118 protein-coding genes and 1 pseudogene (2 of these 119 running past the window's edge) are annotated in these 115,343 nt (G+C 40.6%); 70 read left to right on the top strand and 49 right to left on the bottom strand.

Annotated features, from left to right (window positions below):
• The 7 genes in view from NSQ64_RS10545 to NSQ64_RS10515 are tightly spaced (at most 18 nt apart) and all read left to right on the top strand, a layout consistent with a single transcriptional unit that may run on beyond the window.
• On the top strand, positions 1–22 hold the end of the coding sequence (locus tag NSQ64_RS10545) for an AMP-binding protein (RefSeq protein ID WP_341016389.1). The gene continues 1,616 nt to the left of window position 1, outside the view; 22 of the gene's 1,638 nt are visible here — the last part of the coding sequence; its start codon lies beyond the left edge, outside the window; it ends in the stop codon at positions 20–22.
• A gap of 8 nt (positions 23–30) precedes the next feature.
• A complete protein-coding gene (locus NSQ64_RS10540) occupies positions 31–1,380 on the top strand; it encodes an acetyl-CoA carboxylase biotin carboxylase subunit (RefSeq protein WP_341016388.1) in 1,350 nt (449 codons plus the stop codon).
• Positions 1,377–1,592 carry an acetyl-CoA carboxylase biotin carboxyl carrier protein subunit gene (locus tag NSQ64_RS10535; RefSeq protein ID WP_017367387.1) on the top strand — a complete coding sequence of 72 codons (216 nt, stop codon included), beginning with the start codon at positions 1,377–1,379 and terminating at the stop codon, positions 1,590–1,592. Before NSQ64_RS10540 ends, NSQ64_RS10535 begins: the two co-directional genes overlap by 4 nt.
• Before the next feature lie 12 nt (positions 1,593–1,604).
• Complete coding sequence (locus tag NSQ64_RS10530) at positions 1,605–2,510, top strand: hydroxymethylglutaryl-CoA lyase (protein WP_341016386.1); 906 nt, start codon at positions 1,605–1,607, stop codon at positions 2,508–2,510.
• A gap of 15 nt (positions 2,511–2,525) precedes the next feature.
• Positions 2,526–3,305 (top strand): enoyl-CoA hydratase-related protein, encoded by a 780-nt coding sequence (locus NSQ64_RS10525; RefSeq protein WP_341016384.1) that lies wholly within the window; start codon positions 2,526–2,528, stop codon positions 3,303–3,305.
• Between the two features lie 18 nt (positions 3,306–3,323).
• A complete protein-coding gene (locus tag NSQ64_RS10520) occupies positions 3,324–4,847 on the top strand; it encodes an acyl-CoA carboxylase subunit beta (protein WP_268383489.1) in 1,524 nt (507 codons plus the stop codon).
• A 14-nt stretch (positions 4,848–4,861) separates the two neighbouring features.
• A complete protein-coding gene (locus NSQ64_RS10515) occupies positions 4,862–6,796 on the top strand; it encodes an AMP-binding protein (protein WP_268383487.1) in 1,935 nt (644 codons plus the stop codon).
• A 27-nt stretch (positions 6,797–6,823) separates the two neighbouring features.
• Here the strand turns inward: NSQ64_RS10515 and cysI are convergent, their stop codons facing one another.
• The 3 genes from cysI to NSQ64_RS10500 all read right to left on the bottom strand — a co-directional run bounded on the left by cysI (position 6,824) and on the right by NSQ64_RS10500 (position 12,028).
• Entirely contained in the window at positions 6,824–8,542 is a 1,719-nt protein-coding gene (gene cysI / locus NSQ64_RS10510; RefSeq protein ID WP_096881494.1) for an assimilatory sulfite reductase (NADPH) hemoprotein subunit, read from the bottom strand.
• Positions 8,543–8,575: 33 nt separating this feature from the next.
• The gene (locus NSQ64_RS10505) at positions 8,576–10,387 is read right to left on the bottom strand and encodes an assimilatory sulfite reductase (NADPH) flavoprotein subunit (RefSeq protein WP_268383484.1); all 1,812 of its coding nucleotides are present in this window, start codon (positions 10,385–10,387) and stop codon (positions 8,576–8,578) included.
• Between the two features lie 213 nt (positions 10,388–10,600).
• Complete coding sequence (locus tag NSQ64_RS10500) at positions 10,601–12,028, bottom strand: aldehyde dehydrogenase family protein (protein ID WP_135008810.1); 1,428 nt, start codon at positions 12,026–12,028, stop codon at positions 10,601–10,603.
• 212 nt (positions 12,029–12,240) lie between these two features.
• On the opposite strand from NSQ64_RS10500, the gene NSQ64_RS10495 reads away from it, so the two are divergent.
• Genes NSQ64_RS10495 through NSQ64_RS10485 form a run of 3 tightly spaced genes read left to right on the top strand, consistent with a single transcriptional unit; the run spans position 12,241 to position 13,873 of the window.
• Positions 12,241–12,666, top strand: a complete 426-nt coding sequence (locus tag NSQ64_RS10495; RefSeq protein WP_168948762.1) for a DMT family transporter — start codon at positions 12,241–12,243, stop codon at positions 12,664–12,666.
• Positions 12,667–12,679: 13 nt separating this feature from the next.
• Positions 12,680–13,366: a Crp/Fnr family transcriptional regulator gene (locus tag NSQ64_RS10490; RefSeq protein ID WP_041092782.1), complete on the top strand. Its 687-nt coding sequence runs from the start codon at positions 12,680–12,682 to the stop codon at positions 13,364–13,366.
• A 21-nt stretch (positions 13,367–13,387) separates the two neighbouring features.
• Positions 13,388–13,873, top strand: a complete 486-nt coding sequence (locus NSQ64_RS10485) for a DMT family transporter (RefSeq protein ID WP_024718278.1) — start codon at positions 13,388–13,390, stop codon at positions 13,871–13,873.
• Positions 13,874–13,885: 12 nt separating this feature from the next.
• Here NSQ64_RS10485 and NSQ64_RS10480 read toward each other — a convergent pair whose 3' ends face one another.
• Positions 13,886–15,292, bottom strand: a complete 1,407-nt coding sequence (locus NSQ64_RS10480) for a phospholipase D-like domain-containing protein (protein WP_144680445.1) — start codon at positions 15,290–15,292, stop codon at positions 13,886–13,888.
• 161 nt (positions 15,293–15,453) lie between these two features.
• On the opposite strand from NSQ64_RS10480, the gene NSQ64_RS10475 reads away from it, so the two are divergent.
• From NSQ64_RS10475 to NSQ64_RS10455, 5 genes are all read left to right on the top strand, one after another.
• Positions 15,454–16,230, top strand: a complete 777-nt coding sequence (locus tag NSQ64_RS10475) for a MurR/RpiR family transcriptional regulator (protein ID WP_007499235.1) — start codon at positions 15,454–15,456, stop codon at positions 16,228–16,230.
• 130 nt (positions 16,231–16,360) lie between these two features.
• Positions 16,361–17,275, top strand: coding sequence for a 1-phosphofructokinase (gene pfkB / locus NSQ64_RS10470; RefSeq protein ID WP_025207450.1), 915 nt, complete (start codon positions 16,361–16,363; stop codon positions 17,273–17,275).
• 12 nt (positions 17,276–17,287) lie between these two features.
• Positions 17,288–18,703, top strand: coding sequence for a PTS fructose transporter subunit IIC (locus NSQ64_RS10465; protein ID WP_341016371.1), 1,416 nt, complete (start codon positions 17,288–17,290; stop codon positions 18,701–18,703).
• Positions 18,704–18,718: 15 nt separating this feature from the next.
• Positions 18,719–19,177 (top strand): PTS sugar transporter subunit IIA, encoded by a 459-nt coding sequence (locus NSQ64_RS10460; protein ID WP_024718282.1) that lies wholly within the window; start codon positions 18,719–18,721, stop codon positions 19,175–19,177.
• 2 nt (positions 19,178–19,179) lie between these two features.
• Positions 19,180–20,049 carry a class II fructose-bisphosphate aldolase gene (locus tag NSQ64_RS10455; RefSeq protein WP_025207447.1) on the top strand — a complete coding sequence of 290 codons (870 nt, stop codon included), beginning with the start codon at positions 19,180–19,182 and terminating at the stop codon, positions 20,047–20,049.
• A 43-nt stretch (positions 20,050–20,092) separates the two neighbouring features.
• Here NSQ64_RS10455 and NSQ64_RS10450 read toward each other — a convergent pair.
• Positions 20,093–21,614, bottom strand: a pseudogene (locus NSQ64_RS10450) (MDR family MFS transporter); the annotation flags it as partial.
• A gap of 119 nt (positions 21,615–21,733) precedes the next feature.
• Between NSQ64_RS10450 and NSQ64_RS10445 the strand changes: the two are divergent.
• From NSQ64_RS10445 to NSQ64_RS10320, 26 genes are all read left to right on the top strand, one after another.
• Positions 21,734–22,204, top strand: coding sequence for a MarR family winged helix-turn-helix transcriptional regulator (locus NSQ64_RS10445; protein WP_079919853.1), 471 nt, complete (start codon positions 21,734–21,736; stop codon positions 22,202–22,204).
• Positions 22,205–22,372: 168 nt separating this feature from the next.
• Positions 22,373–23,968 (top strand): T7SS effector LXG polymorphic toxin, encoded by a 1,596-nt coding sequence (locus NSQ64_RS10440; protein ID WP_341018294.1) that lies wholly within the window; start codon positions 22,373–22,375, stop codon positions 23,966–23,968.
• A 14-nt stretch (positions 23,969–23,982) separates the two neighbouring features.
• Positions 23,983–24,438 carry a hypothetical protein gene (locus NSQ64_RS10435; RefSeq protein WP_341016368.1) on the top strand — a complete coding sequence of 152 codons (456 nt, stop codon included), beginning with the start codon at positions 23,983–23,985 and terminating at the stop codon, positions 24,436–24,438.
• A gap of 160 nt (positions 24,439–24,598) precedes the next feature.
• Positions 24,599–24,898 carry a contact-dependent growth inhibition system immunity protein gene (locus tag NSQ64_RS10430; protein ID WP_268382091.1) on the top strand — a complete coding sequence of 100 codons (300 nt, stop codon included), beginning with the start codon at positions 24,599–24,601 and terminating at the stop codon, positions 24,896–24,898.
• Positions 24,899–25,296: 398 nt separating this feature from the next.
• The gene (locus NSQ64_RS10425) at positions 25,297–27,369 is read left to right on the top strand and encodes a BglG family transcription antiterminator (protein ID WP_268382098.1); all 2,073 of its coding nucleotides are present in this window, start codon (positions 25,297–25,299) and stop codon (positions 27,367–27,369) included.
• 15 nt (positions 27,370–27,384) lie between these two features.
• Positions 27,385–27,651, top strand: a complete 267-nt coding sequence (locus NSQ64_RS10420; protein WP_017359544.1) for a PTS sugar transporter subunit IIB — start codon at positions 27,385–27,387, stop codon at positions 27,649–27,651.
• Between the two features lie 25 nt (positions 27,652–27,676).
• Complete coding sequence (locus NSQ64_RS10415; RefSeq protein WP_268382090.1) at positions 27,677–28,939, top strand: PTS ascorbate transporter subunit IIC; 1,263 nt, start codon at positions 27,677–27,679, stop codon at positions 28,937–28,939.
• Between the two features lie 17 nt (positions 28,940–28,956).
• On the top strand, positions 28,957–29,649 hold the full coding sequence (gene alsE, locus NSQ64_RS10410; RefSeq protein WP_341016364.1) for a D-allulose 6-phosphate 3-epimerase: 693 nt from the start codon (positions 28,957–28,959) through the stop codon (positions 29,647–29,649).
• 183 nt (positions 29,650–29,832) lie between these two features.
• Positions 29,833–30,873: a LacI family DNA-binding transcriptional regulator gene (locus NSQ64_RS10405; RefSeq protein ID WP_024719056.1), complete on the top strand. Its 1,041-nt coding sequence runs from the start codon at positions 29,833–29,835 to the stop codon at positions 30,871–30,873.
• A gap of 217 nt (positions 30,874–31,090) precedes the next feature.
• Entirely contained in the window at positions 31,091–32,347 is a 1,257-nt protein-coding gene (locus NSQ64_RS10400) for an ABC transporter substrate-binding protein (protein ID WP_268382088.1), read from the top strand.
• A 30-nt stretch (positions 32,348–32,377) separates the two neighbouring features.
• Complete coding sequence (locus NSQ64_RS10395) at positions 32,378–33,310, top strand: carbohydrate ABC transporter permease (protein ID WP_041507194.1); 933 nt, start codon at positions 32,378–32,380, stop codon at positions 33,308–33,310.
• Complete coding sequence (locus NSQ64_RS10390) at positions 33,310–34,140, top strand: carbohydrate ABC transporter permease (protein ID WP_039167804.1); 831 nt, start codon at positions 33,310–33,312, stop codon at positions 34,138–34,140. The genes NSQ64_RS10395 and NSQ64_RS10390 overlap by 1 nt, the downstream gene beginning before the upstream one ends.
• Before the next feature lie 31 nt (positions 34,141–34,171).
• A complete protein-coding gene (locus tag NSQ64_RS10385) occupies positions 34,172–35,512 on the top strand; it encodes an alpha-glucosidase/alpha-galactosidase (RefSeq protein ID WP_268382087.1) in 1,341 nt (446 codons plus the stop codon).
• 480 nt (positions 35,513–35,992) lie between these two features.
• Positions 35,993–36,883, top strand: coding sequence for a myo-inosose-2 dehydratase (gene iolE / locus NSQ64_RS10380; RefSeq protein WP_268382085.1), 891 nt, complete (start codon positions 35,993–35,995; stop codon positions 36,881–36,883).
• Between the two features lie 20 nt (positions 36,884–36,903).
• Positions 36,904–38,319: a sugar porter family MFS transporter gene (locus tag NSQ64_RS10375; RefSeq protein WP_268382083.1), complete on the top strand. Its 1,416-nt coding sequence runs from the start codon at positions 36,904–36,906 to the stop codon at positions 38,317–38,319.
• A gap of 75 nt (positions 38,320–38,394) precedes the next feature.
• A complete protein-coding gene (gene fba, locus NSQ64_RS10370) occupies positions 38,395–39,264 on the top strand; it encodes a class II fructose-1,6-bisphosphate aldolase (RefSeq protein WP_268382082.1) in 870 nt (289 codons plus the stop codon).
• Positions 39,265–39,312: 48 nt separating this feature from the next.
• Positions 39,313–40,098: a DeoR/GlpR family DNA-binding transcription regulator gene (locus NSQ64_RS10365; RefSeq protein WP_268382081.1), complete on the top strand. Its 786-nt coding sequence runs from the start codon at positions 39,313–39,315 to the stop codon at positions 40,096–40,098.
• Positions 40,099–40,140: 42 nt separating this feature from the next.
• Entirely contained in the window at positions 40,141–42,066 is a 1,926-nt protein-coding gene (gene iolD / locus NSQ64_RS10360) for a 3D-(3,5/4)-trihydroxycyclohexane-1,2-dione acylhydrolase (decyclizing) (RefSeq protein ID WP_341016359.1), read from the top strand.
• A 28-nt stretch (positions 42,067–42,094) separates the two neighbouring features.
• The gene (gene iolB, locus NSQ64_RS10355; RefSeq protein WP_268382078.1) at positions 42,095–42,925 is read left to right on the top strand and encodes a 5-deoxy-glucuronate isomerase; all 831 of its coding nucleotides are present in this window, start codon (positions 42,095–42,097) and stop codon (positions 42,923–42,925) included.
• Entirely contained in the window at positions 42,925–43,938 is a 1,014-nt protein-coding gene (gene iolC / locus NSQ64_RS10350; protein ID WP_268382077.1) for a 5-dehydro-2-deoxygluconokinase, read from the top strand. The genes iolB and iolC overlap by 1 nt, the downstream gene beginning before the upstream one ends.
• A 19-nt stretch (positions 43,939–43,957) precedes the next feature.
• On the top strand, positions 43,958–45,418 hold the full coding sequence (locus NSQ64_RS10345) for a CoA-acylating methylmalonate-semialdehyde dehydrogenase (protein ID WP_268382076.1): 1,461 nt from the start codon (positions 43,958–43,960) through the stop codon (positions 45,416–45,418).
• A 66-nt stretch (positions 45,419–45,484) separates the two neighbouring features.
• Positions 45,485–46,519: a Gfo/Idh/MocA family oxidoreductase gene (locus tag NSQ64_RS10340; protein WP_268382075.1), complete on the top strand. Its 1,035-nt coding sequence runs from the start codon at positions 45,485–45,487 to the stop codon at positions 46,517–46,519.
• 291 nt (positions 46,520–46,810) lie between these two features.
• The gene (locus NSQ64_RS10335; RefSeq protein WP_341016353.1) at positions 46,811–48,355 is read left to right on the top strand and encodes a glycoside hydrolase family 43 protein; all 1,545 of its coding nucleotides are present in this window, start codon (positions 46,811–46,813) and stop codon (positions 48,353–48,355) included.
• A 41-nt stretch (positions 48,356–48,396) separates the two neighbouring features.
• Positions 48,397–49,662 carry a glucuronoxylanase gene (locus NSQ64_RS10330; RefSeq protein ID WP_341016351.1) on the top strand — a complete coding sequence of 422 codons (1,266 nt, stop codon included), beginning with the start codon at positions 48,397–48,399 and terminating at the stop codon, positions 49,660–49,662.
• A gap of 131 nt (positions 49,663–49,793) precedes the next feature.
• Positions 49,794–50,501 carry a response regulator transcription factor gene (locus tag NSQ64_RS10325; protein WP_024719062.1) on the top strand — a complete coding sequence of 236 codons (708 nt, stop codon included), beginning with the start codon at positions 49,794–49,796 and terminating at the stop codon, positions 50,499–50,501.
• A gap of 2 nt (positions 50,502–50,503) precedes the next feature.
• The gene (locus NSQ64_RS10320) at positions 50,504–51,907 is read left to right on the top strand and encodes a sensor histidine kinase (protein ID WP_341016348.1); all 1,404 of its coding nucleotides are present in this window, start codon (positions 50,504–50,506) and stop codon (positions 51,905–51,907) included.
• A gap of 53 nt (positions 51,908–51,960) precedes the next feature.
• Here NSQ64_RS10320 and NSQ64_RS10315 read toward each other — a convergent pair whose 3' ends face one another.
• Positions 51,961–52,269 (bottom strand): DUF4870 domain-containing protein, encoded by a 309-nt coding sequence (locus NSQ64_RS10315; RefSeq protein ID WP_007499277.1) that lies wholly within the window; start codon positions 52,267–52,269, stop codon positions 51,961–51,963.
• A gap of 384 nt (positions 52,270–52,653) precedes the next feature.
• Here NSQ64_RS10315 and NSQ64_RS10310 point away from each other — a divergent pair, with 384 nt between their 5' ends.
• The 3 genes from NSQ64_RS10310 to NSQ64_RS10300 all read left to right on the top strand — a co-directional run bounded on the left by NSQ64_RS10310 (position 52,654) and on the right by NSQ64_RS10300 (position 54,655).
• Complete coding sequence (locus tag NSQ64_RS10310) at positions 52,654–53,055, top strand: MerR family transcriptional regulator (protein ID WP_017367349.1); 402 nt, start codon at positions 52,654–52,656, stop codon at positions 53,053–53,055.
• Between the two features lie 26 nt (positions 53,056–53,081).
• Positions 53,082–54,008 (top strand): alpha/beta hydrolase fold domain-containing protein, encoded by a 927-nt coding sequence (locus NSQ64_RS10305; RefSeq protein ID WP_047946208.1) that lies wholly within the window; start codon positions 53,082–53,084, stop codon positions 54,006–54,008.
• Positions 54,009–54,232: 224 nt separating this feature from the next.
• Positions 54,233–54,655, top strand: a complete 423-nt coding sequence (locus NSQ64_RS10300) for a cytidine deaminase (RefSeq protein WP_268382069.1) — start codon at positions 54,233–54,235, stop codon at positions 54,653–54,655.
• A gap of 42 nt (positions 54,656–54,697) precedes the next feature.
• Here NSQ64_RS10300 and NSQ64_RS10295 read toward each other — a convergent pair whose 3' ends face one another.
• The 3 genes from NSQ64_RS10295 to NSQ64_RS10285 all read right to left on the bottom strand — a co-directional run bounded on the left by NSQ64_RS10295 (position 54,698) and on the right by NSQ64_RS10285 (position 56,023).
• A complete protein-coding gene (locus tag NSQ64_RS10295; RefSeq protein ID WP_268382068.1) occupies positions 54,698–55,465 on the bottom strand; it encodes a pentapeptide repeat-containing protein in 768 nt (255 codons plus the stop codon).
• Positions 55,466–55,558: 93 nt separating this feature from the next.
• On the bottom strand, positions 55,559–55,726 hold the full coding sequence (locus NSQ64_RS10290; protein ID WP_139241398.1) for a YdhR family protein: 168 nt from the start codon (positions 55,724–55,726) through the stop codon (positions 55,559–55,561).
• Between the two features lie 108 nt (positions 55,727–55,834).
• Entirely contained in the window at positions 55,835–56,023 is a 189-nt protein-coding gene (locus NSQ64_RS10285) for a hypothetical protein (protein ID WP_041507201.1), read from the bottom strand.
• Positions 56,024–56,278: 255 nt separating this feature from the next.
• Between NSQ64_RS10285 and NSQ64_RS10280 the strand changes: the two genes are divergently transcribed.
• The 5 genes from NSQ64_RS10280 (at position 56,279) to NSQ64_RS10260 (ending at position 60,544) form a co-directional block, all read left to right on the top strand.
• Positions 56,279–57,448 (top strand): FAD-dependent oxidoreductase, encoded by a 1,170-nt coding sequence (locus tag NSQ64_RS10280; protein ID WP_341016341.1) that lies wholly within the window; start codon positions 56,279–56,281, stop codon positions 57,446–57,448.
• Between the two features lie 63 nt (positions 57,449–57,511).
• Positions 57,512–58,171 (top strand): TetR/AcrR family transcriptional regulator, encoded by a 660-nt coding sequence (locus NSQ64_RS10275; protein ID WP_268382097.1) that lies wholly within the window; start codon positions 57,512–57,514, stop codon positions 58,169–58,171.
• 161 nt (positions 58,172–58,332) lie between these two features.
• Complete coding sequence (locus tag NSQ64_RS10270) at positions 58,333–58,983, top strand: helix-turn-helix transcriptional regulator (protein WP_268382066.1); 651 nt, start codon at positions 58,333–58,335, stop codon at positions 58,981–58,983.
• Positions 58,984–58,994: 11 nt separating this feature from the next.
• A complete protein-coding gene (locus tag NSQ64_RS10265) occupies positions 58,995–59,369 on the top strand; it encodes a RidA family protein (RefSeq protein WP_025207414.1) in 375 nt (124 codons plus the stop codon).
• A gap of 71 nt (positions 59,370–59,440) precedes the next feature.
• Positions 59,441–60,544 carry a threonine synthase gene (locus NSQ64_RS10260; protein WP_341016338.1) on the top strand — a complete coding sequence of 368 codons (1,104 nt, stop codon included), beginning with the start codon at positions 59,441–59,443 and terminating at the stop codon, positions 60,542–60,544.
• 344 nt (positions 60,545–60,888) lie between these two features.
• Here NSQ64_RS10260 and NSQ64_RS10255 read toward each other — a convergent pair whose 3' ends face one another.
• A complete protein-coding gene (locus tag NSQ64_RS10255; protein ID WP_017359567.1) occupies positions 60,889–61,233 on the bottom strand; it encodes a winged helix-turn-helix transcriptional regulator in 345 nt (114 codons plus the stop codon).
• A 123-nt stretch (positions 61,234–61,356) separates the two neighbouring features.
• On the opposite strand from NSQ64_RS10255, the gene NSQ64_RS10250 reads away from it, so the two are divergent.
• Entirely contained in the window at positions 61,357–61,938 is a 582-nt protein-coding gene (locus NSQ64_RS10250; protein ID WP_341016335.1) for an NAD(P)H-dependent oxidoreductase, read from the top strand.
• A 406-nt stretch (positions 61,939–62,344) separates the two neighbouring features.
• Here the strand turns inward: NSQ64_RS10250 and NSQ64_RS10245 are convergent, their stop codons facing one another.
• A complete protein-coding gene (locus NSQ64_RS10245; RefSeq protein ID WP_268382062.1) occupies positions 62,345–62,932 on the bottom strand; it encodes a TetR/AcrR family transcriptional regulator in 588 nt (195 codons plus the stop codon).
• A gap of 225 nt (positions 62,933–63,157) precedes the next feature.
• On the opposite strand from NSQ64_RS10245, the gene NSQ64_RS10240 reads away from it, so the two are divergent.
• The 5 genes from NSQ64_RS10240 to arsC all read left to right on the top strand — a co-directional run bounded on the left by NSQ64_RS10240 (position 63,158) and on the right by arsC (position 67,069).
• Complete coding sequence (locus NSQ64_RS10240; RefSeq protein WP_341016332.1) at positions 63,158–63,802, top strand: NAD(P)-dependent oxidoreductase; 645 nt, start codon at positions 63,158–63,160, stop codon at positions 63,800–63,802.
• Between the two features lie 127 nt (positions 63,803–63,929).
• Positions 63,930–64,550: an FMN-dependent NADH-azoreductase gene (locus NSQ64_RS10235; RefSeq protein WP_041507208.1), complete on the top strand. Its 621-nt coding sequence runs from the start codon at positions 63,930–63,932 to the stop codon at positions 64,548–64,550.
• Between the two features lie 125 nt (positions 64,551–64,675).
• Positions 64,676–65,389: a DsbA family oxidoreductase gene (locus NSQ64_RS10230; protein WP_041507209.1), complete on the top strand. Its 714-nt coding sequence runs from the start codon at positions 64,676–64,678 to the stop codon at positions 65,387–65,389.
• Positions 65,390–65,590: 201 nt separating this feature from the next.
• Entirely contained in the window at positions 65,591–66,043 is a 453-nt protein-coding gene (locus NSQ64_RS10225) for a VOC family protein (protein ID WP_341016328.1), read from the top strand.
• 633 nt (positions 66,044–66,676) lie between these two features.
• Positions 66,677–67,069: an arsenate reductase (thioredoxin) gene (arsC, locus tag NSQ64_RS10220; protein ID WP_144678728.1), complete on the top strand. Its 393-nt coding sequence runs from the start codon at positions 66,677–66,679 to the stop codon at positions 67,067–67,069.
• A gap of 213 nt (positions 67,070–67,282) precedes the next feature.
• On the opposite strand, the gene NSQ64_RS10215 is transcribed toward arsC, so the two are convergent.
• Positions 67,283–67,837, bottom strand: coding sequence for a sugar O-acetyltransferase (locus NSQ64_RS10215; RefSeq protein WP_251185589.1), 555 nt, complete (start codon positions 67,835–67,837; stop codon positions 67,283–67,285).
• Positions 67,838–67,839: 2 nt separating this feature from the next.
• Positions 67,840–69,003, bottom strand: coding sequence for an isocitrate/isopropylmalate dehydrogenase family protein (locus NSQ64_RS10210; protein WP_268382060.1), 1,164 nt, complete (start codon positions 69,001–69,003; stop codon positions 67,840–67,842).
• A gap of 77 nt (positions 69,004–69,080) precedes the next feature.
• Here NSQ64_RS10210 and NSQ64_RS10205 point away from each other — a divergent pair, with 77 nt between their 5' ends.
• The 3 genes from NSQ64_RS10205 to NSQ64_RS10195 all read left to right on the top strand — a co-directional run bounded on the left by NSQ64_RS10205 (position 69,081) and on the right by NSQ64_RS10195 (position 70,951).
• Positions 69,081–70,253, top strand: a complete 1,173-nt coding sequence (locus NSQ64_RS10205) for an MFS transporter (protein WP_025207405.1) — start codon at positions 69,081–69,083, stop codon at positions 70,251–70,253.
• A 195-nt stretch (positions 70,254–70,448) separates the two neighbouring features.
• Positions 70,449–70,796 (top strand): hypothetical protein, encoded by a 348-nt coding sequence (locus NSQ64_RS10200; protein WP_008343786.1) that lies wholly within the window; start codon positions 70,449–70,451, stop codon positions 70,794–70,796.
• A 29-nt stretch (positions 70,797–70,825) separates the two neighbouring features.
• The gene (locus NSQ64_RS10195) at positions 70,826–70,951 is read left to right on the top strand and encodes a hypothetical protein (RefSeq protein WP_008343787.1); all 126 of its coding nucleotides are present in this window, start codon (positions 70,826–70,828) and stop codon (positions 70,949–70,951) included.
• Between the two features lie 53 nt (positions 70,952–71,004).
• Here the strand turns inward: NSQ64_RS10195 and parC are convergent, their stop codons facing one another.
• The 3 genes from parC to NSQ64_RS10180 all read right to left on the bottom strand — a co-directional run bounded on the left by parC (position 71,005) and on the right by NSQ64_RS10180 (position 76,245).
• Positions 71,005–73,446, bottom strand: coding sequence for a DNA topoisomerase IV subunit A (parC, locus tag NSQ64_RS10190; protein ID WP_024719079.1), 2,442 nt, complete (start codon positions 73,444–73,446; stop codon positions 71,005–71,007).
• A 2-nt stretch (positions 73,447–73,448) separates the two neighbouring features.
• Complete coding sequence (gene parE, locus NSQ64_RS10185; RefSeq protein WP_007499323.1) at positions 73,449–75,416, bottom strand: DNA topoisomerase IV subunit B; 1,968 nt, start codon at positions 75,414–75,416, stop codon at positions 73,449–73,451.
• 415 nt (positions 75,417–75,831) lie between these two features.
• Positions 75,832–76,245, bottom strand: coding sequence for a CoA-binding protein (locus NSQ64_RS10180; protein ID WP_341016322.1), 414 nt, complete (start codon positions 76,243–76,245; stop codon positions 75,832–75,834).
• 154 nt (positions 76,246–76,399) lie between these two features.
• On the opposite strand from NSQ64_RS10180, the gene plsY reads away from it, so the two are divergent.
• Together plsY and NSQ64_RS10170 are read left to right on the top strand one after the other, a co-directional pair.
• Entirely contained in the window at positions 76,400–76,981 is a 582-nt protein-coding gene (plsY, locus tag NSQ64_RS10175; protein WP_008343794.1) for a glycerol-3-phosphate 1-O-acyltransferase PlsY, read from the top strand.
• 96 nt (positions 76,982–77,077) lie between these two features.
• Positions 77,078–77,365, top strand: a complete 288-nt coding sequence (locus tag NSQ64_RS10170) for a HesB/YadR/YfhF family protein (RefSeq protein ID WP_008343795.1) — start codon at positions 77,078–77,080, stop codon at positions 77,363–77,365.
• Positions 77,366–77,406: 41 nt separating this feature from the next.
• Here the strand turns inward: NSQ64_RS10170 and NSQ64_RS10165 are convergent, their stop codons facing one another.
• The 7 genes from NSQ64_RS10165 to acnA form a co-directional block, all read right to left on the bottom strand.
• Positions 77,407–77,715 (bottom strand): hypothetical protein, encoded by a 309-nt coding sequence (locus tag NSQ64_RS10165; RefSeq protein ID WP_024719080.1) that lies wholly within the window; start codon positions 77,713–77,715, stop codon positions 77,407–77,409.
• A gap of 3 nt (positions 77,716–77,718) precedes the next feature.
• Positions 77,719–78,141 (bottom strand): acyl-CoA thioesterase, encoded by a 423-nt coding sequence (locus tag NSQ64_RS10160; RefSeq protein WP_008343800.1) that lies wholly within the window; start codon positions 78,139–78,141, stop codon positions 77,719–77,721.
• A gap of 103 nt (positions 78,142–78,244) precedes the next feature.
• Positions 78,245–78,487 carry a small acid-soluble spore protein Tlp gene (tlp, locus tag NSQ64_RS10155; RefSeq protein WP_017359579.1) on the bottom strand — a complete coding sequence of 81 codons (243 nt, stop codon included), beginning with the start codon at positions 78,485–78,487 and terminating at the stop codon, positions 78,245–78,247.
• 15 nt (positions 78,488–78,502) lie between these two features.
• Entirely contained in the window at positions 78,503–78,646 is a 144-nt protein-coding gene (locus tag NSQ64_RS10150; RefSeq protein ID WP_008357830.1) for an acid-soluble spore protein N, read from the bottom strand.
• Between the two features lie 51 nt (positions 78,647–78,697).
• Complete coding sequence (locus tag NSQ64_RS10145) at positions 78,698–78,823, bottom strand: FbpB family small basic protein (RefSeq protein ID WP_003211002.1); 126 nt, start codon at positions 78,821–78,823, stop codon at positions 78,698–78,700.
• Positions 78,824–78,899: 76 nt separating this feature from the next.
• Complete coding sequence (locus tag NSQ64_RS10140; RefSeq protein WP_008343807.1) at positions 78,900–79,403, bottom strand: TlpA family protein disulfide reductase; 504 nt, start codon at positions 79,401–79,403, stop codon at positions 78,900–78,902.
• A gap of 66 nt (positions 79,404–79,469) precedes the next feature.
• Positions 79,470–82,199, bottom strand: coding sequence for an aconitate hydratase AcnA (gene acnA, locus NSQ64_RS10135; RefSeq protein WP_024719082.1), 2,730 nt, complete (start codon positions 82,197–82,199; stop codon positions 79,470–79,472).
• 220 nt (positions 82,200–82,419) lie between these two features.
• On the opposite strand from acnA, the gene sspO reads away from it, so the two are divergent.
• From sspO to NSQ64_RS10115, 4 genes are all read left to right on the top strand, one after another.
• Positions 82,420–82,566 (top strand): small acid-soluble spore protein O, encoded by a 147-nt coding sequence (gene sspO, locus NSQ64_RS10130; RefSeq protein ID WP_017359581.1) that lies wholly within the window; start codon positions 82,420–82,422, stop codon positions 82,564–82,566.
• Positions 82,567–82,583: 17 nt separating this feature from the next.
• Positions 82,584–82,730 carry a small acid-soluble spore protein P gene (locus tag NSQ64_RS10125; RefSeq protein WP_003211331.1) on the top strand — a complete coding sequence of 49 codons (147 nt, stop codon included), beginning with the start codon at positions 82,584–82,586 and terminating at the stop codon, positions 82,728–82,730.
• Positions 82,731–82,832: 102 nt separating this feature from the next.
• Positions 82,833–83,222, top strand: coding sequence for an Hsp20/alpha crystallin family protein (locus tag NSQ64_RS10120; protein ID WP_341016312.1), 390 nt, complete (start codon positions 82,833–82,835; stop codon positions 83,220–83,222).
• A 259-nt stretch (positions 83,223–83,481) separates the two neighbouring features.
• On the top strand, positions 83,482–83,910 hold the full coding sequence (locus NSQ64_RS10115; protein WP_007499335.1) for a DUF2621 domain-containing protein: 429 nt from the start codon (positions 83,482–83,484) through the stop codon (positions 83,908–83,910).
• A 21-nt stretch (positions 83,911–83,931) separates the two neighbouring features.
• Here NSQ64_RS10115 and NSQ64_RS10110 read toward each other — a convergent pair whose 3' ends face one another.
• Together NSQ64_RS10110 and NSQ64_RS10105 are read right to left on the bottom strand one after the other, a co-directional pair.
• Positions 83,932–84,414, bottom strand: a complete 483-nt coding sequence (locus tag NSQ64_RS10110; protein WP_039167726.1) for a CcdC family protein — start codon at positions 84,412–84,414, stop codon at positions 83,932–83,934.
• Between the two features lie 94 nt (positions 84,415–84,508).
• The gene (locus tag NSQ64_RS10105) at positions 84,509–85,216 is read right to left on the bottom strand and encodes a cytochrome c biogenesis protein CcdA (RefSeq protein WP_024719085.1); all 708 of its coding nucleotides are present in this window, start codon (positions 85,214–85,216) and stop codon (positions 84,509–84,511) included.
• Between the two features lie 208 nt (positions 85,217–85,424).
• On the opposite strand from NSQ64_RS10105, the gene NSQ64_RS10100 reads away from it, so the two are divergent.
• Complete coding sequence (locus NSQ64_RS10100; protein WP_369810454.1) at positions 85,425–85,598, top strand: aspartyl-phosphate phosphatase Spo0E family protein; 174 nt, start codon at positions 85,425–85,427, stop codon at positions 85,596–85,598.
• Positions 85,599–85,867: 269 nt separating this feature from the next.
• Here the strand turns inward: NSQ64_RS10100 and NSQ64_RS10095 are convergent, their stop codons facing one another.
• The 6 genes from NSQ64_RS10095 to yneA form a co-directional block, all read right to left on the bottom strand.
• Complete coding sequence (locus tag NSQ64_RS10095; RefSeq protein ID WP_003212379.1) at positions 85,868–86,086, bottom strand: YneF family protein; 219 nt, start codon at positions 86,084–86,086, stop codon at positions 85,868–85,870.
• Positions 86,087–86,170: 84 nt separating this feature from the next.
• Entirely contained in the window at positions 86,171–86,617 is a 447-nt protein-coding gene (sirA, locus tag NSQ64_RS10090) for a sporulation inhibitor of replication protein SirA (protein ID WP_024719086.1), read from the bottom strand.
• A gap of 198 nt (positions 86,618–86,815) precedes the next feature.
• Entirely contained in the window at positions 86,816–88,819 is a 2,004-nt protein-coding gene (tkt, locus tag NSQ64_RS10085) for a transketolase (protein ID WP_341016306.1), read from the bottom strand.
• A 188-nt stretch (positions 88,820–89,007) separates the two neighbouring features.
• The gene (locus tag NSQ64_RS10080; protein ID WP_008343816.1) at positions 89,008–89,238 is read right to left on the bottom strand and encodes a DUF896 domain-containing protein; all 231 of its coding nucleotides are present in this window, start codon (positions 89,236–89,238) and stop codon (positions 89,008–89,010) included.
• A 69-nt stretch (positions 89,239–89,307) separates the two neighbouring features.
• The gene (locus NSQ64_RS10075) at positions 89,308–89,955 is read right to left on the bottom strand and encodes a YneB family resolvase-like protein (RefSeq protein WP_017359583.1); all 648 of its coding nucleotides are present in this window, start codon (positions 89,953–89,955) and stop codon (positions 89,308–89,310) included.
• A gap of 17 nt (positions 89,956–89,972) precedes the next feature.
• A complete protein-coding gene (yneA, locus tag NSQ64_RS10070; protein ID WP_007499348.1) occupies positions 89,973–90,284 on the bottom strand; it encodes a cell division suppressor protein YneA in 312 nt (103 codons plus the stop codon).
• Positions 90,285–90,443: 159 nt separating this feature from the next.
• Between yneA and lexA the strand changes: the two genes are divergently transcribed.
• Positions 90,444–91,064 (top strand): transcriptional repressor LexA, encoded by a 621-nt coding sequence (gene lexA / locus NSQ64_RS10065; protein ID WP_007499350.1) that lies wholly within the window; start codon positions 90,444–90,446, stop codon positions 91,062–91,064.
• Between the two features lie 47 nt (positions 91,065–91,111).
• Here the strand turns inward: lexA and NSQ64_RS10060 are convergent, their stop codons facing one another.
• Positions 91,112–91,555, bottom strand: a complete 444-nt coding sequence (locus tag NSQ64_RS10060; RefSeq protein WP_008343821.1) for a hypothetical protein — start codon at positions 91,553–91,555, stop codon at positions 91,112–91,114.
• 296 nt (positions 91,556–91,851) lie between these two features.
• On the opposite strand from NSQ64_RS10060, the gene NSQ64_RS10055 reads away from it, so the two are divergent.
• The gene (locus NSQ64_RS10055) at positions 91,852–92,394 is read left to right on the top strand and encodes an IseA DL-endopeptidase inhibitor family protein (protein ID WP_007499353.1); all 543 of its coding nucleotides are present in this window, start codon (positions 91,852–91,854) and stop codon (positions 92,392–92,394) included.
• Between the two features lie 32 nt (positions 92,395–92,426).
• Here NSQ64_RS10055 and NSQ64_RS10050 read toward each other — a convergent pair whose 3' ends face one another.
• From NSQ64_RS10050 to NSQ64_RS10015, 8 genes are all read right to left on the bottom strand, one after another.
• Positions 92,427–93,275: an STAS domain-containing protein gene (locus NSQ64_RS10050; RefSeq protein WP_017359585.1), complete on the bottom strand. Its 849-nt coding sequence runs from the start codon at positions 93,273–93,275 to the stop codon at positions 92,427–92,429.
• A 143-nt stretch (positions 93,276–93,418) separates the two neighbouring features.
• Entirely contained in the window at positions 93,419–93,799 is a 381-nt protein-coding gene (locus NSQ64_RS10045) for a NucA/NucB deoxyribonuclease domain-containing protein (protein ID WP_224559893.1), read from the bottom strand.
• A gap of 227 nt (positions 93,800–94,026) precedes the next feature.
• A complete protein-coding gene (locus tag NSQ64_RS10040) occupies positions 94,027–96,021 on the bottom strand; it encodes a glycosyltransferase family 39 protein (RefSeq protein WP_341016303.1) in 1,995 nt (664 codons plus the stop codon).
• A gap of 146 nt (positions 96,022–96,167) precedes the next feature.
• The gene (locus NSQ64_RS10035) at positions 96,168–97,076 is read right to left on the bottom strand and encodes a trypsin-like serine peptidase (protein WP_160757649.1); all 909 of its coding nucleotides are present in this window, start codon (positions 97,074–97,076) and stop codon (positions 96,168–96,170) included.
• A 245-nt stretch (positions 97,077–97,321) separates the two neighbouring features.
• Positions 97,322–100,465, bottom strand: a complete 3,144-nt coding sequence (locus NSQ64_RS10030) for a bifunctional cytochrome P450/NADPH--P450 reductase (RefSeq protein ID WP_268382055.1) — start codon at positions 100,463–100,465, stop codon at positions 97,322–97,324.
• A gap of 21 nt (positions 100,466–100,486) precedes the next feature.
• The gene (locus NSQ64_RS10025) at positions 100,487–101,068 is read right to left on the bottom strand and encodes a TetR/AcrR family transcriptional regulator (RefSeq protein ID WP_058213736.1); all 582 of its coding nucleotides are present in this window, start codon (positions 101,066–101,068) and stop codon (positions 100,487–100,489) included.
• Between the two features lie 228 nt (positions 101,069–101,296).
• Positions 101,297–102,007 (bottom strand): DUF421 domain-containing protein, encoded by a 711-nt coding sequence (locus tag NSQ64_RS10020; RefSeq protein WP_047946233.1) that lies wholly within the window; start codon positions 102,005–102,007, stop codon positions 101,297–101,299.
• Between the two features lie 64 nt (positions 102,008–102,071).
• Entirely contained in the window at positions 102,072–104,288 is a 2,217-nt protein-coding gene (locus NSQ64_RS10015; RefSeq protein ID WP_341016295.1) for an RNA ligase, read from the bottom strand.
• A 107-nt stretch (positions 104,289–104,395) separates the two neighbouring features.
• Between NSQ64_RS10015 and NSQ64_RS10010 the strand changes: the two genes are divergently transcribed.
• A complete protein-coding gene (locus tag NSQ64_RS10010) occupies positions 104,396–104,587 on the top strand; it encodes a hypothetical protein (RefSeq protein WP_341016292.1) in 192 nt (63 codons plus the stop codon).
• 11 nt (positions 104,588–104,598) lie between these two features.
• On the opposite strand, the gene NSQ64_RS10005 is transcribed toward NSQ64_RS10010, so the two are convergent.
• The 8 genes from NSQ64_RS10005 to NSQ64_RS09970 form a co-directional block, all read right to left on the bottom strand.
• Positions 104,599–105,507, bottom strand: a complete 909-nt coding sequence (locus NSQ64_RS10005; protein WP_144665482.1) for a DMT family transporter — start codon at positions 105,505–105,507, stop codon at positions 104,599–104,601.
• A gap of 132 nt (positions 105,508–105,639) precedes the next feature.
• Positions 105,640–106,362 (bottom strand): LutC/YkgG family protein, encoded by a 723-nt coding sequence (locus tag NSQ64_RS10000; protein ID WP_341016287.1) that lies wholly within the window; start codon positions 106,360–106,362, stop codon positions 105,640–105,642.
• Positions 106,359–107,783, bottom strand: coding sequence for a LutB/LldF family L-lactate oxidation iron-sulfur protein (locus tag NSQ64_RS09995; protein WP_007499376.1), 1,425 nt, complete (start codon positions 107,781–107,783; stop codon positions 106,359–106,361). The genes NSQ64_RS10000 and NSQ64_RS09995 overlap by 4 nt, the downstream gene beginning before the upstream one ends.
• A 21-nt stretch (positions 107,784–107,804) precedes the next feature.
• The gene (locus NSQ64_RS09990) at positions 107,805–108,521 is read right to left on the bottom strand and encodes a (Fe-S)-binding protein (protein WP_007499377.1); all 717 of its coding nucleotides are present in this window, start codon (positions 108,519–108,521) and stop codon (positions 107,805–107,807) included.
• A gap of 247 nt (positions 108,522–108,768) precedes the next feature.
• Entirely contained in the window at positions 108,769–110,085 is a 1,317-nt protein-coding gene (locus NSQ64_RS09985) for a M48 family metallopeptidase (RefSeq protein ID WP_236551973.1), read from the bottom strand.
• A gap of 505 nt (positions 110,086–110,590) precedes the next feature.
• Complete coding sequence (locus tag NSQ64_RS09980) at positions 110,591–111,442, bottom strand: SDR family oxidoreductase (RefSeq protein ID WP_341016281.1); 852 nt, start codon at positions 111,440–111,442, stop codon at positions 110,591–110,593.
• Between the two features lie 135 nt (positions 111,443–111,577).
• Positions 111,578–111,994 (bottom strand): Rrf2 family transcriptional regulator, encoded by a 417-nt coding sequence (locus NSQ64_RS09975; RefSeq protein WP_268363547.1) that lies wholly within the window; start codon positions 111,992–111,994, stop codon positions 111,578–111,580.
• 48 nt (positions 111,995–112,042) lie between these two features.
• Positions 112,043–112,516 (bottom strand): VOC family protein, encoded by a 474-nt coding sequence (locus NSQ64_RS09970; RefSeq protein ID WP_160757657.1) that lies wholly within the window; start codon positions 112,514–112,516, stop codon positions 112,043–112,045.
• A 159-nt stretch (positions 112,517–112,675) separates the two neighbouring features.
• Between NSQ64_RS09970 and NSQ64_RS09965 the strand changes: the two genes are divergently transcribed.
• Complete coding sequence (locus tag NSQ64_RS09965; protein ID WP_160757658.1) at positions 112,676–113,119, top strand: DUF2188 domain-containing protein; 444 nt, start codon at positions 112,676–112,678, stop codon at positions 113,117–113,119.
• Positions 113,120–113,147: 28 nt separating this feature from the next.
• Here the strand turns inward: NSQ64_RS09965 and ku are convergent, their stop codons facing one another.
• A complete protein-coding gene (gene ku / locus NSQ64_RS09960) occupies positions 113,148–113,996 on the bottom strand; it encodes a non-homologous end joining protein Ku (RefSeq protein ID WP_160757659.1) in 849 nt (282 codons plus the stop codon).
• 115 nt (positions 113,997–114,111) lie between these two features.
• On the opposite strand from ku, the gene NSQ64_RS09955 reads away from it, so the two are divergent.
• Positions 114,112–115,343, top strand: the 5' portion of a protein-coding gene (locus NSQ64_RS09955) for a DNA ligase D (RefSeq protein WP_341016271.1). It continues 634 nt past the right edge of the window; the window shows 1,232 of its 1,866 coding nt (coding positions 1–1,232); its start codon is at positions 114,112–114,114; its stop codon lies off the right edge, out of view.

Here is a 115,343-nt window from a genome sequence, read left to right as displayed (position 1 = left end):
GCTTGATCTAATAAAGGAGTGAAAGCAGCGATGTTTGAACAAGTATTGATCGCCAATCGAGGCGAAATTGCCCGTAGAGTGATTCGGACATGTAAACGGCTCGGAATCAAAACCGTTGCCGTTTATTCAGAGGCTGATCAGCATGCACTTCATGTGCAAGAAGCAGACAGCGCCTATTATATCGGCGGCGCTAAAGTTTCTGAAAGCTATTTAAACATGGAAGCGATCATTAAGGTTGCCAAACAAACAAATGCTGATGCTATCCACCCAGGGTATGGTCTTTTATCAGAAAATGCGGCATTTGCTGAGCGCTGCCGGAGCGAAGGCATTGCCTTTATTGGACCATCTGCACAAGTCATTCAGCAGATGGGAAATAAAATTGAAGCGAGAAAAACGATGGAACAAGCGGGCATCCCAATCGTTCCTGGTGTTTCAGCCCCACTCCATGATGCACACGAAGGTGTTCATAAAGCACAGACACTCGGCTATCCCATTATGCTAAAAGCATCGAGTGGTGGCGGCGGGATTGGTATGCAGCTCGTCCGCAACGACGAAGAACTGCATCGAGCGTTTGAAGGAAATCAAAAAAGAGCACAAAGTTTCTTTCAAGACGGTACTTTATACATGGAAAAGGTGATTGAACACGCACGGCACATCGAAATTCAAGTTCTTTTTGATTCGTTCGGTCACGGCGTTCACTTATTTGAAAGAGATTGTTCACTCCAAAGAAGACATCAGAAAATTGTTGAAGAGGCACCAGCCGTCTGTCTTGAAGAAACGGTGAGACAGCAAATGGGACAGATGGCCGTCAAAGCTGCCAAAGCAATTGGGTATGAAAATGCGGGCACGATTGAATGTTTAGTCGATCAAAACAAGCAATTTTATTTCTTAGAAATGAATACGAGATTGCAAGTAGAACACCCTGTCACAGAAGAAATTACCGGGATTGACCTTGTCGAGGAGCAGCTGAAAGTTGCAGCATTAGAGCCCCTGTCCTTCAGCCAGGAGGACATTCATCAAATCGGGCATGCCATTGAAGTTAGAATATACGCTGAAGACCCTGTGACATTTTACCCTTCGCCAGGCACGATCACTCGGCTTTCTACACCTGATGCCCCATATATCCGTCATGAGTCAAGCGTCACGAGCGGAAGTGTCATTACCCCATTTTACGATCCAATGATTGCGAAAATGATTGTGTACGGTGATACTCGAAAACTCGCCATAGAACGATTAAAAGCAGCATTACAAGCATATGAAATAGAAGGGATCAAAACCAATGTACCGCTTTTAAAGGAAATGGCCGAATCAACCGCCTTTTTACATGGCCGCATCACAACCGATTATCTGATGAAAAAAAGGGAGGAAAACCGTTCATGAAAACTGTCACGATACAAATGGCCGGAAACTTATGGAAGCTTCTTGTGAAACAGGGTGATGATGTGCAAAAAGGACAGGAAGTCGCCATCTTAGAATCGATGAAAATGGAGATTCCCATTGTTGCAGAAGAAGCAGGTGTGATCAGTAAAGTGTATAAGGCGGAGGGGGAATTTGTTGACGAGGGAGAGGTACTTTTAGAGCTGACAGAATAGGGGGAAAGCCGCATGGCATTACCAAAAAACGTGCTCATTAGAGAGGTCGGCCCGCGCGATGGGCTACAAAATGAATCCGTTTGGCTGGACACAATGGAGAAGCGAACATGGATCCATTTACTCGAAGAAGCCCATCTTCCTTATATTGAAGTCACCTCATTTGTTCATCCGAAATGGGTTCCAGCCTTAAAAGACGCCAAAGAATTAGCCCAATCATTAAACAAAAAAGAGGATATCACCTATGCCGCACTCATCCCAAATGAAAAAGGATTAGCTCATTTTTTTGAAGCAAACCTTGAGGTAGGGGCTATGTTTATCTCATCGAGTGAGACACATAACAAAAAGAATATGAATCGATCTATACAGGAAACACTGCCTGTGATCAAACAAATGACAGCCGATTTAAAAGCAGAAGGACGGCAAACGCGGGCCTATATTTCTACTGTGTTTGGATGTCCTTATGAAAAACAAGTGCCGATGGACCAAGTGCTGCGATTAACGGAACAGTTGCTGTCCTTCGGGATTGATGAAATATCACTTGGGGATACCATTGGGGAAGCCCATCCGCTGCAAGTAGAAAGACGGTTAGACCTTTTACTTGAACGCTTTCCTGCTGATAAAATCGCACTTCATTTTCATGATACGAAAGGAATGGGGCTTGCCAATATTTATACAGCATTAAAAGCCGGCATCACCATATTTGATGCCTCTAGCGGGGGGCTTGGCGGATGTCCTTATGCACCTGGCTCCAGCGGAAACGTGGCGACAGAAGACGTGGTGCACATGCTTCACAAACTCGGGATCGAAACAAATGTCGACCTCCCTTGCTTGATTAAAGCGGCTGAATGGATTGAAGCAAAAGTGGATCGAACCCTGCCAAGTCACTGTTTACGCGCTTTTCAGTCTCACACTACTTGATAAAGGGTGAATCACATGACTTCATTGATCAATTTTTCAATACAAGATCACATTGGCACCATGACATTAAATAGACCAGCACAAGCCAATGCTCTCTCCGCTGCTATGCTAGAGGAAATCAACCAAACGATTCAAGAAATCAAACATGATGCAAACATCCGCTGTTTGCTCATGACAGGAGCTGGCGCTAAAGTTTTTTGCGCAGGAGCAGACTTAAAAGAACGGCGATTGATGACAGAACAAGAAGCCAAAGAAGCCGTTCTGACCATTCAGCAAACCTTTACAGACATTGAATCTTTGCCTGTTCCTGTCATTGCCGTGATAAACGGACACGCACTTGGCGGAGGTCTTGAGCTCGCGCTCGCCTGTGATCTCCGCATCGCAAGAGCGGGTGCAGCGCTCGGCCTGCCGGAAACAGGACTAGCTATCCTGCCGGGAGCAGGGGGCACACAAAGACTTTCGCGCCTGATCGGACCCGGGAAAGCGAAAGAAATGATCTTCACAGGCACTTCTTTACGAGCAGAAGAAGCCGTTCAAATTGGGCTGATTGAACGTATCTCTACAGCCGATTCACTTATGAATGATGCCATCACACTCGCAAAACAAATCACCAAAAATGCACCGATCGCTTTAAAAGAAGCAAAACAAGCCATTCAATCCAGCCTTGATCACGATTTACAAACAGGTCTGACGAAAGAATACGAAGCTTATCTGCGGCTTATTCATACAGAAGATCGACTAGAAGGTCTCAAGGCTTTTCAAGAAAAACGAACGCCTTATTACAGAGGGAAATAGCAAGAAAGGGGAATGTTTATGATCGAAGAATATAAATTAATAAAACAACGAATTGAAAAGGGCGGGGCAGAACGCTACCATCAAAAAAACAAAGAAAAAGGAAAATTATTTGTCCGTAATCGCCTCCATTTGTTATTAGATGAGGATTCTTTCATTGAAGATGCCATGTTTGCAGAGTGCAAAGATGAACATTTACCAGCAGATGGTGTCGTCACCGGAACCGGGCGTATGAATGGGCAGACTGTTTGTGTCATGGCAAACGACTCTACGGTTAAAGCAGGATCGTGGGGTGTCAAAACAGTAGAAAAAATCATTCGAATTCAAGAAACGGCCGAGAAGCTCAATTGTCCGATGCTGTATTTAGTCGATTCTGCGGGTGCAAGAATCACTGATCAAATCGCAATGTTCCCAGGCAGAAGAGGAGCAGGGCGCATTTTTTATAACCAAGTCAAGCTGTCTGGGCGCATTCCTCAAATTTGTTTACTATTCGGTCCTTCTGCAGCCGGTGGTGCGTATATCCCTGCTTTTTGTGACATTGTCGTCATGGTCGAAGGAAATGCCTCTATGTATTTAGGCTCGCCGCGAATGGCTGAAATGGTGATCGGTGAAAAAGTATCACTTGAGGAAATGGGCGGTGCGAAAATGCATTGCAGCATTTCTGGATGCGGAGATATATTAGCCAAAACAGAGGAAGAGGCTATTCAAATTGCACGTGATTATTTAACCTATATGCCTGCCAACTATACAGAAAAACCAAAAACGACAGCAGCAAAAGCACCTAAACCATCTGAAACCACCATCCAAGACTTAATCCCTAAAGGCCAGAATACCCCATTTGATATGTATCAACTCATCGATTTACTGATTGATGAAGGGTCATTTTTTGAAATCAAAAAGCTGTTTGCCGCAGAGTTAATTACCGGCTTTGGCAGAATGAACGGTCAGCCTGTCGGTCTCATTGCCAATCAGCCAAGGGTCAAAGGCGGCGTATTATTCCACGACTCAGCTGATAAAGCCGCCAAGTTTATTCAGCTCTGTGATGCCTTTCATATCCCGCTGCTCTTTCTTGCGGACATACCAGGATTTATGATTGGAACAAAAGTGGAACAAGCCGGCATTATTCGTCATGGGGCAAAAATGATCTCCGCTATGTCAGAAGCGACCGTTCCGAAAATATCCGTCATCGTCCGTAAAGCATACGGAGCAGGACTATATGCAATGGCAGGCCCTGCTTTTGAGCCAGACTGCTGTCTCGCTCTTCCATCGGCGCAAATCGCTGTGATGGGTCCAGAAGCCGCTGTAAATGCCGTCTATGCAAATAAAATTGCAGAACTCCCGCCCGAAGAGAGGGCTTCATTTATACAAGAGAAACGGAAGGAATACCAGGAAGATATGAATATCTATGAGCTTGCCTCTGAAATGATTGTCGATGGCGTCATCCCATTTGACCGTCTCAGAACGGAACTTTGTCATAGATTAGTAGCCTATTCATCGAAAGACATGACATTTACGAAACGAAAACATCCGGTCTATCCGGTCTAAAGGGGGCAGACCTCATGATCAACCAGAAACCAGAATGGATACCGGAAGAAAAGCAGAGCCAAAAAACACGTTTGCATCAGTGGATGAAATCTCTTGGTTTTTCTACGTATGACTCATTCTATCAAGCCAGTATTGATCGCACAGACTGGTTTTGGAGAGAAGCGGAGAAGGCAGTCGGCATTCAGTGGAAAAAACCATATGAAGCGGCATTAGGTCACCACTCATTGATGTGGCCGAAATGGTATCAGGGCGGCACACTAAACATCACCGAAACGGCTGTGGACAAATGGGCTGAAAAAGAAGAGACGAGGCATCAGCCCGCCATCATTTGGAGCAATGAAGCCGGTGAAGAAAAGAAATGGTCATTTCTCGAACTTCAAGAGAAAGTGAGCCGTCTTGCAGCTGGCTTTTTGAAAGAAGGACTTCAAAAAGGGGATGTAGCCATCATCTATATGCCAATGCTTCCAGAAACGGTCGCCGTCATGCTTGCCTTTGCAAAGATTGGTGTTATTTTCAGCCCAGTCTTCTCAGGCTATGGAAGCGAGCCACTCGCTGTACGCATTCGTGCGTCAGGCGCATCCATTGTCGTCACAGCGAATGAAATGATGCGGCGAGGGAAAACGATCAACATGCGGGAATGTGTGGCGGATGCCATCAACAAAACCACAACTGTGCAAAAAGTGATTGTGCACACTTCCTCTCATACCGGATATCAGGACGATGTCCTGCTGAATGATTTGTTAAAAGAACAGCCGTTCACCGGCGCGACCTATGTCACAAGTGAAGACCCGCTGATGATCTTGTATACGTCAGGCACAACCGGCACACCAAAGGGAGCCGTTCATACACACGCAGGCTTTCCGATAAAGGCAGCTTTTGATGCCGGGCTATGTATGGACGTGGCAAAAGGAGACCGGCTGTTTTGGCTGACTGATATGGGCTGGATGATGGGGCCATTCCTCGTCTTTGGCGGCTTGATCAATGGAGCTACCATCGTTTTATATGACGGCGCTCCCGATTATCCAGATGAGCAGCAGCTCTGGTCATTCATCCACGAGAAGAAAGTCACTCATTTTGGGCTTTCCCCTACTTTTGTTCGTTCTGCGATGCAGCAAACGATTGATGGGGTCGAACTATCGCATGTCAAAGCCATTATTTCTACAGGGGAACCATGGAATGAAGCTCCGTGGCAATGGTTATTTCACACCATTGGTCAAAAGAACATTCCAATCTTAAATTATTCAGGAGGAACCGAGGTTTCTGGTGGCATTGTAGGCAGTACGTTGCTTCGTCCCATCAAACCGATTCTCTTTAATGCGGCGATCTTAGGAATGGCGGCAGATGTATACAATGAAGCTGGGCAAAGCGTGATGAATGAAGTAGGGGAGCTTGTGGTGAAAAAGCCATGGGTCGGCATGACATGTGGTTTTTGGAACGAACCGGAGCGTTATGAAGATACGTATTTCAAACGATTTGATGGTGTATGGACACACGGAGATTGGGTCATGCAAACAGAGGACGGAGAATTCCACATCACCGGCAGATCGGATGATGTCATTAAGACAGCAGGGAAACGCATCGGGCCAGCTGAAATTGAATCCATCCTTACCTGGCATCCTGCCGTGCACGAAGCCGCTGTGATTGGGGTAAAGGATGAGGTGAAAGGGGAGGCGCTCGTCTGTTTCATCGTGACCAGTCCGCATGCTTTTGAAGAAGCAGCCCTTATCCAAGAGCTTTCAGCCCATGTTGGTTCACATGCCGGAAAAGCGCTCACACCAAAAGAAGTTCATCTCATTTCAGCTTTGCCGAAAACAAGGAATGGAAAAATCGTACGACGTTTACTTAAAGGGGCGTATGAAGATCAGCCTTCACCCGATCTATCTTCATTAGACAATCCAGATGTATATAAGAGTCTGACCGAATACTTGAATAAGAAACAGAAAAAATAAAAAAGACAGGATGGTTCCTGTCTTTTTTTATTGCACATGAAAATTCGTTCCATCTGTTGTCTCTTTCACAATCCCTGCCCGAATGACAAAATCGCCGAAATGTTCATTTTCTTCTCGTTCTTTTGCGTAGCGGGGGAGAAGAGAGCCAAGTTCTTTTAGAATGTCTTCCTCACCCACATTTTCACGGTATAATTTACTTAATCTGCTGCCATCAAATGCGGCACCGAGATACATATTATACTTACCAGGTGATTTTCCGATAAATCCAATCTCTCCAAGCGCATGACGAGCACAACCATTTGGACAACCAGTCATTCGAATGGTGATTTCTTTATCACTTAATCCGTTTTCTTCAACGATGTCTTCGATTTTATCAATCAATCGTGGAAGGTAGCGCTCTGCTTCAGCCATCGCTAAACCGCATGTTGGCAAAGATACACAAGCCATTGAGCTGCGGCGCAGGGCAGAGTGCTGCTGGCCGTCTGATAAACCAAACTTCTGAATGAGCTGTTCGATTTGTTTCTTTTTATGAGTTGTCACATTCCCAATGATTAAATTCTGATTGGCGGTTAAACGGAAGTCACCTGTATGAACTTTGGCGATTTCGCGGATGCCTGTCATCAGCGGATAATCATCATAATCTGTGATGCGTCCGCCTTCTACAAACATCGTATAATGCCATCTGCCATTAATGCCTTTTACCCAGCCATAACGGTCACCGTTATGATCAAAGTGATAATCCTTTGCCTCTAAAAGAGTAAACCCAAGACGGCGCTCAAGCTCTTCTTTTACATTCTCAAGACCAAGGCGGTCCACCGTATATTTAAAGCGGGCATTTTTTCGCACAGAACGGTTTCCGTAGTCACGTTGAATGGTGATGACTTGTTTGGCAATTTCTACGACCTGTTCAGGTGTACAAAAGCCGATGACCTTTGCAAGCTGCGGATAAGTCGCTGTATCACCATGCGTCATACCCATTCCGCCGCCAATTGCGACATTAAAACCGACCAGTTGATCGTTTTCGATAATGGCAATAAAGCCTAAATCCTGCGAAAAGACATCAATATCGTTAGCAGGAGGGACCGCCACGCCAATCTTAAATTTTCTTGGTAAATAAAGCGGACCATACATCGGTTCAACTTCCGTATCTGGCGTTGCCGCAACCTTTTCCTCATCAAGCCAAATTTCGTGATAAGCTCTTGTTTGCGGGAGCAGGTCATCACTTAATTTTTTCGCCAGCTCGTATACATCATGGTGCACTTCAGATTGATAAGGATTTGATGTACACATGACATTCCGGTTCACGTCGCCGCAAGCAGCAATTGTATCAAGCATAGTAGAATGAATGTCTTGAATGGTTTTTTTCATATTCCATTTTAAAATACCGTGAAGCTGAAAGGTTTCACGAGTAGTCAGCTTTAACGTACCGTTTCCGTATTTGTGAGCAAGCTCATCCATCACAAGCCACTGCTTAGATGTGGCGATTCCGCCAGGCAGACGGACACGCAGCATAAATTGATAGGCAGGCTCAAGCTTTTGTTTTTGTCGTTCATTTCTCAGGTCACGATCATCTTGTAAGTAGCTGCCGTGATGCTTCATCAGACGGTTGTCATCATCCGGAATTCCCGCTGAAATCGGATCAAGCATCACTTCTTTTAACGTACCCCGTAAATAATCACTTTTTTCTTTGATTTCCTCTACGTCGCTCGGAGGTCCATCCGGCGCTGTTAATGCTGTCTTCACCATGTAAGTAAAAGCTCCTTTCTTTCAAGCATCAAATCAATAAACGTCACGCTGATAGCGTTTTTGCTGCTGTAAGTTGGCAAGATAGCTTTCTGCTTTTTCTTTGCTCATCGCACCTTCTTCTTGAATAATGGATAGAAGGGTATTGTGAACATCATGTGCCATATGCTTTTCATCTCCGCAAATATACACGTAAGCACCTTGCTCAAGCCATTCATATAATTCTTTGCTTTGTTTCTTCATTTGGTGCTGGACATACACTTTTTCCTCAGTATCTCTTGAAAAAGCCACGTCCATTTTCGTTAAGACGCCGTCCTTTAACCACTTTTGCCATTCCGTTTGGTATAAGAAATCCGTCACAAAATGCTGATCACCGAAGAATAACCATGACTTTCCGTTTGCACCCAGTTCCTCACGTTCCTGCATAAATGAACGGAAAGGGGCGATGCCTGTGCCTGGTCCTACCATAATGATCGGTGCATCTGGATCTTGAGGAAGCTTAAAGTTTTGGTTGTGCTGAATATAAACAGGTAACGTATCACCTGGCTGCAGGCGCTCTGCACATAGAATCGAACAGACACCTTGGCGTTCTCTGCCGTGCGCATCATATCTGACAGCCCCTATCGTCAAATGAACCTCTTCGTCATTTGCTTTGAGACTGCTTGCAATGGAATAAAGGCGTGCAGGGATTTTTCTTAAAATGGACGTGAAATCTGCGGCGGTTCCTTCAAAAGGACCGAAATCACGAGCCGCATCTACTAGGTCCCGACCTGCGATATATTCTTTCAGTTTTTCTTCGTTTCCTTCTTCTAAAAGGGTATGCAAGGATTCGCTTTTTGTCAGTTCAGCGATCTTTTGAAGAAGTGGTTTTGTTAAAACCGTGATCTCAAAATGCGAGGTGAGTGCTTCTTTTAAAGGAAGAGTGTCTCCATTTTTATGAACGGTGACGGATTCTTCTGCATTCCACCCGCATGTTTGAATCAGTTCGTCGACAAGCTCAGGATCATTTGTCGGATAAATGCCAAGGCTGTCACCTGGCTCATACACGAGACCTGAACCTTCAAGCGAAAGCTCTAAGTGACGTGTTTCTTTATTAGATCCACGCCCATTTAAGTTGATATTTTCAAGAACTTCAGCATAAAAAGGATTCGTTCTTGAATATTCAGAAACGGCTTGATTGTTGGCTCCCGCTGTTTCTTGCGGCAGTGATGCAGCTTCACCTTCACTCAAAGAAGAGGCAACACCTTGAAGCCATTCTGAAAACGGCTCATCATAATCAAGGTCACAATCCACTCGGTCAAACAGGCGAGTACCGCCAAGCTCTTCAAAGCGTTCGTCAAATTCTTTTCCTGTCTGACAGAAGAATTCGTATGAGCTGTCACCTAATGAAAGGACAGAAAAGCTTAAATGATCGAGCTTTGGCGCACGTCTGCCGTGAACATATTCATGGAACGAAAGGGCATTATCCGGCGGATCTCCTTCGCCATGTGTGCTGACAATGACCAGTAAATTGTTTATTTTTTTCAGATTATTCGGTTTAAAATCGGACATAGAAGAGAGCGTCACTTGAAAGCCTTTCTCTTCAAGATGCTGGGCTGTCTTTTTTGCTAACCCTTCGGAATTGCCTGTTTGCGACCCATAAAGCACGGTCACATCTTTGCTCACAGGCTGGGCAGATGCTGCGGCAGAAGGCGCCGGAGTGACAGCTTCTGAGCCGGCAAGCGCTGCCTGCGCTGATAAATAACCAGTAAGCCAAATTTTTTGCTGATCTGTTAAAGTCGGAAGCAGCTGATTGAGTAACTCTGCCTGCTCCTGGCTAAACGGACTGTTCAATACATGAAGTTGCAACAATATCCACCTCACAAGGAATATAAACATAGATTAATTCGATAGGAATTATATATATAGGTTCAATTTGAACTTTACCGAAAGTTTGCCATTAAGTAAAATATATAATATTGATTGTCATGATTAAGATTTCTAATGACAAAACACGGATGAATAGGGGAGAGGGCACAAAAAAAGGAAAACGGATCACCGTTTTCCTCTTTTTCGCCTGACTTACGCCGTTGGAAGTCCCATCACAGCTTTCACTTCTAAATATTCTTCGATACCGAAGTCTCCCCATTCTCTTCCGATACCTGATTGCTTAAAACCGCCAAATGGAGCAAAGTAATCTGTTTCAGCATTGTTAATGGTGATTTGGCCGGCACGAATATGTTCAGCGACATATTTTAATGTTTTTTCATCTTGACCAACAACATACCCGGCAAGACCATACACTGTATCGTTGGCGATCTCAAGGGCATGATCGAGGTCTTGATACGTGATCACACTCATGACTGGCCCAAAGATTTCTTCTTGCGCAATGGTCATATCATTTTTCACATTGGTGAAAATGGTATGCTTGGCGAAATATCCTTTATCGATTCCGTCTGGCTTTCCAGTTCCCCCAGCAAGAAGGGTAGCACCTTCTTCGATTCCTTTTTCAATATAAGATTGCACCGTATCCCACTGTTTTTTAGAAACAAGCGGGCCAGTAGCGTGATCTTCTCTCGGATCACCAACTGTAAACTTTGGCAGGGCGTTCAGCAGCGCTTTTTCAAACTTGTCTTTCATTGATTCTGGAATTAGCACACGTGTAGCTGCAGAACACACTTGACCTGTATTCATCGCAATATGATGAATGGCTGTTTCTGCTGCTTCGTCCACATCTGCATCGTCTAAGACGATAAGAGGGGATTTTCCGCCAAGCTCAAGTGCTACTTTCTTCACATTATCCGCTGCGTTTTCCATAATTTTAGAGCCGACGGCACCTGATCCTGTAAATGAAACGAAGTCAATATCAGGATGTGAGCTAATGCCGTCACCAATCACGTCACCCGTTCCGTTTACTAAGTTGAAGACTCCTTTCGGTACACCTGCTTCATCAATAATGTCTGCAAGAATCATCGCAGCAAAAGGGGTAATTTCCGCTGGTTTTAAGACAACTGTTGAGCCTGCCGCAATGGCACCCGCAATTTTAAGAGATGTCTGATTCGTCGGGAAGTTCCACGGTGTAATCAATCCACTGACACCAATCGCCTCTTTTATAATCGTATGTCCACCGCGGTCTTCGGTAAATGTATAAGATTTCAGTGCTTCCGCTGCTTTAGAAAAATGTTCATAACCCATTTTGTAATGAACTTCTTCGGACACTTTCAGCGGTGCACCAAGCTCTTTTGTCATCACTTCTACAAGTTCATCCTTGCGTTTTTCGTACCCGCGCACAATGTTTTCCAGCATTTCTACTCGTTCATTTCGAGATGTTTTTGAGAAAGAAGGGAAGGCGGCTCGAGCTGCTTTGACAGCTTGATCTAAATCTTCTTTCGTTCCTAAACTAATGGTGCCAATGACTTCCTCTGTCGCAGGGTTAATGACCTCCGTCGTTTCGTTTCCTGTTGATGCGACCCATTCTCCATTAATAAAGTGTTTCTCTTGATTTCTCATTCTGACATGTCTCCTTTTTATATGTGATTCAATCCAATATTCTGTTTTCAGCTCATATAAAACTGTACCCACTGTGAAAAATCTAAAACGGAGAAACTGCATGAGAAAAAGTTTCTGATATAATACGCAAAGTGGGACATATGTCCTTTTCAACATGAGGGCATCTATCATTTAATGAAACTAGACTGAAAAAAGAAGGAGCTTTTGAACGAATGAAAGGTGTTATTTTTGCATTATTAGGAGGCGCTTGTATTACACTGCAAGGCGTAGCCAACGCCAGAATTAGTCAAGATATCGGGACGTGGCAGGCGGCAACGATCACGCAGCTGACAGGGTTTATCATCTCTCTCGCCATTTTACTCATCGTACGGGATGGCCACTTTAAGGAATACAAAAAAGTGCAGCCGCTTTATTTAATTGGAGGTGCATTTGCAGCCATTATTATTTTTAATGAGGTCACTGCCATTCAAATCATTGGTGTAACACTCACCATCGCTGCTTTACTTATCGCACAGCTTGCGTTTACCTTTGCCATCGATGCAAAAGGATGGTTTGGTGTTCAGAAGAAAAAAATGAAATGGCCCCATTATGCAGGCATCTTTTTAATGATTGCAGGCGTCATCATCTTAAAACTATAAAGGAGGGCATCAGATGGAGGAGCTGCATGATGAATCTCTTTTTTCCTCTTATATGAAGACGCATCAGTTACAGAATGTCTTTCATCAAAAACTCATCTCACATGTGAGCTTGTGGCGCTATCAGCAAGGTGAGCTGATTTGTTCAAAAGGGGATAAAAGGGAGTATATGTACTTGCTGGTGAAAGGAAAATTAAAGATTTTCACCACCACAAAGGAAGGAAAAACATTTATTCTTTGCTTTAAAAACCCTCTTGAAGCGATTGGAGATATTGAATACGTTCAGCAGACAGATATGGTCAATACAGTTGAAGCCGTTACAGAAGTACATATGCTCAGGATTTCTCATCAAGCCCTTATGCGGCATGCAAAGGACGATCCTCGAGTTTTAACCTTTTTGCTCAAGGGCATCACAAACAAATTTTATACAAAATCAAATGATTTAAGCTTCCACCTTTTATACCCTGTAGAGGTCAGGCTTGCAAGCTATTTATTGTCTGTTTTAACAGGTGATGATGACGCGCACGCACGCACGCTTCGCCTCACGGATGCAGCGAGCTTAATTGGAACAAGCTACCGCCATATTAACCGGGTCATTCAGCAGTTCCAAGAAAAAGGGCTGATTGAAAGGCGAAGAGGAAAGATTACGATTTGTGATCAAAAAGGGCTTTTAGAAATAGCAGAACACAACATTTATGAATAGAAGAAACGAAGGGACTTTTATATGATCATAGGAATAATATTAGCTGTCACTGCTGGGGCACTTGTCAGCTTACAAACCATTTTTAATAGTAAAGTCAATGAGCATACAGGCTCTTGGTCAACAACGACGCTAGTTCTAGGAATGGGCTTTATCGCTTCACTTCTGATGGGTCTTTTGTTAGAAGGAACCGGCATGTTTCAATTAAGGCATATGGAAGCCTGGTACTGGATAAGTGGAGCCATCGGGGTAGGCGTTGTCATCTGTCTTGTTCAGAGCATCAAACGTCTCGGTCCCACTTATGGAATCTCGATTGTTCTCACCTCCCAGCTAGGTTGTGCGCTTCTATTTGATTCGCTTGGCTGGCTTGGGTTAGAAAAAGTAACATTTTCTTTTACAAAATTATTAGGTGTACTTGTCATTGTGGCAGGAATCCTCGTATTTAAGTTAACCAAGCTTGAACCAGTAGAAGAGGAGCAGTCAAGAGAAAAAGGGCTGCCACAAAAGTAGCTGCCCTTTTATTTAAATCAACCGCCGCCATAAAACCGTTATGGTAGATAAACCAGTTAAAAGGAGCCTTTTCATGAAAGGCTTTTTTTTCTGTCCATAGTCGCTTGCTTTATATTCTGTTCGATCTTTCGCTACGAGAACACTATAAGCGATTTTTCGTTCGATTGCTTCCGTAAGAGATAACGCAAATGGTGCACTATCAATCACCAAAATCGATTCAGTATTTAAAAAGCTGGATCTTGCATCTAGATTATATGTTCCAATAATACTTAAGTTATCATCAATGACCATTGATTTCGCGTGAATTGAATACGGACCTTGATACTCATACAAATGAACACCTGTTTTCATGAGTTCCTTTTTCGTGCTTAAATATCCTGCAAATGCTAAAGGGTTTGGTGTCGCTGTAAGAGAATTCGTCACGATCGTCGTTTGAATATCACTTGGTAATGGCGTGAGTCCGTCTTTCATTGGCCGTGTCGGTATGACATAAGGCGTCTGGATAAGAACCGAACGCTTTGACCGCTGTGCGAGATCGTTTAACTTTTTCAAGACGAGCGGACGTTTATTTAAGCGTTCCACTGGATTTGTGAAAAATGCAATCTGCTTTGCACGAATGGCGTCTTTTGCCCAATCATATGTGGACATGACAAAGGGTTCTTTTGTACGAATGGCTTCCTGATAAGATCGAAGCAGCTGTTTTCTTAGCTTTTTTCCTTTTTTCGCTTTTGCCTTGGAAAATACATCTTTCGTTCTTTTCGTAAAATCATGATTCCACAAATAAACGAAATACTGTTCCATTTCATCTAATACTTTTCCTTTTTTGGCGTTGTACAGCAGCACATCTCGGTCATACGCAAAGTCTTTCGGCGGCTGATCTGCAAAGTATTTATCACCAATATTTCTGCCGCCCATGACAGCGACCCTGCCATCTGCCAAAAGAAGCTTATCGTGAAGGCGGTTATGCCACGTCCATGGCTTGAACAAACGAAAAGGCTCATAAAAACGAATGGCCATATTCGGATGATTCGCCACAGCATAACGCAAATGCTTTAGCGGTCCACGCAGGCTATGGCAAATGCCATCTAACAACAGCTGAACTTTTACTCCTCGATCAGCCGCTTCAATTAAAGCACCAAGCACCCATTCGGCGGTTTTTCCTTTTTGAATGGAATAATAACTCAAACGAATGTTCTTTTCAGCCTCTCGAATCATTTGAACTCTCACTTGACCTGATTCAAATCCGTCATCAAGCAGCATGACTTGATTTATGCCTTGGTCGTCTCCTGAGATAGAAGAGGCTTTATAGATGCAATGTTCTTTACATGTTTTTTGAAACGGTAAATAAAACAAGACAAATGCGGTCAAAAATACATACACCACATATAAAAGGATCAGAAAAAACAAGAATTGAAGCACAGTGATCAACTCCTTTCACACAAACCGTTCTTTTTCTTAGTTTATGTTAAAAACAAAATTTCACTCATCCAGCTTTTCCAATGAAAAATACAGGATAAAAGAATCACCTTGTTTTCATAGGGCATTTAATTATAGTATGAAATGAGTAAGGGGGAATCGCATTGAATGAACCATTATTTAATATACCAAGTGATGTGTATCAAACGTTAAGTGAAACAGAACGTTATTTACTGCATTATATTCACCAGCATTTAGAGGATATCTCCACCTTATCCATCGTCACATTAAGTGAAAGAGCCAACGTGTCGACGGCGACCATTGTCAGACTGATGAAGAAAATCGGATACAACGGCTATACATCCTTTAAATATCGATTGAAACAAGAAAAGAAAATGACAGATGATAGTGATCAACTAAAAAATATTGACGAAGACATCAAACTAGCCATTCGAAAAAATGAAGAAGAGGTCTTAAAGACGATTCAACTGCAAAGTATTGGGCAAATTGAGGATGCGGTTCAAAAGATCCATGATGCGGACAAAATTTATATTTTTGGCAGAGGCTTTTCAGAGATGATCGCTAAAGAGATGACCATCAAATTGCAGCTCATCGGAAAAACATGCGAGGTACATGACGACCCGAATATCATTCGGCTCAAATCGCGTGACATTGATAAAAACGAACTTGCCATCTTTGTTTCATTAAATGGAGAAACGTCGGAACTAGTGGAAGCCTGCCAAAACCTCAGTATGAAGCAGGTCACGACCATTACGGTCACAACTAGAATTGATTCTACATTAAGTAAAATATCAGATATGACACTCGTCGGATATAAAGGGGAACAATCATTCTTCCCAGATTATGAAGTCAGGTCCCGCCTGTCGCTTCATGTCATTGCCCGCATTTTACTAGACGCCTATGTGATTCGGATGAAATAAACACTCAAAAAGCCTTCCACACTTTATGATGGGAGGCTTTTCACCGTGAAAACCTTTACACAATCTGAAAACATTTTCACTGAATCGTATGAGATACTTTCTTTAGAGAAAAGAAAGAAGGTGAAACCAATTGATTTATACCTGCACCTTAAATCCTGCTATTGACCTATATATTGCATTAAAAGAAATGCGGGCAGATACAGTCAACCGCACGGAAGATGAGGATTATCAGCCGAATGGAAAAGGTGTTAATGTGTCCATTATGCTAAAGAAATATGGCTTCACCAGCACTGCATTAGGATTTATTGCTGGGTTTTCAGGTTCATATATTGAACAATCGTTAAAAGATCTCTCCATTCAAACCGATTTTATCCCAGTGGATGGGATTACACGCATTAATGTATTTATTAACACAACGGAAGAATACAAGCTTGTGAATCAAGGACCTGCTATTGAGGCAAAAGCGCTTGATGCCTTTCGCGAAAAAATCTCGACCATTCCAAAAGGCAGCATCTTCATTATGTCAGGCAGTCTGCCTAAAGGCGTTCCTGCTAGCATTTTCTCAGAGATAGCCGCTATTTGTCATCAAAACAACGTGAAATTTATTTTAGACACAAGCTCTAAAGCGGTTTTAGAAACACTTCAATACAAACCATATTTACTAAAACCAAATGAAGAAGAGATTGCCGCATTTTTTGGGAAAACCCACCGTTTATCAGAAACAGAACTCGTTGAATCAGGACGAAAGCTGATCGAGATGGGTGCAGAGCAAGTACTCATTTCCCGAGGAGGAGAAGGTGCACTATTCCTTACAAACGAAGCCGTATTAAAAGGAAATGCACCAATAGGAACGGTCGTAAACACGGCTTGTTCTGGTGATGCCATGCTCGCTGCATTCCTAAGTAAACAGCTGGAAGGACAACCTCATGAAGAATGCTTACGATACGGCATTGCAACAGGGGCATCTACCGCCTTTTCAAAAGGGTTAAGTGATTTACATGACATTGATTCATTAATTGAGCAAATACACATTCAGAACATATAAGGGGGAGTTCACATGAGCCGCAAGAAAATTGTCGCTGCCACTGGCTGTCCAACAGGCATTGCGCACACATTTATGGCAGCTGAGGCATTAAAAATCGCAGCTGAGCAATTAGGGGTCGACATCAAAGTTGAAACGCATGGTCAAGTAGGAATTGAAAACGCTTTAACGGATCAAGACATTTTGGAGGCCGATGGGGTCATTGTCGCTGCTGACAAAGATGTGAATACAGATCGCTTTCACGGCAAACCACTCATTGAAGTGCCTGTAGCAAAGGGGATTCGCACACCAAATGAACTGATTCAGGGCATTATCAATGGAGAAGCCCCCGTTCATCAAGTGAAAGGAAGAGCTTCTGGAACAGAAAAACCATCTGCGCCTTCATCAGCTCAACAAAAGTCAGCGAATAAGTGGATACACACCATCTACAAACATTTAATGAACGGTGTATCACACATGCTTCCATTTGTTGTTGGGGGCGGTGTCTTAATTGCTTTATCTTTTCTATTCGGTATTTACTCTGCTGATCCTCAGCATGAAACGTATCATCCGTTCGCTGCCTACTTGAAAAGCATTGGCGGGCTCGGCTTTAGCTTAATGGTACCTATTTTAGCAGCATTTATCGCTGATTCAATCGCCAAACGACCAGGGATGGTTGTCGGATTTATCGGCGGCTTGCTTGCAAACGATGGAGGCGCTGGATTCTTAGGTGGTATTATCGCAGGTTTTGCAGCAGGGTATATCATCGTACTTCTTCAATTCCTGCTTCAAAAATTACCAGCATCACTTGACGGATTAAAATCAATTTTCATCTATCCTGTCATTGGTATTTTCTTAATTGGGGCTGTCATGACCCCGCTATTAGTTCCAATCACAGGGCTAAATAATTCATTAATGGATTTTCTCTCATCAGTTCAATCCACAAATCCATTGCTTTTAGGTTTAATTGTTGGAGCCATGTGTGGATTTGATATGGGAGGACCTTTTAACAAAGCAGCCTATGTCACAGGAACGGCTTTACTCGCAGAAGGTAACCTTTACTTCATGGCAGGGGTGTCAGCAGCATGTATCACACCGCCGCTTATCATTGCGATTGCCACAACGATTTTCCGAAAACATTTTACACCACAAGAACGAAATGCTGGGATGATCAACTATATTCTCGGAGCGACTCATATTACCGAAGGAGCCATTCCATTTGCAGCAAAAAACCCAGTCGTTGTCCTGCCAATTATCATGTTTGGTTCCGCCATCTCTGCTATATTGACTTATCTGTTTGGCGTACAGGTTCCAGCTCCGCATGGCGGATTCCTTGTCCTTCCAGTCGTCACAGGCGCATTCCAGTGGGTACTATCCATACTCATCGGATCACTTGTAGGTGCGATTCTATACGGACTTTACCGCAAGAAAATAGACAAACCCGCAGTTTAATAGGGAGGAAGAGAAATGATGGAACATATTTATATGAATCTACATGAAACAGCTTCTTCACAGGCTGGCGTTTTCGCAGCCATAGCTGACATTGCCTCTAAAGCAGGGATTTGTACATCTCCTGAGGCTGTCAAAAAAGGACTAGCTGAAAGAGAAGCTCTGAGTACAACCGGCTTTCAAGATGGATTTGCCATTCCGCATACACAGTCAGACGCCATTCAAGTACCGGCACTCGTCATCGTCCGTACAGAAACCGGAATCGAATGGGACGCTTTTGATGGAAAGCCTTGCTTTTTCTTCTTATCCTTACTCATTCCAAAAAGTGAAGCAGGAACCACTCACTTACAAGCACTTTCTGCTCTTTCACGCGGATTAATGGATGAAACGAAACGACAAAAACTGCTCGAAACAAGAACAAATGAAGAAATGCTCGCTGTATTAAAAACAGATATTTTGACGAGAGAGGATGTTTGACCATGCCTTTACTTTCCACAACACCTATGCTTGAAGCAGCAAAAAAAGAAAAATACGGAATTGTCGCATTCAATGTACATTCCTTTGATAGTATTTACTGGGTACTCGAAACGGCAGCTGAATTAAAATCACCTGTCATTTTGCAAACAACGGTTGGCACGGTCCAATCGCTTGGCGCAAAAGCCATTGCAGATACAGTAAAGGCGGCAGCTGATCAATACCAAATACCAATCGGCCTTCATCTCGATCATTGTACTGATTTTGATGTGATTCTTACTTGTATACGAGCGGGATATACATCCGTGATGATCGATGCTTCCATGCATTCATATGAAGAAAATGTACGCCGCACAAAAGAAGTGGTGGACCTTGCCTTAAAAGTAGGTGTGAATGTAGAAGCCGAGTTAGGCAAGGTAGGCGGGGTAGAAGATGATATTGTCGTGGATGAAAAGGATGCTCAAAAAGCCATTCCATCAGAATGCCGTCAATTTGTAGAAGAAACTAGTGTACCTACTTTAGCACCTGCGATCGGCACGGCACACGGCATTTATAAAGGGGTGCCGGATATCGACTTTGACCGCATTGAACAAATTGCAGCGCTTGTCGATGTTCCGCTTGTCCTTCATGGTGGTTCAGCTGTACCAGATGAGGATGTCAAAAGATGTGTCGCACTCGGTATGGCAAAGGTCAATGTGTCCACTGAACTGAAAAATGCATACTCTGAAGCGATTCGTGATCATTTCTCAAACGAACCTGAAAGCTTAGATCCGCGTATGTATTTACAAAAAGCAAAACAAGCAGCCAAAGACATGGTCACATCTAAAATAAAGATCGTTGGCAGTGAAGGAAAAGCCCAACTTTTATATCAATAAGATGAAAAAAAGCAGAGCCGCATCGCTCTGCTTTTTTCACATTATTCGCTTTCTTTCATTTCATTTGATGTACGTACTCGTGCATTTCCCATAAATACGACCGTAATCGCCGCAAGTGCAATCGGGAATAAAGCAATCATAAATACATACGTAATACTTTGTGACATCGCATCAATCACTTTATTTAAAATATCAGGCGGAATTTGTGAGCGTGCCCCCTCTTGGAAAATGGCTTGTGGATCACCAACTTGAGAAGAAGCTCCTTTCATTCCGCTAAAAGCATCTGCTAAACGATTTGTCAGGACATTGGTTTGAATCGTTCCAAAAATCGTCACGCCTAAAGTCATCCCAAGTGATCTCATGAACGAATTGGTAGAATTAGCACTGCCGCGGTAGCGCGGAGAGAGATCATTCATTGAAGCAGATGGCAGAAGGGAGAAGCTAAATCCAACGCCAAAACCTGAAATCATCATAAAGAGCGTAAGCCACAATCTTGCTGTATCAGGCGACATATTGGCAAGCAGCAGCATCCCAACAAAAAATGAAATCACAGAGATGGTCATTAATCGTCTAAAAGGTACTTTCGTCTGCATCGTTCCGCCAATCATACTGCCAATCACGGACCCAATCATCATCGGTGTTAAAATGAACCCGGCACTTGTTGCAGATTCACCGTACACTGCCTGGACGAAGATAGGAATAAAGACAGCTAGAATAATAAACGTCCCGCCATATAAAAACGCCAAAATTTGAGATGTCGCAAACAGACGATTTTTAAACATCCAAAATGAAATAATCGGTTCTTCTGCCTTACGTTCAACAATGAAGAAGATGGTGCCAAAGACAACAAACACAGCAAATAGTGTCAAGATTTGAACAGAATCCCATGCATACGATTTGCCGCCAAGCTCAAGAGCGAACATTAAACTGACAACCGCAACGACAAGTGTAATGGCACCTGACCAGTCAATTTTCTGCTTACGATGCTCGAGCGATTCTTGATAAAATTTGGCGATCAAGAACACACTGACAATACCGATTGGTACGTTAATATAAAACACCCAATGCCAGCCGATCGAATCCGTAATAATTGCTCCTAACAGCGGTCCTAATACACTGGATAGACCAAAAACTGCACCAAACATACCGGACATTTTCCCGCGCTTTTCTGGCGGGAAGATATCAAAGATAATCGTGAAAGCGATCGGAAGAAGAGCACCGCCTCCAAGTCCTTGAATCGCACGGTAAATAATAAGCTGATCCATCGTTTGTGCGATGCCGCACAGCGCAGATCCAATTAAAAAGAAAATAAGTCCAAACAGAAAAAAACGCTTTCGACCATACATATCTGAAAGCTTTCCATAAATCGGCATACCGGCCATCACTGCCACCATATAAGAAGCAGTCACCCAAGCAAATTTATCAAAACTGCCCAAATCGGCGACGATGCTTCCCATTGCTGTTGCGACAATGGTGTTGTCCATCGCTGCCATAAAAATCCCTAACAGCAAACCGATGACAACAAAGCGAGTGGATGCCTTGCCTTTATGATCCACGTTATTCATTTCATTTACCTCCTGCTTACGTTCTCTTCACTTTTTTGCTATGATCAAGTTAATTATAAAGTAAGAGAACATTTATCTTGATGATCAAGATAAATTGATTTTAAAGGGAGGAGAACAAGTTGTCAACAAAGAACGAGGCAGAAGATCGAGCGGACCAGATCATTCATACGATGAGACGCCTTGCTACACGAACAGTCCTATTTCACCAAGCAGCCGCTCAATCGCTCGGCCTTTTCCCAACAGATCTCAAATCAGCAGATTTGTTAAACGAACTTGGACCACTCACAGCAGGTGAATTAAGTGAAAAAACCGGTCTTAGCTCAGGTGCGGTCACCGCTCTCATTGACCGGTTAGAAAAAGCAGGCTACGTCAAAAGGGAGAAGGACCCAAAAGACAAGCGAAGGGTCATCATTGTTCCACTAACAGCGGGGAAATCACAAGTGAAGGAACTCTTTCAATCTTTATCGGCATCAACTAAACAGCTCACAAACGAATACAAACGAGAAGATTTAGACTTGATCATTCAATTTATTAACGAAGCAGCAGATATTATGGACCAAGAGCTACAATTGCTTAAGTCTAAGTCTTAAGAGAGCACAATGTTAAGGGAGTGCTTTTCTTTGAAAAATAAAATAGTGAGGATATGCTTCTGATCATTTACATATTAAGTACTGTTTTTGTATCTATATTCCTATTTAATGACAAACTTCGTGTTGGTAAAATTGACCTCGTCAATGAATAGGAAGGAGTGAATTCTTCTGGGCAAGATACTTGATGCAAAAGCACTAACCAGTGCCATGGATACAAGGGCAAAACACTATCAGGATCTCCGCGAACAAATGATAGATTTAAAAAAGGCACTTCAAGGTGTTGCCAATCTCGGTGACGACTTCACTGGAAAAGGTGCCGATAATATTAAAAGCTTCTACAAAGAACTCGCCGGAAATGTGGACATGTTTATTAGCTTCATTGATAAACAAAAAGCCTTTCATGAAGGTGTTTCTGGGACACTTGATGATACAAATTTTGGCGGCGACACCTTTGTAGAAGAACACTTTTTAGACAACGCTGTACATATGGGAATCAAGAATGCCAAAAGCATCGTGAAGGATCAAAAAAAGGCACTCAAAACGATTTTTCAAGATATTGATGACCTCATTTCTCTGGAGGTATTTGATAGTAAAACTTTTGACGAAAAGATTGCAGATGCGGAAGATGAACGGAAGAAAACGGTTAAAGATTTAATAGAACTTGATCAAAATCTAAAAGATGAATATGCTTTGTCAGAGACTGAGGAGAAGGCTACAATGGCATTGTACGCAGAAATGATCAATGCCACAAATGACGGAAAATCCATTTCGCCTATGAATTTTGACAAGAAAGCGTATCAAAATAGCGAAATCTACAAGGCAAAAAGCGATATTGAGAAGCAAACTTCTGAATATCTAAAAATCAAAAAAGATCAAGAAGAAGCCCGCAAGATCGCAAAGGAACAAGAAGCGCTCGCCAACCGTCCGTGGTATGAAAAAGCTCTTGATTACGGAGGAAATATCGTCAATGAACTGACAGGCGTGAACGATGCAAAACGTGCCGCAACAGGCGTTGATCCCATCACAGGTGAAGAACTCACCGCAGGCCAGCGAGTCGCCGCAGGCGGCATGGCAGCAGCAGGCTACATCCCAATCGTCGGCTGGGCAGGCCGCATTTTCAAAGGCGGAAAAGCCGTCTATAAAACGACTCAAGCCACATCAGCCGCAGTTAGGGCAGTCGACATCTACAAGACGTCCCAAAAGTCCTTTGATGCCTTAAAAACATCACAAAAAGGCTTATACGGTCTTACTGCGACCAACGGCTTCAGTGAAGCGATTACGGGTCGAGATATGTTTGGAAATAAAGTCTCGAAAGAACAACAGGAAGCGAGTATGAATGCGGCTTTGGGGATGCTTTTGCCATTTGGGGCAAAAGGGTTTCGTGGGAAGATAGGGTTAAGTTCTCAAAGTCCAGAAGGATTTAATCGAAAAAGGGCTTTGCGACACGCTAAGGATTTAGGGGGGATACCTAGATCTCAACAACCTACTCGTCAATGGCAAGTAGGAGATAATGTTTTTAAGAAAGGGCAAGAACATCGTAATTATGAGTACAGTTCTAACCATACTCACCATGGTCGGTACTATGAATTTGATACCCCAAAAGGAAAAAGAGTTATAGTACAACATACTAATGATGGAAAATTACACACTCATGCAGGGAAACCAAAAGAGGGTGCCGATCCATTTAATTATGATTTTAAAAAAGAAAGATATTCAAATATATATGGACCAAATGGTGATCACCATATCTATTATAATGAATAACGAGGAATGAAAAAATGGTATATAAAAATGAAAAAATACAGAAAAAAATTGCTTTGATGAATGCTAAAAAGAAAATACAACAATTAGCATATATTGAGGTAATTGATTTTGAAGATGATGTTTCTCAATGGCTAAAATTATGTGAAACAGTATTAAAACAATTTCGTCAAATAGATTCAACACCTTCCAAAATATTAACAAATACAGACAAAGACTCGATTATGACTTGGTTAAAAAATTCATTAGATTTTCTCAAAGAGAAAAAAGAATGGTTTATTTTAATTGAAAATGACCCTTTTCCTGTTTGGGCAAATGTAAAAGCTTTAGATTTCGATAAGGCAATTGAAGAAATTTGGCTATTTTCAGAGAATCATAGCATCATTGTAGCAGATAAAATAACAGGTAAAATTGCTCAAATATTTTCAGAAGAAAAACACTTTGAACTTCATATTGGAAACTGCGCAATTTAATTGTAAGCAAGATTAATTGATCAAAGAGCAGAGCCACAACCTGAAAGCTCTCGTTTGACATTAATTAGGTTAGCAAACACCACTACATTGTTTTCTATGAGATGAAGGTTTTTAAACTCGACTATTTAAACTGATAATTTTAATTATGATAGGTGATTCAATGAATGAGAGCTCTAGTTATTTAAAAAAGTTAGAAGATTTTTTAGGTGGGACATTTCATCAGGATATTGATTCACCAGAGGAAGCGTTAGATGAGTTTATCCATGAAGCTAGCAAAGAATGTCTGCAGTCTACTATAAAGGATTGTCAGGGTTTTTCGAATAGTCCTTTAACAATACAGGAAAAAGAAAGCTTTATCGAAAATAATGCAGAAATCTACTTTCCGGCGATCTCATTAAATCCTCTACAGTGGTTTGATAAAGTAATAGAGGAAATGAAAGAAGCAGTGAAAATGAAGTAACAAAATGAATCTTGATTGTCTTTATGCCTTTTAAGGTTTTTGTGTTTGTTGCGCTTCAAACCGAATAAAACCGAAACAAAGGCTATTGGCCCTGTGATTAATGTCCGTTTTATGCAGTATATATGGGTGAATCAAGAACGCGAAAGGCATTGAGAAATATTAAAATATAGGCATTCAAAAAGATTTACCAGGACATTTATGACCTCATTCCTTTCATAATAAAAGAAGACAAAGAACTCTTTGGATATAAGTTTAAAAGCACACTCATACGGGTGTGCTTTTTTGACGAAAAAACAGCACCCAAAAGCTGCACAACATTTACTGAAAACATTTGGACTTCTTTGACGCATGCGAGTTGATTAGACTTATAACCAAAGGGAAGAAGGGAGGAATTCCAACTGCACTTAACCAAGAGGGGCACGACTTTATTATCGATGCTGCTTCACACGACCACTTATCTATCAATTGAAGATTTACAGAATCGACTGAATGTCTCTACTCGAACGGTCTACGCTGAAATTAAACGAATGAATAGTTGGCTGGAAACCCATCAGCTTAGTGGCGTCCAGCGAAAAGATCAACGAGGCTACTATTTAAATCCACACGAGAAAGAAGTCATTATCGAAAAAGCTGACACTGTTCTTGTCGGTCATGACTATGAACCATGTGTAAAAGAAAGACGTGCCATCTTGCTCCTTTCCATCGCATGCAGTGAGAAGCATCTAAAAATTGATGATTTTATGGAGATGACGAAGGTAAGCCGCAATACACTGCTTGAAGATATGAAACAACTAAAAGAAGCACTTTCAAAACAGCAGCTTACACTTCATTACCAGGCGGCCAGTGGCTATTTAATTTCAGGAGAAGAAAGAACAATTCGGTTGGCGCTGAAACCTTATATTCATTTCATTCGCAACATGATAAAAAATGAAAAAACATTTCCATCGGTTTGGTTAAAGGGTCCTATCTCATATAAGAGAATACATGCTCTCCTTCAACAGTCCGAACAAGATCTAAAGCTTGAGTTTGCAGATGACATGCTGGATCAGCTGTCTATAGATCTCTTTTTCTACTTTAAACGGATGAAGCTTGGACGTGCTGTACACATTTCAACAGAAGAAAAACGGACACTGCAGGAAACAGATGAATGCTTGGCTGCTATTCGTTTCATGGCGCAAATTCAAAAAGAAACCAGTCTTTTGGTTCATGATGATGAAATCTATTTTCTTAGTACGCTATGGCTCAGTGCCAAAAAACAAAAACTTCCAACAAGTCAAAAACCAGAAGAACATCTCATTCGAACCATTGCGAGACAAATGATCATTGACTTTCAGCGTTATGCGTGTATTTCCTTCCAGGAAGTAGAAGTCTTGGAACAAAACTTAACCATGCATTTAATTCCGGCCTATTATAGGCTCATCTATCACATTGATATCATCAATGAATTAACAGATTCCATGAAACATGCACAGCCAGAGGTGTTTGACATCACGCAAAAGGTTGCTTGTCATTTAGAGAAGGCGGCCTGTTCAAAGATGAGCGATCATGAAATTGCCTATGTGGCGATGCATTTTGGCGGCTGGATGAGAAGAGAAGGGATTTCGTCGATTGCGAAACGTTCTGTTTACATTGTCTGCGGAGAAGGAATTGGCACCAGTCACATGCTGAAAACGCAGCTTCTTGAATTAATCGGCTACATCGACATACGCGGACTGTTATCAAAACGTTCATATGAAGAATTAACATCCATTGATGCCGACTTTGTTGTGTCAACGACACCTATTTCGTTTAAAGGAAAACCTGTTCATCTCGTTCACCCTATTCTCACTGCTTATGAGAAAAAAGCATTGCTTCAATATGGAGAAGGCTCAGAACCTAAGCTTGATGAGAAACATGTGAATGCTTTATTCAACATCATTCAGCAGCATACCATCGTTCAAAATGAAAAAGCATTGCTTCATGACTTGAAGGAGCTGCTTCATCCCACATATGTATCACACCAGAAAGGGTGGAAACCAGTGTTAAACGATTTATTAACAGAAGAAACCATTCAGCTCCAGCAAACAGCAGACACATGGCAGGAGGCGATTACAAAAGCAGCGCAGCCTTTAATTGATCAACAAGCGATTCAGGAAAGTTATGTGAAAGCGATGATCCAGTCTGTTCATCAAAATGGCCCTTATATTGTGATTGCGCCACAAGTGGCGATTCCGCATGCAAGACCAGAGGATGGCGTGAACAAATTAAGCATGTCACTTATGTCATGTCAGCAGCCCGTTTCCTTTTCAAAGGATGGAAAAAAGCAAGTTCGGCTCATCATTGTATTAGCTGCCATTGACAGTATGACCCACCTGAAAGCACTAAAACAGCTGACGATGCTGTTAAGTGAAGAAAAACGGGTGAGACAATTGATTGAAGCAGAGGAATTAGCGGCCATTCAACAACTAATCAATCGATTTTCACAAGTATAAAGGAGGAAAAAGAGAATGAAAAAAATTCTTGTTGTATGCGGAAACGGTTTAGGAAGCAGCTTTATTGTTGAAATGAATGTCAAAAAGGCATTAGAAGAATTAGGACTTTTAGCGGAAGTGGATCACACCGATCTCAGTACAAGCAAAAATGAACAAGCAGACCTCTATATCGGCGCAACAGACATTATCGATCAGCTGGATGACGGCACAAGAAAGGTCGCTGGATTAAATAACTTGTTAGACCAGGAAGCCATTAAAGACGTCCTTCGCAAACACATATAAGCCACGAAAAAGGGGGATTCACATCATGATAGAACTGATCATGAACGATATATTGGGCACACCTGCAATTCTCATCGGTTTGTTTGCACTAGCTGGTTTACTTTTGCAGAAAAAGTCAGCTGCCGATACTGTATCAGGCACCTTAAAAACAACAATGGGTTTTTTAATATTAGGAGCGGGCGCCACAGTCGTATCTGATTCACTTGGGGTTTTCAGGAAGATGTTTGAAGCAGCGTTTCACATTCAAGGGGTTGTCCCAAATACAGATGCCATGGCGGCCATTGCCCAAAAGGAATTCGGTACACAGACAGCGCTCATTATGATTTTTGGTATGGTGGTCAATTTGCTTTTGGCAAAATTCACACCCTTTAAATACGTCTTTTTAACTGGGCATCATACGCTATATATGGCGGCTATGCTTGCAGTCGTTCTGTCAACAGCCGGCATGCAAGGAACGCTGCTGATCATCACTGGTTCAATCGTATTAGGTGCAGCGATGGTCATTGCTCCCGCAATCCTTCAGCCGTTTACAAGGAAAGTCACTGGAAGTGATGATCTGGCGCTCGGTCATTTCAGTACGTTCGGCTATTTTACAGCGGGAATGATCGGCAAATGGGTCGGGCGCCCAGAGAAATCAACGGAAACCATTCAAGTGCCTAAATCACTCGGTTTTCTAAGAGATACATCGGTGGCCATCTCCATTACGATGGCTTTGCTTTTCTTTGCGATTGCACCGTTTGCGGGAATTTCATATATAGAAAACATTAGTGGTGGTACGAACTTTGCTGTCTTCATTCTCATTCAGGCCATTACCTTTGCTGCTGGGGTGTACATTATTTTAGCAGGTGTACGGATGGCAATCGGGGAAATTGTGCCTGCTTTCAAAGGGATTGCCGATCGTTTCGTCAAAGGGGCAAAGCCGGCACTTGATGCGCCAACTGTTTTCCCATTTGCTCCAAATGCGGTGATCATCGGTTTTTTATGCAGTTTTGCAGGTGGCATCGTGTCTATTTTCCTTCTTCCTTTGTTTGGTTTAACTGTCATTGTTCCTGGACTTGTGCCACACTTTTTCTGCGGTGCGACAGCGGGCGTATATGGCAATGCAACAGGGGGAGTGAGAGGTGCAGTCGCCGGTTCCTTTGTAAATGGAATACTCCTTTCATTTTTACCAGCTTGTTTACTTCCTGTGTTAGGCACTCTTGGCTTTGAAGGGACAACATTTGGCGATACAGACTTCGGTATCATCGGAATCTTGATTGGATTGATCAAATTTATATTTCATCTTTAAAAAGGAGGCATTTCAGGATGACAGCTATTTTCTCACCTTCATTGATGTGCATGGATTTAACGCACTTCCGTGAACAAATTCAGCTTCTGAACACAAGGGCAGATCGTTACCATGTCGACGTCATGGATGGTCATTATGTAAAAAATATGACCTTATCACCCTTTTTCATTGAACAACTTCGGAAACTGACAGACGTTCCGATTGATGTTCATCTAATGGCCGAACAGCCTCAGGAATTTTTAATTGATGCATGTATTGATGCAGGCGCAACGATGATTTGTTTACATCCAGAAGTGGTGCAAAAAGACGTTTTTCGAATCATTCGGCATATCCACGAAAGAAAGTGTGAGGTCGGCTTTGTTCTCAATCCCGCCACACCAGTTGCAACATTAGATGCTTTTATTCATTTAATAGACCGGGTGACGATCATGACAATTGATCCAGGGTTTGCGGGTCAGCCTTTTATCAAAGAAATGCTTCCGAAAATGAAAGAGGTGAAAGAAATCAAAGAGAAGGGGGGATACTCATTTTCAATTGAGGTAGACGGCTCTTGCAATGAAAGCACGTTCAGGTTGCTTGCTGAGGCAGGAAATGAAATTTACATCATCGGTACCTCAGGTTTATTTGGACTTCACGAAGAATTAGATAAAGCATGGGAAATAATGAAGCAATTGTTCGCAAAAGAAACAGCCACAATGAAATCACCTTAGTAAAAAGGAGGATGAAGCCCATCCTCTTTTTTACGCAATTTTACTAAACAAACTATCTCCTTATCAAAACATACTCAAAAACTTCATAAAAGCACAAATTTATAATTGAAAGCGCTTTATTTATGTGTTATTCTTCAAATATCTTTAGTAAACATTTAGTCAAAAATGATGAGGAGTTTGCCTATGACTACACTCAAAGATATTGCTCATGATGCAAAAGTATCCGTCTCTACTGTATCCCGTGTGTTAAATGGCGATCAAACGCTTGCCGTTTCACACGCAACAAGACAAAACATCCTCGACATAGCCAAGAAATTAAACTATACCCCAGTCAGAGCAAGAAAAGCCGATCAAGCAGAAGTAAAAAGCCCACCCGCATCCCCAGTCATCGGTGTCGTTGTCGCCCAATCCATTGACGAAGAATTAAATGATCCTTTTTTTTCATCGATTCGAAAAGGAATTGAAAAAGAATATGCCAAACAAGGTCTGTCTACTCTCCATACCTTTCGCCTAAGAAACATGGACAAAGGGGCGATACTAAAGGATATTGACGGTTTGATCGTCATTGGACGAATCAGCCCTGATACGGTTGAAAAGATGACAAACCGAATGGAACATATCGTTTTTATCAATCATTATGCGGATGAAGATTTGTATGATTGTGTACATGTGGATTTTGTCAGGGCGGCAGATCGTGCCATTCGTCATCTGCAATCTCTCGGCTATACACATCTAGGCTATATTGGCGGGAAAGAGAGGGAGCATTATTTCGAAGGAAATGCTGTGATTGAGGACGAAAGACAAACAACTTTTATCAAAAGAATGCAAGAAGCGGGAACTCTTCATATGAATGACATCCACATAGGCGAATATTCGATGCAAGAAGGCTACTCGCTTATGCAAAAAGCCATTCAGAAAGGAAAGCTTCCAGAAGCCTTTTTTATCGGAAGTGACTCTATGGCAATAGGCGCTATGCGAGCGCTACATGAAGCCGGTCTTCGTGTACCTCAAGATGTCTCAATCGTGGGGTTTAATGATATCGAAGCCGCTTCCTTTTCAAGCCCGCCGCTCACAACGGTTAAAGTATATACAGAAGAAATGGGGGAAGTAGGTCTAAAGCTTTTGCTTGAGCGGATAGAAGGAAGAAAGCTGCCTCTAAAAGTCGTCGTGCCAACAAAACTCATGCAAAGAGGCAGCACATGCCCAATCCATGAAAGGGGGTGAATGAGCATTTCAGCAAACAAAAAAGAGACAAAAAAGCAGGAAGGGAGCTGCTGAGCATGATGGCCAGATCATGCTGAAAACAACGCAGTTTACCCAATTGCTCTCTTATCTCTTTGAAAAGAATAGAATTCCAGTATAATGGACTTCTTTTGTTTCCGCAACTGCATGAATTCTACCAATAATCGTCTGAATTTTCAGTGATCAAGAGGAGGAAACGATGAATAAAAAAATTTTGATGTTGTGTGCAGCTCTAGTTTTGTCGATGATCTTGTCTGCTTGTGGCAATAACGGTGCGTCTGAAGCAAACGGAAAAGTGACCTTGACTCTATTCTCTACAATGAGCAACAGCGGGGAGAGAAAGGCATTTGAAGAAGTGATCCGTGACTTTGAAAAAGAACATCAAAACATCCGAATTGATGCCAACTTCCCTGGCAACAGCTATGAAGATATGATACGCGTCAAAATGGGCGCAAACGACATGCCAGACCTATTTGATACACACGGCTGGGCCAAGCTGCGATATAGCGAATACGTGGCTGATCTAAAGGAGATGGACTGGGTAAAACAACTCGATCCTTCACTCGATCAAATTTTAAAAGACAAAGATGGCAAAGTCTATGCTTATCCGCTGAATCAAGCAAAAGACGGACTTAGTTTTAATGCCAATCTATTAAAAGAATATGGCATAAAAGTTCCTAAAACACTGGATGAACTGAGAACTGCTTTACAGACTGTCAAAGAAAAAAGTAAAGGAGACGTTGTGCCGCTTTGGATCCCAGGAGGCGATAATTCAAATATTGCCCAAGTCTTTGATGAGCTGGCAACGCCTTTACTCATTACCGATCAAAAACATCAATACGGAAAAGACCTTGAAAATGGATCATTTGATTGGTCTCAATATACACCGCTTGCACAGTTTATGAAGGAGCTGAAAGATCAAGACCTTTTAAACAAAGATGTACTCACTGCGAAACTATCCCAAGCACCTGAGCTAATGGCACAAAACAAAATTGCTTTCACCTTTGTGGGAGGATCTTTAGGACCTGAGGCGACTGAACTCAATCAATCGATCAAAGTAGGCACCATGCCCGTACCAGCTATTCATGAAGGAGATGAGCAAAGCTGGATTGGCGGGGAACGCTTTACTGTTGCGGCATGGAAAGACTCAAAGCATCTAAAAGAAGCAAAACAATTCATTGACTTTTTAGCAAAGCCTGAAAACGCAAAGAAAATCGCAGAGGGCACTTCCTCTGAAACGGCTTTAAAAGAAGTCAAAGCCAAAAACTATTACTCTACATTTTACGAGCAATATGAAGATATTAAGATTGAACCATATTTTGATCGGAAATACTTACCGAGCGGCATGTGGGCTGTCATGGCAACGACCGGTCAAGAATTATTAGCAGGCTCCATCACACCGGAACAACTATCGAAGAAAATGGAAGAGGAATATAAGCGTCTGAAAAAACAATAGCAGGCTCATGCTGAAACAGGAGTGAAGCCAATGAGTGACATCACAAAAGAAAAACAGGCGGCGACATTTACCTCTTTTCCAAAACAGAAGATGAAAAATAGCCAAAATTCTTCACTTTGGTGGATGTATCTGCCTGCTGTTCTCGTTGTCAGTACCTTTATCATTTATCCCTTTTTTAACGGGATTCAGCTCTCTTTTACAAATTGGAACGGTTTCTCACAACAGTATGAGTGGATCGGACTTGATCAATACAAACGGCTACTACAAGATCCAACTACATGGCTTGTTGTGAAAAATACCCTTCTTTACGGCATCGGGAGCACCATCTTACAAAATATGATTGGTCTTGGATATGCACTCTTATTAAATCAAAGTTTAAAAATGAGAGCCATCACAAGAACGGTGATCTATCTACCCGTCATGATCAGCCCGATTGCTATGGGCTATATTTGGTATTTTGTCTTTGCGTACCAAGGTGGTGCTTTAAACGACGTTGTTACCCTTTTTGGATTTGATCCAATGAACGCACTTGGTAATCCGCAGCTAAACACTTGGATCATCGTGTTTGTGAATACGTATCAATTCGTCGGGATTGCCATGATCATTTATTTAGCAGGACTCCAAAGCATTCCTAAAGATTATTATGAAGCAGCACAACTCGACGGAGCTTCAGGTCTTCAGCAATTTTGGCGCATCACATTACCGCTTTTAATGCCATCTATCACCATCAATGTTGTGCTCAATGTCATCGGTGGACTTAAATTATTTGATGTCATTGTCGCGCTCACTGGCGGAGGACCCGGAGATTCCTCGCAATCGATGTCGACCTTTATGTATGATCTTTATTTCAAACGGCAGGATGCAGGCTATGCAGCGACGCAAGGTGTCTTTATGGCTGTTATCATCCTTGTCGTTAGTGTCGCAGCGCTCATTTATTTCAAACGAAAGGAGACCGAGGTGTGATGGATAACGCCTATAAACGAAAGAAAAGATGGTACTCCTTACTCGCCCTTTTGATAACATTGCTGCACCTGATTCCATTTTATATTTTAGTCACGACCTCTCTAAAGGGGATAGGAGATTTTAGCTCAAAATGGTTGTTCCCATCAACGCTTCATTTTGAAAACTTTCGCATGGCATGGACAGATGCTCAGCTTGGCCAGTCCTTTTTGAATACAGTGATCATTACGTTCAGCTCGGCTGCCCTACTCATCATCTTTGGATCACTTGCCGCCTATCCACTCGCAAGAAGAGGAACAAAGCTGAATCAAGCGGTGTATCTCTTATTCATTGCCATTATGGTGATACCGCCGCTCACAGCCCTTGTCCCTTTATACAAAATGGTTGTACAAATTGGCATGATGAATACTTATCAAATCGCTATTTTAAACAATGTTGCTGCTTTTTTGCCACTGACGATTTTTCTATATGCCGGTTTTATCCGGTCGACGATTCCCAAGGAGCTTGAAGAAGCCGCTCGTATTGATGGCGCGGGAACACTTAGAGTCTTTTTCACCGTCGTTTTTCCGCTGCTGAAGCCGATTACCGCTTCTGTTTTAATCATTGCCTGTGTGTATATTTGGAACGACTATCAATTTGCCATCTTCTTCTTGCAAGATAAAGAGATGCATACACTGACAGTCGCCTTATCCAATTTCTTTGGTCAAAATCAACACCAGCTCCAGCTCGTTGGCGCCGCTGCTCTTATTGCGATGCTGCCAATGGTCACGATGTTTTTACTTTTGCAAAAATACTTTATCGCAGGGCTGTCTCAAGGCTCTGTTAAAGGGTAATCCAACCTTGATGTAAAAAGGAGTGTCGTTCATGTCTAAAATTACATTTATCGGTGCAGGAAGTACCGTGTTTGCTAAAAATATATTAGGAGATTGTCTGTTCGTTCCCGCACTTGCCGGCTTTGAATTTGCGTTATATGATATCGACCACAACCGGCTGAAAGAATCAGAAACGATGCTGCGTCACTTAAAAGAGAACTACGGTGCACATGTGACCATTCAGTCGTATCACAACCGGAAAGAAGCCTTAAAGAATGCGAAATATGTCATCAATGCCATCCAGGTGGGAGGCTATCAGCCAAGCACTGTCATTGATTTTGAGATTCCAAAAAAATATGGATTAAGACAAACGATTGCAGATACGGTTGGCATCGGCGGCATTTTCCGTTCACTTCGAACCATTCCCGTGATGCTGGACTTCGCAAAGGATATGGAAGAGGTGTGTCCACACGCCTTATTATTAAATTACACGAATCCAATGGCCACACTGACTGGCGCTATGCTGCGTTATACTCGGGTTCAAACGGTTGGTCTTTGCCATAGCGTACAGGTGTGTACGAAAGATTTATTTCAATCACTTGAAATGGACCATGAAGGCATTGAAGAAAAAATTGCTGGCATTAACCACATGGCATGGTTATTAGAAGTGAAACGGGACGGTCAAGACTTGTATCCAGAAATCAAAGCAAGAGCAAAAGAAAAACAAAAAACGCGGCATCCTGATATGGTTCGTTTTGAACTAATGGATAAATTCGGCTACTATGTCACCGAATCCTCAGAGCACAATGCAGAATATCATCCGTATTTTATCAAATCTCGTTATCCAGAACTGATTGGACAGTTTAACATTCCGCTCGATGAATATCCAAGACGCTGCGAGGAACAAATCAACAATTGGAATACGATGAAACATGACCTTGTGGGAAACACACAAATCACGCATACGCGCTCTAAAGAATATGGTTCACGTATCATTGAAGCGATTGAAACGAACGTTCCCTTTAAATTTGGTGGAAATGTACTGAACACAGGAGGACTCATTGACAACCTGCCTGAAAAAGCTTGTGTAGAAGTACCGTGTGTGGCAGATCGAAGCGGTATCATGCCCTGCTATGTCGGAGAGATCCCTGAACAATTGGCTGGACTCAATCGAACGAATATCAACTCACAGCTGATGACGATTGAAGCAGCAATCAGCCGTAAAAAAGAGCACATTTATCAAGCGGCTTTATTGGATCCGCATACAAGCGCTGAACTATCAATTGATGACATCGTGAATCTTTGCGACGACCTCATTGAAGCACATGGGGATATACTGCCAGCCTACAAAGGGACTACCCAGTATAGCGCTTCATCCTCGTCGTCACATTAATCATGCATATCACTCTTTTTTAAAAAATAGAAGTGGGTGAAAATCACAGGAAAAAGAGCCAAATGGATGAATTGAAAGTTTGTTGACGCTTTCATCAAGATTGTATGCGTCTTCATCCGTTTTGCAAAAAAAACACATTGTCTTCATAATGAAAGAATCCGAAAAACGAAGGAGTCATTCATTGTGAAAACGTATGCGAAAAAGTTTATTGAAGAACTAAAAGAATCCATGAAGCATTACGGTGAATCTATCATTAAAATTAAGTCAAATCTATAATAAATGAACAAGGAAAAAAGACCTGATGTGCAAATGCCGTCAGGTCTTTTTACACAAAAAATCAAAAATATAATTGACTGAAAGCGCTTTTAATATTATGATTACCTTAAACTTAACCATAAGTTACCCAATTAATAATCAAAGTATTGGTTAACTTATGGTTAATTTAGAAGGATAATAAACAAAAGGAGGTTGACAAACAACGTGTCTAAAGAAATTTTATGGGGCATTGCGCCTATTGGATGGAGGAACGATGACATTCCAGCACTTGGCGCCGAAAACACACTATCTCATTTATTAAGTGATATTTGTGTCGCTGGCTTTGAAGGAACTGAAGCAGGTGGTTTCTTTCCAGAACCAGCTGTCTTGAATAAAGAACTAAAACTTCGCAATTTAAAAATAGCTGGAAAATGGTTTAGCAGTTATATTATCCGAGATGGTTTAGCAGCTTCAATACAAGCATTCAAAAAGCATTGTCAGTACTTGCAAGACATTCATGCTAGTGTAGCTGTTGTCTCAGAGCAAACGTACTCCATTCAAAAAGAAAACATCAACATCTATCAACATCAGCCATCTTTCACAGATGAGGAATGGGCTCTGCTTTTAGAAGGGCTCAATGAATTAGGTCAAATAGCAAACAGTTATCATCTCAAACTAGTCTATCATCATCATCTTGGAACAGGGGTACAAACATTATCAGATGTCACACGTCTTTTAGCTGGAACAGACCCTCGGTATGTTCACCTTTTATATGATTCTGGACACATTTACGTATCAGATGGCGATTATTTAGCCTTGCTCAATCTGCATATCGACCGTATCAAGCACGTCCATTTTAAAGATGTGAGAAAAGAAGTGATGGAAGGCTGTCGTCAAGAAGAATTGTCTTTTTCTGAATCTTTCTTAAATGGACTGTTTACAGTACCTGGGGATGGCTGTATCGATTTTAATGAAGTATACCGTTTGTTAATCAATCATGGCTATAAAGGGTGGATCGTCATTGAAGCTGAACAGAATCCTGCGATTGCTCATCCTTTAGAATATGCATTAAAGGCTCGTCAGTATATTGATGAAAACTTGGCTATTCATTCTTAAAGAGAACAGGAGAAAAGACCATGAACAAAAGTCAACAAACCAATTTAAGATCTATTATCCTAATTTCAACCTTTGGAGGACTTCTTTTTGGTTATGACACTGGTGTATTAAATGGTGCATTACCTTACATGTCTTTACCGAATCAGTTAAACTTAACAGCACTGATGCAAGGAATTGTGACAAGTGCATTATTATTAGGTGCAGCGTTAGGTGCAGTCATATGCGGACGATTATCAGATAGGTTCGGGCGCCGTAAAACTATTTTTTACTTAGCCGCTCTATTCTTTTTTTCTACATTAGGATGTACTGTATCACCAAACGCTGAAGTAATGGTCTTATTCCGATTCTTATTAGGACTTGGAGTTGGAGGAGCTTCAGTCATAGTTCCAGCATTTTTAGCTGAAATCTCTCCAGCAGAAAATCGTGGAAGAATCGTAACACAAAATGAACTGATGATCGTATCCGGCCAATTACTTGCTTTTACCTGTAATGCATTGATTGGGAACTTATTTGGAGAGAACCCGTATGTATGGCGCATCATGCTTCCGATTGCGGCGATTCCAGCCATTATTTTATTCTTCGGTATGCTAAAAGTACCAGAGAGCCCGAGGTGGCTTGTAACAAAGGGGAAAAACAAAGAAGCACTTCAAGTACTTCACCGCATTCGCTCAAAAGGGGCGGCGAAAGCAGAGTTGCTCGAAATAGAGAACGCTTACAGGGAAGAAGTGAATTTAAATAAAGCTACTTTAAAAGATTTATCCACGCCGTGGATTAGGCGACTTGTGTTTATCGGCATAGGAATTGCAGTTGTACAGCAGTTCACAGGGGTAAATTCCATCATGTATTACGGAACAGAAATTTTAAAAGATGCAGGTTTTGAAACGAAGGCAGCTCTAATTGGGAATATCGGGAATGGCTTTATCTCTGTCCTTGCTACATTTGTTGGAATTTGGCTGCTTGGCAAAATAGGACGTCGCCCTATGTTAATTTCAGGCTTGATTGGAACAACCTTTACATTACTGTGTATCGGCATTTGCTCTAATCTTTTTGCAGGAACAGCCTTCCTTCCATATTTGATTTTATTTTTGACGATTACATTCCTTGCATTCCAGCAAGGCGCCATCTCTCCTGTCACTTGGCTCATGCTGTCAGAAATTTTTCCTCTTCGTCTGCGGGGGCTTGGTATGGGGGTTAGTGTATTTTGTCTATGGATGGTGAACTTTTTAATTGGGTTGACGTTCCCAATATTACTTGCTCAGATCGGCCTCTCGATGACTTTCTTCGTTTTTGTAGCTTTCGGAGTCCTGTCTATTTTGTTTGTAGTGAAGTGCTTGCCGGAAACAAAAGGAATGACACTTGAAGAACTAGAAATGAATTTCCGTAAGCACGGTCAAACATCAATAGACATCACGACAGATCAACAAACGCTGTCTTAAATAGAGGATGAAAACAAAGATGGTCTCGAACCAATTTGTCAAAATGGAGTTTCAACAGTAAGGAGTGTTCAATGGATGACTGTAATAGATTCAAAGCTCGTTTCAATGAAAAGCATGCTGCATGAAGCAAAACAAAAACAATATGCAGTAGGGCAAATTAATATCAATGGTTTGCAATGGGTGAAAGCCATCTTACTTGCGGCAAAAGAGGAGCGATCTCCTATCATTTTAGCAGCATCTGACCGGCTCATTGACTATTTGGGCGGTTTTCACACGATTGTAGGCATGGTTGAAGGGTTAATGAAAGATTTGGCGATCAATGTCCCAGTTTCTTTACATTTAGATCATGGCATGACTGTCTCTCGGTGCAAAGCTGCCATTGATGCAGGATTTAGTTCGGTCATGATAGACGGATCTTCCTATCCTCTTTCACAAAATATCGCCATGACAAAAGAAGTTGTTCATTATGCCTCTAAAAGAGGTGTATCTGTCGAAGCTGAAGTGGGCTCTGTTGGAGGAATGGAAGATGGCTTGATAGGAAATATCATCTATGCTGATCCATATGAATGTGTGCGCCTTGTTAGAGAAACAGGAATTGATGCCTTGGCCGCAGCACTCGGTTCAGTGCATGGTCCTTATCAAGGAGAACCGAAGCTAGGATTTGATGAGATGAAGCATATATCTGAACTCACAGACGTTCCGCTTGTCTTACACGGTGGTTCAGGCATTCCTGTTGACCAGATTCAAAGGGCTATCTCACTTGGTCATGCAAAAATCAATGTCAACACTGAATGCTTGGAAGCCTGGAATCAAGCGGTCCGAGCTCAACTAGCTGAAAATAAAGCAACCAATGATCCACAAACAATTTTATCACCTGGTACAGAAGCCATTAAACAAGCTGTCAAGATGAAAATCCAACTATTTGGATCAAGTCAGCGTGTTTGATAACATCTAGCAGACACTCCCATAGATAAGATGAAAAGGAAGATTCGCATGATAAAAACGAAAAGAATCCAGCAAATAAAAGAATATGTGATTCAACATCAGTCTGTCTCGTTAGATGATCTTGTCACAACCTTTGGGGTGTCAAAAAATACGATTAGGCGAGACGTTCAAAAGCTCGTTGAAGAAGGGCATATCCAAAAAGTTTACGGAGGAGTAGCAGCAAATCATGCAAGGCTTGAATCATTTCATGACAGACAAACACGAAACCAACTTCAAAAAAGATTGATTGCAAAAGATGCGGCTAGATTAGTAGATGATGGCGATGTCATTTTTATCGACTCTGGTACCACAACATTAGAAATGATTCATTTTATAAAAGAAAAGGAATTAACGGTTGTCACGAACAACTTAGACTTTATTGTACAAGCATTGCCTTACACTGGGCTTCAAGTCATTTCAACTGGCGGCCAATTAGAGCGGAAAACGAAATCATTTTCCAGCTTTACTTATACAAATGATGTACTTCAGTACAACTTCGATAAAGTGTTTATGGCATCAACAGGAGTCTCTATTTCAAATGGAGTAACAAATTCATCGCCAGTAGAAACAAGCATGAAGGAAATGGTCGTCAAAAAAGGTAGAGAAGTGATTCTATTAGTAGATCATACAAAATTCAATAAGTATGCGATGTTGACTTATTGCCAGCTGGATGAAATCGACTACTTAATCACTGATAATTCTCTGGATAACTCGTATACAACCTTTTTCAAAAAGAATCATATCAAATGGATCGTTGCTCCTTCACAAGATGAAAGTCAGCAAACTTTAACGTGAAGGAACATGTCAAAAATATTTTCAGATAAGGCAGGGAACAAAATGGACACAATCAGATTAACGATGAGTCAAGCATTGGTCAAATTTTTAAATGCCCAGTACGTTGAATATGACGGTGAAAAAAAGCCTTTTATCAAAGGAATCTTTACAATTTTCGGTCACGGAAATGTGTTGGGGCTTGGTCAAGCCCTTCAAGAAAACCCTGGAAGGCTCGAGGTATATCAGGGAAGAAATGAACAAGGAATGGCACATGCTGCAACGGCCTTCGCAAAGCAAAAGCAACGTAAACAAGTAATGGCCTGCACCTCATCCGTTGGGCCTGGCTCAGCCAATATGGTCACAGCTGCTGCAACGGCAACAGCGAATCAAATTCCACTTTTGCTTTTCCCAAGTGATGTCTTTGCAACACGACAGCCAGATCCAGCACTTCAGCAGATTGAACAAACATACGACTTGAGTTTATCGACGAATGATGCCTTTCGGGCTGTGAGTAAATACTGGGACAGGGTATCAAGACCTGAACAGCTCATGTCGGCACTGATTAACGCCATGCGTGTTTTAACAAATCAAGCAGATACTGGTGCTGTCACAATTTCGCTTCCTCAAGATGTTCAAGGAGAAGCATGGGATTATCCGCTGTCTTTTTTTCAAGAGCGGACGTATTATTTAGACAGATATGCACCTTCAGCAAGAAGTATTCAAGAAGCAGCGGCACTCATTCGTAAGAAAAAGAAGCCTTTCTTGATTTTAGGCGGAGGGGTTCGTTACTCAGAGGCGGCAGACGAGTTTGTCCAATTTGCTGAAACTTTTCATATACCCTTTAGTGAAACACAAGCTGGTAAAAGCTGTGTTGAAAGCAGCCACCCATTAAATGTAGGCGGACTTGGTGTCACTGGCAATAGTGCCGCCAATGAACTCGCTCAGAAGGCTGACCTTATTATTGGCGTCGGCACTAGATTTACAGACTTTACAACATCATCTAAACGGCTATACGCAGACAGTGATGTTTTAACTATCAATCTATCCGACTATCATGCATCTAAATTAGATGCAACAACAGTCATTTCTGATGCGAAGATGGCACTCCTTGTATTAAAGGATGAACTAGCAAACTATCAAACAAATTATCAAAATGAAATCAAAGAAGCAAAACAGCGCTGGGAACAAGAATTACATCGGCTTCATCATATTCAGTACACTGAAACAGGCTTTACACCTGAAATCAAAAGCCACTTTGATCATGAATTAGATGAATATAAGGAAAAACTTAATACAACGCTGCCTCAAACGACTGTACTTGGCTATTTAAATGAATGGATTCCATCTGACGCCATTATTACATGTGCTGCAGGCAGTCTCCCAGGAGATTTACAGAGAATGTGGGTGACAAAAGAGCGAAACACATATCACCTTGAATATGGATACTCTTGTATGGGTTACGAAATTGCTTCTGCACTTGGAGCAAAAATGGCTGAACCAACCAAAGAAGTGTATGCCTTAACGGGTGATGGTAGTTATTTAATGCTGCATAGTGAACTTGTAACAAGCATTCAAGAAGGCTATAAAATTAATATCGTTCTTTTTGACAACTCCGGTTTTGGCTGTATTAATAATTTGCAAATGAGCCATGGTATGGACAGTTTTGCGACTGAATTTCGAAAAAGAAATAAGAAAACCGGACAGCTTGATGGAGAGATTATGAGAATCAATTTTGCCCAATCAGCAAAAGGTTATGGAGCAAAAACATATGAAGTTCATACACTCGATGAACTGAAATCTTCGCTTGAAGATGCTAAAAAGCAGACAGTCAGTACCCTGATTGATGTGAAAGTACTTCCAAAAACCATGACAGCAGGTTACGGTGACTCATGGTGGAACGTAGGAATCTCTGAAATTTCAGATAAAGAACAGATCAAAAAAGAATATGAAGAAAAACAGCAAAAATTAAAACAAGCAAGACAATATTAAGAAAAGCTACATGAAAGGTGTGTGCATAATGGCTGATTTAATTGTACCGAAACAAAAAAGAGACAAAGAGGGAAAGGTGCTAAGCATCACACCTCAATCAGCAGGTTGGACCTATATTGGGTTTGAGGTATACACATTGACAAAAGGTGAAAACCTTCGTAAAAAAACAGGTGAAAATGAGGTATGCATTGTCATTCTCTCAGGTAAACTTCATCTCCAAACGAAAGAAAAGGCATGGAAAGAAATTGGCGAACGAATGAATGTTTTCGAGAAAAGACCTCCTTTCTCCATTTATATACCAAACGATGATCATTACGAAATTGAAGCCATAACAGATATTGAGATCGCCGTTTGTAGTGCACCTGGAAAAAGCACATATCCAGCTCGTCTCATTCTTCCTGAACAAGTAGACGTTGAACATAGAGGCGCAGGTAATATCGCAAGACAGGTTCACAACATTTTACCCGAACATGAACCAGCTGATCACCTGCTTGTAGTGGAAGTATTTACACCGGAAGGAAACTGGTCGAGCTATCCGCCGCATAAACATGATCAAGATAATTTGCCGCACGAATCTTATTTAGAAGAAACGTATTATCACAAAGTAAACCCAGAACAAGGTTTTGTTTTACAAAGAGTATATACAGATGATCTTTCACTAGATGAGACAATGGCTGTAAGAGATAGTTCCGCCGTTCTTGTACCAAAAGGATATCACCCTGTGTCAGCACCACCAGGCTATGAAATCTATTATTTGAATGTCATGGCAGGTCCAGTGAGAACTTGGAAGTTTCATAACAATGCTGAACATGAATGGGTTATGAAAAACAAATTGAGTATGAAAAGGGAGGGGCGCTGATGCTAGACTTAACGTTTAAACAAGATAGGCAGCTTGATGTTATTGCAATGGGAAGATTATGTATTGATTTAAATGCGAACGAACTGAACCGGCCGATGGAAGAGACGATGACATTCACAAAATACGTCGGGGGGTCTCCAGCTAACATTGCCATTGGTTTAGCAAGGCTCGGTATGAAATCTGGATTCATTGGAAAAGTCTCTAACGATCAGATGGGACGTTTTGCAACGAGCTACTTGGAAAAGAACAATATCAATACAGACGGCATTGTCATAGATCAAACTGGTGCTGTCACGGGTCTTGCCTTTACTGAGATTAAGAGTCCCGAAGAATGCAGTATTTTAATGTACCGAGACAATGTAGCAGATTTAAAAATCGATGTCCAAGAAGTATCTGAACAATATATCAAAAAGGCGAAAGCATTACTCATCTCAGGCACTGCGCTAGCAAAAAGCCCATCAAGAGAAGCAGTATTTGTGGCACTTGATTATGCACGGAAGCATCACGTAACTGTCTTCTTTGACTTGGATTATCGTCCATACACTTGGCAAACCGAGCAAGAAACAGCGATTTATTACAATTTAGCTGCTGAAAAGTCAGACGTGATCATCGGCACAAGAGAAGAGTTTGACATGATGGAAAAACTCACAGCAGATGGACCGTCAAATGATGAATCAACCGCCAAAAAATGGTTTTCATACCATGCCAAAATTGTTGTTATTAAACATGGGGGTGATGGTTCCATCGCTTATACGCAGGATGGACAGTCATATCAAGGCGGCATCTTTAAAACAAAAGTTCTCAAAACATTCGGAGCGGGTGATTCATATGCTTCAGCCTTTATCTATGGACTGATGAACAACATGTCCATTGAAGAAGCTATGCGTTTTGGAAGCGCTTCTGCCTCCATCGTAATTTCTAAGCATAGTTCATCAGATGCCATGCCAACAGTTAAAGAAATCAAAGACTTTATGAACGAAACAAAAGTAATTGAACAAACACAACCAATTTAATCGTAGAGGAGAGAATATCATGGCTAAAACAACTGTCAAAACATTAAAAAATTATATTGGAGGAGAATGGGTAAATGCTGAAACAAGTCACACTGAACCCGTTTATAATCCAGCAACAGGGAAAGTCATTGCAGAAGTTCCCCTATCGACAAAAGAAGATGTAGAACGAGCGGTGCAAGCAGCAAAAGAAGCCTTCTCCAGCTGGTCTAAAACCCCTGTACCAAGACGTGCACGTATTCTCTTTAAATATCAGCAATTATTAGTCGAAAAATGGGAAGAATTAGCCGAACTGGTTACTCTCGAAAATGGAAAAAGTTTAACTGAAGCACGAGGAGAAGTACAGCGAGGCATTGAATGCGTCGAATTCGCAGCTGGTGCCCCAACTTTAATGATGGGAAAACAATTGCCAGATATTGCAACCGGACTAGAGTCTGGTATGTACCGTTATCCGATTGGGGTCATTGGCGGCATCACACCATTTAACTTTCCAATGATGGTTCCTTGCTGGATGTTCCCGCTTGCCATTGCCTGCGGAAATACTTTCGTCTTAAAGCCTTCAGAGCGTACGCCTATTCTTGCGGCACGGTTAGCAGAGCTGTTTGAAGAAGCGGGCCTTCCAAAAGGTGTGCTTAACATTGTCAATGGGGCTCACGATGTCGTTAACGGCCTGCTTGAACATCAAAATGTCAAAGCTATTTCATTTGTCGGCTCTCAGCCAGTCGCAGAATACGTCTACAAAAAAGGAACAGAGCATGGCAAACGTGTCCAAGCACTTGCAGGAGCTAAAAATCACTCCATTGTCCTAAAAGACGCAGATATAGATGCGGCCGTCAAACAAATTGTTGGCGCTGCCTTTGGCTCTGCTGGAGAAAGATGTATGGCGGCAGCTGTTGTCACAGTAGAAGAAGATATAGCTGACGAGCTTATTCAAAAATTAATCGCTGAATCCAATCAAATGGTCATTGGAAATGGCATGAATGAAGATGTTTTCCTCGGCCCAGTCATTCGGGAAAGTCACAAAGAACGAACACTTCAATATATTCAATCAGGTATTGAAGAAGGAGCGAGTCTCATTCGTGATGGCCGCAAAGATCGTGAAACAGGAGGAGAAGGATACTTTATCGGCCCGACTATTTTTGATCATGTAACAAAAGAAATGAAAATCTGGCAGGACGAAATTTTCGCTCCAGTTTTATCAATTGTTCGCGTTCCATCGCTTGCTGATGCTATTGAACTTGCCAATGAGTCTAAATTTGCAAACGGTGCCTGCCTTTACACTGACAGTGCATCAAGTGTGAGGGAATTCCGCGAGAATATTGATGCAGGCATGTTAGGTATTAATGTCGGCGTTCCAGCACCAATGGCATTTTTCCCATTCTCTGGTTGGAAAGATTCATTTTATGGCGACCTGCACGCAAATGGCACAGACGGTGTGGAATTTTATACTAGAAAGAAAATGGTCACCGCTCGTTATATGTAATAAAAACATACTCCTATCAAATTCAAAACAGCTGTGCGAAAAAGCACAAATACAGGAGGTAACAAGATGGAATTAAAGATTGGTGTTATTGGCATAGGTGCCATTGGTCAAGATCATATTAAGCGAATTACAAATACGCTGTCTAAAGGAAGAGTGGTGGCTGTTACTGATGTGAACAGACAGCAGGCAAAAGCCATCGTAGATGCATTCAGCCTGGATGCACGTATTTATGAGGATGGCCATCAGCTTATTCAATCAGATGAGGTAGATGCCATTATCGTAACATCATGGGGGCCGACACATGAAGAATTTGTGTTAGCTGCTATTGAAGCTAATAAACCTGTTTTTTGTGAAAAACCACTTGCAACAACAGCAGAAGGCTGCATACGTATTGTCGAGGCTGAAATGAAGAAAGGGAAATTACTCGTACAGGTTGGATATATGCGCCGGTACGATTCGGGATATCGTGCTTTAAAACAAGTGCTGGATGAAGGACAAGTAGGTGAACCTTTAATTATTCATGCTGCACATAGAAACCAAACCGTCCCTGACACATATACAGGAGACATGTCAATTGTCGATACATTCATTCATGAAATTGATGTCCACCGCTGGTTACTAAATGATGAATACGTATCCGTACAAATCATTGCACCTAAAAAAACGAAGCAAGCTGCTAAGCATTTACAAGATCCTTTAATAGTGATCATGAAAACGCAACGAGGAACCATCATCAATGGCGAAATATTTGTTCATTGTCAGTACGGCTATGACATTCAGTGTCAGATTGTCGGTGAAAAAGGGATTGCAAGTCTACCTGACCCTGCCAGTGTCGTGTTGCATAGTCAGGCAACACGATCTACAAATATCTTAACTGACTGGCAGCATCGATTTAAAGAAGCTTATGACGAAGAATTGCAGGATTGGATCAATTCTTCATTAAAAGGAGAAGTAAATGGACCTACTGCTTGGGATGGATATGTAGCTGCTGTAACAGCAGATGCTTGTCTTAAAGCAAAAGCAACTGGTGAAACAACGCCAATTCACCTACAAGAACGTCCAGCCTTTTATCATCAAACACTTATCGCTGAAAAAATATAATCAATTCAAAAGAAGAGGCTGCTGAAAGCAGTCTCTTTTTCATTACAAAAAAGAAGTAGATAGAGTGATGAGCACCATTTACAAGAAACAAGAAAATGCAGCCCCAGCATGGGAGACTGCATTTTCTTGTTGTCTCCTAGTCAAAAAGTAAGGGTTTTCATCGTGATTTCAGCGAGGATTTGCACTAGAAATCATTCTTTATATTCATTCTTCATCAGTACCTATCAACATATTTTGAAATTGGGCCTAAACCCCAATATTAGGAAGATGAAAACAGGAGGAAATGAAACGATGAGGACGAGGATGAAGTGCGGCGTAGGTTTATTGATTTTTGCTTTGGTACTGAGTTGTTTACCGGTATATGCTGCGAATGCGGCAAGCACAACAATTGCAAAACGTGTAGGAAATGCAAACCCGCTCATAGACCACCACTTGGGCGCTGATCCGTTTGCGCTCACCTATAACGGAAGAGTGTACATTTATATGTCGAGTGATGACTATGAATATCACAGCAACGGAACGATTAAGGATAATTCTTTTGCCAATTTAAATAGGGTCTTCGTCATCTCTTCTGCAGATATGGTGAACTGGACAGATCATGGCGCGATTCCAGTAGCCGGTGCAAATGGGGCAAATGGAGGCAAAGGGATTGCCAAATGGGCAGGCGCTTCCTGGGCTCCATCAGCGGCGGTGAAAAAAATCAATGGGAAAGATAAATTTTTCCTTTACTTCGCAAACAGCGGCGGAGGGATTGGCGTTCTTACAGCAGACTCCCCAATTGGTCCATGGACAGATCCTATCGGAAAAGCGCTCGTCACGCCAAATACGCCAGGGATGTCCGGGGTTGTATGGCTTTTTGATCCAGCCGTATTTGTAGATGATGACGGTACTGGTTATCTATATGCCGGCGGAGGCGTTCCAGGCGGTTCCAATCCAACGCAGGGACAATGGGCAAATCCTAAAACAGCAAGAGTCCTGAAGCTAGGTGCTGATATGACAAGTGTGGCCAGTAGCGCATCCACCATTGATGCTCCTTTTATGTTTGAAGACTCAGGGATGCATAAGTATAACGGAACCTATTACTATTCCTATTGCATCAATTTTGGCGGCTCACATCCTGCTGATAAACCACCTGGTGAAATCGGCTATATGACGAGCTCAAGTCCGATGGGACCCTTCACGTATAAAGGACACTTTCTGAAAAATCCGGGTGCTTTTTTTGGTGGCGGCGGTAACAACCATCATGCGGTGTTCAATTTTAAAAATGAATGGTATGTGGTGTATCATACGCAAACCGTTAGCTCTGCATTATACGGAAGCGGCAAAGGCTATCGCTCTCCACATATTAACAAGCTTGTGCATAATGCAGATGGCTCCCTTCGAGAAGTAGCAGCCAATTATGAAGGAGTGAAACAGCTATCTAATCTGAATCCATATCAACGTGTTGAAGCTGAAACATTCGCTTGGAATGGACGCATTTTGACAGAAGCCTCGTCAGCACCAGGAGGACCAGTGAATAACCAGCATGTCACCAATATTCAAAATGGCGATTGGGTCGCTTTAGGGAATGTAGACTTTGGTTCAAATGGCGCTAGAACATTTAAAGCCAATGTCGCATCGACAGTAGGCGGGAAAATAGAAGTACGCCTTGGCAGCGCGAACGGCAGACTGGTTGGTACACTGAATGTCCCTTCCACCGGTGGAACACAAAACTGGCGGGAAATAGAAACATCGATTAACGGCGCATCCGGAGTGCACAACGTATTTTTTGTCTTTACCGGAACAGGCGGGGGAAATTTATTCCAATTTGATTCTTGGCAGTTTACTCAAAGGTAGCGAATAAAGGTGCTTAAATGTTTGATAGAGGAGTGGGGAATTTGATGTCAAGTATAAAAAAACCAATGCTTGCTTTATTGGTGTGTTTCACCATGCTGTCTGTCATGTTCATAGGGCCCGGAGTAGCTGAAGTATCAGCAGCTGACGCAAACATTAACCTCAACGCAGAAAGACAAGTGATTCGTGGTTTTGGCGGAATGAACCATCCAGCTTGGATTGGTGATTTGACAGCACCACAAAGGGAAACCGCCTTTGGCAATGGACAAAATCAGTTAGGGTTTTCCATTCTTAGAATTTATGTAGACGAAAACAGAAACAATTGGAGCAGAGAAGTCGCGACGGCCAAACGAGCGATCGAGCATGGTGCTCTAGTCATTGCTTCCCCTTGGAATCCTCCAAGCAGTATGGTTGAAACATTCAACCGGAATGGATCACCTGCCAAGCGGCTTAAATACAATCAATACGCAGCATATGCTCAGCATCTGAATGATTTTGTCACTTACATGAAAAACAACGGAGTCAATCTTTATGCGATTTCTGTTCAAAACGAGCCCGATTATGCACACGAATGGACATGGTGGACACCTCAGGAAATCCTGCGATTCATGAGAGAAAATGCCGGCTCCATTAATGCACGTGTGATTGCACCAGAATCCTTTCAATACCTTAAGAATATCTCAGATCCTATCTTAAACGATCCGCAGGCGCTTAGAAATATGGACATTCTCGGCGCTCATCTATACGGAACCCAAATTAGCCAGCTTCCGTACCCTCTTTTCAAACAAAAAGGGGCAGGAAAAGAGCTATGGATGACAGAGGTCTACTATCCGAATAGTGATAACAATTCAGCGGACCGCTGGCCTGAGGCATTAGGGGTATCAGAGCATATTCACCATTCAATGGTGGAAGGCGACTTTCAGGCGTATGTGTGGTGGTACATCCGGAGATCATACGGTCCTATGAAAGAAGATGGAATGATTAGCAAACGTGGATACAACATGGCGCATTTCTCCAAGTTTGTGCGTCCAGGGTACGTCAGGATTGATGCAACGAAAAGCCCTGAACCGAATGTTTTCGTCTCAGCCTATAAAGGAAACAATCAGGTCGTCATTGTGGCGATTAATAAAAACAATGTAGGGGTCAATCAACACTTCGTCGTGCAAAATGGCTCTGTTTCTCAGGCGTCTAGATGGGTGACGAGCAGCAGCAGCAACCTTCAGCCTGGAACTGACTTAAACATATCAGGAAATCAATTTTGGGCTCATCTCCCTGCTCAAAGTGTGACAACATTTGTGGTCAAACGCTAAAGAAACACGAAAAGCCAATTTTCTCATTAAAAAAGAAAATTGGCTTTTTTCTGTGTAAATAGAAAGTTGATTTTTCACGACGTCAACACTTTGGGTATAATAATAACAATGACTTCAGGAGAGTGATCATCATGCCAAAGGTTCAAAGCAAAGTATTGATTATAGATGACGAAAAAGAAATTTTAGAATTAATTAATACAGTATTAACAAGAGAAGGCATTGACCAGGTGTTAACAGCTTCAACTGCCCGTGATGGGCTCACGCAATTTCATCAAGAACAACCAGATCTCGTCATATTGGATATTATGCTTCCAGACGGTGAAGGCTACGATATTTGCAAACAAATCAGAGATGTCTCACATGTTCCGATTATCTTTTTATCAGCAAAGGGAGAGGAATCAGACAAAATTGTAGGACTTGCCATTGGCGGCGATGATTACATTACAAAACCGTTCAGTCCAAAAGAAGTCGCCTACCGGGTAAAAGCCCAGCTAAGACGGTCATCTTACTTACAGCCTTCTCAAGCGGAGCCCGTGATCAAAAAAGGCCCATTTGAGTTAAACGAGCAGCAAGCCGAACTGACGAAAAACGGAGCGGCAATTGAACTCACTCCGAAAGAACTTATGTTGATGACTTATTTCTTGCAGCATCCGAATCGCGTAATCAGTAAAGAAACGCTTTATCAAACGGTTTGGGGAGAGGATTTCTTCGGTTCTGATAATACGGTAATGGTTCATATACGAAGACTGCGGGAAAAAATAGAACATTCCCCATCTACACCAGAATTTCTCGTGACGGTCAAAGGGCTTGGCTATAAATTTGTTGTAAAGGATGCGTAAAGATGAAATGGCGATTAACAGGCAGATACATGGTCTCTGTCATTATCGTGACCATTATCACGGTCTTTATTAACTTATTAGGATTCATGATATGGCTTGTACTACAAGCAAGCAGTCAGCAAAACGAAGGAAATACGCCGGAAACCTTCACAAGAACATTTGAACAATACATCACCTTGTCTGATCAAAATATCACTGTGAGTAAAGAAGGACAGCAAGCCTTAAAACAACAAAATGCGTGGATTCAAATATTAGACGAAAATGGACAAGACGTCTATCATGCATTAGCACCTAAAGGATTAAAGAGCAAATACACACCTATAGAAATTGTAAACTTACATAAATATAAAGATAAGCAATTGATGTCGACGATCTATGCTGGGGGGAAAAATGGAAAGGGTAAGGAATACAGCTACTTCATCGGATTTAAGGACCCTTCCATCGGAAAATATTTATTTTCTTTTGATACGAAAGAATTAATAGCGCAATTCAATATCGGGACGATGATTTTATTATCGATTGATGCCATCATTGCCTTATTCATTGGATACTTATTCAGCCGGCAACTCATCAAACCGCTCGGCCGTGCCATTTATGGCATTCAGCGGCTCGCAAACGGAGATTATACGACGAATCTGCCAACTAAGGGGATATATAAAGATGTGTTCTATAATGTCAATCACTTATCCGAGCAGCTCGCTTCAAGTCAAAAAGAAAAAGACAAATTAGAGCAAATGCGAGAAGAGTGGATCAGTCATATTTCTCATGATATTAAAACACCATTATCCTCTATTCAAGGCTATGCAGAAATCATGAAAGATCCAAATTATCCTCTTTCAGAACAAGATATCAGACATTACGCTGACATCATTGAGAATAAATCATTGTACATCAAAGATGTGATGGAGGATCTCAATTTAACAACAAGGCTGAAAAATAACGACGTGATGCTGCATAAAGAGCTTGTGAACATTGTGCCATTGCTGCGTGAAACGTTAATTGATATCCTCAACGATTCGAGATATGCAGATCAGACCATTGAGCTACAAACGAATGTAGACAAGCTTATGCTGAATATTGATACGATCCTCATAAGAAGAGCGGTCACCAATCTCATTTTAAATGCCCTTGTTCACAATGATGCTGATGTGAAAATCATTGTACAGCTTGAACAAAAAGAACATACCCACATCACCATTCAAGACAACGGCAAAGGAATTGAAGAGGCAGAGCTAGAAAAAGTGTTTGACCGCTACTATAGAGGGACGAATACAGGAGGGACACATGCAGGCTCAGGTCTTGGAATGGCGATTGCAAAAGATATCATCCAAAAACACGGGGGAGATATTACAATACAAAGTATAATAGGAGAAGGAACTACGATTGATATCCAGTTACCCGCTTAAACGGACACACAAAAAAACGGTTCTGCTCAATCACAGAACCGTTTTTCCATCTATTATTCTGAAAACACTTTAATGCCTTTCACAATGTTCCAAATGAAGAAGTAGATCGCCACAAGGAATGTCACAGCATACGTTGCAATTAAGAACGGACCAGCATGACTGATATCGTTCATGCCAAGTAAACCTGAACCGGCAATCCCAAGACCGAAAATCAAATAAGGAATAATATGTGTCCATAGTGATTTTTTCGCATGGTATTTCACTTCGTCTTTTCCTAAGAAATAAACGATAATCGGAAATAGAAATGGTGCAAAAAAGATACTGAAGTAACATAATGAAGACAAAATTTTATTTTCTCTCAAAACTTTTCACCTCTATGATTGATTTAGAAGAGGGGACCATTTGACTCATCCCTCAATTCCTTACAAACCCATTGTACAACCTCAACCTTAACTCGTATTAATACGAACCTTACAGCAACCTTAAATATGTTAAACCATAAAATGATGATCGATATTTCCATTTATTTTTTCAGAAAAAAAGTTGACTTCACCCCCTCTGAATCTACAATCAGTAAAATCGAACCATTTGAAGATGTTCTACCCGGATGTTCAAGCTAGAGACCTCTTCGCTACAATCATTTGATAACAAAAGTTAGCCGAAAAATGTTTCACCTTGACCTTGAAGTATAGTTCAACCTTTATAATGTATATATAGTAAAACAAAATAATAAAAAAGGAGTAACGATGGAGTTGATGACTAGAGGAGAACTTGCCAAAAAAACAGGAGTGAGTCCTGCCGCAATTCGTTACTATGAAGAGCACAACATATTACCTGCTCCAAGACGACGTTCAAACGGTTACAGATTCTATACAGACGACTATGTTGTGAAAATTCAATTGATCAAAGATGCGAAAACGCTCGGTTATTCATTAAAGGAAATAGCTGAAATTATGGACATGCTAAGTCAAGACATAGACCTTGATACCCTAAGACAAATTGTCCATCTTAAACATGAAGAAATTGAAAAGAAAATTAAAAGCCTTCGTCTCATTCAAGACCTTTTATCTAACTTATTAAAAACCCCTGAAAAAAAAGTACAAGTCTACCTGGAATCATTTCGTGTTCCGAAGCAGGATGATCAATAAACCTATTGAGTGAAGGAGAGAAAAAAATGAGTGTAGAAATGTATCATGGTGAACGTTCTAAAGAAAGTATTCAATTTGAAACATTATTCGCTTCGCAAAGTAATAAAGAGAGTTTTTCTAGTATCGAACAGACAAAAAAATTTCTTGAGCAAAAAGGAATTGAAAATACGCAGCCTTATGCCATTGGGGATGATGTGAAGTTAATCAGTGAGGTACAAGAGCAGACATTCGAAGGCATGCAAGTTTTCACATTGAATGAACAAGCATCACAAAATCAAAAAGTCATTCTCTATCTACATGGTGGCGCGTGGACAAATCAGCCTTTGAATGTCCATTGGTGGTTCATGGATAAAATGGCGCAATCACTAGGTGCGAAAGTAGTCGCTCCTATTTACCCAAAAGTACCTCATTATAGCAACCAGGATACGTATCCGAAAATGCTTAACCTATATAAAGACCTTCTGAAAACTGCCGGAAGTGCCAATCAATTGACGATCATGGGAGATTCAGCTGGAGGAAACATCTCACTTGGTCTTGCGCACCTTTTAAAGAAAGAGGATCTGCCGCAGCCGAAGGATATCGTGTTACTATCAGCGTGTGTGGATATGAGCATGAGCAACCCTCTCATATTTGAATACGCAAAAAAGGATCCGATTCTAGGTCATCAAGGAATGGAAGTCATCACAAAAATGTGGGCAGCTGATCAAAGTCTCACAGACCCATTGATTAGTCCCATTTACGGTGACTTTAAAGGGCTCGGGAAGATCACTCATTTTATCGGAACACATGATATGTTATATCCAGATGCCATAAAGCTCGATGAAAAACTATCAGAACAAGGAATGGACATCAAAACCTTTGTTTATCCTGAAATGCTGCATGTGTTTGTTGTCATGCCAATTCCTGAAGCGGCAGATGCTCTGAAGAAAATCATTCAAGTGATCAATCGTTAGGGATTCAGTTCACACCTAGAAAGGGTACATGTTCTGATGTAAATAGGGGAAAAGGCTGCTTATTTGAAAGCAGCCTTTTTCAATTGAATATGAAATACATTCAAAATGGCAATTCACTACAGATTAAACGATCTTTTGGCTGGTTTGTAAAGGAGAGTGAAGTTCAGTTCATCACCTCATGTTTGGTATAATACATACGAGCAGTGAGGCGAAAGGGGAACGCAATGAAAACGTTTGATCTATCACAAGAAGATATCGAATTAATAGACGAAGCAAAAAAGAAAATTATCAGTCTTTATGAAGATGACAAGCATCATGTAGGGGCAGCGATCCGCATGAAAACAGGAGAAATCATATCAGCTGTCCATATAGAAGCCTATATCGGACGGGTAACTGTTTGTGCAGAAGCCATTGCGATTGGTAGCGCTTTATCGAATGGATACAAAGATTTTGATACAATTGTTACAGTGAGACACCCTTATTCAGATGAAGAAGATAGAAGAATTAGGGTAGTCAGCCCTTGCGGCATCTGCCGAGAGCTCATTTCAGACTTTGGACCAACGTGTTTTGTCATTCTTGATATGGATGGGAAGCTGGTCAAGGTGAAAATCGAAGAACTCATTCCGCTCAAATATACTCGAAGCTGATGCACCACATAAAGATAAATAGGAAAAGGGATGTAGCAAACGTTACATGTGATCCTTGCTACATCCAAGATGACTGAAAAAGCGTTCAACAAAAGCGGCCCCATGTATGTTCTCCATATATTTCGTGTTAAAAATATACTGTTCCATTTGTTCAAGCTTCCGCAGACTCCGCACTAGTATTTTCCGATCATCGTCAGAAAGAGTAAGATCATCATCTACCTTCTCTAAAGCCTTTTTCACACGTGCAGATACATGTTCAACATATAAATGGTGTTTGGATGCTGGCGGAATACATGCCGCTAGGTCACAGCCTATAAAACGAACACCATCAAGGGTGCAGTTTTCAAAATTGGCGATCAGCTTTTGTTTGCCATTTCCCTCAAACGTTATATCTATTAGCTTACCAGCAAAGGTACAATTGACGATGTTCGCTGCCTGTAAAACACGGTCATTGAATCTACAATTAGAGAAAGTACAATCGATAAACGTAGCATTCTCCAATGTCATTCCCCTCATATCGCAGGAAGAAAATTCGCAATTGGTGAAGACGGCTTCGTTATTGCCAATGCCCACAGAGCGCAAGTCTGAATGACTAAAAGTACAACGATCAATCGTACTACCGGCAAAAAATCTCGCATTCGTCAGATCACACGTATCAAATACAAGATGATCCAAGTGACAGCTCCAAAAAATAGGAGAACGAACATTTGAGTTGATGATCGTCGTTCTGCTGATTGTTTCGTTTTCATACCTGGCAACATCAGAAAATGTTTCGTTGTCTACTGATATACCAGACTCAAGTCTTCTCATCGCTATCACCCCATCATTTCTTCAGAATTTTTCACAATCATGATGTCCATTCAGCCAGTTCATTTTCTCTTAGCGCTTGTCTTTGACTCAAGATTATATCACAAAACGATATGCGTTTAATGGACCTTTTGTGATATGAGGAATGTCAGAATTCATATTAAAGATTTTCGCATTGATGTCTATTATGCCAAAGCTAGTGATTCGTTTAGCGTGCATATCGTGATATGTTTCAGCGGTTTCTTTTGTTTTGAATAAGTAGATTCCCTATCGGGGTCAGCTTGTATACATTCTTTGACTGAACACTAAGGTAAATCACAAAAACCTAAACAAAATCCACCGTCATAAACAATGGGTATTTGTTTAGGTTTTTTAGCGATTGAATCGTTTTCGAAGAACTAGGCATGAGACAGCGAATACTACGAAAGCGCCCGCCGATCCAGCAGCAAACACCAGCTCAAATTGTTCTGGTTTCGGTTTGAATAACAAAGGGACTGAAAGAATGAGCGCAGCACCACTAAAGCTCAATCCTAATATCAACATGGCCAATAATTTATTCATAGAAACACCTCTTACACTTAGAGTGAGAACAATGGAGACCTACTGATCTAAGTATCATTGTTATGATTCGACAACCTTTAACCGTCCTAAATGGAGTGTATCATATGATGGTAGGAGATTGTTTTTTTTCATGAAAACACAATCGTACAACAAACAATTTTAAACGAACACTGTTCTTTACGAACGGTGTTCGTTATAATAGAAATGAAATGAAATTTAAAACGCTTTCCACAAAGGGATGAGGAGATGCAGAAGATGACGTCATTATCTAAGAATCAAAAGCAAATCGCTATCATTGGAGGAGGACCTGGGGGACTAACACTTGCCTTAATTTTGCAAAATTACGGTATACAAACAACCATCTATGAACGGGAGATGCATGACAAGAGCCTTGAACGAGGGGGCTCACTGGATATTCACGAAGAAACAGGTCAAAAAGCCTTAAAAGAAGCAGGAGTTTATGAGAAATTTCAAAAGAATGCTCGCTATGAAGGGGAAGATTTCCGATTACTTGATAAATCAGGAAGAATTTATTTAGATGAAGAAACGGAATCAGATCAAAAAGGTACTCGCCCGGAAATTGATCGTGGTGTGTTATGTGAACTACTATTAGAACAAATTGATGCTGAAACCATCAAATATGGATATAAACTAGAAAGGTGCGTTTCATTAGAAAGTGGTATGACCGAGCTTCATTTTGAAAACGGAGTTGTCGAAACAGTTGACCTTTTGATTGGGGCTGATGGTGCTTTTTCTCGTGTGCGTCCTCTGTTAACAGATATTGAGATTGAATACTCTGGGCTCACGATGCTAGAACTGAATGTCATAAGCGTAGAGGAGAACCACCCTGATTTAGCTGAATTTAATAAACGAGGTAAGATGTTTGCTTTGGCAGACCACAAAGGACTGATTGGGCAGTTAAACGGAGATGGCCGAATCAAAGTGTACGCAAGCTTCATGGTAGAACGCAATTGGATCGAGACTTGTGGTATACCGTTTTATCAAGCGAAAGAAGCAAAAGAACAATTATTAGCGTTATTTAGTGATTGGGATGATCAGCTGAAAAACTATATTCGTTATGCAGAAGATGCCATCATTCCAAGGCGGATCTATACGCTTCCTACCGGTTTTAAATGGAATCGTCATAAAGGAGTAACGCTTATCGGTGATGCAGCTCACGTCATGTCGCCATTCGCAGGCGAGGGTGTGAACATGGCGATGTTTGATGCAAGGGAGCTAGCACTTGCTATTGTCCGACATCCTCATCATATTGAAAAGGCGATTGAAGAATACGAAGACATGATGTATGAATATTCATCGGAAAAAGCGCATGAATCGGAGAATAGTTTAAAACTGTGTTTTTCAAAAGACGCTGCGATCAAGCTTGCAGATATGATGAATTCTTTTCAAAAGGATGATGATTGATGCTCAATTTACTATTTTACTTTGACATGTTATAAAGAGAGTATGAACAATTCAAATCGTCGTATGATCAGTCGCCGGTCTCGGCCGGCTAAAGAACCCTTAAGCCGTGAGCTTATTGTGAAAACGGCCTACGAGCTTCTTAAGGAGCATGGGATAGAGGGCATGAGTATGCGTAAGGTGGCTAAAGCATTGGATACGGGACCTGCATCCTTGTATGTCTACGTGAACAATGTTCAAGAACTCAGTGCTTACGTATTGGATTATGGTCTCGGACAAATGGTTTATCCAGATTCAAAGGATAGCACATGGAAAGAACAGTTATTCGACATATTGCATACTTATTTCCTACTGCTATTCGAAAAACCGGGTCTCGCTGAAATTTCTCTTTCCACCATTCCACAAGGAACGAACTTTCTTCAATTGACCGAACGTATTCTCGCTGCATTGCATGAAGGCGGGATCAAATCTACATCCGCAGCATGGGGAGTAGACCTATTGCTGTTATACGTATCTTCTGTAGCTTACGAAAAGGTCTCTTGGAAGAAACAAGGCTCTTCACAGATTTCAGACACAAAAAAAGCATTTCTTCAAGCTGACAAAACGCAGTTTCCTTTCATTCATCGTGTAAAAGAAGAAATGTTTGCAGGTGATACCGTATCAATGGAACGATTCCGATGGGGAATTGACGTCATTTTGTATGGAATCCAGCAGGAAGACAATTAGAAAGGAGCATAAGCAAAAAGCAGTCAATGGCTGCTTTTTTATGTGGTGATTTTCATATTTGTGATCTTGTGAGCATTATAACATATAAATAAATCTATATATTGTTTTTATATATAAAAAATTATATAATCTAGTGGAATAAAAAAATGAGGTGCTTAGGCATGGAACATATTAAAAAGTTATTAGAGAGTTATATTCCTTTAGCAAAATCTACTGCAAAAATGTTTGGACCAAATTGTGAAGTGGTGATTCATGATTTAACGAACCCTCAAGCATCTGTCATGTTTACAGTAAATAACCATGTGACAGGAAGACAAATCGGCCAATCATTTGATCATCTAGTCAAGACTGTATTACAATCAGAAGATTTTAAAGAAGATTATCTGGCTGGTTATACATTTGTAACAGAAGATAAGCGTACGATTCGTTCTTCGACTTCATTAATACGTGATTCAAAGCAAAAAGTGATCGGTGCTTTCTGTATCAATTTTGATGTTGAAGCACTGAATCAAATGCAGCAATTTATGGATACTTTTCTTACTACACACGTGGAAGCTCAAGAGAAAGAAACAACATCAAATGATGATCTTGAAAATGTGGAAGAAATAGTAGATCAATTGATTCAACAAATCATTCAAAACAGTGTTCACCCAGTCATGAAACGTCATGAAAAAATTGAACTAATCAAATTTATGGATGAAAAGGGCATTTTTTTAATGAAAGGATCTGTTGAGAAGGTCGCATCTATGTTAGGTATTTCCAAAGTAACCGTCTATAGCTATTTGGATGAAATCAAAAATAAATCGAGGTAAGGAGTGTCAACATGGAAAGCATACTCGAGGTAGGAAATCTAAAATCAAACGGACACTATGCATTCGCAACCATTCATCAAAACACGGTCTATGTGTCGGGACAATTTGCCATCAATCCTGAAACGACAGAAAAAGAGTTCGGCCCCATTGAAAAAGAGACATTACAAGCGCTTAAGAATGTAGAGATGATTGTAGAGGCTGCTGGAAGTAAAAAAGAAAAGATTTTGCGCATGACATTATACATTTCAGATATTGAATTATGGGACAAAGTAGATGCGGTTTATACCGAATTTTTCGGTGAACATAAACCAGCACGTACGATTGTACCAACGAATGAATTACATTTTGGTTTCAAAATTGAAATGGATGCCATTGCATATATTTAGAATATTTTTTTGACCACCCTATATAAAAAATTATATTTTATATAAAAAAATATTCAAAGGGGCAGATGAAAATGAATCAATTAATTTGTAACCATTGCGGGAAAAAATATGAGATGACACCAACTCTATGGAAATGTGATTGTGGTGGAGTATTAAATCTAGTGAAAGATACCCCGAAAATAGACGTCACAGCTTGGGATCACTATCCAAATTCATTATGGCGTTATGTTGAAACCATGCCATTTCCAAAAGATTCTAAGACGTGGGAAACTGTGACAATGGGCGAGGGCCAATCTCCTTTAATTGTTCTAGATTCTAATGAGCCAAACACTTATGTAAAAGTTGATTATATGATGCCGACACTATCATTTAAAGACCGTGGAGCAGCTGTGTTAATGACAAAAGCTAAAGAATTAGGGGTAACAAAAGTCATTGCTGATAGCAGCGGGAATGCAGGAACGGCAATTGCTGCGTATGCGGCGCGTTGTGGTATTGCCTGTGACATCTATCTAAGTGATCAAACATCACCTAAAAAAGTCGCTCAAATAAAAGCCCACGGAGCAACGATTAAAGAAATTCATGGTACACGAGAGGACATTGCAGCTGCGGCCCAAAAAGCAGTAGACGAAGAAAACGTTTTTTATGCAAGCCATGTCTATAACCCTTATTTTTTCGAAGGTACAAAAACATACGCCTATGAAATCTATGAGCAACTAAAAGGAGCACCGGATGCTTTAATCATTCCGGTTGGAAACGGCACTCTGCTGCTCGGTGCGTATTATGGCTTTAGAGAGTTATTCGAAAATGGTCTCATTCATAAAATACCGAAAATTGTTGCTGTACAAGCGAAAAACTGCGCACCCCTTGTGAAAGCCTATCAAAATGAAGAAGAATCAGCATCACCTGTCACAAATAAAGGGACCGTAGCAGAAGGGATCGCTATTGCTGCCCCGGCTCGCTCCAAACAAATTTTAGAAGCTGTATACAAGACGAATGGTACGTTTATTGATATTGAAGAAGAAGAAATTATACATGCACGTTCTAAACTGAGTGAGAAAGGATTTTATGTCGAAGTGACATCTGCCATCAATTTTGCTGGCTACATGAAATATCAAAAGGAATCAGAAGAAACCATTATCATACCTCTTTGTGGGGCAGGGATTAAATCAAAATAGCCTTAGGACTCTGGTAGAATAGAGCGTTGCGTGCCTCGTTGTCCTATTATAGGTTCAATCAGGAGTAATATTTGCGAATGTTGAAAACATTGACCATCACAATTTGAAAAAGGAAGAATGATTCGTGGGAATTTGATTTTACTTTGCGAAGCACATTGGTCTTGCACCGACTTCCATGATTTTAGATACAAATTAGCAGCATGTATCGGGGAGAACGCTCTCTATCTGGCAGAAGGAATGGAGTTAGCGCATCAACAAAATGAGCCAATGGGATTGATATAAGATGAGAAGAAAGCTACTTTAGAAAGCGTGTTTAAACCGTAGTAGCTTTCTTTCCACTCTACCTAATTATTTTTCATTTGTTCCTCTCCCCAATAACATATCTCATCTAATACAGGCATCAGTGATAAACCCTTTTCAGATAAACTATATTCTACTTTTGGAGGCACTTGGGGATATTCTTTACGATGAATTAAGTGATCCGCTTCAAGCTCTTTTAGTGTATTGGTTAATGTTTTAAAAGAAATCGTTCCGAGCTTACGTTTCAGCTGATTATAGCGAACAGGACCATCGTTTGAATATAAAGCATACAGAACTGGCATTTTATATTTCCCACCAATTAATGACAAAGTATACCCAAAACCAGTATCTTTTAGCTCAGCTTTCGTCTGGAAGGACTCCTCATTCATTTTATACTCTCCTTTGGGTTAGTATCGCACTTTGATTACCGTACTTGTAGTATGTTATAGCACACAATAAAATGAATGTACATCAAAAAATGATGCAAAACTCAGAAGAAGGGTGAATGAATAATGAAAACGATTGTCTATGCACATCCTTGGGATGGAAGCTATAATCATGCCATTTTGACTTCCATAACAGAAAAATTAGAAACAAAGAAAGAACCGTTTCAAGTAATCGATTTATATAAAGATGGATTTAATCCTGTTTTTACAGCTGAAGAATTAAAGCATTTTCATAAAGGAGAAACGCCTTATTCATTAGTGAAGGATTATCAAGAAAAATTAAAACAGTCAACAGAATTGGTATTTATATTCCCAGTCTGGTGGTGGGATCTACCTGCTATGTTAAAAGGATTTATTGATAAAGTGATGTTAAGCGGTTTCGCATTCATTGAAGATCAAAACACTGGTACTTTGAAAGGTTTATTGACAAATATAAAAAAAACAACCGTGATCTCAACATCAACTACAGATAAAGAGTATATAGAATCAGAAGCTGGAAATGCTATTCAAAGCGTTTTCATTGACAGAACGCTAGCTGATTTGGGATTGAAAAATGAATCCACGAAATGGATTCATTTTTCTAGAGTGAACTTAACAACAGATGAAAAGAGAAAGCAATTTTTAAAAGAAATATCCCAGATTATTTGATTTACAGTACAACAAATAAGGCCCATCTTCTACGACCGATTTAATTTATTGAGAAGGTCGTAGAAGTTTTGAAATTTGAAAGAGGTGAGATTTAGACAAACAAAAGGATTGACTTGTACAAGAAGGTAAATGTAGATCCATTGTATGATCTGATAAACAATAGTCGTATAAGAATCCCACTATTTAAAGTAAAGCTTTATAACTTTAGTGCTACACGTTTCAGCAGACTCTTTATCACCAGTCATTTAAGCAACAACAAATCGTGCCTGCCTAATTGACCTCTTGCAGACAATTGATCATTGCTTTCTCCTCCAAATACCCCACTATTTAAATCCATACCATTTCTGTGTTTTTTTAATATTTCTTTTAGCACTGCCGGCTCAAGCAGATTGTTAACATCATTTCATTAAAGAAAATACTGACTCATACCATTTCTAAAGATAGGCAGTGTCTTAGTCACTAGCTCTTCTGATGAAATAAGTCTTCCATCCTTATTCCATGTGTATGCAGCTCCGTATATCCCCCAACTTAGCATAGTAGATAGGGTTGTTACCATTTGTTTATCCTCTAATTCGATGATGTTGTTAGTTCCTTTTAGTATAAGATCAGCTATTAGTTTCTGTAACTCCTCTTTAATTTTACTTTCGATAATAGTTCCTAAAGAATGATAACCTTTGGGACATAGGTCGCTTATCTCTTTATGGTGATCACACATGGCTAGAAAAATATTTGCAATGACTTTTTCATTGAATCCATCGTGATCATTGAGTCTTTTTTTCAATTTGTCTGTAAATGTATTGGTGATTGTAGAATGTAACAAATCAAATTTATCGTCAAAGTGCGCATAAAATGTAGCCCGGTTAATAGTAGCCTTTTCTGTGATATCACGTACCGTTATATGGTTGAAATCTTTTTCACTAGCTAACGAAAGAAAAGAGTCTACAATCAATTGTCTTGTACGAAGTATTCTCGGATCTTTTTTTGGCATAATCATTTTTTCTTCTCCTTTTAGGGTTCATCATCTTGTCTAAAAACGACAATACATTGGAAGTGTTGCGTAAACTACATATTGGCTATTTTGATTATTGTTTATTATTCTTTTTCATCTTATCATCAATTATACAACGCGCGTTGCTTAAATAACACATGTTATTACGAAAGATTTTTGATCAAGGAAATCATTGTGATCATTCTGAATAACAAAAGGAGATAGACGACCATGAATATCACTATTTTTGGGGCAACTGGTGCAATCGGTCAACTTTTAACACAGTTTGCATTAGAAAACGGAGATTTCGTTACGGTATATGTTAGAAACCCTGAGAAAATCAAGCAAAAGCATTCGAATTTACGCATTGTAACGGGTGAACTAACGAACACTTCAGCTATTGAAACGGCAGTTTCAGAAGCTGATGTCGTGATAAGCACCTTAGGTCCCGGCATTGATTTATCTCGAAAACAAAAAGGTACACCGATCGCCGACGGACATAACCGAATTGTCAAAGCGATGAAGAAGTTCACCAAAAAAAGGTTGATTACACTCGCGACGCCAGCCTTGCAATCTGAAGACGATAAGAAAAGCTTATCGACGATATTGCCAAGAATATTGCCTAAACTTCTCATGCCAAATGGTTATGCCGAAATGAAGAAGATAGGAGAACTGATTAAACAATCGAACCTGGATTGGACAGTCGTTCGAATCATTAATCCTAATATCAAATACAACGGGCAATCTTACGGTTATTCATTCGGCGATCAGCCAGCTAAAATGTCCGTATCTAGGGAAAATGTCGCTAAACTCATGTATGACGCTGCTAGGCAACCCCAATTAATCAGAAAAATGCCCATTGTTTATAATCATTAAATGAGCTTTTTGTATGAGGTTGTTGATTCAGCAGAAATTATAGGAATCATTTAGAGTCATACCAAAATATTGCGTGTGAATTCTTTTTATAAGTATTCAAAATCAAAATCATAAAGGGGAAATGATCATGTCAAAAGTATTATTTGTTAAAGGAACACCTCAAAGTGAGGAACAATCAAGAAGTACGCAAGTTGCTAGAGCATTTATCAATGAATATAAGGAAGTAAATCCAACAGATGAAATAATAGAAGTAGATGTCTATTATGCAAATGTGCCATTAATCGATGCTGATTTTTTAACTGGACAAAAGAAGTTAAGAAGTGGCGAAGTGCTAACAGATGTTGAAGCACAAAAAATAGAAGCAGTGAATGCATTCACAAAACAATTTATGGAAGCAGATAAATACATCATTCAGTCTTCAATGTGGAATTTAGGAATTCAACCTTTATTAAAAGCCTATTTTGATACCATCATGAGTGCTGGAAAAACGTTTAAATATACTTCAGAAGGTCCAGAAGGATTGATGAAAGGGAAAAAAGCAATCCATATTCATGGTATGGGAGGATTTTATTCGCAGGCAATTGGAATGGAACATTCCGATTCTTACGTAAGAGGTGCGCTGAAGTTTGTTGGAATTGAAGTGGAACCAACGATTTTTGTTGAAGGTATTGACTATGATCCAACTAAAGAAGAAGAAATTGTTACTTCAACAATTGAAAAAGCAAAAGCGGTAGCACGAACGTTTTAAAAAAAGCATTGGTGGGATTAGTTAAAAAGATTTTAATTAACATCATCCCACCTCGCACGTTCAAAAGCGTAATAAAGAAGAATGGACTAGATACATTCATCAAAATCATAAAGGGGGAACATAGGATGAAAGTAGAAATTTGGTCTGATTTTGTTTGCCCGTTTTGTTATATTGGCAAACGTCAATTTGAAATAGGGTTAGAACAGTTTGAACATAAAGAAGAGGTCGAAGTCTTATTTCGACATTTTCAATTAGATCCATATGCGAAAAAAAATACAGGAATGGATATCCATCAAGTATTATCCTCTAAGCATGGTGTCCCATATGAAAAAGCAAAAGTACTGAACAATCAATTGAAACAGAAAGCAAAAGAGGTTGGGTTAGATTATCAATTTGATACAATGATTCCTACGAATTCATATGATGCACTTCGTCTTTCTTATTATGCAAAAGAGAAAGGGAAGATTCGGGAGTTTATGGAGCGTATTTTGAAAGCTCATTTCACAGATTCACTAGATATCGGTGATCACGCAACACTTGCTCAACTTACAAGTGAAATAGGGCTTGATGGTAACGAAGCTTTGGATGTTTTAGCAAATGATCAATATAGCGAGAATATCGCAGCTGATAGAGCCGAGGGATCTAACATTGGGATTCAGGGCGTGCCCTTTTACGTTGTGAATGATAAATATGTCATCTCAGGAGCACAACCTAGCGAAGTGTTTTTAGAAACATTACAACAGGTATGGAAAGAAGAGTACGCGAATCGTAAGGTTGAAGAGCATAAATTAGAGTCATCGCTTGAGGATTATTGTTCAGATGGAACATGTAAATTTTAATGGATATTCAAAAAAGATACAGAAATCACAAAAGAATATTATAGTATATCAAGGCTCAGGTATAGTTGTTCTAAATCTTGCAGTAGTGCCAACATCAGTTGACTTGTATTGAACCTAATTGGTGCTCGTGTGATACAGCTGCTTTAAATACCACTTTATTATGAATCATTTACTTCCAAAAAATCAAAGGGGTTTAGCGATATGAAAAATACAATTTTCCAAGGCACAATCGAGCATTCAGGATTTGTAGTACCCGATATCGAAGTAGCAGTTGAATTCTTCACTCATATTTTGGGTTTTGAAGTCTTGTTCCGGCCAAGACGGATGCAGTTTGAGGACGATAGTTTAAAAAGATACTTTGGGGTTCACGAACATTCAGTTGTAGAAGGGGCGGCATTTTTGCAATATGGCGGTAAAAAGATTGAACTGGTTCAATGGTCGACGCCAGATCAACAGAATGTTCACCTAAACCCCAGTGATATCGGTGTAGCTCATCTAGCTATTACAGTTACCGATATAGAAGAAGCTTTAAAATATTTTGCAGAACAGTCTGATGTTAAAGTTAGAGAGCTGAGTCCTCTTGGATTTTTCTATATCACAACTTCATGGGGAATGGAGATTCAAATAATGGAATTACCCCAAAAACCTTTATGACCTATCTAATTTGTACCAAGACAAGAACAAGGGTCCTTTAATTAGTTGAAACAATAACTGTATCTTTATTAATGGACCCTCTTTCTCCTTCTGATCAAAGGACACCAAGAAGGGTCCTTTCCATCTAGTTGACCTCTTGCAGGCAATTGATCATTGTTTTCTCCTCTTAATACCTCACTAATATCCTGCTTTCTTAAAATCCATATCATTTCTGTGCTTTTTGATGTCTCTTTTAGCTTTGGCAGCTCGAGCAAAGTGTTAACAGCAGAATGCCCAATGCCAACTACTGCAATTCTGATACCGAGTCAGATCGCGATTTAAAATATCAGGAATACCATTCGATTGTTCATTTTCTGTCATAATCCCTTCAGCATTTATTGGGTTAGGGTTTTTCCACGTACCAGTGGCATGTATAACCGCCTTTGCTCGTAAGTTTTTTCTTCTTGATTATTTAATTTCACTCGAATGATAAAAGGCACAAGATCTCTGTCTTTTGTTTTTATCAACACCTTTTTGCCAATTAGGAGGACTGGGCTATTTAAATAACTATGTGGTTTCATTTGAAGAAGAGAAGTGGGTATTTAAATCAATCATTTTCACACGAATGAATCTTTGTTTGAATTCATATAATCAATTGATTATATAAGTTTTCAGTTATATACTGCTGAAGGTTGGGCTAAAAAATATCTTGGAGATGAGTGGAAGATCTATAGCGCTGGTATTGAAGCTCATGGATTAAATCCGAATGCTGTAAAAGCAATGAAAGAAATAGGGATTGATATTTCTCATCAAACGTCTGACCTGATTGATCAGAAGATATTGCATCACGCTGACTTAGTCGTCACACTATGCGGTGACGCAGCTGATAAATGCCCGATGACTCCTCCTCATGTCCAATGTGTCCATTGGGGCTTTGATGATCCAGCAAAAGCAGAAGGAACAGAAGAAGAGAAGTGGGTATTTTTCCAAAGGGTAAGAGATGAAATTGGAGATCGATTGAAACAGTTTGCTGAGACTGGAAAATAGTGCTGCGTTTGAGTCAATTGAATATAAAATCTAATAATAAAGAGGATCAAGTCAAAGGTTCTCTTTTTTTGCATTAATTAATATCTAGTTTACATAATATATATTCTAGGAAGTTAAACAACAATTGAATTTTCTTTGTCTCATTATTAAGTATACTTATCTTATTGAGATAAAACAAAAAATGAAAAATCCAACGGTTGATTCGTCAGATTTTCATTCCTCTAAATGTTTTAAGATTTTTGCAGGATTCCCGCCAACAATCACATTTGCCGGAACATCTTTTGTCACAACGGCTCCTGATGCAATGACAGCATGATCTCCGATTGTCACACCTGGATTGATAATGGCACCGCCGCCAATCCATACATGATGTCCAATTGTGACTGGTTTGCCGAATTCAATACCTGTTTGACGTTCTTCTGGATTTAACGGATGTCCAGCTGTATATATATGTACATTCGGACCTAACAAACAATGATCTCCAATTGTAATCTTGCAAACATCTAATAACACAGCATCAAAATTTGCAAAAAAATGCTCACCAACCTCGATATTGTATCCATAATCACATTGTATTCTGCCTTCAAATACCACATCATCTCCGCAAGCGCCTAAAAGCTCCTTTAAAATGGCCTTTCTCTGTGATGGCTCATTTGTTTGCTGATAGGCAAATGTCAATTGTCGTGCTTTTGCTCGATCTGCCATCAATGTGTGATCATTTGGGTGATAGTATTCTCCCTTGATCATCTTTTCTTTTTCTGTTTTCATGTTCATCTCCCTTTTATTGAAAATTCATTCATCGTTTGAATGAATGCCTCGGTGAATTGTGTCGTCGTCTCATTTCCTCCTAAATCCTTCGTTTTCAAGTTCTTTTTTAAGGCCTCATCAAGAGTATGTTCGATCAGACTGGCTGTCTGTTTTAATCTTTCATCTTGATATTTCACATGTAGCCAGTTACAAAGCATCACTGTAGAAAGAATCATGCCCATTGGATTAGCGATATTTTGACCAGCTATATCAGGTGCTGAACCATGTGCCGCCTGTGCCATCGCTTGATTTTCGTTGCAATTTAATGAGGGTGCCATTCCTAAACTGCCGACTAGTTCCCCTGCAAGATCAGATAAAATGTCGCCAAACATATTTTCTGTCACAATCACATCAAAATCACCTGCACGTCTCACTAAATGAGCCGCCATCGCATCAATATGAATATCCTCAACCTCCACTTGTGGATATGCTTTCGCTACCTCTTGACATGTTCGTAAAAACAAGCCAGATCCTAATTTGATCACGTTCGCTTTATGAACAATGGTGACTTTCCCCCTCCTCTCCACTGCACGTTGAAAGGCTGCGTGGGCAATACGGGTAATTGCTTTTTTTGTAAACACACCTGTAGATATGGCGACATCTGGTGTAATCATCCACTCTCCTGTCCCCTGATACATATTCCGGTCTGGATAAAAGCCTTCTGTATTTTCTCGAAAAATGACAAGGTCGACACCACTGGCAACGCTTTTCACACCTGGCAGCGATTGCGATGGACGAATATTTGCAAATAAATCAAATGTATGACGCAGTTCTCCACTTGGATTTCTTCTTTCTTTCAATTGATCAGGATATGAAGCTGAATCATGAGGTCCTAATATCCAGCCATGGCATTTTTTCAAGGCGGCTATAGTAGAAGCTGGCACTGGATCTTGATGAGAATGAATGGCTTCAGCACCGATAGGACACTCTACAAATTCCACAAATGGTTCATTGAACTGTGACAACGCTGTCTTTAAAATACGCATACTAGAATCAACAATTTCCGGTCCAATCCCGTCTCCCTTTAAAATACCTATTCGATATGACATATGTATCGCCCCTTTTGTCTTTATTCTATCAAAGAATGATGACGTTGGAATATTTTCTTCATGATGATCCTCCCTCATGTTATTTACGAATCAAGAAGTCTCCTTTATAATCGAGTAGATTTGTTCTGTATGACTACATAGATATGAGGGATTAGATGAAATTAAAGTGGTATAAAGCGATTATTGTTATTTTTACGATGTCTGGGATCTCCATCTCCACTTGGTTTTCAAGAACACCAGAAGTGAGAGATTTATTGCAAGCAGATACAGGCACAATGGGACTCATTTTACTCGGCTTATCTGTAGGTTCCATTGTCGGGCTGATTCTTTCCAATGTATTCGTTCGCAAAAAAGGCGGCCGAGTGGCGATTGTGGTCAGCGCTTTTTTGATGTTTATTGGATTCTCAACCCTTGCAATCGGCGCCGCCCTCTCTTCTACGCTGATTGTCACTGCTGGTCTTTTTCTTTTTGGTTCAGGCTCAGGCATGTGCAATGTAGCCATGAACTTAGAAGGAACGGAGATTGAGTATCAGATCAAGAGAACGATCCTGCCGATTTTGCATGCTTCTTTCAGTATTGGAACGTTAATTGGTGCAGGTGCCGGAATTCTCTTTATTTATTTAGGTGTGTCTGTCCTCATTCACCTTCTCACCATTGCACTCCTTTTCTTTCTCAGCATCCTGATTTGTACACGGTTTATTCCGCACGGGACAGGAAAAGATCCGGATAAGACGCAGACAGAATCAGTTGAGGCTTCTCAAACATCATGGCTGAACAAACGGACGATCTCATTAGCGATGATTGCCTTATGTCTCGCATTTGTAGAGGGTTCTGCAAATGATTGGATTCCACTAGCAATGGTTGATGGCTATCAGGTTTCTCATTCAATGAGTACGGTCATCTATGCATTATTTTTGTGCGGGATGATTAGTGGCAGACTACTGAGCGGACGTTTCATTGATCGCTTTGGCAGGGTGTTATTGCTAAGAGTCGCGATCTTATCTGCTGCCGCCGGACTATTCTTGGTGATTTTAAAGATTTCACTCGTCGTGTGTATGATATCTATCTTTTTATGGGGACTTGGCGCGTCCTTAGGCTTCCCGCTGACCATTTCAGCAGCTGGTGATGATAGCCGCTATGCTGTCAAACGTGTCAGTATCGTCACTTTATCTGGGTATACAGCCTCTCTATCAGGGCCCCCTGTTTTAGGACTGCTCGCCAATCAAGTCGGTCTGCTTCATGCGTTTATTTTTGTTCTGTTTGCCATTTGTATTGCAGGAATCTTTACAAAAGCTGTTGCAAAACCGACATCAATACATTCTTTTTGAAAAGTGCCAGATCTTTGATCTAGGTACTTTTTTTAAATTTAATAAATAAAATTGAAACCTTTCATGAAGTGAAACAGTCCTATAGATGTCTTGATGTTTATCGCTTTTTTAAAGAGGGAAAGTAAAAAAATAAGACTTTTCAAATAACTGAAAACGTGGTAAGATCATGAAAATAAACAGGAAGGGGTGAGAAAAATGAAAAAAAATATGCTGTTAAAATTAGCAGTCTTATTCATAGCACTTGCAAGTTTTCATTTGTTCTCAATGCCTCATTCCGTTCAGGTATACCATCATGCAAAGGTGGTTGCTGATCAAGAATCACATGAAATGAAAATCGTTCAGACAGCAGGCGATGAAAAGAAACAAAAACATGTGAACGCAGTATTTGCGGCATTTACAGCACTGCTAGTCATTGGCAGTATGGCAGCTGGATTTGCACGCATCACTTATACTGATCGATTTGACCGGAAAAAGAAGCATTTACTTGCAGTGTTCTACCAGTCTTCGAATTTCCGAGTAGCTCGTGTTAACCCAACCATTTAAATCAAACAAAAATTGGGAGGTTTTACACGATGTTATTTTTCTTAAGAGTATTCATTCTAGGTCTATTCTCTGTCACTTCACTTTCTCTTTTCGTTTACCAAGGAATTGAAGTAGTGCATGCCATCACAAGCATGTTTGGCAATCACGAGAGTTAAATTGACCTCATCATAAAAAACCCCCTGCCTTACGCAGGGGGTTTTCGATTTGCTTATTTATTGTCATCTTGGTCAGATGCAGCAGGTGATAAAAGAACTTGAGTTACTTCTCCCTGCTCTTCCTCATCTAAAATAAACGATCCATTGCTATAACGATCATTTGCCCTTAGTGTGGAAATATCGAGCGGGATCGTGGCACCCTTTTCCGTATCAATCTCAAGTGTATCGTGCAGTGAAGCAGCAATCACAGCAACAATTCTGTGAGGGTTTTTCTTTAATTCTCTTAGCATGATCACTCCACGTTTTGCTCTTGATGTCTTATCGAATTCAGAGAGGTTCATCCGCTTCACAGCACCTCTTTGTGTCGTAAGAACAAGCACATTGTTCTTCGGATCAATGATTTGTCCAGAGACCACCTCGTCTCCGTCCTTCAAATTGATGCCTTTCACACCAGCCGCTCTCGGACCGACCACACTCACTTCTTCTTCATCAAACCATAATCCATAGCCATTTTTCGTTGCAATAAACAATTCTTGCTGACCTGTTGTGACATGAACATCTACAAGTTCATCATCACCTTTTAAATTCAAGGCGACAAGCGGTTTTGAATAGCGCTGCGCTTTATATTGGAGAAGCTCTGTTTTCTTCACCATACCGCCTTTTGTGAAGAACAAGAGATACGATGATTCATCGAATTCTTTAATTGGGATCGCTTTTTGAATGGTTTCATCGCGATCAATCGAAATAATATTCGTAATGTGCTGCCCCATGTCTTTCCAGCGTATATCTGGCAACTGATGAACTGGACAGTAAATGTAGCTCCCTTTATTCGTAAATAGCAGAAGAACATCTGTTGTATTCATTTCAAACTGGTGAATCAGTCGGTCTGTATCCTTCATACCGAAGTCCTTACCGTTTGATGCAGCATAGGAGCGCTGGCTCGTCCGTTTGATGTATCCATCCTTTGTGACTGTGACGTACACGTCCTCTGATGCGATCATCACTTCAAGGTTAATCTTAATTTCTTCAATTTTTTCCTCAATGACGGATCGTCTTTCATCAGCATACGTCTTTTTCAACTTCTTCAAGTTGTTCGTAATGACTTTAAACAGCTTCTTCTCATTCGCTAAAATGTCTTCAAGCTCTGCAATTCGCACGTCAAGCTCTCTTGCTTCGTCTCTTAGTTGAGTGATATCTGTATTTGTTAAACGATATAACTGGAGAGAAACAATCGCTTCTGATTGAGCTTCTGTAAAATCATATTTCTCCATCAAATTATTTTTCGCATCACGCTTATCATTAGACGAACGAATCGTCGCAATGACTTCATCTAAAATGGAAAGAGCTTTAATTAATCCATCTACAATATGATGACGTTCTTTTGCTTTTCGAAGCTCGTATGCTGAGCGGTTCGTCACCACTTCTTTTTGATGAGCAATATAAGCGTCTAGTACAGTTGTAAGCGTCATTAAAGTCGGTCTTCTGTTATGTATCGCGACCATATTAAAGTTATATGGGATTTGCAGATCAGAATTTTTATATAAGAAATTCAAGACACCATTCGCATCCGCTTCTTTTTTCAGCTCTACAACAATCCGAAGGCCGGTACGATCCGTCTCATCCCGAACTTCAGAAATTCCTTCTACTTTTCTTTCAATGCGGAACTCGTCCATCTTTTTGACAAGATTGGCCTTATTCACTTCATAAGGAATTTCTGTGATCACGATTTGCTGGCGTCCACCGCGGATGGTTTCAATCTCCGCTTTTCCGCGAATCATAATCTTTCCTTTTCCTGTTTCATATGCCTTCTTAATACCATCCACACCTTGGATGATCCCGCCTGTTGGGAAATCTGGCCCTTTGATGACTGTCATTAAATCTTCAACCGTACAATGCGGCTGTTCAATTCGCTTAATCACGCCATCAATCACTTCTCCTAGGTGGTGCGGCGGAATATCAGTCGCATAACCGGCTGAAATCCCTGTTGACCCGTTCACAAGAAGGTTGGGAAACATCGCTGGTAAGACAACAGGCTCTTTGCTTGTATCATCAAAGTTCGCGACAAATTCGACCGTCTCCTTGTCGAGGTCCTTTAAAAGCTCTGATGCAATTGCAGAAAGCCTTGCTTCCGTATAACGCATGGCAGCAGGAGGATCTCCGTCGATACTCCCGTTATTTCCATGCATCTCAATCAGCACATTTCGCACTTTCCAATCCTGGCTCATTCTCACCATTGCTTCATAAACAGAAGAATCACCATGCGGATGATAGTTACCTATTACGTTACCGACTGTTTTGGCAGCTTTACGGAAGTTTTTATCTTGTGTATTTCCTTCCGCATACATCGCATATAGAATTCTTCGTTGTACAGGCTTTAATCCATCACGTGCATCTGGAAGTGCACGATCTTGGATAATATATTTACTATAGCGACCAAAACGGTCCCCAATCACTTCTTCTAACGGTAAATCATGAAATCGTTCTTGTTGTGCCATGTTTAAACCTCCTCAGCTAGCGACAAGTTTTCATTTTCAAGAATGTTGCTTTCCTCATCAAGTCCAAAGGCGACATTCTTTTCAATCCATTTACGGCGTGGTTCTACTTTGTCACCCATCAGTGTCGTGACGCGGCGCTCCACCCGTGCAGCATCATCGATCTTCACCCTGACAAGCGTTCTCGACTCTGGATTCATTGTCGTTTCCCATAGCTGGTCGGCATTCATTTCACCTAAACCTTTATAGCGCTGAATCGTATATCCTTTTCCAACTTTCTTTAGTACGTCATCCATTTCTTCATCAGACCAAGCATATTCAATGACTTCTTTCTTCCCTGAGCCTTTGCTAACTTTATATAAAGGCGGAAGGGCAATGAATACTTTGCCATGCTCAATCAGCGGCTTCATATAGCGGTAGAAGAATGTAAGCAATAGAACCTGAATATGCGCGCCATCTGTATCAGCATCTGTCATGATGACAATTTTGTCATAATTGATGTCTTCTACATTAAAATCGACACCAACCCCGCCGCCAATGGCATGGATAATGGTGTTGATTTCTTCGTTTTTGAAAATATCCGCAAGCTTTGCTTTCTCTGTATTAATGACCTTTCCTCGAAGCGGCAGCACCGCTTGGAATTTTCGATCACGTCCTTGCTTGGCTGATCCACCAGCAGAGTCGCCCTCTACTAGATACAGTTCATTTCTTGCTGGGTTTCTAGATTGAGCAGGTGTTAATTTTCCGCTGAGTGTTGCTTCAGATTTTTTCCGTTTCTTGCCGCTCCTTGCTTCTTCTCTTGCTTTTCTAGCCGCTTCTCTTGCCTGCTGCGCTTTAATCGCTTTTTTCACAAGCAGTGTCGCCGTTTCGCGGTTTTCTTCAAGAAAATAAGCCAATTTTTCAGAAATCACGGCATCAACAGCTGACCTTGCCTCACTCGTTCCAAGCTTTCCTTTTGTTTGCCCTTCAAATTGAAGAAGTTCTTCAGGAATTCTGACAGAAATAACAGCTGACAGACCTTCACGAATATCCGTACCTTCTAAATTTTTGTCTTTTTCTTTTAAAAGGGTCACTTTGCGTGCATATTCATTAAAGGCTCTCGTCATGGCCGTTTTTGCACCAGACTCATGCGTACCGCCATCTTTGGTTCTTACGTTATTGACGAACGACAAAATATTTTCTGAATATCCGTCGTTAAATTGAAAGGCAAAATCGACTTCAATGGACTGATGTTCCCCTTCAAACGAAACGACTTCACTAAGTACATCCTTTTCCTCGTTTAAATAAGCAACGAACGCTTCAATACCTGTCTCATAATAAAAGGTTTCCTGCACATCATGGCGCTCATCAATCAGCTCTATTTTTAGCCCTTTTAATAAAAAGGCTGATTCTCTTAAACGCTCTGATAATGTATCAAAATTATAGGTGGTGACACTGAACATCGTTGGATCTGGCTTAAAATGAATCAGTGTACCGGTCTTTTTCGTTTTCCCGATTTTTTCAAGTGATGTGACTGGCTTTCCGCCATGTTCAAAGCGCTGGTGATAAATAAATCCATCGCGTTCTATCGTCACGGTGAGCCACTCTGAAAGTGCGTTCACAACGGACGCCCCAACCCCGTGAAGTCCACCACTTGTTTTATAACCGCCTTGACCAAATTTTCCGCCTGCGTGCAGGACCGTTAAAATGATTTCTGGTGTCGGTTTTCCAAGCTTATGCATACCAGTAGGCATTCCGCGCCCTTTATCTTGGACGGAAATGCTGTTATCTTTATGTATTTTGACAATGATATGATCTCCATGGCCCGCGAGCACTTCATCGACAGAGTTGTCTACAATCTCATAGACAAGGTGATGAAGACCGCGTGAATCCGTCGATCCAATATACATCCCTGGGCGTTTACGGACGGCTTCAAGCCCCTCTAGCACCTGAATAGAATCATCGTTATAATCTACTTGCTGCTTTTTAACCAAATGCTTAATCCCCTTTCACTAACAAACATAACCGGCTAATCATCAATGATCTCTCTAGATTTTAATGATGATCATGCTGCTCATTACTGTCCACTTTAATAAGCTGCATCATCACCATGCATGTGTGATTCAGCGATACATGCTCTTTTGCACGGTTATGAGAATGTTCTACATTCTGCAATCAGAACTAGAAGTCCATTATAAACAAGACTGTTTCATAAGCCAAATGCAATCATATGATGGTTTTAGCAAAACAGAACAAATGTTCTATATTTATCTTATCGCTCTTTTTCTCGATATGCAAGGTCACCGATAGGTCCCTGTCGCCTTATTTTATCGCTTTCTTCTAGAATCGCAAATATATTTCTGCAACAAAAAAGCAAAAATCCTTGAAAAACCAAGGATTTTTGACGATTTAATGAGTTTTTGTCATCGCATGAGCCACTTTGATACATAAGTCCATGATGGCGACCTTGCCATTTTCCTCAATCAGCCTTTTTGCCTCTTCACGATATACGCCTTGCTGCGCCCAAAAAACAGGTGCGTCTATTTCAAGAAATTCTTTCGCCACCTCAGGCAAAAACTCAGAACGTCTAAAGACATTGACGATATCAACAGGCTCTTTTATGTCTTTTAAAGAGGCGACCGCTTTTACCCCAAGTGCTTCATCAATCGTTGGATTGACAGGAATGATGTCATAACCGGCATCCTGCATGGCTTTTGAAACCATATAGGACGTTCGGTGCGGCTGATCTGACAAACCTACAACTGCAATTCGCTTACTGCTTTTTAATATACGCCCAATTTCTTGTTTTGAAGGATGATTCATCCAGACACTCCTTTTCTTCTATTTTAGCGAATTTCTTGTTAAAAACAAAGCTGAATTCATCGGCCATCGTTTTTTTCAAAAAAAGATCGCCATGTTTTTCATAAGATCATGTTAAAATGTAAGACAAGAGGGAGAATATAAAGGAGTTATGCAGATGTTAATTGCTTTGATGTTTATTTTGGCTTATCTTCTCGGCAGTATTCCATCAGGTCTCATTGTCGGGAAAGCTGCAAAGGGAATCGATATCCGTGAACATGGCAGCGGGAATCTAGGTGCGACGAATGCATTCCGTACACTAGGTGTGAAAGCAGGGTCCATCGTTATCACCGCTGATATTTTAAAGGGGACTCTTGCTTCGGCTTTACCGTTTTTCATGCAACTGGACATTCATCCCTTATTAGCAGGAGTTGCTGCTGTTATCGGTCACAGCTTTCCTGTCTTTGCAAAATTTAAAGGGGGAAAAGCGGTCGCTACATCAGGCGGCGTGCTGTTATTTTATGCCCCGTTCTTATTTATCACGATGATCGCTGCTTTTTTCTTATTTTTATACATTAGTAAATATGTTTCATTATCATCTATGCTGACTGGGATCTACACATTCATTTACAGCATATTCACCCAAGATCTATTTTTAATTATTGTTGTTGCTGTTCTTGCTGGCTTTGTGATCTTCAGACACATCGCCAACCTCAAACGAATTCTCAACAAAACTGAACCGAAAATCAAATGGCTTTAGCCGTTTCATCAATTTAAATATGTGGTAAAAGTAAAGAAAAGCTGTTTTTGCATCCTGCATTTAAAAACAGCATGACTTCAAAAAGGGGCGATCACATTGAAATTAACGATAAAAGATGATGCACTCAATTGGTACAAGAATGAACTGGATTTAGAAAAAGGTGATCATGTTCGCTTTTTTGTCAGATATGGCGGGTGCAGTAATGTACAAAAAGGCTTTTCTCTCGGCGTCGCAAAAGATGAACCTCAAAATGCAGGCGCAACCGCTGAAGTAGAAGGCATTACTTTCTTCGTGGAAGAAAGTGATATTTGGTATTTTGACAACCATGATCTGCATATTGATTATAACGAGTCCGTGAAAGAACCAGAATTTCATTATGAATAAACAAAAAAGATACCTCATCCCTCGGGTATCTTTTTTGTTTATCACTCAATATAAAGTCCATACTCCTGAATGTTTCCTAATGACCGCTCTTTTTGCAAAATCCGTTTTTGCGAATCACCGATGAGATCAAAATGAGGAAAACCTTCGCGAACATGAATCCACTCTTTCTTTAATCCATGCTTTTGTCCCCAAGCGATTAATTGCTCCATATCCTGACAGGCTGCCTTTGTAACAGTATTCGCATGCGGAAAACGGTCATCAAGCCAATAGTGTGTCAAAAAGGCCACATTCCCTTGCCGAACAGCTGATTTCCAAGCATTTAGATCCTTTCTTTTAATACCAAATGCCATGAATCAAACCTGCTTCTTGGACTGTTCGTATACGCTGTGCCATGCAGGGAAAGCTTTTCTAAATTGAATCGGTCTAAAGGTTTCTTTGTCCACACAAATATGTGAGGTGGTCCCTGTAATAGCCGTTTGTCCATCAGGTTTTTGTATTTCATAGCCATACACTGTTTTCACGCCGTTATATTCTTCTATCCATGTGTGAACTGTAGCCGTTTCACCGTACAGTAGTGGTTTCTTATATTGAACCTGAAGATCGACAACAGGTGCAAGGACACCGTCTGCCTCTAACTGGGCATAGGAAAAGCCTAATTCTTTAATTAACGCTGTTCTCCCGACTTCCATCCAAATTAAATAGTTGGCATGATACACAATGCCCATTTGATCTGTTTCTGCATAACGGACTTCTATTTCTTTTTTAGATACATACACGTTTTCATCGCTCTCCTATCAAAACCTAACGTCTCTGACATTTTACCACATTCCAAATGGTTCTTCTAAAAAGAGGCAATAAAATAAACCAGGAATCCCTGGTTTATTCAGTGTAACCGCTCTTTCTTGCTGCTTCCTCGTCCTTTATTTCAGAACGCATTGCGTCAATACTTGTTCTACGGTTTTCATTTTTTTGCTTGATCATCTGCTTTTCTTCCTCTGTTGAAAGACCCATTGCTGCTTCAGATTCATCAATATTTTCAAGTGTGTTTTCGATCATATCCTGCAGCTTCTCAACATTGTCAGAACGATCATCTGGATTGGATTGATATGACTTGTCATTCATCATGCTTCCCTCCTATTATTCGCCCTTCGTCTGTATCACATCAGGCTGTTCATTCGATTTATTATGCATCTTTTTGCCTTTATTTCGTTTGTATGCTACAGGTTTTGTCCCTAAATGGTCTGGTGTAAACTGCGCTTGTTTATCATGCTCTCTACCCATCATTCATCCCTCCCTCTTCTTTAGGATGAACGAAAAAGGACAAATCATAACTTATTTCTGTCTAAATCGCTCTTCCAACTTTTCTTCAAGCTGGTTTAAAAATTCCTCATTGCTTAATAATTCTTTTTTATTTTCAAGCACAAGTTCTTCAAATGTACGGCGCTTTCTTCTTCTCATGTCTATCACCACCTCCACTCTGTTCATACCATTTTCGCCAAAACATTTAGAAAATAAGCAAAAAAGAGCTGAATCATTATAGATCCAGCTCTTTTTCAATTTCTTTTTTTGTGAGCATTTGATGCTTTACAGACAGGATACGCCCTTTTTCATCTAGTATGTATGTCGTCGGATAGGAAAGTACCTGATATCTCGCTTGAATACCTTTTTGATCTAATAAAACAGGAAAACTGACCTTAAGTTCATCAATAAATGAGGCGACGTGATCCACACTCTTTTCAGTGTTCGTCAAATTCACCGCTAGTACCTCAACTTGGTCATTTTCACTTCTAATTGCATCTAGATCTGGCATTTCTGTTCGGCAAGGCTTACACCATGTCGCCCAAAAATTGAGGAGTACTTTTTTCCCTCGATAATCAGATAACGATGCCGTTTTGCCATCAAGGGTTTTGAGCTCAAAATCAGGGGCTTTGTCCCCTGTTTCAAGACCGATGGCAGGTTCTTTTGGTCCGAATACATTCCATGCAAGTAAACCAATCAACACAAGTAAAACAGCGCTTGCCATTCCTTTTTTCCACATGATTGATCCTCCACTATGTTAAAAAAGAAGAGAAAGCTGTCTAATCGCCTTCTCTTCTTTGCTTTATTAGTTGCTTGCCAATTTTTCACGCAAGACCATTTGAAGGATACCACCATGACGGTAGTAGTCAATTTCGACTTCACTGTCAAAGCGAACAATTACTTCAAATGTTTTCTCGTTGCCATCTGTATCAATTGCTTTTACAGTGACAAGATCACGCGGACGAACTGTTTCATCAACATCTACTTCGAATGTTTCTGTTCCTGTTAGTCCATAAGTTTCTGCACTTTCACCGTCTTTAAACTGTAAAGGAAGTACGCCCATGAAGACAAGGTTACTTCTGTGGATACGCTCAAAGCTTTCCGCTAGAACGAATTTAATTCCAAGAAGATTTGTTCCTTTTGCAGCCCAGTCACGAGAAGAGCCCATTCCGTAATCTTTACCTGCTAAGATCGCAAGACCAGTTCCATCTTCTTTATAACGCATGCATGCATCATAAATGGATGTCACTTCACCAGTTGGCCAGTACGTTGTATACCCGCCTTCTGTTCCTGGTGCGATTTGGTTCTTAATACGGATGTTTGCAAAAGTACCTCTCATCATAACATGGTGGTTACCACGGCGAGATCCGTATGAGTTAAAGTCTCTAGGCGATACGCCTCTTTCTTGCAAGTATTTACCCGCAGGCGTGTCTTTACCAATCGCTCCAGCAGGAGAAATATGGTCTGTTGTGACAGAGTCACCGAACTTCGCCACGACGCGCAATCCTTTAAGCGGTTCAACTTTACCAGGTTCAACTGATAAGTTTTCGAAGAATGGCGGGTTTGCAATGTATGTGGAATCTTCATCCCATTTATACAATGCATCGTCCGTCGTTTTAATTTCATTCCAACGGTCATTGCTGTCAAATACAGTTTCATACTCTGAACGGAAGAGTTCAGGTGTAACTGTGCTTTTCACAACACTGTTGATTTCGTCCATTGATGGCCAAATGTCATTGAAATAAACGTTCTCACCATTTTTATCCACACCGATAGGGTCTTTTGTTAAATCAATATTGACCGTACCAGCAAGTGCATACGCCACAACTAATGGTGGAGATGCAAGGTAGTTTCCTTTCACAAGCGGATGGATACGTCCTTCAAAGTTACGGTTACCTGATAAAACAGAAGTGATCAGCAGATCATTTTCAGAGACAGCATCCTCAATTTCTTGTGCAAGCGGTCCTGAGTTTCCGATACAAGTTGTACAGCCATACCCAACGATGTTAAATCCGAGGTCTCTTAAGTATGGAAGAAGTCCTGAGTTCACGAGGTATCCTGTTACAACCTTAGAACCTGGCGCTAGTGACGTTTTCACGTAGTTTGGCACCTTCATGCCAAGCTCACTTGCTTTCTTCGCAACAAGACCTGCTCCGATTAAGACGTATGGGTTCGATGTATTCGTACAGCTCGTAATCGCTGCAATGGCAATCGCACCTGTCTTCATCACAGCTTTTTCACCATTTGCTAGATCAAATTCGATTTGTTTGTCTAGCTCTGATTTTTCTAAGCCAAACCCTTGGTTACCAGCTGGGCTTTCGATGTGTTTATGGAACGTCTCTTTCATTTGAGAAAGTGGAATCAAATCTTGTGGACGCTTTGGACCAGATAAGTTTGATTCAATTTGAGAAAGATCAATTTCCACAACATCTGTAAAAATTGGCTCTTCTGCATCTGGCGTATAGAATAAGCCATTTGCGCGAGAATATTCTTCAACGATATTAATTTGCTCTTCATCACGTCCAGTAAGGCGAAGGTAAGCTAGCGCTTCTTCATCTACTGGGAAGAATCCGCAAGTAGCACCGTATTCTGGCGCCATGTTCGCAATTGTTGCACGATCTGCTAACGGCAATTGTGCAACACCAGGTCCGAAGAACTCGACGAACTTGTTCACTACGCCTTTTTCACGAAGAACTTGTGTCACTTTTAAGGCAAGGTCAGTTGCAGTTGTTCCGTTTGGAAGCTCTCCAACTAATTTAGCACCAATAACTTCTGGTACTGGGAAGTATGAAGGCTGACCAAGCATACCAGCTTCTGCTTCGATACCGCCAACGCCCCATCCAAGTACACCGATACCGTTAATCATTGTTGTATGTGAGTCAGTACCAACTAATGTATCTGGGTAAGTGATGATCTCGCCATCTTCTTCGATTGCATGAACAACACTTGCAAGATACTCTAAGTTCACTTGGTGAACGATCCCTGTTGCAGGCGGAACAGCTTGATAATTGTTAAACGCTTTCTTTGCCCAGCTAAGGAAGTTATAACGCTCTGCGTTACGTTCGAATTCTAAATCCATGTTAATGTTTAATGCATCTTCAGTTCCAGCTTTATCGACTTGTACAGAGTGGTCAATGACCAGGTCAACTGGAATTTCAGGGTTGATTTTATCTGGGTCTCCGCCCACATCTGCCATTGCTTTTCTTAAAGAAGCAAGGTCAACGACAGCTGGCACACCCGTGAAGTCTTGTAAAATAACACGAGAAGGTTTAAATGGAACATCAATTTCTTTTACCTCGGCAGTTCCCCATTTTGCCAAGTTTTCAACGTGTTCCTTTTTGATCACTCTACCGTCTACTTGGCGAAGCACTGATTCTAAAAGTACCTTAATGGAATAAGGCAGCTTAGAAACATTTCCGATTCCTTGTTTCTCGAGTGCTTCTAACGAATAATAGTGATACGTTTTCCCATTTGTCGAAAACGTTTTTCTAGATTGAAAAGCGTCTTGTTTAGCGACTTGCTGCTGTTTCGACATGTCCAAAATCCCCCTTTTGATGATCAAGATCAATTTCAATTCTCAGAAAAATCGTCGTATTTCACCACAATTTTCTCACAATTTCATCTTAAAACAAATTCATACATAAGTAAATAACAATGCTTTTATTAAATTCAATAAGTTTAGCTTATCACAAGGAAATGATTACTCTTCATAAACTGAGTAGCATGGGTTCATACTAATGCTGAGGTGATAGAACATGACAAAAAGAAAAGCAAATCATGTCATTGACGGCATGAACGCAGCCAAAAGCCAAGGAAATGGTGCAGGTTATATAGAAAATGATCAGCTCGTTTTAACAGAAGAACAAAAGCAAAACAATAAAAAGCGTAAAAAAAACCAATAAGAAAGGAGTGAGAAAAGATGACGAACAAAAACACAGGGAAAGACATACGTCAAAACTCTCCTAAAGAACATCAAGGCGGGCAGCCTGAGCCACTATCAGGCAGTAAAAAAGTGAAAAACCGCAACCATACAAGACAAAAGCACAATTCACATCATGATATGTAAACATTTTCTCTAAAGCCCGTGACCAAACGGGATGTTTTAGGTCTTTCACACATTTCAGCTTTCATCATATGATTTATTATGAGATGTGATGGAGGAGTGTTTATGGAGAATGAAAAGCAAGTGAATTCCTCTGATTTTCTTGAAATAGATGATTGGCTGAGTGTATTAATGGACGATCCTTTTGCATGGTATGACGAACAGCTCCCAATCGATCTTTATGAAACGAGCCGTGATTATATTATTGAGATCGACCTCTCCACCCTGTCGATCACTGATTTAAAACTGACCTTTTCCGGATGTGAGCTCATCCTCGCTTATTTGATTGATGGAAGAGAACAGCCGATTGAAAAAAGTGTCATGCTCCCTTTTTATTTGAACGACAAAGACATTGATACAGATTACGAAAACAGAATCATATCAATCAAAATCAAAAAGGATGCCCATCGTCAAGACGGAGCATTTTCCTTTCAAATGCCGCACTTCAAACATTAAGAGCCCGCCTGTATACAGGCGGGCTCTCTTCCGTTCGTTTCAAGTCAATACCTTGTGCGAACCACCATGGCCAAATAGTAGAGTCGCTATACAATAATGTATTCCTTTTCTACTAAATGGTTTGGGTCATTCTAGTAAATGGGCGCCTCTTAATCAAAAAAGGCGTTTATAGAGAAAGAACACATACATTTTTGTTATTTTCTTCTACCTTCCCTTCATGTAAAATAGAATAGAGAGAAGGGATATAGGGAGTGAGAACATGTTAAGCGGCTGGTTTTTGTGGTTCATTTTATTTTGGGGTACAGTGATGATTGGATTACTAGCAATCGGTGGCTTTTTTATGTTTCGCAAGTTTTTAAAACGATTGCCGAAAGAAGACGGGAAATCAGAGCTTGATTGGCAGGATGAATATATTCAAAAGAGCCTGCACCTATGGCGCGATGAAGACAAACAGCTATTAAATGAGCTAGTATTACCGGTTCCAGAGCTGTTTAGAGATGTCGCCAAAGAAAAAATCGCCGGTAAAATTGGCGAGCTGGCACTTAAAGAACAAGCGGCCAGCATTAATTTAGACTTAATCATTCGCGGCTATATTATCGCTACACCGAAGCGGGATCATAAATTTCTACTAAAGCGCCTTCAAGAAAAAAAGATCGACCATTCACCATATGAATCTTTATTAAAATAACCTCCTTTTTAAAAAGGAGGTTTAATTTATTTGGGCCTGCTGCACATCTAATTGTTTAGACATCTTTCTAAACGACAAATACATCGCAACACGCCAAGGGACAATCATGCCAAAGGCTAGAATCCAAAACATCCCGCTAAGCGCACCATAATCAATGGAAGAGCTTAAAATCGTCTTCATTCCGATACGAAGGACAAGAAGCCCAATGAGAATAAACACAAATGCTTTTGAACGCTTCAAATAGATTTCATTGCCTCTAATTTCAAATTTCGATGTTTTAATTAAAAAGATAGAGAAAAACATCCCTACAGTAATCGCCTCTAAAAATTCAGCTCCAGTTACTTGAAACATTGGCACAAAAAACATCAGTGCACCAGTGCTCATAAAGATAGGAGGTAATATAATTTTTTTCGCGGTTGCAGGTTTTGCAGATGATTTAATGCGAATAAACATGACGGCTACCGCCATACATACCGCCACTATAGAAGAAATTATGATCATCATATCAAATCATTCCTTTATTCTTTAAGGTCAGCCTATGTATAATATACTCCAATTGACGAAAAAAAACCATTCGCCGCGACTGTAGAAAACGATTTCAAAAACCTCTAAATCCACCAAGCAGGGACGAGACCATAATGATAATCCAAGTCATAAGATCAAAGAACAGCAAAATCCCTACCACGATCATAATAACTCCGCCAATTCTCATAATGAGCTGCTGACGCTTTCTGATCCAAGCCATTTTTGTGATGAAAAAGGAAAGAACAAAAAATGGGATAGCAAAACCTAATACATACGCAATCATGTAGGTCACAGCGGACTCTGGCTTGTTGCTGGCAAGTGTGATGACAGCTGATAAAATCGGGCCGGTACATGGTGTCCAACCAGCAGCAAAACCCATTCCGATGAGAATCGATCCAAAAAAACCGGCTGGACGATTTTTAAACTGCAACCTCTTTTCTCCCATTAAAAAAGAAGGCTGAAATACACCAAGAATCATAAAGCCAAAGAAAATAATGAGAATGGCACCAATTTGACGAATCGCATCTTGATATTCAATGAAAAACTTCCCAACAAACGATGTCCCAAATCCAATGGCAATAAAAATGAGAGAGAATCCAATTAAAAAGAATAATGTATGAAGAAGACTTCTCCTTCTCAGCATCACCTTCTCAGATTTCACTTCATCTATACTAACGCCCGTAATATAGGATAAAAAGGCTGGATAAAGTGGCAGACAGCACGGTGAGATAAAAGAAAGAAACCCTGCTCCAAACGCTAAAAAGTAATTCAAATCTGACAAAAGAACACCCCCTTCTTACAATATACAATAAGAGATGACAAATTCATTTCATTTTTTTTACATCATCTCAATAAAGATGGTCTAATCTCTTAAAACCTTATATAATTTAATTTGACATCAAGATACCAAACCCTTTAAATTTGAAAATAAACCTTAAAATGGATATAATAGAACCGATTCTTTTTATCAAGATTTGCATGAAAGGAACATGACTTTGGTAAAAACATCATTATTAACTCAAATTGAAGAAAAAAGAGAAGAGTTGATGAAAGTTGTCTTGCATAATGGGATGACATCAACAGTGACCATCGAACATAGCCAGCAGCTAGATCATCTCCTCTTACAATATCAACGACACTTACACTCAAACTCAGCCAACTAATGATATCTCAAGATAGAAACAAATGCCGCACGATTTTAGAAAAGTTGATATGTGTGACAATAAAAGAAACAAAAACCTCTGCTCACAAGGGGTTTTTTGTTTTGTCTTTAACGGACGGTTCATGGCAAAATAAAAACCACTTTCCCTGCTTTATTCATGCAAGTACAGTGGTTTTATGCGTCTGATGAAGGTGACTTCAATAAAGAAAGGACATCGCTTGTCCAATCTTTAGGGACCATGTTCCATCTATGATCATAATAACGTACGTATTATTTCGCTTGGTTGTTCATGGCTTTCATCATTTGATTGATTTTCTTTTGGGACGGTTTCATGCCCATTTGCATCATCATCATTCGAAGCATTTGTTCATTAATTGGTGGATTCTTTTTTAAGTAGCTCATCATATACTTACGAGCAATAAAGAATCCGAGTGCAACTCCTGCAAGCAGTGCAACAACGCCTACAAGGATGACAACCCATAAATCCATAATTCTTCCTCCTTCATGTTGTCTCGTATAAAGTGTACTAAACAAAAGGCTATTATACAACATTTCACGTTCAATTTTATTTTTTTAAACAAAATTCCTCACTTTTACCGGATTGAGCCACCCGTGCTTCTTTGATCCAAAGTCCATAGCCAGGAAACAAGGACTAATTTTTCTGAGTACTTCAAAAAACACCGCTTCTGCCTCATAACTGCCTGTGGCAGACATTTGAATGTAACGGTCTTTTATAATGAATGCGGCTGTGCCTTTTCCATCTGGTAGCGATGCACTGTATATTGAGCCTATTTGTGTATAGTGAATATTGGTTAAATTGTTCAGTAAACGCTGGTGCATATGAAAAGCAGGGATTCGTTTCGTTACATAATCCACTTGCTTAACAAGCATGACTAATTCGTCATCACTGCGGTTCGTCCAGTGTAACGATTCAAACAAATGAAACAAAATAGATTCTCTACCAAAATAATGATGAGCAAACTCATCCTCAATCCAATAAATATAATAATGGCGTTCCATGTCTATCCCTTCCTTTCACATTTCGTCAATCTCGCTTATTGCTTGTATTATACAAAAATGTGAAAGAAAGAATTGTCTATATATGAAGCAAGAAGAAACTAGTTTTGTCAAAAAAACAAGAAAAAAGAAAAAAGTTTGCAGAGCATAGTGAAAAGCTCTGCAAACCGACTGCAAAAAAGCATGATGCTTGGAGACTGATTATTTATTCAGCTTTGCTTTTACGCGGCTCACCACGTTGCTGACAGTGAAACCGTATTTTTCAATAATGGTTTCGCCTGGTGCAGAAGCGCCAAATTTATCAATCGCAATCACATCGCCATCAAGGCCAGTGTAACGTTCCCAGCCAAGTGAAGCACCCATTTCGATTGCAACACGTGCTCTCACTGCTTTAGGAAGAACGGACTCTTTGTATTCGTCTGACTGCTCATCAAAGCGATCCCATGCAGGTAAGCTCACGACAGAAACGCGAATGCCTTCTTTTTCAAGTGCTTTTTGCGCTTCAATGGCTAAACCTACTTCAGATCCTGAAGCGAGTAGAAGAGCTTCTGGCTGTGCATCAGCTGCTTCAACGACGACATATCCACCTTTTTCTACGCCTTCATACGCCTTCTCTGGTGCTTGATCAATCGTTGGAAGGTTTTGACGAGTAAGAACAAGCGCTGTCGGTTTATTCGTTGAAGATACAGCAATTTTCCATGCTGCAGCTGTTTCGTTTCCATCAGCTGGACGAATAACAGAAAGGTTAGGCATCGCACGTAATGAAGCGAGCTGTTCAACTGGCTCATGCGTTGGTCCATCTTCCCCAACCGCAATGCTGTCATGCGTAAATACATAAGTGACAGGAAGTCCCATTAATGCAGCAAGACGAATGGCAGGTCTTAAGTAGTCAGAGAAAACAAAGAATGTTCCGCCGAATACACGAAGTCCGCCGTGAAGTGCCATACCGTTTAATGCTGCACCCATTGCGAATTCTCTCACACCAAACCAAATGTTTCTGCCAGCGTAATTCTCTCTGCCAAAGTCAGTTGTATCTTTGATTGTTGTTTTATTTGATCCAGCAAGGTCAGCAGACCCGCCAATAAAGAATGGTACTTGTTTAGCAATGCCATTTAATACTTCTCCCGAAGAGGCACGAGAGGCAAGGCTTGAACCTGCTTCATAAACAGGAACCTCTTGATCCCAATTCTCAGGAAGTTTTCCTTCAATCGCAAGCTTCAGCTGAGCTGCTAGTTCTGGATATTCTTTTTCATATTGCTCAAACAGTTCATTCCACGCTGCTTCTTTTTTCTGTCCAGTGTCTTTTACAGCTGTTTTGAAATGATCGTACACTTCAGAAGGTACATGGAAATCTTCTTCAAACGTCCAAGAATAAGCTTCCTTCGTTAGCTTCGCTTCCTCACTGCCAAGCGGTGCACCGTGCACCCCAGACGTTCCCGCGCGGTTTGGAGATCCGAAACCGATTGTCGTCTTCACTTCAATAAGTGTAGGTTTGTCTGTACTTTGTTTGGCTTTTTCAATGGCAGCCGTCACTTCGTCAATGTTATTGCCGTCTTTTACATAAAGAACTTCCCAATTCATCGCTTCAAAACGATTCTTCACATTTTCAGAGAAAGAACGATCGAGGTCGCCATCTAAAGAAATGTCGTTTGAATCATAAAGAACAATTAAACGGCCTAAGCCTAAATGACCAGCAAGTGAAGCAGCTTCAGAGGAAATGCCCTCCATTAAGTCTCCATCTCCGCAAATGCTGTATGTATAGTGATCCACAACATTAAAGTGATCTTTGTTATACGTTTCTGCAAGATGTCTTTCTGCAAGTGCCATTCCTACAGCCATCGCAATCCCTTGTCCTAAAGGACCTGTTGTCGCATCTACGCCCTCTGTATGTCCAAACTCAGGATGTCCAGGTGTTTTGCTTCCCCATTGGCGGAATTGTTTTAAATCTTCGATGCTCAGATTGTATCCGCTTAAATGAAGCATGCTATATAAAAGCATAGAGCCATGTCCCGCAGATAACACAAAACGGTCTCTGTTAAACCAATTTGGATTTTGCGGACTTACGTTTAAGTGATTCGTCCATAAAGCGTATGCCATTGGTGCAGCGCCCATCGGCATTCCAGGGTGACCGGAATTCGCTTTTTCAATTGCGTCTATGGAGAGAGTACGTATTGTTGCAATAGATTTCAATTCAATCGTTTCCATATAAATCCCCTTCCGTATCTTGTGTACACCATTATCATAAATCTACTGTCCTTTTTTCACAACTATTTCACGCCGAAAAAGAAGGATTTTGTCACATTTAGTTTATCGATCGCCTAAAAACTTATGCAAATATGAAAAAAGATGAGAATATTCCTCCCATCTTTTCAAAAATAAAGAAATGATGACCTTTAATGAAGATTCTGGTCTCTTTCTCTTTTTAATTTTTCTGGTGTGACATCGTTTCCTTCTGGATCGACGATTTTCACGGTTTTGAGTGTATTTTTCATAGAAGAACGAAAAGCCTTTAAATATTCCTCTCTTAATTGCTTCTGTTCTGTTTTCTCAGCGTCCGACAAACCGGCTTCTTTCGACTTTTTTGAAAGCTCATTGATTCTTGCAAGCTGTTCTTTAGAAATCATGACAAACTCCTTTAAAACATTTTCTCTACATACTACTAAATATCAGTCATTTTTACAACAAATCACGCTTTAAGTCGCAAGCCCTTTTTCATATTCTTGGTACCTTCTATGGACGGTTGCTTTTGAAATGTCAAAACCAAGTGCCTGCAATGTCACTGCAATTTCAGCGAATGTCATGTTGTTTTTTCTTAATCGAACAATTTCAGAAATCGGTACTTCAATACGTTCGCGGCCAGGCGCCTGTTCTTGGTGTTTTAAATTTAGTTCGGGTTGATACCCTCGCTCAACAGCTTTTTTCATCCCACGCTTAATTTTCAAATTATGAATTTTCCGCTGATACTCTTCTACAACGCCTACAATTTCAATGACCATCTCGTCTGCTTCTGAAAGCTCAAGCTCTCCTCTATGAAATACGCTGTACACCTTGACTTTTTCTTTAAACAGACAATGAAGAAGAGCGATTTTCGCCTGCCCTCTTCCAAGGCGTGTCTCATCTTGAATGAGAACAGCATCGATTTCTTCCTCTTTCAGCGCAGCCAGCATGTCAAAAACACCGTCACGATCAAGATCGTATCCACTTGCTTTTTCTTTAATCACTTTGACTACATTCATCTTGTGCGCTGCAGCTAAAGCAAGCAGTTCTTCTTCTTGTCTTTTAAGCGAGGTTTCTTGCTCTTCTTTGGCAGTACTTACTCTCGCATAAATGATTGCATTCATGTCTTCAATCGACCTTTCTACTGTACTGTTGCAAGTTGATATACGACTGGATGCTCTTTTTTAACTGGAATCACAAGGATATCTCCCGGCTGGATGTCAGTTGAAGCGAGATCATTGTGTTCAGTTACCCAGTCAATAAAAGCATTTTTATCGATTGATTTACTGTCGTTTACTTGATCAGCTAATCCCCAAAGAGTATCACCTGATTGAACCTCTATTTTAACATATTGATTTGGATCATTATGGCTAGTGACTGCAATAAGTGAGAGAAATATGCCAACGATGAATGAGAATAGCCCAATAAAAATAATAGATTCCTTTAACCTCATAATGTCATCTCTCCTAATAGAATGTGTGTTCGTTCTTTCTGACACTCATTATAAATACGAACAAACGTTTCTGTCAAACGTTTTTTTCGAACCTATGTTTGTACTGTTAGGAAAAACATGCTATAATTTCTTTAAAATTGACGTTTTGAGGTGCAAAAGATGACGAAGCTATCAAAAAGACAACTCGATATCCTGAAATTCATAAAAGAAGAAGTAAAAAGCAAGGGTTATCCCCCATCCGTTCGTGAAATTGGCGAAGCTGTCGGTCTAGCATCCAGCTCAACTGTCCATGGACATTTAGCTAGACTAGAAACGAAAGGTTTAATTAGAAGAGACCCAACGAAACCTAGAGCGATCGAAGTACTAGATGAAGAGGAAATGAATATTCCAAAAAGCGCTGTAATGAATGTTCCAGTCATCGGAAAAGTCACAGCAGGCTTGCCTATCACGGCTGTTGAGAATGTAGAAGAATATTTCCCACTTCCAGAAACTTTTGCAGCGCCAGATGAACAAGTATTTATGCTTGAAATTATGGGAGAAAGTATGATCGATGCAGGTATTTTGGACAAAGACTACGTCATTGTGCGTCAGCAAAGCACTGCCAACAATGGAGATATTGTGGTGGCTATGACAGAAGAAGATGAAGCAACAGTGAAACGTTTTTATAAGGAAGATACACACTTTAGATTACAGCCCGAGAATCCATCAATGGAACCGATTATTTTACAGAATGTGAGTATACTAGGTAAAGTGATTGGCGTATTTAGAAATATTCATTAAAAAAAGCCGGTATTTCATCAATTGCTGATGAGAGCCGGCTTTTTCTTTTATGAACAAGAATATGCAAGAATACTAGAGCTTGGGAACGAGCCAAATGTAAAGTTCGGCCATATGAAACCCGTTGTACGGCCAAAAGGCTGCGAGGAAAGAACATACATGAGAAATACTTGACCGTTTCTAAGGAACACAATGGTCCACCTTCTATTACATCCAGCTGCAAATTGAACCGTTTGCTGGCTTCCGCCTACACTCTGCCCCGCAATGAGCGGCTGCATACTTTGAGGCTGAGAAACTGCTTGTTGATATTGCGAGATGATATGCTGCGGCGGGGCTGGCGGGACCGACTGTCCTCCTGCACCTTGCCCTTGCCCAGTCCCTCCGAATGGCAATCCGGGAAATCCTCCAACTTGAGAAATAGGAAACGCCGGCATGCTTTGTACCTGCCGATCGTACAAGTACCCATTCCACGTACCTTCATATGGATTATACATACTAAACACCACTTTCTTAGACATTCATCACGACAGTATATGTCATACATAAAAAAAGAGTGTTGAGGAGACAAATAGAAATCTTTCCAAAAGACGTTTTATTCTTCTTTAGAACGGTTAAATACTAATGAGGAAGAAAAAAATAAAAAAATGAAAACTTTTTGTCTCCCTCAAACGTTATATATGTAGAAAGAAAAGAAATAAAAAACATTTAGATTTAATACTTGTAATATCTCTGTAACTATTGTAACATTTGTAACATAAGAAGTTTTCATTGAGAAAAGGAGGCAATCGCCTTGAAAAAATTATTTGTTTTATTAACCGCTATTATGCTTATGATCTCATTACAAACAACAACACTGGCCGCTTCCAAAAAATCAGCCGCTTTGACAAATAAAGAAGCGTTACATATTGCCCTTGATGCAAGAGAACACTTTTGGAGTGCGATGTCAGGCTACAACATTAAAGAGCATTCAGATTACAAATTAAAATCATTTACTTATAAAGATATGACTTACAACTACCTGTCTAAAACATTTGACACAAAGAAAAAACTAAACAGCTATCTATCTCAAGTTTTCACAAAAGATGCCATTACTCACGGTTTAAAAGACTATCAGTTCATCGTTCATAAAGGAAAAATGGCTGTGCCAGTTGGTGATGGAGACAATATGCTTAATTGGGATAAGGCAACACCTAAACTCGTCTCTAAGAAAAGTACAATCCGCACATACGAATTCACAGTACCAACACTTGATGGACGTAAAGTAAAACGTACTGTCACTTTCGAGAAAGTACAAAACGATTGGAAAGTAACAAAAATTGACGCTGTAATCTAAATAAAAACCAGGCCGTTCACTAGGCCTGGTTTTTATATGGATGAAAATTCAGTCATACGATCTAAAGCGTGAGCAAGTGATGAAGCCGTTTGAAATTCATTAAAAGGAAGTCCAAGCTGTACAGCCGTTTGAGCAATTTCTGGTCTAATCCCTGAAATGGTCGTATCAACCCCAATTAACCGTAGTGACGTGACAAGATCAAAGATTTGATGTGCTACCATCGTATCAATAATGACGACACCTGATAAATCAATACATAAATGTTGAACACCTTTTTGCGAACACTGTTTTAATGTATTTTCTAAGATAATCTTTGCTCGCGCAGTGTCAATATCTCCAACTAAAGGCAATAAGGCAACATGACTTTTTAACACAATGACTGGGGAACTCAGCTCATAAATCATGTCTCTTTGTGCAACGAGTTTTTTGGTGGTATTTTTCACATATTGCTGAATAAAGACATGAATTGAAATGTTAAATGCCTCAGATATCAAATCATACCAATAAAATATTCGATCAATGTCAATATCACCTTGATGCTGTTTTATAAACTCTTTTAAGTAATGAAGAACCACTCTTTGATTGGACATATATTCTCTCACGACGTAATCTAATGGTGTGTTCAAGTGCTTCGGATCACTTGCTAAGTCTTCAGACCATTTTTTAAATTTCGTATGTAAATACGTCTTGTCTTCAATAAGTGCGCGGATAAAATGCTGATAATAATCTTGATTTTGCCGTTTTAGCTCTGCTATGATGCTGGAATCTGTTGAACGATAAATGGATTCTGGATCATCATCCTCAATTGATTCATACCATGTTTCAGTCAGTTTCTCTGCATGTTGCATGAAAAAATCGTATAATGCACGGTTCTTTTCCATAAGCATATGTCCCTTCACATTTTCTACTTGTCAGTCTTTGTACCTGATGGATTGATTGTACCATTGAATCTTTTGTACCTGCTAGCTCGAATACGCTCCTGTTGAACAAAAAGAGCCCCTCTCAAGGAGCCTCTTGTCTATGTTTATTTGACAATAAATAAAATTCGTTTCCCGTCAGGATACCCGCTGATTTGATGCCCGACCCATGAACCAGCGCCTCTATTATCTGATGGACTGACATATTGAACGCTCGCCCCCTTTCCTCCTTCAAGACACACCGCCATCGGCCATTCATCCCGGTCAAAACCAGGTTTTGTGGGAATTCCTTTTAATGATTCTTGCCTGCGGGCATCTGCCCCATTTCGGTCAATGGTACACACGTCTGAGTGCCCTTTTCGAATAGCTTCTTGAATATGACTGCCTGTTTCAGGATACCGTTCCTTAGGAAATTGAATCACATGATCATAACGATCTGCTCCTTTTGCGGAACGATCCTCTCCAAAACCACCTAATAACGCACCCATCCAAATGACAAAACAAAGAACGACAGCAGCGATCCAGCCTTTTCTCATCTTCAAAAGCTCGTGACCTCCTCATACTTTTGATGAAATGATGTTGACTTGAAGGGAATGAGTCATTTTTAATGTATGAGTGGCTGAGTGATGACATGTGAAAAACATGAGCTGAATCTTCCTGGATACTGATCCATAAGAAAAAACGAATGATCTCTTCATCATTCGCCTTGTTCTACTTAAGATATTTCATCTACTCTATATAATGTTTCGTTTTGTGAAGACATCTCGGATGGCATCCCCTCTTCAGCTGATGTGGATCGTTTATATTCTTCAGATGAGATGACTGTACCATGTGATTTAATCCAGCTAACCAATTTGCTGTTAGCTGATGACTGATTGTCTGGTAATAAAAAGTATTTCACCTTTCCTTGTTGAATAAGTGCTTTTAATTTGTTGACAGTCAAAATAGGATCTGTCCCATTAAAACCGCCTAAAGCCATGACATTCTCATCTTCATCAATGATATATGGCGCTGCGGTAACAGTTGTAAGCGTTGCAAATAAATACGTTTCACCTGTTTGATGAGCCTTTAAATAAGTGAGTAAGCCTTGATCGACACTAGATGTAAACATGTTCCCTCCTCGTGAACTAGCCAGCTGTACACCTGCCTCTGGAAGAACAGCATTTCCACCATATATGATTGGGGTGGCGGACCAAAAACCTGGAAACAGTAACAGCGTTGTCAAAGCAGTGATGAGCAGTCGTTTCATGATCAATTGTTTTTCTCTGTACATCAGCAATAGGATAGCGATACTTGTTCCCGCAATCGCAATGGCATACATCCAAATACTACTGATTTGAGTCGTATAGTTACTCAAAATATACCCTTGGAAGATGGCTGTAACAGCGATTGCTGCTGGAAGCAAATACGCAGATACTCCTTTGTTTGCCTCAAATAACTCTCCCATCTTCTTAGCTCCTATGCCGCATAGTGCTGCAATAGGCGGGGCAAGCATAATGAGATAGTAATGGTGAAAGAAACCCGCAATACTAAAGAATCCGGCAGCAGGAATCAACCATGCTGTCCAAAACATCGTTTGTTTCCATTCATTTAATTGAGCTTTTCTCTCCTTCCACCAGCTGATGATCATCCCTAAAAGCCCAAACAAAGCAAACGGCAGCATCCAACTGATTTGACCTGACAATGCAGATTGAAATAAACGAAATATACCGGGATTCCCAGTGCCATACATATTCATACTTTGTTGACCTACAGCACTTCCAGGCGGAGAACCACTACCTGAACCATGTTGAGGTGGCATCATTTGATTTTGGGATGGAGGCGGCTGATTTCTGTTTGACTGATCCTCTGACGAATTCCCTAATCCAGAATTGTCTGGCATCACCATACCTGCTTGCTGGTTCATGTCACCAAAGGATTTCCCTGTCGTCTGACCAAGCAGCCGTTCCGTGCCGTTATACCCAAAGGCAAGTTCTAACACTGAATTTGTTTGACTGCTTCCCACATAAGGGCGCTCACTTTCAGCTCTCATATCTACAGCAACTGCCCACGATAGAGATAAGCAGACTAATACGACGATCGAGCATAAGAGAGAGAAAATTTTCTTTTTTAACGGTACGCGAGCAGCAATGAAATAGTAGAAAATAAATGCTGGAACGACCATAAACGCTTGCAGCATCTTCATATTAAATCCTACCGCTACCAAAGCGAAGGCCATAAGAAGCCAGCGCATCTTTCCGCTTTTTACAGCACGCATCAAGAAATATGTACCCGCAAGTAATGTGAAGACAAGCATACTGTCGATATTGTTCGTTCTGCTTACAGCTGCGGCAATTGGCGTGAGAGCCATAACGGCCGCTGCCACCCTTGCAGCACCTTGACCGAAAGCCGGTTTTATCATGAGATAAAGAAGAAGAACAGACCCCACTCCAGCAAGTGCCTGCGGCAATATCACACTCCATGTATGAAAGCCAAAAATAAGTGCACTGATGGTTTGAATCCATAAAACGACGGGTGGTTTATCAATTGATACGAATCCAGCTGCATCAAATGAGGCATAAAAAAAGTGATGGAAGCTTTTGGACATACTTTTGACTGCAGCTAAATAATATTGATTGGCACTGTCATTCTGCCAAATTTGATAAGTGTAGAGAAAAGCTGCAATCAATAAAATCAACAACAATATCATATCTATTTTTTTATTTTTCACTCATATCTCTTCTTTCTTTTTCATTTATTTCATTCAGCATAGCTTGTAAATATGAAATAGTGATGAACAAAAAAAGAAACTTTTCTGCATTTGACAATCAAAAAAGCCTGTCCCCTGTAAAGGAAACAAGCTGATTGTTCTATTTTTTATTGCGCCTTCGCATAGTTGATAAATTCAACAAAGGCAGCAGTCGCTTTTGGTCCGCCGTTGATCGTTCCGTTTGAATAACCCGCATTATGGACCCCGACGATTTGTTGGTTCTGATCTAGCATCGCAGAGCCAGAGTTTCCGCTAAATGTATCGATCGTATAGTATGCGAGATTCGTATCTTCTCTCGTGACTGGACCTGACATTTCCCATTGTGACACTTTGCCAGTCGATCTCATTTTATCACCTGGATATCCAGAAATTTTAATCGTTGTACCTGTTAGATTTGTCACTTGACGAATAGAGCGGTAGCCGACCGTATTTCCAATGTTCGTATCTGTTTTAATGACGGCAAAATCATATTGACTCGCCCCCGTGTTGATATATCCGCTTGGTACATAGAATTCGGTCATGTTTGCTGAGCCGTTCACGGCCGTGCTGTCATTCATGCCTGGGTAGACAGACCCTTTTGCACTATAGCTTCTTGTGGCTGTATTGTAGACGCAGTGTCCGTTTGTCAATATTTTGTTTGGAGCAATGAGTGTTCCGGTGCAGCTAGACCCACCAAATGTAATATAAGCAATAGAGTTGTAGGGTGCTACTCTTGTATTCGTCACTTTTGTTCTACCATCGTCTCCAATGACTACTTTTGTTTGAAAGTCTTTTAAATATGTTGTGAGTGGTTTTACTTTTTCGCCAATAGTAGAAGAGAGATCATCCACTTTGTCAAAGGATGAGGGGGTTTTCATATCGTTGTGGAAGTCAGCTGAAGAAATCACCTTTCCGTCAGAAGTCACCATGTCATAATCAGACGTAAGTACTGAATCAGATGCTGCATGGGCAAAACTAGGCACACTTAAAGCACCAAAAACGAGTAGAGAAGGGATTATTTTTTTCACCTTTTTCATCATATTCCTCCTTTATGTCCTATATCAAAAATGATACGATTGTTTCATATTGGAGTAAATGAGAGAATATTCTTATTTTTTACAAAATATTTCATTTGTAAATTAGGTGTTTCGTATCTTCCAAATATTTATTCTAGCGATCTCTCTATGAAAAAAGAAAAAACCGCCATTTTGGCGGTTTCAAGATTGTTGACGAAGGGCTAAAATGTGATTTATTTTAGCCCTTTGTCTTCTTTTCAACATGATCAGCTCCATACATCTTTTACATATCTGTTGTCATTGGCTAAAGATGTCAGCCATTGTTCAGCTGTTTCTTTCGCACACTGTTTCTCAGTCTGATACAGTTCAATAAGTGTTGCCTCGACATCTGGTGCCATGACCTTTCCATCCCCGCAAATATACAGGTAGGCGCCTTTGTCGAGCAATTCAATGAGCTTGGCTCCATCATTTTTAATGAAGTGCTGGACATACACTTTTTGCTCCTCGTAGCGAGAGTAAGCACGGTGGATGGTGACGACTCCTTTTTCTTGTGCAAGCTGCAGTTCGTCATAATACAGATCATCTTCATGCGGGTGGCGGCAGCCAAAATAAAGATGGGCTTCACCTAACGACTTCCCTTCATTTTGCCATGCTTCCCTTGCCTGAATGAACCCTCTAAACGGGGCGATACCTGTTCCTGGTCCAATCATGATCATTGGTATTTCAGGAGAAGGCGGCAATTCGAATCCTGCTTGAGCTTCATGAAGGAAGCAGGCCACCTCATCTCCTTCTTGCAGTCCGCATAAATAGTTTGATGCGACGCCTGCGTATTCACCGCGTCCGCTCCATGATTTTCCTTTCACAACAGCTACTGTGATACTAAGCCTCTTTTCATCTACCTTTGGCGAACTGGAGATCGAGTAATAACGAGGCTTCAATCCTGGTAAAAGGGCTAAAAAATGATCAAATGGCAGTTCACATGCTTCGTATTGTTCTAGTAAATCCAGCATGGTCACACGCTTCTTTAATACAGCTTCTTGATAAATTTCTCCCGCCATTTGTTCAAGTTCAATACGATGAGGTGGGCATACCGTATATTTTGCAAGATCTCTTAGCTGAGTACGTGTCACAGGCTCTTGTAGCTCTACATGTGACGCCAACAATTCTCCGACTTGAATTGGCTGATTTAATGGTAAATGACTTGCTTCTTTTTCCGAAGAGAGTATCATGTGCTGCTCTGGATCGAGCTTAAAACGATCGGTCACTCGCTGAACGAGTGTTGCACTATTTTTTGGCACGATTCCGATATGATCTCCTTCTTTATAGTGCTTGCCTTCAGGTAATTGAAGTTCGATATGCCTTGTTTGGCGGGTACTTTTTTCAGATTGTAATTCTTGATTTTTCAATACAACAGCTGAAAAGGCACCGTATGTTTTAGCAACAGGACGTTCCACTAGCTCATTCGTATATGCAATGGATAGGTTTGGCTTTTCTTGACGTTTCTCCTGCAAGGTTAATTTGAATTCTTTTGCAAGCTCATTGAAGACTGTCTTCTGGAATGTTTCTTTATCTTCATCCATATCACCGCCCGCATCGCCTTCACCAATATCCGTTACACGCTTCGCCCCTTTTCTTTCAAGTGCTTCATCAATCAGACGAGGAATACGCTGATACGTGCTCGCCCAATTTCGATCCCCACACCCAAAGACTGCAAATGTCACGTTTGATAGATCCTGCTCCTCATCCTGCGTCACCCAATCCACAAACTGTTTCGCATGATCAGGCGGATGACCGTTGTATGAAGCCGTTACAATTAAAACTGCGCCTGACTCTGGTAACTTTCGAGTATAATCATCAAGCGGTGCCGTTGTCACGTCAAACCCTTTTGCTTTTCCGTCTTCAGCAAATTCGTTTGCCATCTGCTTTGCTGTGCCCAGATTTGATCCGTACAAGACCAATAGCGGTGTTCCATGACTCGCTATTTTCACTTCAGCAGATGCCGTGCTTTTTGTTGGTTCTTCTTTCGGAGACGCCATAAAGAATTGCTGCTTTCTTGGCCGCACTTTGATTTTAAAATCATTCGGCTTAATCGTCAGAGATTCTTTTAAATCCAGTTCATACGACGTATGGTCAATCAGTTCAAGGTTGTGCAGAACCATCGCCAGAACCATCGTGGCTTCATGAAGGGCAAATTGCATCCCAATACACGCACGCTGGCCATTTCCGAACGGTTTATAGGCATGCTGTGGAATTTTTTCAGGATGCATAAAACGTTCAGGCTTGAATTCTTCTGCATCCTCCCCCCAAACCGCTTGATCCCGATGTATTTTAGGAAGCAGCACACTGACACTTTGGTTTTTTTTGATCGGATATTTCCCTCCAATGACTGTATCCTCTTTCGCATAAAGAGAGAACGTAGGCGCCGTCGGCCAGAGGCGAAGTGCTTCGTTTAAGACCATACGCGTATAACTTAGTTTTTGAACCTGCTTAAATGTCGGCAGTCCGCCTTGCAGCACGTCGTCTGCTTCTTGTACGGCTTTTTTTAATTTGTCTGGATTCTTTAGTAAAAAATAAATCGCAAATGACAACAACCCACTTGTTGTTTCATGACCTGCTATTAAGAAGGTAATGATTTGATAACGGATATTTTCATCTGACAGGCGTTCACCTGTTTCAGGATCCTTTGCATGTAGCATGAGAGAAAGTAAATCATTGCCCGTTTTATCTTGTTTTTTCCGTTCTTGAATAATGTCATCTACTAATTTCTTCATAAATTCAACATCTTGTTCAAATTCTCTTCTTCTTTTGATCATTAATTTATCTGCGACCGGCAATCTACTTGCTTGATCCATCGCTTCATTTAAGCCATTCAGCATGCTTTCAATAAATGGATGTTGATTTTCTTTATAAAAGCTGTTAAATCGAAAATCAAAACCGCATAACCCGATCGTATCTAAAGTGAGCTTTGTCATATCCTCTGCTACTTCAATTTCTTCATCACGGCCCGTTCTTTGCCATTTTTGTACAAGCTGTGTGGCAATATCGAGCATCATCTCATGATAGCCCTTCATGGCCTGCTGGCTAAACGCCGGCATCAAGATGTGATGAGCCTTTCTCCAATTCGGCTCTTCTGTCCAACTTGTGAATAACCCATCCCCTGAAAATGTTCTCACTTTATTGAGACTGCTTCCAATGAATTTATCAAAACGCCTCTCATCAAATACTTCTTTGGCCAGTTCATGGCTGGAAACAAAAATACTTGTTGCTTTTGAAAATTCAAACTGAAAGATCGGCCCTAATTCATCTGCCAGCCGCCAAAAGGTTTGAGAAAGCTCTCCTTTTTTGATATGAGGAATATTTTTTAAAGGTCCGTATGTTTTTGGTTTTGGAATGATTGATGTTTGTTGCATGTGCCCACTCCCTTTATTTCTTTATGATGCAACGCTAATGGCACGCCATAAGCATTGCTCAATATCTTCTAAAAATTCAATCGTTGGCTCAATTTCCTCTGCTAGAATCTGTTTATGAAGCTGAACGAACGCTCCAAATACAATGGATAAAATCGTTCTCCCTGAAAGATTTGGATGAATTCCATCCTTTTTGCCTTCTTCAAAAATATGAAATAGCTCATTTAATAGCTGCTGCATCTTCTCTTTACTTGTCTCATCTAAATAGTGTGAGCGTTTGTCAATTTCTAAGAAGTACAGACCACTTGGATTCTCTTTTGTAAAGAGCACTAAGCAGTAAAAGACATGTTTGAAATAAGCCCTGATACTTGCTTTAGGGTCTGGACTGTTTGTATTCACCTTGTCGATAAATGCAATCAGGCTTCGCTGGTATAAAATGTTCACAAGAGCCTCTTTACTATCAAAATAACGATAAATGGTTCCTGCTCCAACATTGGCTCTTTTCGAAATCATCGGCATCGTTGTACCGTCAAAACCCCGTTCAATAAATAAGTCCAGAGAAGCCTTCATAATCTGCTCCTGTTTATCAGTAGTTGCTGCGGGCATTTCATCCTCTCCTTTCGTTTTAATAGGAATGAATGTTCATTCCGCTTGATGTATATTATATTGATATTTTAAATTCTTCTATTTATACTTAAACATACTTATTTTTCTCCGTCACTACATTTTCTGAAAATAATAATAATTGAGAAGTGATACCTAGATAGATGACATCCAAACGACTTATAAATATTGGCAGTTCTGTGACGCGTGGGTGTCGTCTGAACTATATGTTCATTCTTGGTCAATTGGAGAATGGATGTGATCGTCATATGTATCAATATATAAACTGCCATTACTTGAACGAACCGCATAAACAATGTCTTTTAAAGACAGCTGCCTTTTTTGAAGTTCTTCATAGATCCACTGCTCCGTTAATTGGTTTTCTTGAAGGTTTTTCAAAATGAGCTTTCCGTCCATAATGACTTCAATGGGCATGTAACGCTCTGCCTGCTTCCACAGGTTAAGATCTTTTCGCGTGACATAATCAAATGAAGGGTATTTTTTCACTGACATATGCCCATCTGTTTCAATCATTGCAAATTCAACTTCACTAATGTCAAACACATTCTTTTCTCTGAGCTGTTGATTTAAATAATCAAGTGTATACCTCATTCCTTTCATATTCTCTTCAAGGATTTTGCCATTTTGAATCACAAGCGTTGGTTTACCGGCCATAAATCCTCTCATCTTCCGGCTTCTTAAAGCAAGCAAAGAAATGACATAAATGATGATCACAAGTGACACAAAAGATATGGTTGTGTGATGAAGCGGAAGCGTAGTATTAAAAGCCAGGTTCGCCGCAATTGAACCTAGACTGATCGCTGCAATGAAATCAAAAATATTCATTTGCGCAATGGTTTGCTTTCCAAGAAGACGGGCACCGCCGAATAAAATAGCAAAAGCAAATATGGTTCGAAGAATGACTTCAATATGATCTGGCATTTCAGCTTCCACCTTTCGATTTCATGAAAAAAAGCCTTTTCTTTAGAAAAGACTCTTTGTTAGACTATGCATTTATTCCGTCATTATTCAAATGGTCCGCTTCCGTTTGCTCAAATTGTGAACGCAGCTCAATGATTGAGCAGTTTCTCACGTTTACTGGATCTTGCTCGAGCAACCATGTATAAAATCTTGCTTGCTCTGCTGTTTGCAAAGCCTGCATATATTTTTGGGTGGGGCGCTTATCTGCAACACGCTGTTTAATGGATCGCATTTGCTTCCAAAATTGATAATAAGGAAGCTTTAACTTGGTCATAAAGCCGCTGTTATCCTCAATGACATAGCCTTCTTCTTTGATTGTGTCATCATGTGATACAGATTGATACCATTTATAGAAAGAGGTCCAATCATGAAACACTGCCACTTGCTGTTTGCACCGCATGCCAAGCTGTTCACTGAGCCTTTTCACTTCAGCAAATGGTTCTTTTTCATAGCTCAGCTGACGCTTCACGATATCAAGTAAAATGAGTTGATCATGATCATATGTGATAATATGCGGGTCTTTCTCTGGCAAAATGACTTCAAATACAAGGGACACATGGTTGTCGCGTACGTATGATTTGATGTAATCGACCTGCACATCGTCAAAGGTCGCATAAAATAGCTCTTCGACCCAAGCAGCATGCTGATTTTGCTTCACATGTGACGTATACGATTTGGACGTAAACACCAGTTCATCTTTTATGTCGTTAAACCCAACCGTACCTAAGTATCCATTTGCTTTATCATAGACCGTCACAGGAAATTGAAGATGATTCACTAGATGCTGCATTCTGGTTTCAGGACGTTCATCAATATTAAAGAACTTATTATAACTTCTAGACACAATCTGCTTTGAAGTCATATTGATAAACAACCCTCTTGCTTTGACATTTATTTCATCCCATTGTCTTTCACTAAATGCTTTTTTCGTGAAATTAAAAGATGAAATATCGTGTGGCAGCTTTAATTCCTGTACATATTCATGCTGATCTAAATGGGCTAAAAAATCATCCAGCGTCACATTGGGCTGAACAAAGACCGGTTGCTTGTTTTCAGAAGCTCTGTAGACAGGATTGTCAATTTCATGTGTCTCAATCCCACCTGCTGTGATTTTTAACACACGCAGCTGTCCGCCAAATTCAACCTGACCTTCGAGATTATAAGATCTTTCCGCCGCTTGGATAGGCAGTCTATATAAATTGCGATGACCATGAATTTGAATGATATCTAATCCAGAAGTGTTTTGGACAAATAAGTGGTCAATGTCATCTGAATATTCACCTACTCCGTGAATAAGCTGCTGCGATGAGACATGCAGAAGCTCTTCTGGCAAATGGGCAAGCCCACCATGGGTGACAAGAAATGTCTGACCATGATACGTAAAATAGGTGAGCTGATGAAAAGTTCTGACAAACTTCCTTAATTCTTTTAGGTCAAAACCTGCTTCCGCAATTTCAGGCGCAGTATGACGGTTAAACATATTACTTCTCACTTTTTCTTCATGTGCATATTTGTAAAGATGCTGATCATGATTTCCTTCAATGACGATCACATTGCGGCATTCTCTATGTGCCAGCATCCATTCTAAAACTTCCTTGTTTTCTATTCCTCTATCAAGCAAATCACCTGCAAAGATATAAAGCTCGTTTTCTTTCAAATCTCCTTGCAAATAAGTATTTAGAGCTGTGTAACAGCCGTGAATATCACCGAATACGTGAATGGCCTCATACTGATCAAAAGATCTGGGCTGATACGTCATAATGGCTGGATATTCCTCAGGCGTCAAAACGGTTACCCATGAAGGCACCTTCTCTGTCTTTAACCGTTCATTCATTTGATATAACACAGATTCCTTCACTACTTTGTGCGGCTCTCGACCGCGATTTTGCAGCAGGGATGTTTCAAGAGGCACTTGCGTAAAATCGACGACATACACTCTATAGCGGTATGAAGTAGCTAATGATTTATACTGCGAAATGGACTTACTTGTGACATGTGTTGCATCAATGACAGTAAAGTCTCCTCGTTCCATTCGGGCTGTGAGGAGTTCAAATAATAAAGACCAGACTTTATGATCATGTTTGCTTGAAATTTCCGGTTTCCCATTGACTGATAACTGCGGAGGCTGGGTTAACAGACGGATTTGATCCGCTGATAATGTATATGGTTCTATGCCTTGTTCTTTGATCCAAGTTGATTTACCTGCACCTGGGAGACCTCGTAAAAGGACTAAAGTTCTCATAATGGTTCTCCTTTAATGAGTGATATTTTACCTATTATAGATAAATTATGGATAAATCTCAATCTTTTATTGATTATGGTAATATATAGATATAAGGAGGGTTACACATGCCTAATGAAGCGAATACTACATTCAACATTGGGGATATCGTATTCCAAGTATTTTCTCTTCTATTCATTGCATTGATCGTGACCATCGTTGTCATCGCGATTCGAATGATAAGAAGAAAACAAGTGGAATTGAAGAAAGTCGAGGCTAGATTAAATAAAGTAATTGAAAAAAATCATTTAAAAGAGTAAAAATCCGGGAGTTAACCGGATTTTTTTGTTTTCATCACGATTCCTTGTCGCTGCTGCATCAAAAAGAAAAAGACACCTAAAAGGACAAGTAGACCACCGAACATTTGTAGCAGCGTGACTTTCTCTCCAAGCAGTAAAACAGCGAGTATCGTTGCCCCAACAGGTTCGCCTAGAATACTCATTGAAATAGTTGTCGCATTCACATAGGTTAACAGCCAGTTGTTAATGACATGGGACATGGTAGGGATAATGGCGAGCAGTAAGAAAATCCCCCATTCTTTACCCGAATAGCCTACAAAAGGCGTTTGCTGTATAAGGTTAAATAAAATTAAAAAAAGGCCGGCAAAACCAAATACACAAAAACTATAAATCCAATGAGATATCTTTCTCACAGCTTGTTGACCGATTAATAAATAACAAACAACAGCGATTACACTGAAAAAGGATAAAATGTCTCCTATAATGGCGTCTTGGCTATGTCCGACATCCCCCCATCCGATCATGAGCGCACCAACAATCGCCGCACACATTGTGAAAATGGCTGACTTTGTTGTTCGTTCACGAAAAATGAGAAATCCGCCTAATAATGACACCATCGGCTGAAGTGCAATGATGATTGTAGAGCTCGCCACTGTGGTGAGCTTCAATGAGCCGAACCACAAAACAAAATGGAGCCCTAAAAAGAAACCTGACATACATAAGAAAAACCAGTCTCTCCACTTTAACGAGACAAGCTCTTTTTGACGCGGCAGAATAAACGGAAGCATCAAAACCGCCGCAAATATCATTCGATACATACTTAAAATAGCAGCAGGCGCACTTGACCACTTCACAATAATGGCCGAAAACGAAATCGCAATGATTGAGATCACAAGCGGCACCGCAATCGACTTCTTTGGAGCATTTGTCTTCATTTCCATTAGCAGCTTCCTTTACATCAGCAGTAGATGAGCTTCTCATCTTGTATGACGTCATCTTACTATGACTATTCGCCTAGAAGCAAGATGAATTTTAAGAATGTTTACATAAAAAAGGCTTTCTTCACGAAAGCCTCATTCATCATCTATTAATACATAAACAGCCCGCACCGGCCCATGAACACCAACCACTAAATTCATTTCAATATCGGCAGAATTACTTGGACCTGATATAAAATGAATGGCGCCTTTCGTCTGCTCTCCTTCTTCTACTAGGCGATGAAGAGCTGAAGCAGCATGAATCATCCGCGGGACAATTGTGCTTTTTTCAATACATACGATATACATCATCGGTAAAAAATGAAGTGCTCTCCCTTGACCTTGATGGGAGGAAAGAACAACCGTTCCGGATTCTGCAAGTGTGTAATCACTGAATACCACTGCATATTTCGCTTGTTCTGCCTGCCTTATATTTTCTTCTCTTGATGTATCTGCATTCCAGCTAGTGACTGAGATTCCTTCTTTCCGCAAGGCTTGAAACATAGGATGACATTCATATTGTGCAAAACGTCTATCGCTCGAAGTCATCACAGGACCTTCTCCATACTCTTTCATCAATAATCGTAACGTTGAGGGTGCTTCTTTTGGTGTTGTTTCTACCACTTTCGTATGAATTTGCTGACATTGCACCTTCAATTGCTCTATCAATTCTTCTTTCGATAGACCTTCATTTGTTTCCCAATTGACTCGATGCTTCCAAACCGGACGCCGAATAGATGCAGGCTTGGAGGAGCTTTTGCCTAATTGTTGCTGGATATGTGCTAAAAATGGATCTCGATGAGAAATGGTTCCTTTCATTGCCGCTCCTCCTTTTGTTTCTTTTTAAACCAATCCCGAAACCTTTCTTTGCTTGGCGCTGGGAGGTCACGAATTTCTGTCCAATTCTTTAAAGGACCCGCACCTTTTGAAATCTGTCCGTTTGAAGCCATACGTTTCAAGAGCACAGGGGCTGCTTTTGTTCCAAATCGATACATTCTAGGAGTGGATGCGCCCATTCCGAACATTTTCATTGCCATCATTTCCGCTTTAGGCGCTCTCCCCTCTTTTTCAACGATGACTTGTCGATGTTTGATTAATAATTCGTGAAGTGGAATTTTCACTGGACAAGCATCTGTACAGGCTGCGCATAAACTTGAGGCGAAAGGAAGCTCTTGGTAGTCGTCATATCCTCCAAGTAACGGCGAAAGAACAGCGCCAATCGGACCCGGGTAAATTGATCCGTACGAATGACCACCAACATGCCGGTAAACGGGGCACACATTGATACAGGCTGCACACCGAATACATTGCAAAACTGGCTGAAATTCCGTCCCTAATATATTTGACCGTCCGTTATCCACAATGACCAAATGAAACTCTTCTGGTCCATCGACCTCTCCTTCTCCTTTTGGTCCCACGACAGAGATATAGCTTGTTAACTTTTGACCGACTGCGCTTCTGCACAATAGACCGACAAGGACATCGAGCTCCTCCATCGTTGGTACAAGCCGCTCCATCCCCATGACTGCGATATGTGTCTTTGGAATGGACGTGACAAGATCCGCATTCCCTTCATTCGTCACAAGACAAATCGATCCTGTGTCAGCCACAGCAAAGTTACAGCCCGTCACACCAATATCTGCTTCAAGAAATTTTTCTCGTAACAAAGCTCTTACAAATTTGGTCATTTCTTCAGGAGTCTCTGACATATCATATCCAAGCTTTTCGTGAAAAACTTCCCGTATTTGTTCTTTCGTCATATGAAGGGCTGGTGCCACGATATGTGAAGGTGGTTCATGGTCATCAACTTGAAGAATATATTCTCCAAGATCGCTTTCAACTACCTCGCAGCCAATCTCTTCTAGCGCTTCATTCATTTCAATTTCTTCTGTGACCATTGATTTTGATTTCACGATTTTTTTTGCTGCTTTTTTTTGTGCTACATCTTGAATGTACGCCGATGCCTCTTCCTTTGTTTTTGCAAAAAACACATGACCTCCACGTCTACTCACGCTCTCACTTAATTGATATAAGTAGTCATCAAGATGGGCAAGTGTATGCTGCCTGATGTCCTCTCCAAGTTCACGCCACTTTTCCCAGTTTCCAAGCTCTTCACTTGCGGTCATCCGCCTTTTATACAGACGCTCCTGTGCTGAGGAAACAGCTCCTCTCATCACAGCGTCTTCTAATCCTTCGCCGATCCGCTCTTTAAAAGCCTTCTCTCCAATTTTCATACTCATGTGCCGTTCCCCCTCTTAGCTTCAGCGGCTATTCAACACTTCTGCGATATGCATCACTTTAACTGGCTTATGAAGACGATTCAGCCTTCCTCCGATATTCAGTAGACATCCACAGTCAGCACCTATGATATATTCAGCGCCTGCCTCCTCTATGCTTTGTACTTTTTCATCGACCATCTGCTCAGAAATGGGTGTCATTTTGATTGAAAAAGTTCCTCCAAATCCGCAGCAATTTTCAGCGCGAGGCAATGGTTCCATCACCAAATCTTTGACATTTGACAACAGTGTGAAAGGCGCTTCCTTAATTCTAAGCAGTCTCGTCATATGGCAGGAGGTATGATAGGTGGCTTTTCCTTTCAAACTCGCTCCTACATCTGTTACATGTAATATATCAACAATAAATTCCGTTAATTCATATGTTTTCGCAGCAAGTGCCTGAGCACGGGCAAACCACGCTCGGTCTTCTTTAAAAAGGTGCGGATATTCTAAAAACATGGCCTTACAAGAACCTGATGGTGTGACGACATATTCAGCTGATTCAAAGGCTTTCATCATATTTTTGGCCGCTTTGATTGTTTCTTTTGTATAGCCGCTGTTAAAGGCAGGCTGCCCGCAACACACTTGTGCTTCAGGGAATTCTACTTCAACACCGAGCCGCTCTAACACCTCGACAGTCGCCTTTCCTACATGTGGCTGCATCGTGTCAATTAAACAGGTGACAAATAAACTGACTCTCATCGGCGAACTTCCTTTCTTTTGCTGCACCTTGATTTATGTCTGGTCATCTGATGACTAAATAATGGACCTTCATTTCATTTTAATCCCAAATTTCTGAAATTTCAACGAACGGATTTGTTTAAAATTTGGATATCGTGCTTGTGAAGGTACATGAAAAAAACGCCCTTTTTACAGGGCGTTTGAGAACATTCATGTTTTTATTTCTTCATACTACCGAAGGAAGTGTCGTCATTCACACAAACCGCCTTCACTTCATGATTTTCTTTATGTGATGAATTCGTTTTTCAAAAGAAGGATGACTTTCACGCCATTCAGATTTTCTTCCATCATCTCCATCTTCTTCAATCAAATGACTTAATTTTATCAAAGTATTGAGATATAGAGTTTGATTCTCAAGATGGTGAACAGCAAAGCGATCCGCCTGAATCTCAAATAACCGACTCATTTTCTTTGGCAGCCACTCCGTCATAAATATCATGATCAATATCCCTGCTGGGAACAACAAAATATATTGCCACCAACCATTGGCAAGCATCACCTGTCTGGCATAATACATACTGATTCCCATAAGTAAGGTGACAATCATAGTGAGGTAAATGGTGAAATGCGCATGTTTTAATTTTACATGTCCCATTTCATGGAATAAGATCGCACGAATTTCCTCTGTATCAAACTTATCTAATAACCCTTCCGTCACATATAGATTGACTTTTCTTCTAAATGGAAGTTGAAATGAATATATCCAGGCATTCACATCATGTCGTGAGTCTTTTTTTACCCATATTTTTACCTTTTGGTTCGTTTGATGCTCAATATCTGTGCAAATATTTATGAATTCGTCCGTCCGTAAGACTTCATACTTATTTATCATTTTTTGAATGAATGAGTAACCCATAATAAATAAGATGACTAGGGCGAAATACCAAGCACAAAATAGAAAAAGATGATCCATAACCTTCGCTTGAAACGCCAAAGGCATGACTAAATAAGAGCCGAAATATATCAAGGATAATGTGATAGCACCAAATAAAACGGCTTGCTCCCTAACGTTCAGGAAGAATGAATTTCCTAAAGTGGCTTCATTTTCTCCTAAAACATCAGAAGAATCTTTTGTCATATACTCAAATGAACAAGCTGTCAATAAGACTGACAGGAAACTAGGCACAAGTATAGAGAGAATCATACTCAACACATAAGATCCTGTAACTGATAGCACGTATCCCATTAAAAAATAATAATTTAATCCCAAGGGAAGAAAAATGGCTAGAACAAAGGGAATGAATAATGTGAATAGGTTTTTCATCGATTCATGAAGGTTAAAAAGGAAAAATAACAAAGCGGGCAAAAGAATTCCCATTAAAGTCATGAATGTAACAAATGTGATGCTATACTTAAAGTTTGTGTTGATCTTAGTTGTTTCTGTTAGATTCGTTAGATTGTATGTAGAAAAGAAGGGATTTTGCGTTTCCTGTTCCATCATGATCGTATCATCATGGATAGGTACAAAACCTTTTCTTAGAAAAACCAATGCCTTATCATTCATTATTTTGTCTGTTTCAATCATACTGATTCCATTCGCAGATGGGATCTGTGTGAGATTTATGTTCTTTCCACTTAATTGAAGGGATGCTTCTGAAGGGCCATTGAAAGAACCGTCTTGATAGGTTAATAAAACGTCACCCTGATATAGCGAATGAGCAACGAATACTTTTGGGTTGCTCTCTTTGTTCGAATCAAGTAAAACAAATGGTGAAACAACGGCTGAACGAAAACCGAGTTCAATCATAATGACGATGATTGTGATCATACTGGCAGTCAAATAAGAGAGGAAGGCTTTGCGTAACATGTCATCACATCCTGCTGTTTAATAGGATTAAAACAAAATGAATATCTTGAATAATGTATTTCATAATAAAGTAAGCGTCATTCATTTGTTGAATCATCTCTTAAAATTCTAACATCTTCATACAAGAATATGTACGACAAAATGGACATTACACCTATATTTTCAAAATAACGGATCAACAAGGATAGAAAAAACGCCCTTTTTACAGGACGTTTTTACATGTTTAATTTGATATCATTTCTCGTATTCTATCTTCAATAGGTGTTAAAGAACGGCCTAATAGTTTTTCGAAATCATGGCTTTCGACTGCTAATGCCCCATCCCGAATTCCGCTTTGCATCGCTTTGACAAATGGAACAGCTTCTTTCGGTACACCATTTGACGCTAAAAATTCTCCAAATGTATCTACATCCATGTGTTCTACTTTGATTTCTTTCCCGCTCACGTTGCTAACCATTTGTGCAAGTTCAGTATGTGTACGAAGCGGTCCTGACAATTCATAGATTTCCTGATCATGTGCCGGCAGTGTTAACGCATTTGCTGCTGCTTCTGCATAGTCATTTCTTGTTGCCCAGCCGACTTTACCTTCACCAATTGGGCTGATAAACGGCGCTCCGTTGACTGATGCCAGAATCGTATCTTTTTCATTTTCCACATACCAATTGTTTCTTAAAAAAACATGAGGGATGCCAGAGGCCAAAATCGCTTCTTCTGTTTTTGCATGGTCATGTGCTAGGTTAAGCTGACTTTCTCTTGCATTGACGACACTTGTATAAGCAATAAATGATACATTCGCTGCTTTCGCTGCTTCGATGGCATTTAGATGCTGCTTCACTCGTTCTCCATCCCCAGACGAAATGATCAAAAGACGGTCAATCCCTTGAAACGCTGATTGAAGTGTATCCGGCTGTGTGAAGTCTCCTTTGCGCACATCCACCCCAGCTTCCTTTAGATGTACTGCTTTTTGCGGATCTCGAACACTGACCGCCAATTGTTCAGATGGTACTTTTGCGAGCAAATGTTTCACGACGAGCGATCCAAGTTGTCCTGTTGCACCTGTCACTAATAATTTCATTAATTTGACCTCCTCATTTTTCGTTCAACGGTGATGTTTCATGTATGAAGCAGCTGGTTTCTTGCATAAGATCATCCGTTATAATCAAAATGGTTACAACGAAGGGATAAAAAAAGCTCTGTGTATGAGCTTTTTCTACTCTTCTGCCTCCATCAATAACTGCTTGATTGTCACTTGTTTTAGGCGATGCTCAAGTGCAGACTGTGCTTCTTTGAGTTCTTTCCGCAGTCTCGTATCCATGGCTTGACCAATTCGACACGCAATGACTGGTTGATGAAAATTAAACAACTCTTCATCATCGATTACATCCACAGCCCGGTACACATCTAGCAGTGTGATGTCCTCTGCCGGTCTTTTTAAAGAAGCACCGCCAACTCCTCGGCGAATCTCAATGAGATCCGCCTTTTTGAGCATAGCCATCATTTTTCTGATAATGACTGGATTTGAATTGACACTTTCTGCAATAAAATCCCCTGTGCACTCTTTTGAAACACCCGCAATAAAAGATAAGATATGAACAGCAATGGTATACCTGCTGCTAATTTGTTTCACATTCCTTCACCACCGTTGTAATCAATATAGTTACAATGAGCGGTTTTGTCAATCAATAAACGGATTTTTCTTTCTTTCCCAATCTTCAAATGTCATCATCTCATGATGTTCTGCTGCATCAATTTCTAACGGTGCAATACATTCAAGCAGATTCCCATCGGGATCAAGAAAATAAATGGCGGCATGAAATTGTGGTGGATTATCAAGTACTAAAGGCTGTTGCTCTTCCGAAAAGCCAAACATCGGATGTATGCTGATCCCTTTTTCTATCAGCCATTCTTTGATCTGTGCAATGCTGGATGTTTCCATTTGGAAGGCAACATGCCGAGTCGCTGGATGATATGGAATAGTGGACATATCCGCTTTCCATATGCCAAGCCAGCTCTTTCCTTTCTCAATCCATAAAAAGGCCACTCTTTCATTTTCATAAGCAAGTGTTAATTCCAACTTTTCAAAAAATGAAATGGATGCCTTGATATCACTCACAGGCAAATGCGCTTCATACAAGCCTTTCATCATCATTTCAATCACTCCTTTACTATCTTCTATTGTGCAGGAATTAAAAACATTCTTCCTCAGCAAAACGATGTATTTCAACCAAGCCATTGGATTGAGATGGTTAAATGTTTGATCCATTGCATATGGGGGAAGGTGTTCAAATAAAAGAAAGGAGCGTTCAATATGTCTTGGACAATGGAAGATTATCCAGCTTCATTCCAATCACTAGACAAAGTCATTCGAAAAAAAGCACTTGAGATTGCCAACAAAATGGTGCAGGAAGGCTATGAAGAAGGTAGAGCGATTCCAATTGCGATCAATCAAGCGAAAGAGTGGAAAAAGAATGCGACGGAAAAAGAAATGGAGGACTTTCACTCTCATGGTTCTGTGACTCCTTCTAAGAAAAGCAGCTCTGCACGACCTGAGCTCATGGATCATGCGCAGCATGTCGTGAAACATGATGAAGGCTGGGCGGTTCAAACTGAAAAAGCGAAGCGTGCAAGTGAGGTAAAAGAAACGAAACAGGAAGCCATCGACCGCGCGAAAGAGATTTCATCTAAAAAAGGAACAGCAGTTGTCATCCACCGAACAGACGGGACGATTCAGGATGTGGTGAAGCCAAAATAAGACCGCCCTTTGGCGAGCGGTCTTTTCTTTATGCATTCTTTTCTTTTTTAGCGGGTGCTTTTCTTTTCTTAGGTGCTGCTTTTTTCGTTTTTTCTGGTTTTGATCGATCGATAGAAGCCTGCAAAGCGGCCATCAAATCAGTGACATTGGATGAAGCCTCTTTTTTACCTGTCGTTTCTGGTTGAACGGTATGTTCTCCAGAAATTTTGTCTCCAATTACATTCATCAGCTGCTCTCTGTATTCATCGCGATAAGCGGCTGGATCGAATGTGGTGGTCAGCTGCTCAATTAAAAGGAGTGCTGTATCTAACTCTTTCTCCACGATATTTTCCTCTTGCGGGATATTCGGGACGTCTGATACTTGCCTAATTTCGTCAGGGAAATGAATGGTTTCCATTAGTAAAATATGTTCGTAGCACCTAACAATCGCTAATTGCTCCTTTGAGCGAATCATGATCTTGGCTACACCGATTTTCCCTGATTCTTGTAACGCTTTTCTTAATAATGAATAAGCCTTTGCTCCGCCAGTATCTGGAGATAGAAAATAACTTCTTTCATAATAGATGGGGTCGATTTCTTCTATCTTCACAAAATCAATAATTTCGACGGCTTTTTCTTCATTTTCTTTTCTCAACCTCTCGAGTTCTTCCTCATCCAATTCAATGAATTTATTTTTGGCATACTCGTACGCTTTTACAATTTGCTCTGGCGCTACCTCCTCGCCGCAGTTAGCACAAACCTTTTTGTAGTTAATCGGCGTATGGCATTCTTTATGAAGCTGTCTTAATTTAATATCTTTGTTTTCTGTAGCGGTAAACAGCTTGACTGGAATATTCACCAGTCCGAAGCTAATGCCACCCTTCCATACTGTATGCATCGTAACGCCTCCGTTCTTTTCTCCTTACTATGTAATGTTTTCATCAGAGTTATGTATGTTTATGAAAATTTCATCCCACTCTAAGAACACATGATGTAAGGAAGTGAAAAACACAATGAAACCGATGCGTTTAACGTCTGCACATGATATTCCTGTTGGAGCAGACTGGCTGTATGAATTAAAATATGACGGCTTCAGGGTCATTCTTATTTGGGAAAAAGACACCGTCCATTTAGAGAGCAGAGCCGGAAAGCGATTAAATGAACAATTTCCTGAAGTCATTGATCAGTGCCAGCAACTAACAAAGCAGCTTGCACCTTTTTTACCGCTGACCCTAGATGGAGAATTGGTCTTTTTACTGAGTGAACAAGAAAGCGACTTTACAAAGGTTCAGCAAAGAGGCCGCCTGAAAAACACAGAAACCATTCAACGCCAGGCTATGCGGTTTCCATGTCATTTGATTGCATTTGATCTATTGAGATTTAAAGGGAAATCCCTCGTTGATTTACCGCTGATTGAAAGAAAAGCTGAGCTGCATGAGGTGTTCCAAGCTGCAAACCTTCCTCCCTCCGTTCAGCTGAATCACCCCTCTCTTCTTCAAATCATCCAAACCGATAGCAGCCCTGATGACATGAAAAAAATCATGCTGACCTATTTAGCGGAAGGATTAGTTGCTAAAAAGAAGATGAGTAAATGGCAGGAGCATACCCGCTCGAAAGAATGGCTCAAAATCAAAAATTGGCGGTATGTATCTGTCATCGTGACTCGTTTTGATAAAGACAATGGCTATTTTCAAGGATGTCTTTATCAAGAAACGAATCTCATAGAGGTTGTCCAATTTAAGCATGGTTTTTCTAAAGAAGAAGAACAAACCCTGCGCACCTTATTTCTAACGAAAGGTCAAATGACTGGAGCATCACATTATGAAATCCCACCATCCATTGTCGCAAAGATTGCCTGTATCTCTTTTGATGGATCAGCCTTACGAGAGCCCCGGTTTTCTTCGTTTTTATTCGATGCAGACCCAGCAACGTGTACCTTTCAACACATGCTCAAACAGCTTTATCCGCTCCCAGCTTTGATTGACGTCACCCACCCAGAGAAACCGGTTGTACCTGCCCTTCATATCACAAAGGCAGATTACTTACTTTATTTGAGGCAAGCCGCTCCCTATTTATTACCCTTTTTACGTGAAAGACGTCTTACGTTAATACGCTTTCCTCATGGCACTGGTGGAGAATCTTTTTATCAAAAGGCAACGCCCGATTATGCGCCTGATTTTGTTGAGACAGATCAAGCGCACGATATTACTTACACAATCTGTAATGATCCTGACACGTTGCTTTG

The sequence above is a fragment of the Bacillus sp. FSL W8-0183 genome (genome assembly GCF_038006825.1).
In the GTDB taxonomy this organism is placed as follows: Bacteria; Bacillota; Bacilli; order Bacillales; family Bacillaceae; genus Bacillus; species Bacillus altitudinis.
The sequence above is the reverse complement of the archived record's forward strand: the minus strand, read 5'-3'. Positions and strand labels throughout refer to the sequence as shown.

What these genes read in the sequence shown, in the direction of transcription:
- NSQ64_RS10180 (WP_341016322.1), bottom strand. Translation starts at nt 76,245, where the DNA reads ATGAATCATCCTTCAAAACAAGAAATTGGGCGTATATTAAAAAGCAGT.
- NSQ64_RS10100 (WP_369810454.1), top strand. Translation starts at nt 85,425, where the DNA reads ATGACTTTGGTAAAAACATCATTATTAACTCAAATTGAAGAAAAAAGA.
- sirA (WP_024719086.1), bottom strand. Translation starts at nt 86,617, where the DNA reads ATGGAACGCCATTATTATATTTATTGGATTGAGGATGAGTTTGCTCAT.
- NSQ64_RS10420 (WP_017359544.1), top strand. Translation starts at nt 27,385, where the DNA reads ATGAAAAAAATTCTTGTTGTATGCGGAAACGGTTTAGGAAGCAGCTTT.
- NSQ64_RS10095 (WP_003212379.1), bottom strand. Translation starts at nt 86,086, where the DNA reads ATGGATTTATGGGTTGTCATCCTTGTAGGCGTTGTTGCACTGCTTGCA.
- NSQ64_RS10240 (WP_341016332.1), top strand. Translation starts at nt 63,158, where the DNA reads ATGAATATCACTATTTTTGGGGCAACTGGTGCAATCGGTCAACTTTTA.
- acnA (WP_024719082.1), bottom strand. Translation starts at nt 82,199, where the DNA reads ATGTCGAAACAGCAGCAAGTCGCTAAACAAGACGCTTTTCAATCTAGA.
- NSQ64_RS10125 (WP_003211331.1), top strand. Translation starts at nt 82,584, where the DNA reads ATGACGAACAAAAACACAGGGAAAGACATACGTCAAAACTCTCCTAAA.
- NSQ64_RS09985 (WP_236551973.1), bottom strand. Translation starts at nt 110,085, where the DNA reads ATGATTGAAACAGACAAAATAATGAATGATAAGGCATTGGTTTTTCTA.
- NSQ64_RS10280 (WP_341016341.1), top strand. Translation starts at nt 56,279, where the DNA reads ATGACGTCATTATCTAAGAATCAAAAGCAAATCGCTATCATTGGAGGA.
- NSQ64_RS10335 (WP_341016353.1), top strand. Translation starts at nt 46,811, where the DNA reads ATGAGGACGAGGATGAAGTGCGGCGTAGGTTTATTGATTTTTGCTTTG.
- NSQ64_RS10285 (WP_041507201.1), bottom strand. Translation starts at nt 56,023, where the DNA reads ATGAATAAATTATTGGCCATGTTGATATTAGGATTGAGCTTTAGTGGT.
- NSQ64_RS10225 (WP_341016328.1), top strand. Translation starts at nt 65,591, where the DNA reads ATGAAAAATACAATTTTCCAAGGCACAATCGAGCATTCAGGATTTGTA.
- NSQ64_RS10405 (WP_024719056.1), top strand. Translation starts at nt 29,833, where the DNA reads ATGACTACACTCAAAGATATTGCTCATGATGCAAAAGTATCCGTCTCT.
- plsY (WP_008343794.1), top strand. Translation starts at nt 76,400, where the DNA reads ATGTTAATTGCTTTGATGTTTATTTTGGCTTATCTTCTCGGCAGTATT.
- NSQ64_RS10080 (WP_008343816.1), bottom strand. Translation starts at nt 89,238, where the DNA reads ATGATTTCTAAAGAACAGCTTGCAAGAATCAATGAGCTTTCAAAAAAG.
- NSQ64_RS10005 (WP_144665482.1), bottom strand. Translation starts at nt 105,507, where the DNA reads ATGGAAATGAAGACAAATGCTCCAAAGAAGTCGATTGCGGTGCCGCTT.
- NSQ64_RS10215 (WP_251185589.1), bottom strand. Translation starts at nt 67,837, where the DNA reads ATGAAAACAGAAAAAGAAAAGATGATCAAGGGAGAATACTATCACCCA.
- NSQ64_RS10525 (WP_341016384.1), top strand. Translation starts at nt 2,526, where the DNA reads ATGACTTCATTGATCAATTTTTCAATACAAGATCACATTGGCACCATG.
- NSQ64_RS10540 (WP_341016388.1), top strand. Translation starts at nt 31, where the DNA reads ATGTTTGAACAAGTATTGATCGCCAATCGAGGCGAAATTGCCCGTAGA.
- NSQ64_RS10210 (WP_268382060.1), bottom strand. Translation starts at nt 69,003, where the DNA reads ATGAGGGAGGATCATCATGAAGAAAATATTCCAACGTCATCATTCTTT.
- NSQ64_RS10485 (WP_024718278.1), top strand. Translation starts at nt 13,388, where the DNA reads ATGATCATAGGAATAATATTAGCTGTCACTGCTGGGGCACTTGTCAGC.
- NSQ64_RS10460 (WP_024718282.1), top strand. Translation starts at nt 18,719, where the DNA reads ATGATGGAACATATTTATATGAATCTACATGAAACAGCTTCTTCACAG.
- NSQ64_RS10390 (WP_039167804.1), top strand. Translation starts at nt 33,310, where the DNA reads ATGGATAACGCCTATAAACGAAAGAAAAGATGGTACTCCTTACTCGCC.
- NSQ64_RS10245 (WP_268382062.1), bottom strand. Translation starts at nt 62,932, where the DNA reads ATGATTATGCCAAAAAAAGATCCGAGAATACTTCGTACAAGACAATTG.
- NSQ64_RS09980 (WP_341016281.1), bottom strand. Translation starts at nt 111,442, where the DNA reads ATGAAATTATTAGTGACAGGTGCAACAGGACAACTTGGATCGCTCGTC.
- fba (WP_268382082.1), top strand. Translation starts at nt 38,395, where the DNA reads ATGACTGTAATAGATTCAAAGCTCGTTTCAATGAAAAGCATGCTGCAT.
- lexA (WP_007499350.1), top strand. Translation starts at nt 90,444, where the DNA reads ATGACGAAGCTATCAAAAAGACAACTCGATATCCTGAAATTCATAAAA.
- ku (WP_160757659.1), bottom strand. Translation starts at nt 113,996, where the DNA reads ATGCATACAGTATGGAAGGGTGGCATTAGCTTCGGACTGGTGAATATT.
- NSQ64_RS10415 (WP_268382090.1), top strand. Translation starts at nt 27,677, where the DNA reads ATGATAGAACTGATCATGAACGATATATTGGGCACACCTGCAATTCTC.
- NSQ64_RS10365 (WP_268382081.1), top strand. Translation starts at nt 39,313, where the DNA reads ATGATAAAAACGAAAAGAATCCAGCAAATAAAAGAATATGTGATTCAA.
- NSQ64_RS10025 (WP_058213736.1), bottom strand. Translation starts at nt 101,068, where the DNA reads ATGCCCGCAGCAACTACTGATAAACAGGAGCAGATTATGAAGGCTTCT.
- NSQ64_RS10500 (WP_135008810.1), bottom strand. Translation starts at nt 12,028, where the DNA reads ATGAGAAATCAAGAGAAACACTTTATTAATGGAGAATGGGTCGCATCA.
- NSQ64_RS10060 (WP_008343821.1), bottom strand. Translation starts at nt 91,555, where the DNA reads ATGTATAATCCATATGAAGGTACGTGGAATGGGTACTTGTACGATCGG.
- NSQ64_RS10515 (WP_268383487.1), top strand. Translation starts at nt 4,862, where the DNA reads ATGATCAACCAGAAACCAGAATGGATACCGGAAGAAAAGCAGAGCCAA.
- NSQ64_RS10015 (WP_341016295.1), bottom strand. Translation starts at nt 104,288, where the DNA reads ATGAGAACTTTAGTCCTTTTACGAGGTCTCCCAGGTGCAGGTAAATCA.
- NSQ64_RS10150 (WP_008357830.1), bottom strand. Translation starts at nt 78,646, where the DNA reads ATGGGTAGAGAGCATGATAAACAAGCGCAGTTTACACCAGACCATTTA.
- NSQ64_RS10345 (WP_268382076.1), top strand. Translation starts at nt 43,958, where the DNA reads ATGGCTAAAACAACTGTCAAAACATTAAAAAATTATATTGGAGGAGAA.
- NSQ64_RS10140 (WP_008343807.1), bottom strand. Translation starts at nt 79,403, where the DNA reads ATGTGGAAAAAAGGAATGGCAAGCGCTGTTTTACTTGTGTTGATTGGT.
- NSQ64_RS10075 (WP_017359583.1), bottom strand. Translation starts at nt 89,955, where the DNA reads ATGAATGCAATCATTTATGCGAGAGTAAGTACTGCCAAAGAAGAGCAA.
- tkt (WP_341016306.1), bottom strand. Translation starts at nt 88,819, where the DNA reads ATGGAAACGATTGAATTGAAATCTATTGCAACAATACGTACTCTCTCC.
- NSQ64_RS10465 (WP_341016371.1), top strand. Translation starts at nt 17,288, where the DNA reads ATGAGCCGCAAGAAAATTGTCGCTGCCACTGGCTGTCCAACAGGCATT.
- NSQ64_RS10455 (WP_025207447.1), top strand. Translation starts at nt 19,180, where the DNA reads ATGCCTTTACTTTCCACAACACCTATGCTTGAAGCAGCAAAAAAAGAA.
- NSQ64_RS10520 (WP_268383489.1), top strand. Translation starts at nt 3,324, where the DNA reads ATGATCGAAGAATATAAATTAATAAAACAACGAATTGAAAAGGGCGGG.
- NSQ64_RS10340 (WP_268382075.1), top strand. Translation starts at nt 45,485, where the DNA reads ATGGAATTAAAGATTGGTGTTATTGGCATAGGTGCCATTGGTCAAGAT.
- NSQ64_RS10000 (WP_341016287.1), bottom strand. Translation starts at nt 106,362, where the DNA reads ATGAAAGGAACCATTTCTCATCGAGATCCATTTTTAGCACATATCCAG.
- NSQ64_RS10010 (WP_341016292.1), top strand. Translation starts at nt 104,396, where the DNA reads ATGCCTAATGAAGCGAATACTACATTCAACATTGGGGATATCGTATTC.
- NSQ64_RS10030 (WP_268382055.1), bottom strand. Translation starts at nt 100,465, where the DNA reads ATGCAACAAACATCAATCATTCCAAAACCAAAAACATACGGACCTTTA.
- NSQ64_RS09990 (WP_007499377.1), bottom strand. Translation starts at nt 108,521, where the DNA reads ATGAGAGTCAGTTTATTTGTCACCTGTTTAATTGACACGATGCAGCCA.
- NSQ64_RS10255 (WP_017359567.1), bottom strand. Translation starts at nt 61,233, where the DNA reads ATGAATGAGGAGTCCTTCCAGACGAAAGCTGAGCTAAAAGATACTGGT.
- NSQ64_RS10430 (WP_268382091.1), top strand. Translation starts at nt 24,599, where the DNA reads ATGAATGAGAGCTCTAGTTATTTAAAAAAGTTAGAAGATTTTTTAGGT.
- NSQ64_RS10490 (WP_041092782.1), top strand. Translation starts at nt 12,680, where the DNA reads ATGGAGGAGCTGCATGATGAATCTCTTTTTTCCTCTTATATGAAGACG.
- NSQ64_RS10395 (WP_041507194.1), top strand. Translation starts at nt 32,378, where the DNA reads ATGAGTGACATCACAAAAGAAAAACAGGCGGCGACATTTACCTCTTTT.
- NSQ64_RS10385 (WP_268382087.1), top strand. Translation starts at nt 34,172, where the DNA reads ATGTCTAAAATTACATTTATCGGTGCAGGAAGTACCGTGTTTGCTAAA.
- NSQ64_RS10310 (WP_017367349.1), top strand. Translation starts at nt 52,654, where the DNA reads ATGGAGTTGATGACTAGAGGAGAACTTGCCAAAAAAACAGGAGTGAGT.
- NSQ64_RS10195 (WP_008343787.1), top strand. Translation starts at nt 70,826, where the DNA reads ATGTTATTTTTCTTAAGAGTATTCATTCTAGGTCTATTCTCTGTCACT.
- NSQ64_RS10375 (WP_268382083.1), top strand. Translation starts at nt 36,904, where the DNA reads ATGAACAAAAGTCAACAAACCAATTTAAGATCTATTATCCTAATTTCA.
- NSQ64_RS10535 (WP_017367387.1), top strand. Translation starts at nt 1,377, where the DNA reads ATGAAAACTGTCACGATACAAATGGCCGGAAACTTATGGAAGCTTCTT.
- NSQ64_RS10145 (WP_003211002.1), bottom strand. Translation starts at nt 78,823, where the DNA reads ATGAGAAGAAGAAAGCGCCGTACATTTGAAGAACTTGTGCTTGAAAAT.
- NSQ64_RS10300 (WP_268382069.1), top strand. Translation starts at nt 54,233, where the DNA reads ATGAAAACGTTTGATCTATCACAAGAAGATATCGAATTAATAGACGAA.
- NSQ64_RS10165 (WP_024719080.1), bottom strand. Translation starts at nt 77,715, where the DNA reads ATGGCATTTGGTATTAAAAGAAAGGATCTAAATGCTTGGAAATCAGCT.
- alsE (WP_341016364.1), top strand. Translation starts at nt 28,957, where the DNA reads ATGACAGCTATTTTCTCACCTTCATTGATGTGCATGGATTTAACGCAC.
- NSQ64_RS10400 (WP_268382088.1), top strand. Translation starts at nt 31,091, where the DNA reads ATGAATAAAAAAATTTTGATGTTGTGTGCAGCTCTAGTTTTGTCGATG.
- yneA (WP_007499348.1), bottom strand. Translation starts at nt 90,284, where the DNA reads ATGAGGTTAAAGGAATCTATTATTTTTATTGGGCTATTCTCATTCATC.
- parC (WP_024719079.1), bottom strand. Translation starts at nt 73,446, where the DNA reads ATGGCACAACAAGAACGATTTCATGATTTACCGTTAGAAGAAGTGATT.
- NSQ64_RS09965 (WP_160757658.1), top strand. Translation starts at nt 112,676, where the DNA reads ATGTCTTGGACAATGGAAGATTATCCAGCTTCATTCCAATCACTAGAC.
- NSQ64_RS10325 (WP_024719062.1), top strand. Translation starts at nt 49,794, where the DNA reads ATGCCAAAGGTTCAAAGCAAAGTATTGATTATAGATGACGAAAAAGAA.
- NSQ64_RS10230 (WP_041507209.1), top strand. Translation starts at nt 64,676, where the DNA reads ATGAAAGTAGAAATTTGGTCTGATTTTGTTTGCCCGTTTTGTTATATT.
- NSQ64_RS10035 (WP_160757649.1), bottom strand. Translation starts at nt 97,076, where the DNA reads ATGAAAAAGGTGAAAAAAATAATCCCTTCTCTACTCGTTTTTGGTGCT.
- NSQ64_RS10530 (WP_341016386.1), top strand. Translation starts at nt 1,605, where the DNA reads ATGGCATTACCAAAAAACGTGCTCATTAGAGAGGTCGGCCCGCGCGAT.
- NSQ64_RS10050 (WP_017359585.1), bottom strand. Translation starts at nt 93,275, where the DNA reads ATGGAAAAGAACCGTGCATTATACGATTTTTTCATGCAACATGCAGAG.
- NSQ64_RS10260 (WP_341016338.1), top strand. Translation starts at nt 59,441, where the DNA reads ATGAATCAATTAATTTGTAACCATTGCGGGAAAAAATATGAGATGACA.
- NSQ64_RS10235 (WP_041507208.1), top strand. Translation starts at nt 63,930, where the DNA reads ATGTCAAAAGTATTATTTGTTAAAGGAACACCTCAAAGTGAGGAACAA.
- NSQ64_RS10045 (WP_224559893.1), bottom strand. Translation starts at nt 93,799, where the DNA reads ATGGGTGCGTTATTAGGTGGTTTTGGAGAGGATCGTTCCGCAAAAGGA.
- NSQ64_RS10305 (WP_047946208.1), top strand. Translation starts at nt 53,082, where the DNA reads ATGAGTGTAGAAATGTATCATGGTGAACGTTCTAAAGAAAGTATTCAA.
- NSQ64_RS10265 (WP_025207414.1), top strand. Translation starts at nt 58,995, where the DNA reads ATGGAAAGCATACTCGAGGTAGGAAATCTAAAATCAAACGGACACTAT.
- NSQ64_RS09995 (WP_007499376.1), bottom strand. Translation starts at nt 107,783, where the DNA reads ATGAGTATGAAAATTGGAGAGAAGGCTTTTAAAGAGCGGATCGGCGAA.
- iolB (WP_268382078.1), top strand. Translation starts at nt 42,095, where the DNA reads ATGGCTGATTTAATTGTACCGAAACAAAAAAGAGACAAAGAGGGAAAG.
- NSQ64_RS10270 (WP_268382066.1), top strand. Translation starts at nt 58,333, where the DNA reads ATGGAACATATTAAAAAGTTATTAGAGAGTTATATTCCTTTAGCAAAA.
- NSQ64_RS10115 (WP_007499335.1), top strand. Translation starts at nt 83,482, where the DNA reads ATGTTAAGCGGCTGGTTTTTGTGGTTCATTTTATTTTGGGGTACAGTG.
- NSQ64_RS10275 (WP_268382097.1), top strand. Translation starts at nt 57,512, where the DNA reads ATGATCAGTCGCCGGTCTCGGCCGGCTAAAGAACCCTTAAGCCGTGAG.
- sspO (WP_017359581.1), top strand. Translation starts at nt 82,420, where the DNA reads ATGACAAAAAGAAAAGCAAATCATGTCATTGACGGCATGAACGCAGCC.
- iolC (WP_268382077.1), top strand. Translation starts at nt 42,925, where the DNA reads ATGCTAGACTTAACGTTTAAACAAGATAGGCAGCTTGATGTTATTGCA.
- iolD (WP_341016359.1), top strand. Translation starts at nt 40,141, where the DNA reads ATGGACACAATCAGATTAACGATGAGTCAAGCATTGGTCAAATTTTTA.
- NSQ64_RS10295 (WP_268382068.1), bottom strand. Translation starts at nt 55,465, where the DNA reads ATGAGAAGACTTGAGTCTGGTATATCAGTAGACAACGAAACATTTTCT.
- NSQ64_RS09970 (WP_160757657.1), bottom strand. Translation starts at nt 112,516, where the DNA reads ATGATGATGAAAGGCTTGTATGAAGCGCATTTGCCTGTGAGTGATATC.
- tlp (WP_017359579.1), bottom strand. Translation starts at nt 78,487, where the DNA reads ATGAATGACAAGTCATATCAATCCAATCCAGATGATCGTTCTGACAAT.
- NSQ64_RS10435 (WP_341016368.1), top strand. Translation starts at nt 23,983, where the DNA reads ATGGTATATAAAAATGAAAAAATACAGAAAAAAATTGCTTTGATGAAT.
- NSQ64_RS10250 (WP_341016335.1), top strand. Translation starts at nt 61,357, where the DNA reads ATGAAAACGATTGTCTATGCACATCCTTGGGATGGAAGCTATAATCAT.
- cysI (WP_096881494.1), bottom strand. Translation starts at nt 8,542, where the DNA reads ATGGTGAAGACAGCATTAACAGCGCCGGATGGACCTCCGAGCGACGTA.
- NSQ64_RS10020 (WP_047946233.1), bottom strand. Translation starts at nt 102,007, where the DNA reads ATGCCAGATCATATTGAAGTCATTCTTCGAACCATATTTGCTTTTGCT.
- NSQ64_RS10200 (WP_008343786.1), top strand. Translation starts at nt 70,449, where the DNA reads ATGAAAAAAAATATGCTGTTAAAATTAGCAGTCTTATTCATAGCACTT.
- NSQ64_RS10110 (WP_039167726.1), bottom strand. Translation starts at nt 84,414, where the DNA reads ATGATGATCATAATTTCTTCTATAGTGGCGGTATGTATGGCGGTAGCC.
- NSQ64_RS10120 (WP_341016312.1), top strand. Translation starts at nt 82,833, where the DNA reads ATGGAGAATGAAAAGCAAGTGAATTCCTCTGATTTTCTTGAAATAGAT.
- NSQ64_RS10205 (WP_025207405.1), top strand. Translation starts at nt 69,081, where the DNA reads ATGAAATTAAAGTGGTATAAAGCGATTATTGTTATTTTTACGATGTCT.
- NSQ64_RS10495 (WP_168948762.1), top strand. Translation starts at nt 12,241, where the DNA reads ATGAAAGGTGTTATTTTTGCATTATTAGGAGGCGCTTGTATTACACTG.
- NSQ64_RS10320 (WP_341016348.1), top strand. Translation starts at nt 50,504, where the DNA reads ATGAAATGGCGATTAACAGGCAGATACATGGTCTCTGTCATTATCGTG.